Raw genomic sequence first — 112,217 nt, forward strand, 5'->3', positions numbered from 1 at the left:
TTTCCGGCGGCCGTGGCATGCAGAACGGCGACAACTTCAAACACCTGTACGCCCTGGCTGACAAGCTGGGCGCTGCTGTCGGTGCTTCCCGCGCCGCGGTCGACGCCGGTTTTGTACCCAACGACATGCAGGTCGGTCAGACCGGCAAGATCGTTGCTCCACAGCTGTACATCGCCGTCGGTATCTCCGGCGCGATCCAGCACCTGGCCGGCATGAAAGACTCCAAAGTGATCGTTGCGATCAACAAGGACGAAGAAGCGCCGATCTTCCAGGTGGCCGATTACGGCCTGGTGGCGGACTTGTTCGAAGCCATCCCTGAGTTCGAGAAGCTGGTCTAATCCAGCGGCCTGACTTATAAAGAGCCCGACCTTTTGGTCGGGCTTTTTTTTGTTCTTCTGTAGGAGCTGTGTAGGAGCTGTCGAGTGAAACGAGGCTGCGATCTTTTGATCTTGCTCTTGATACTCAAGTGAACTCGAAAAGATCGCAGCCTCGTTTCACTCGACAGCTCCTACAGGGTATAACCGGGTTTGAGTGGAGAGTGATGCCATGGATCTGCGCCGCGTTTACGGCTGGTCATTGCTGCTGGGGCTGACGGTATTACCGGCGCTGTCCATCGCCGCGGGCAAGTGCGAGCGCCTGGTGGTGACCGGCAGCCCGGACGCGCCGCCGTACCTGTGGCAAGACCCGCAACACCCCAAGCACCTGATCGGCGCCAGTGCTGACCTGTTGCAGCAAGTGGCGGGAGAGCTGGGGATCAAGGTCGAACTGCTTTACGCCGGCAAACGCTCCCAGGCCCTGGACGAAGTGCGCAGTGGACGAATGGACATGCTGGCAGATGCGTCATTGACGGTCAGTGAGCTGGACACTCTGGATTACATTCATCCTCCGTTGCTGGAAAACGATTACCTGGTCTGGACCCGTAAAGACTCGGCGGTGGTCTACAACGAAGCGCAGGACCTTCACGGGCATCCCGGCGCGTTGTCGGAAAAGTCTCGTATAACCCCTGAATTTGGCACGTTCGCCGAGCAGCAATTGACCCTCATCCGCACGCCTAACCTGACCCAGGCCTTTCAGAAATTGCTGCTGGGCGAGGTGGAATTTGTCCTGGCCGGTCGTTACTCGGGCGTGGCGGCTGCACAGGCACTTAACCTGTCCAACGACCTGACTGCCCGTCCCCAACCGATCGACAAACCCGGCCTGTTCCTCGCGGTTTCCCACAACTCCGCCTGCAACGATCCGTGGTTGCGCGGACAGCTGGCCAAAAAGATGACAGAATTGCCCGCGTCCGGACTGACGGAAGCCGTGCTGCAACGCAATATCGAGCGCTGGAAGGCGCAACTGTCACAACCGCAGCAACAACCTGTCAGTACCCCAAAACAGTAGGGATTTTTAGTGAGTATTCGACCTCTTTTCGCTGCCCTGGCCGTTCTGGCTCTGGCGGGTTGTGCAGCCGATCCGGCGCCGAATGAACAAATGCGCCTGACCGAACAGGCACTCGAACAGGCTAAGGCAGTAGGTGCCACCGCCGCCGATGTGCCGGAAATGAAACTGGCCGAAGACAAGTTCAACCGCGCCAAGGGCAGCATGAACGACCAATCCTTCAAGAACGCGCGCATGCGGGCCGAGCAGGCCGAGCTGGACGCGCGTCTGGCCGAAGCCCGGGTTCTGACCCTCAAGAGCGAGGAGCAGTTGAACGTGCTCAATACCCGCATCACTCGCCTGCGCAAGCAACTGGGAGATGCCCAATGAGCCTCAAGACCAAAGCCCTTGGCGGTTTGATCCTGACAGGCTGCGCCAGCCTCTATGGTTGTGCCGGTCAGCACAGCGAGGCCGCGTTGCAACAGGCCAGTACTGACTTCCAGAAGGTCAAGGAAGATTCCAATGTGCTGCGAATCGCGCCCAAGGACGTGATTCGCGCCGGTGAGTCGCTGGCCCGTGCCGATCGTCTGTCCAGTTACTGGGGCAGTGGACCGGACGTGCTGCATTACGCTTACCTGAGTGAGCGCTATAGCGAAATCGCGCGCGAACACACCAATCAGCTGCTCAACGAAGAACGTGCGGCGAAGCTCGAACTGGAGCGTCAGCGCCTGCAGCTGGCCCTGCGCGAATCCAAACTGCTCAGCGTGCAGCAGCAGGGCAAGTGGCTCGAAGAACAGATTGTCGCGTTGGCGACCACCCAGACCGACCGCGGCCTGGTGATGACCTTGGGCGACGTGCTGTTCGATACGGGCGAAGCAGAGTTGAAAAACTCGGCGAACCGCGTGGTGTTGAAGATCGTGCAGTTCCTGCAGCTCAACCCCAAGCGCGTGGTGCGCATCGAAGGCTACGCCGACAGTACCGGCGGCAAACAGGAAAACCTCAAGCTGTCCCGTGACCGTGCGCAATCGGTGGCGGACGTGCTGATGGATTTGGGTATCGACGATAAACGTATTCAGGTCGAAGGCTACGGTGATGAATATCCGGTCGACGTGAACGCCTCCGAGCGGGGACGTGCACAGAACCGCCGGGTAGAAATTGTGTTCTCTGACGAAAAGGGCCAGCTCGGCGCTGCCCGGTAGGAGCTAACGCCAGAAGTCCCGTAGGAGCTGTCGAGTGAAACGAGGCTGCGATCTTTTGATCTTTCGCTTGAAACTCAAGTGGACGTGGAAAGATCGCAGCCTCGTTTCACTCGACAGCTCCTACGCAGCTCCTACAACCCGGCCTGCCCGTCAGCGCCGGGTTTTTTTACGCCTGCTAATCAACTCACAAAACAGTACAGTTTTTGCTGACACTGCACTGTACGGTCGACTATTGTGGCAACTGTCCCAGTACACTTCTAAACTGTTCCGGTATTGTTTCACACAAGAATAAAATGCCCGTGAAATCGAGTGCTGCGTCATGACCAATCTCTTGCTCTACCAACGTATTGCTCAACAACTGGCCGAAGACATCCGCCGTGGCGTCTATCAACCGGGGGAGCGCGTGCCTTCGGTGCGCAAGATGAGCTCGCAGCTCAACGTCAGCCATGCGACGGTGTTGCAGGCTTACGCCAACCTCGAGGATCAGGGGCTGATCCGCGCCCGGCCGCAGTCCGGTTACTACGTGCACCAGACCCCGGCCCTGACCGCGCCGACACCGGACATCGCCCGGGTTGAGCGTCCAGGTCTGGTCACTCGCAGCAGCATCATCCAACAAGTTCTGGTCGAATCCCGCCGCGAGGGTGTGTTTCCCTTGGGCGCGGCGGTACCGAGCGTTGATTATCTTCCGGTGCGGGCGCTGCATCAGCAACTGGCCAAAGTCACCCGTTTCCATAGCCCGCGGGCGTTCAGCTATATGTTCAGCCCGGGTTTCGAACCGTTGCGCCGACAAGTGGCGATCCGCATGCGCGATGCCGGCGTGGTGGTCGATCCGTCGGAAGTGGTGATTACCCACGGCTGCGTTGATGCCTTGCAGATGTCCCTGCGAGTGCTGACCCGCCCAGGCGACCTGATCGCCGCCGAGTCGCCGACCTACTACGGTTTACTGCAACTGGCTGACCTGCTGGGCCTGAAGGTCATCGAGATTCCGAGCGATCCGGCCACCGGTATGAGCCTCGAAGCTTTGCAGCTGGCGGCCAACCAGTGGTCGATCAAGGCGTTGGTGCTGACCACCCGTCTGAGCAATCCATTGGGCGGCACCATGCCCGAAGAGCGGCAGAAGCAACTGCTGCGCCTGGCTTCGGATTTCGATATCCAGATTGTCGAAGACGATATCTACGGCGAACTGATGTTCGAGCAGGGGCGCACCAAATCACTTAAAGCCTACGATCGGCTGGATCGGGTGATCTATTGCTCAAGCTTCTCCAAAACCCTGTCGCCGGGCGTGCGGATCGGCTGGATGATTGCCGGCAAGTACCAGCAGGAAATCCAGCGTTTGCAGACCTTCAGCACCCATTCGGCCTGCAGCGTCACGCAGATGGGCATTGCGGCGTACCTGGAGAACGGTGGTTATGACCGGCATTTACGCTACATCCGTCAGGAGTACCGCAAGAACCTCAGCGCTTTCCAGCTGGCGGTGCAGCAGTACTTCCCGGAAGGCACGCAGATGACCCGGCCGACCGGCGGCTTCATTCTGTGGGTCAGCCTGCCGGGGCGGGTCAACACGCAGGAGCTGCACGTTCGTGCGTTGCAGCAGGGCATCAGTATCGCGCCGGGGCTGATTTTCAGTAACACCGAGCAGTTCAATCACTGCATTCGGTTGAACTGCGGTACACCCTGGAACCGTGAAGCCGAACGTGCATTGATGACCCTGGGCATGCTCGCCACCCAGCTCTGTCAGGAGATGGCCAACGGCTTTTGACGGGGCGGGCAGGTTGTTCCTGTCCGTGCTTGTCTTGTTGCGTGCAACAGGCGAGCATATGGCCTCCTGCCGTTTGCGCTGTTGGGTCCATGAAATCGATTTTCCCCGCCGTTTGGCTATCGCTCTGCCTGCTGATGACCTTCCAGGCGGAAACCGTCATGGCGGCTTCCGTTCAGGAAAAACCGACAGCCAGCGCCACGTCGAAAAAGCCGGCTCCCGCTAAAAAAGCCACGCAGGTCAAAAAGAAAGCGGCCCCGGTGAAAAAGCGACCGCCGATTGCCTCCAAGTCCAAACCCGCCAGTGAGGTCGTGAAAACCAAGCTCCCTTCGGCCGACCTGGATTTGAGCCTGCCCCAAGGCATGGTCGAGGAACTGAAACCGATCGGTACGGTACCGTTGCCCCGACACGATGCGGTATTGCCACAAATGTTTGGTGACAAGGCCGGCAGCTCTCCATTTCAGCTCAACGGAAGGCTGATCAGCAACGAAATGAAGTTGCAACTGCGCAACGACGAGCGCCGCGAAGTCGAAGGCGCCGCCCTGGAATTCGAGTTCAAACGATAATTCCTTCCTGTCTGTGACCCGCTGGCCAGACGCTTTGTCGGAGACTGGTCAGTCACGCTCGTTTAAGCGTAAAAAGCCGGGTCCAGGTAATTTTAAACAAGTGTTTTAGCGGTTACTCTGTGCCCCGTCCTTTAATACATCGCCCGTCGCGAGGAGCTCGTCGTCATGAAATGCCGTGAAGGCTGTGGCGCCTGTTGCATTGCCCCTTCCATCAGTTCACCGATTCCCGGCATGCCCAATGGCAAACCCGCCGGAGAACGTTGCGTACAACTCTCTGTCGAAAACCTGTGCAGTATTTTCGGCAATCCCGATCGACCAGCCGTTTGCTCGGCATTCGAAGCCGACGTCGAAGTCTGCGGAAGCAGCAGCGATGAAGCGATCAAATTGCTGGGTTGGTGGGAGCAAATGACGGCGGCGTGATGTGTTCAACGAACGGAACTTCAACAATAAGGAATAAGACTATGGGTTCGCTGCAACGTATGGCTGTGCTGTGTGGTTTGACGGTTTTGCTGGCCACCACGGCCGCTCAGGCCGAAGACTGGAAAGTCGCCAAGAACGAAGACGGCATCAAGGTTTCCCTGAGTGAAGTGCCTGGCTCCGATTACAAGGCCTACCAGGGCGTCACCCTGATGAAGACCACCATGGCCAAACTGCGCGCGTTGCAGGAAGACGTGCCAGGCGCTTGCGCCTGGATTCACGACTGCAAAACCCAGAAATTGCTCAAGCACGAAGGCGATCAAAACTGGACCTACACCCAGTTCAATACTCCTTGGCCGGTTACCGCGCGTGACTCCGTGTTGCATGTCACCACCATCGAGGGGGCTGACGGCAGCCTGACCCGCAAACTCGAAGGTGTGCCAAAGTACATTCCTGAAGAAAAAGGCTTTGTGCGGGTTACCAAGGTTGATGGTTTCTGGAAGTTCGTGCCCAAGGGCGATCAGATCGAAGTGACTTATCAGGTGCACACCGAGCCGGGCGGTAGCATACCGTCGATGGTGGCCAACAAGTTTGTGGTGGATGCGCCGTTCAATACCTTGAAAGCCCTGAAAGAACGCGCTGAGAAATAATTGCTCTTTTGATAAAACGCCCTGACTTGTTTGGGGCGTTTTCTATTGGGTAGGGCGGTTTATTTGATAGGGGGGCATATCCGTTTTTTCGGTAATGGCGACTGGCGGTTTCGCTTTTACAGCGAGTCACTTGGAAAAGCCCCAAGTAACCAAAGGTTTTTGCCCCGCCATTCGGTGCCTCGCCCAGGCTCGGCATGCCCTCACTCCGGCATTGCTCCGGGGGCGGCTACCGCGGCATCCCTGCCGCGGTGCCCCCTGCGCAATACCTGCGTTCGGCCTCTGGGAAAGGGGCAGGCAGATCAAGATCAAAAGCCAAAGCCCGGCGTTGTACCTGTGGGAGCGAGCCTGCTCGCGAAAAACGTCCGGACACCGCGTTCATTCAGACAGCACGCGTTATCGTTCACGTCTTTCGCGAGCAGGCTCGCTCCCACAGGGGAATGCGTACGCTTGAAGAGGCAGGTCGGCCGGTAGGCCGCCTCGTGTGCTTTTGCGGTACTCGCCCCCTCGAGAGGCCGAGTGGAGGTTCTGCGCAGTGGGCAACCCGGCATGGATGCCGGGTTAGCCGCCCCCGGCCATGGATGGCCGATGGCGGCGGGCCCACGGAGCAGGACCGGAGCGAGGGCATGCGGAGCCTAGGCGAGGCACCGAACGTCAGGGGCAAGAGCCCTTGGTTACTTGGGGCTTTTCCAAGTGACCCGCCGTAAGGGCGGAACCCTAAGCGGCCGTTACCGCAGAAACGGATATGCCCCCGAACTAACTGCATTAGGGCAGGGGGACTTTAATTTGTTTCCGAATATGCGTTGCACGAAATTTTCACAAAGCCTCCAAGACAATTCGCCCGCGCCAAACAACCGGACAGTAATCAATGGCAATGCCGCGGTTGATCGTGCAACATTTGCGCACCGCGCAAGCCCCGGGACCGAGAACTGGCCAACAGAGGGCAAGGCGCAGCTGTATTTTTGAAACTTCAACTTCCAATGGGTCCTAAAACGACATGGCAAACCCGGACGCCCTGAGTCAGCAGCGAGCTTCTAGTCGCCTGCTGCAACCGACCGTCAAATCGCATCTGGCCTACACGCTGCTGTGTGCCCTGGTCATGATGGTCATGTTCAGCCTGCTGCGCGTTGCGCTGCTGGTTTACAACCGCGAGATGATCCTCGACACCCCGGCCTCGACCTTTCTCGAAGCGTTCGCCAACGGTCTGCGTTTCGACCTGCGCCTGGTGGTCTACCTCAGCATTCCATTGCTGCTGGCGCTGTTCAGCGCCCGGGCGATGGCCGCACGCGGATTCTTCCGGTTCTGGCTGACCATTGCCTCGAGCATCGCCCTGTTCCTCGGTCTGATGGAGATGGACTTCTACCGCGAGTTCCACCAGCGCCTCAACGGCCTGGTCTTCCAATATGTAAAGGAAGACCCGAAGACCGTGATGAGCATGCTCTGGTACGGTTTCCCGGTGGTTCGCTACCTGCTGGCCTGGGCCGTGGGCACGTTGATCCTGACCCTGGCGTTCAAGGGCGCCGACCGCGCCACCCGTCCTCGGGGTCCATTCAGTGGCGGCAGCATTGGCACGCGCCAGATCGCCCCATGGTATGCACGCATCACGGTGTTCGTCGTCTGCCTGATGGTTTGCGTGGTGGCCGCTCGTGGCACCCTGCGTCAGGGCCCGCCACTGCGTTGGGGTGACGTCTACACCACCAACTCGAACTTCGCCAACCAGTTGGGCCTCAACGGCACCTTGTCGCTGGTCGCCGCGGCCAAGAGCCGGATATCCGAAGATCGCGACAACGTCTGGAAGGCCACGTTGCCACAGCCTGAAGCGCAGAAAATCGTGCGTGACATGCTGGTGATGCCGGACGACAAACTGGTGGATGCGGAGATCGCCGCCGTGCGTCGCGATTACACGCCGCCGGCCGACAAGACCCTGCCGATCAAGAACGTCGTCGTGATCCTGATGGAAAGCATGGCCGGTCACTCGGTGGGCGCCTTGGGTGCACCGGGCAACATCACGCCGTACCTCGATAAATTGTCGAAGGAAGGCTTGCTGTTTGACCGCTTCTTCTCCAACGGCACCCATACCCACCAGGGTATGTTCGCCACCATGGCCTGCTTCCCGAACCTGCCAGGTTTCGAATACCTGATGCAGACGCCGGAAGGCAGCCACAAGTTGTCCGGCCTGCCGCAATTGCTCAGTGCCCGTAAATATGACGACGTGTACGTCTACAACGGCGACTTCGCCTGGGACAACCAGTCGGGTTTCTTCAGCAACCAGGGCATGACCAACTTCATTGGTCGTAATGACTTCGTGAACCCGGTGTTCTCTGATCCGACCTGGGGCGTGTCCGACCAGGACATGTTCGACCGTGGTCTGGTCGAGCTCAAGGCGCGGGAAAACGGCAAGCCGTTCTATGCGTTGCTGCAAACCCTGTCCAACCACACGCCATACGCCTTGCCGACCCCATTGCCGGTTGAACGCGTGACCGATCGCGGTAGCCTGAACGAGCATTTGACCGCCATGCGTTATGCGGACTGGGCGCTGGGCCAGTTCTTTGAAAAGGCCCGCAAGGAGCCGTATTTCAAGGAGACCCTGTTTGTCATCGTCGGCGACCATGGCTTTGGCAACGAGCGTCAGATCACCGAAATGGACCTGGGCCGCTTCAACGTGCCGATGTTGATGATCGCGCCGGGCATCCAGGAAAAATTCGGCCAGCTTGACCATACCGTGGGCACGCAGATCGACATCGTGCCGACCATCATGGGCCGCATTGGTGGCGAAGTGCGTCATCAGTGCTGGGGTCGTGATTTGCTCAACCTGCCTGAAGGCGACACCGGTTTTGGCGTGATCAAGCCATCGGGTAGCGAGCAGACCACCGCCATCATCACGGCTGATCAGATTCTGGTGCTGCCGAAAGAAAAGGAAATGGCGCCGAAGATGTACCAGTACGAACTGGGCGCGACACCTCACGCCGAGATCGTTCCAAATGCACCGCGTACCGCTGAGCTGAAGCTCAAGCTCGAAGCGTTCCTGCAAACGGCGACCAAGAGCCTGATCGACAACACCGCCGGTGTGGTTGACGGCAAGCCGGACTAAGTCTTGATGCAATAAAAAAGAGGCCCTTGAAAAGGGCCTCTTTTTTTTGCCTGTTAAACCTTTATATCTTGCCGAGCAACAGCAGGATCAACAGCACCACCAACACCACGCCGATGATACCCGACGGGCCATAACCCCAACTTCTGGAGTGCGGGAACACTGGTAAGCCACCAATCAGCAAGAGGATCAGGATTACGATAAGAATTGTGCCCATGTCTATTTCCTTGTTGGAAGTGTTCTGGATTACCTGGCGTTTAAGTGTCAGCCGGGATGCTAAAAACCAGGCTGCTTACAAAATCCGACTGTCGAGCATGAAAGAAAATTCCAAGTTTTTTTAATGTTTTTCGAAGAAAGGCTTATTCCGTTTTTTATTACTCTAGTTGGTTCAGACGCTCCCACGGTTTGCTCGGGCCATTCAGCAATCTGATGGAGCGTGGGTCGGGCATTGTCCTTCGCTACACTCGACGCATCTTCCCCGGAACAACAAGGCTGTTTGCTATGCAAAATCGCATGATGATCACTGGCGCGGGCTCAGGCTTAGGTCGCGAAATCGCGCTGCGCTGGGCGCGTGAAGGCTGGCAGCTGGCCTTGTCGGATGTCAGCGAACCCGGTCTGCAAGAAACCCTGAAGCTGGTTCGCGAAGCCGGTGGCGACGGTTTTATTCAGCGTTGCGACGTGCGCGATTACAGCCAGCTGACCGCCTTCGCCCAAGCCTGTGAAGAGAAACTCGGTGGCATCGATGTCATCGTCAACAACGCCGGCGTTGCCTCGGGCGGGTTCTTCAGTGAACTGTCCCTGGAAGACTGGGACTGGCAGATCGCGATCAACCTGATGGGCGTGGTCAAGGGCTGCAAGGCCTTCCTGCCGCTGCTGGAAAAAAGCAAAGGCAAGATCATCAACATCGCGTCAATGGCAGCCCTGATGCAAGGCCCGGCCATGAGCAACTACAACGTGGCCAAGGCTGGGGTGGTGGCGTTGTCCGAAAGTCTGTTGATCGAGCTGGCGCAGGAGGAAATTGGTGTGCATGTAGTGTGCCCATCGTTCTTCCAGACCAACCTGCTGGACTCCTTCCGTGGCCCTACGCCGGCCATGAAAGCTCAGGTCGGCAAGTTGCTGGAAAGCTCGCCGATCACTGCGGCCGACATTGCTGACTACATTTACCAGCACGTCGCTGCCGGCGAATTCATGATTCTGCCTCACGAACAGGGCCGCATGGCCTGGGCGCTCAAGCAGAAGAACCCGCAACTGCTCTACGACGAAATGACCGTCATGGCCGACAAAATGCGCGCCAAGGCCAAGCAAACCGCAGGTTGAGCTTGCCCCCAACACAACACCGTCGTTAGGGTGGCCGCCATCGGCCATCCTTACGAGACGTTTGCATGCTCAATTACCTGTGGTTTTTTCTCGCCGCGTTGTTCGAAATTGCCGGCTGTTTCGCCTTCTGGATGTGGCTGCGCCAGGGCAAAAACGCCTGGTGGGTCGTGCCGGCTCTGCTCAGTCTGACCTTGTTTGCGCTGCTGCTGACCCGCATCGAAGCGACCTACGCCGGTCGCGCCTATGCCGCTTACGGTGGCATCTACATCATCGCGTCGATCGGCTGGCTGGCGGTGGTCGAGCGGGTTCGTCCGCTGGGCTCGGACTGGCTCGGCGTGGCGCTGTGTGTGATCGGGGCGAGCGTCATCCTTTTCGGCCCGCGCTTCTCCGCTTCCTGAAGGATCGGTCCTTCATTCAGTGGGTTTGTAGGACGTTTCCATAGGAGCTGTTCGGAGTGCGCTGTAGGGCGGGACTGATTTGCTGCTGTCGCATTGTAGGCCCGTTGAGTGCAGGGCATCTTCAGGGTTCGATAACCCTGAAGGACGAATGCCATGCTTGTACTCAGTCGCGTTGTGGGCGAGTTGATTTCCATCGGTGACAACATTTCCGTGCGCATTCTTGCCGTCAACGGAGGCAGTGTGCGCTTCGGTGTCGAAGCGCCGCAGAACGTCAACGTGCACCGGGCCGAGGTCTACGACCGCATCCAGCTCAAACTGGCGAAAAACAAAAGACGCTGAGGTCTCAGTCGAACAGGTGCTTGGGCACATCATGCTTGAGCATCAACTGGCATTGCTCGCTGTCCGGGTCGAAGACAATCAGCGCCTGGCCCTTGGTCAATGCCTGGCGAACACGCAGAACACGGGTTTCCAGCGGCGTGTCATCGCCGTTGTCCGTACCGTCACGGGTCACGAAATCCTCGATCAGGCGGGTGAGGGTGTCGACTTCAAGTTGGTCGTGGGGGATCAGCATAGGCACCTCGGCTAAACAATGGCGCGATGCTACGGCGGTTGAACGCACAGGACCAGTAGGAGCTGCCGCAGGCTGCGATCTTTTGATCTTTTGATCTTTTGATCTTCAGCGATGCAACTGACGCCAGAAAATCAAAAGATCGCAGCCTGCGGCAGCTCCTACGGTTTTGCGTTCGCTTTAGCTCTCCGACCGCTGCCCCACCAGGCTATCCACCGACGGCACCCGCGTATCACTTTCCATCTGCGTCTCATGTTCGATCTGATGGCTGAACCGGTCCAGCGACCCCTTGGCCGGTTGTGCATCACTGGCAAACACCGGCGGACTCAGAATGTAGGCGCCGAGCAGGCGGCTGAGGGCGGCGAGGCTGTCGATGTGGGTGCGTTCGTAGCCGTGAGTGGCGTCGCAGCCGAAGGCGAGCAGGGCGGTGCGAATGTCATGCCCGGCAGTGACCGCCGAATGGGCGTCGCTGAAGTAGTAGCGGAACAGGTCACGGCGCACTGGCAATTCGTTGTCACTGGCCAGGCGCAGCAGATGCCGCGACAGGTGATAGTCGTAGGGTCCGCCAGAATCCTGCATTGCCACGCTCACCGCGTGTTCGCTGGAGTGTTGGCCTGGCGCGACCGGGGCAATGTCGATGCCGACGAATTCGCTGACGTCCCACGGTAACGCCGCCGCCGCGCCACTGCCGGTTTCCTCGGTAATGGTGAACAGCGGATGACAGTCGATCATCAGCTCTTGGCCGCTGTCGACGATCGCTTTCAGCGCCGCCAGCAATGCGGCAACGCCGGCCTTGTCATCGAGATGACGGGCGCTGATGTGGCCGCTTTCGGTGAACTCCGGTAAAGGGTCGAAGGCGACAAAATCACCGACGCTGATGCCCAGCGAGTCGCAATCGGCACGTGTAGCGCAATAGGCGTCCAGGCGCAGCTCGATGTGATCCCAACTGATCGGCATTTCATCCACGGCGGTATTGAACGCATGCCCGGAAGCCATCAGCGGCAGCACGCTGCCACGGATCACGCCGTTGTCGGTAAACAGGCTGACCCGGCTGCCCTCGGCAAAACGGCTGGACCAGCAGCCGACAGGCGCCAAGGTCAGACGACCGTTGTCCTTGATCGCGCGAACCGCCGCGCCGATGGTGTCGAGGTGAGCGGAGACTGCGCGGTCGGGACTGTTCTTCTTGCCCTTGAGGGTGGCGCGGATAGTGCCGCGGCGGGTCATCTCAAAGGGAATGCCCAGCTCTTCAAGCCGTTCGGCGACGTAACGCACGATGGTGTCGGTGAACCCGGTCGGGCTGGGAATGGCGAGCATTTCCAGCAGGACTTTTTGCAGGTAGTTCAGATCCGGTTCCGGAATTTTGCTGGTCATGGAAACTCCTGATGAGTTGAGGCCATCGATGGTTCCGATGAGGGGAAAGAATTGTTGTTGTCTGTCAGGGCCCCATCGCGAGCAAGCTCACTCCCACATTTGACCGCATTCCCCTGTGGGAGCGAGCTTGCTCGCGATGGGGCCCAGACAGGCAACACATCAATGTCAGGCCGCCGGCTGACTATGCGGAAACAACAAATCCACAAACCGCTCGGCCGTCGGCTGCGGTTCATGGTTGGCCAGGCCTGCGCGCTCATTGGCTTCGATAAACACATACTCCGGCTGATCGGCAGCAGGCACCATCAGGTCGAGCCCGACCATCGGAATGTCCAGCGCCCGCGCCGCGCGTACCGCCGCATCCACCAACGTCGGATGCAGGATCGCCGTGACATCCTCAAGAATGCCGCCGGTATGAAGATTCGCCGTACGCCGTACGAACAAATGCTCCCCGGCCGGCAGAATGCTGCTGTAGTCATAACCCGCCGCGTGCAAGGTGCGCTCGGTCTCGTGGTCCAGCGGGATTTTGCTTTCACCGCTGGTAGCCGCCTGACGACGCCGGCTCTGCGCTTCGATCAGCGCACCGATGGAATGTTGACCATCACCGACTACTTCTGCCGGACGACGAATCGCCGCGGCGACCACCTCAAAACCGATCACCAGAATCCGCAAATCGAGGCCTTCGTGGAAACTCTCCAGCAGCACTCGACTGTCGAACTGGCGGGCGGATTCGATGGCTTGCTGGACCTCTTCGATACTCCGTAAATCCACCGCGACGCCCTGGCCCTGTTCGCCATCCAGTGGCTTGACCACGACCCGTTCGTGCTCGTCGAGAAACGCCAGATTGTCGTCGGCGTTGCCGGCCAGTTGCTGCGACGGCAGGTTCAAACCGGCGGCTTTGAGCACTTTGTGCGTCAGGCTTTTGTCCTGGCACAACGTCATGCTGATGGCGCTTGTCAGATCGCTGAGGGATTCACGGCAACGTACGCGGCGACCGCCATGGATCAAGGTGAACAGACCGGCATCGGAATCATCGACTTGCACTTCGATGCCGCGACGGTGAGCTTCCTCGACGATGATCCGTGCATAAGGATTGAACTCGGCTTCGGGACCCGGGCCCAGAAACAACGGCTGATTGATGCAGTTCTTGCGCTTGATCGCGAAGGTCGACAGGTTGCGAAATCCCAGCTTGGCGTAAAGACTTTTCGCCTGCCGGTTGTCGTGCAGCACGGACAGGTCCAGGTAACTCAACCCACGGCTCATGAAGTGCTCGATCAAATGCCGCACCAGCACTTCACCGACACCCGGTCGCGAACATTGCGGATCGACCGCCAGGCACCACAGGCTGCTGCCATTTTCCGGATCGTTGAACGCCTTGTGGTGATTGAGGCCCATGACGCTGCCGATGATCGCGCCGCTGTCCTCATCTTCGGCCAGCCAATAGACCGGTCCACCCTGATGACGGGGAGTCAGCAGACTTGCGTCGATCGGCAGCATGCCGCGCAACTGATACAGCTGATTGATCGCCTGCCAGTCCGCGTCGCTCTGGGCCCGGCGGATGCGAAAGCCGCGAAACACCCGAGTCGACTGGCGGTAATCACTGAACCACAGGCGCAAGGTGTCGGACGGGTCGAGAAACAACTGGGCCGGCTCCAGCCCCAGTACTTGCTGGGGGGCAGCCACATACAGGGCGATGTCGCGTTCACCGGTGTGCTCGTTGAGCAGCTCTTGGGCCAGGCTCGCCGCATCCGGGAAGGTATGGCCGATCAGCAACCGGCCCCAACCGCAATGCACGGCGATCGGTGCAGCGCCCAACTCACTGCCGTCTTCGGCCAGGCGTGCCTGCAAACGTTCGTAAGAGGGCGCCTGACCGCGCAACAAGCGTTGGCTGTAGGCCGTGGCGTGGGGTTTCATCGATCAGATTCCTTGTTCGCTGAGCCACAGGTTCAGGGCCGCCAATTGCCACAGCTTGGAACCGCGCAACGGGGTCAATTGACCTTGTGGATCGGTCAGCAGGCGGTCGAGCATCTCCGGTTTGAACAGGCCGCGATCCTGACTCGGATCGAGCAACAGTTCGCGCACCCAGTTCAGCGTATCGCCCTGCAAATGCTTCAGGCCCGGCACCGGGAAGTAGCCTTTCTTGCGATCGATCACTTCACTCGGAATCACCAGCCGCGCAGCTTCTTTCAAGACTTGCTTGCCGCCATCCGGCAGTTTGAATTTGCCCGGCACGCGGGCCGACAGTTCCACCAGGCGGTAGTCGAGAAACGGCGTGCGCGCTTCCAGGCCCCAGGCCATGGTCATGTTGTCGACGCGTTTGACCGGGTCGTCCACCAGCATGATCGTGCTGTCCAGACGCAGGGCTTTGTCCACCGCTGCATCGGCGCCGGGCTGTGCGAAATGTTCCTTCACGAAGTCACCAGCGGCGTCATTCGCTGTCAGCCATTTCGGCTGCACGGTGGCGGCGTAGTCGTCGTAGCTGCGGTCGAAAAACGCATCGCGATAGGCGGCGTACGGATCTTCGGCACCGTCGACTTGTGGATACCAGTGATAACCGGCGAACAACTCGTCTGCACCCTGGCCGCTTTGCACCACCTTGCAATGCTTGGCCACTTCACGGGACAGCAGATAGAACGCGATGCAGTCATGACTGACCATCGGTTCGCTCATGGCGCGGAACGCTGCGGGCAATTGCTCGATGATCTCTTTTTCGTCAATGCGCAGTTGGTGATGCTGTGTGCCGTAGTGCTTGGCGATCAGGTCCGAATACTGGAATTCGTCGCCACGCTCGCCGCCGGCATCCTGAAAACCGATGGAGAAGGTCGACAGGTTTTCAACACCGACTTCACGCAACAGACCAACCAGCAGGCTCGAATCGACACCGCCCGAAAGCAGCACACCGACGTCGACTGCCGCACGTTGACGGATCGCCACCGCGTCACGGGTGCTGTCGAGTACACGGTCACGCCAGTCTTCCAGTGTCAGATTCATCTCGTCGGCGTGTGGGCCGTAGGGCAGGGTCCACCAGGTTTTCTGCTCAGTGGTGCCGTCCGCTTCGATGCGCATCCAGGTCGCCGGTGGCAGTTTTTCGATGCCGGCCAGCAAGGTGCGCGGGGCCGGGACCACGGCGTGGAAATTCAGATAATGATTGAGCGCCACCGGATCGAGGATCGGGTTGATGTCGCCGCCCTTGAGCAGCGCCGGCAGCGTCGAGGCAAAGCGCAGGCGCTGTCCGGTGCGCGACAGGTACAGCGGCTTCACGCCGAGACGGTCGCGGGCGATGAACAGACGTTGGGCATCGCGCTCCCAAATGGCGAAGGCGAACATGCCATTGAGCTTGGGCAGCAAGGCTTCGCCCCAGGCGTGATAGCCCTTGAGCAGCACTTCGGTGTCACCACCGGAATAGAAGGCATAACCGAGGCTTTCAAGCTCAGTGCGCAGTTCCGGGAAGTTGTAGATCGCGCCGTTGAAGGCCAGAGACAAGCCCAATTGGTTGTCGACCATCGGCTGCGCCGAGCCGTCCGACAGGTCCATGATTTTCAGGCGACGGTGGCCCAGGGCAATCGGCCCTTGGGCATGAAAGCCCCACGCGTCAGGGCCGCGAGGGGCCAGGTGATGGGTGATTCGCTCAATGGCTGCAAGGTCTGCAGGTTGATGATCAAAACGTAACTCGCCAGCTAATCCGCACATAAATTCCTTACCGGTTTTTCCGTTGGGGAGGGTCAATCGATACCGCGCCAAAAACGGCGGGTACTCAGAAACTGACCCGGCTGAATCCCCGGAGTTTTAGACCGATAAGTTATAAGGCGCGCCGTCAGACTTTTCCGCGGATCAATTGGCGCACCGCAAAACGGTTGGGATGACAGGCCTCGGCGACCGCTCTGGGCAGAGGTAAAGGTTCGTTTTCGATCCATGCCGCGAGCAACTCACCCGACAGCGGCGCGGTGATCAGGCCGCGAGAACCGTGGCCGCTGTTGACGTAAAAACCCTCAAGCCAGGGGCAGGGAATATCCGGTACTTGCCGGGCGTCCTTGCTCAGCACGGCGTAGGCATCGGCGAAGGCCGCTGGTTCGGCCAACGGGCCAACGATCGGCAGGTAGTCCGGACTGGTGCAGCGGAACGCGGCGCGTCCTTCAAGCTGTTGCGGGTCCAGTTCCTGTGCATGCAGTCGAGTGGCCAGGTCGGCGGAGATTTCCTCGAGCAAAGCCAGGTTGCCGAGGTGTTCGGCGAGGGTTGGGGTCAGGTCATTGCTCTTGAAGTCGAAGCTGGCGCCGAGGGTGTGTTCGCCCAGTCGAGCGGGCGCCACATAGCCTTCGGCGCAGACGACGGTGGCCAGGCTCTGGCTTTCAGGGGTTTGCGCGAGTCGGGTGATCTGGCCACGAATGCGTTTGAGGGGCAGTTCGGCGCTGTGCGGGAAACGCTTGATCTCGGCGGCGCCGGCCAGGATCACCACGGGGGCACTGGCCAGCAAATCATCACCGTCCCAGGCCTGCCACTGATCATCCACCTTGCGCAGTTCCAGGACATCGCGATGGGGCAGCCACTGGATGTTCGTTGAGGACGCCTGCCAATGGCACAACGCCGGGGGATGAACCCAGCCACCTTCCGGGAAGAATAATCCGCCGTGCTCCAGGGCGATCCCGGCCTGAATCTGGGCTTGCGGTTGATCGAGCAAGTGCACCAGGTCTGGCGAAAAAGCGGCGGCCAATTGCGCCTGACGCTCGGCTTCCTTGGCGTTGAAGGCCAGTTGCAAGACCCCGCAATCGTCCCAGTCGACGCCCCGTTGCAGATGCTCAAGCAAGCGTCGGGTGTGACCGAAACCACTGACAATCAACTGCGACAATGCGGTGCCATGGGCCGAAAGCTTGAGGTACAGCACGCCCTGTGGATTGCCCGAGGCTTCCTGTGCGAGTGCATTGTGGCGCTCCAGCAGACTGACGTGCCAACCCCGCGCCGCGAGACTGGCGGCCGTGGCGCAACCGGCCAGGCCGGCGCCGATCACCAGTGCCCGACGTTCGCCGGTCAGTGGCGTCGGGCGCGCGAACCATGGTTTGGCCGCGGCGGGCGCCGGGACTTCTTCAGGCCAGCCGAGAAACACGCCCCGCAGGATTTCCCATTTGTGGCCAATGCCTGGCGTGCGCTTCATCTTGAAGCCCGCCGCATTCAGCAGACGGCGCACCCAACCGGTGCTGGTGAAGGTGCTGATGGTCGAGCCGGGGGCCGCCAGACGTGCCAGTTCGGCGAACAGCTCGGCGGTCCACATGTCAGGGTTTTTCGCCGGGGCAAAACCGTCGAGAAACCAGGCGTCGATCTGCGCGTCGAGTTGTGGCAATTGCTCCAGCGCATCGCCGATCAGCAGGGTCAGGGTCACGCGGCCGTTGTCCAGCACCAGGCGCTGGAAGCCTGGGTGGATTGCGATGTATTGCGTCAGCAGTTGATCGGCAAACGGTTTTAGCTCCGGCCACAAGGCCAAGGCACGCTGCAGATCGGGCAGGCTCAGCGGGTACTTTTCGACACTGACAAAATGCAGACGTGCTCCGGCCACCGCATGCTGTTCGAATAGCTGCCAGGCGCAAAGGAAATTCAGCCCGGTGCCGAAACCGGTCTCGCCAATCACCAGTCGACCGCCGGCCGGCAATGCGGCAAAGCGTTCACGCAACGCGTTCTGTTCGAGGAATACGTAGCGGGTTTCGTCCAACCCCGACAGATCGGAGAAATACACATCATCGAACACCCGCGAACGCGGGAGCCCTTGGTCGTCCCAGTCGAGCTGGGCGTGGGGCAATACAGGTTTCATGGCAGGCTCGGCAACGGCAAGGCGGCCATTCTAGCCGATCGCCGGAGCGGTGCCTGATCCCTGGCAACGCGTGCACTCGCAGATTCGCGGAAAATCTGTAGCAGCTGGCGCAGCCTGCGTTCGATCGCGTAGCGGTCGCAAAATCAGCCGATGTATTTTTTCAGGTAAAACGTGCACTCAGGATTTACGACCGCTGCGCGATCGAACGCAGCCTTCGGCAGCTGCTACAAAAAAATATCGTTGCTGCGAAGTAAGGGATTTCTCCCACGGAAAACAACTCAATCCGCTAGTCTTGCTCAATCCTGGAAGGAGCCGTCTCATGTTCGAATCCGCCGAAATCGGTCACGCCATCGACAAAGAAACCTACGACGCCGAAGAACCGGCCCTGCGTGAAGCCTTGCTCGAAGCGCAGTTCGAACTTCACCAGCAGCGCCGCTTTCCGGTGATCATTCTGATCAATGGCATCGAAGGCGCCGGCAAGGGCGAGACGGTCAAGTTGCTTAACGAATGGATGGACCCACGCTTGATCGAGGTCCGCACGTTCGATCAGCAGACCGACGAAGAGCTGGCGCGGCCACCGGCCTGGCGCTACTGGCGGATGCTCCCGGCCAAGGGCCGCATGGGGGTTTTCTTCGGCAACTGGTACAGCCAGATGCTGCAAGGCCGGGTTCATGGCTTGTTCAAGGACCCGGTGCTGGATCAGGCGATCAACCAGTCCGAGCGCTTTGAAAAAATGCTCTGCGACGAAGGCGCGCTGATCTTCAAGTTCTGGTTCCACCTCTCCAAGAAGCAAATGAAGGCCCGGCTCAAGGCCCTGGCGGATGACCCGCTGCACAGTTGGCGCATCAGTCCGCTGGACTGGCAACAATCGCAAACCTACGACAAGTTCGTGAAATACGGCGAACGCGTGTTGCGCCGTACCAGCCGCGACTACGCGCCTTGGCATGTGATCGAAGGAGTGGACCCTCATTACCGCAGCCTGGCGGTGGGCAAGATCCTGCTCGAAGGCCTGCAAAATGCTCTGAAGCGTCCCGAGGTCCATCCCGACAAGGTCAATGCCGCGCCGTTGCCCATCCATGTCGATCAAAGAAGCCTGCTCGACAGCCTGGATTTGACTCAGCGTCTGGACAAGGACGATTACGAAGAACAACTGATTACCGAGCAGGCGCGATTTTCCGGCCTGATGCGCGACAAACGCATGCGTCGGCACGCCTTGGTGGCGGTGTTCGAGGGGAATGATGCGGCAGGCAAGGGCGGGGCGATCCGCCGGGTTGCGGCAGCCCTCGATCCACGCCAGTACAGCATCGTGCCAATTGCCGCGCCCACCGAAGAGGAACGGGCGCAGCCTTATCTGTGGCGGTTCTGGCGACACATCCCGGCCAAGGGCAAGTTCACGGTGTTTGATCGTTCGTGGTACGGGCGGGTACTGGTGGAACGCGTCGAAGGCTTCTGCCCGCCGGCTGACTGGTTGCGGGCCTACAGTGAAATCAATGATTTTGAAGAGCAGATCGCCGAGGCCGGGGTGATTGTGGTCAAGTTCTGGCTGGCTATCGACAAGCAGACGCAACTGGAGCGTTTCCAGGCCCGGGAAGCAATTCCCTTCAAGCGTTTCAAGATCACCGAAGATGACTGGCGCAATCGTGATAAATGGGACGACTACCGCGCGGCGGTCGGTGACATGGTCGATCGCACCAGCACCGAGATATCACTCTGGACACTGGTGGAAGCCAATGACAAACGCTGGGCGCGGGTCAAAGTCCTGCGCACCATCAATCTGGCGCTGGAAGAGGCTTTCGAAAAGTCCGACAAGCACGACAGGAAGGTGGAAAAGCTCAAGAAGTGAGCGATGGTTGCGCATACGCGGGGTGAATGATTGTCGCGGTCGGTAATGCAGTGGACTTATGCTCGGTCCACTCTCAACCGACAACAACAATGAGGTATGCCATGCGTGAAGTGGTGATCGTCGACAGCGTGCGGACCGGCCTGGCCAAATCCTTTCGCGGCAAGTTCAACCTGACCCGTCCGGACGACATGGCGGCCCACTGCGTCAATGCGCTGCTGGCGCGCTCGGGCATCGACCCGGCCAGCGTCGAGGACTGCATCGTCGGTGCCGGTTCCAACGAAGGTGGCCAGGGCTTCAACATCGGTCGCAACATCGCGGTGTTGTCGCGCCTGGGCACCGGCACTGCCGGCATGACCCTCAACCGTTTTTGCTCGTCGGGCCTGCAGGCGATCGCCATCGCCGCCAACCAGATTGCTTCGGGTTGCAGCGACATCATCGTCGCCGGTGGCGTCGAGTCCATCAGCCTGACCATGAAAAGCATCAACACCGACAACCTGATCAATCCGCTGCTGAAAGAGCAGGTGCCCGGCATTTATTTCCCGATGGGTCAGACGGCCGAAATCGTCGCTCGTCGTTACGACGTCACTCGTGAAGAACAGGATCTGTACGCGCTGCAAAGTCAGCAACGTACTGCTCAGGCTCAGGCCGCTGGATTGTTTGACGATGAAATCGTGCCGATGGCGGTGAAATATCGGGTTGAAGACAAGGCCACCGGTCAGGTGCAGATTCTTGACGGCATCGTCGATCACGATGACTGCAATCGCCCGGGCTCCACCCTGGAAAGCCTGGCGGGATTGAAACCGGTGTTTGCCGAAGACGGTTCGGTGACGGCGGGCAATTCTTCGCAGCTGTCCGATGGCGCGTCGATGACGCTGGTAATGAGCCTGGAAAAAGCACTGGAACTGGGGTTGAAGCCCAAGGCGTTCTTCCGTGGTTTCACCGTGGCCGGTTGCGAGCCGGATGAAATGGGTATCGGCCCGGTGTTTTCGGTGCCGAAGCTGCTCAAAGCCAAGGGTTTGCAGGTTGCCGACATTGATCTGTGGGAACTCAACGAAGCGTTCGCCTCGCAATGCCTGCACAGCCGCATTCGGCTGGAAATCGATAACGACAAGTACAACGTCAATGGCGGCTCGATTTCCATCGGCCATCCGTTCGGCATGACCGGTTCGCGTCAGGTCGGGCATCTCGTGCGTGAATTGCAGCGCCGCAACGTGCGTTACGGCATCGTCACCATGTGTGTGGGTGGCGGGATGGGTGCGACCGGGTTGTTCGAAGCGGTGCGATAAGACTGCAAGATTTGTGTTGCCTAGTTAACCGCTATCGCGAGCAAGCTCGCTCCCACATTGGATCTATGTCGCACATCAGATCCCTGTGGGAGCGAGCTTGCTCGCGATGCAGGCACCGCAGTCTATAAGCTCTTCCGCAAAAGCAGCATCCGCTCAATGTAAGCCTGTACCTCCCGCGCCAACTTCTCCGGATTTTCAAACGGCCCTTCAAGGGTGTTTTCCCGGGTGCTGAAATACAAATTCCCATTCACGCGACACACCCGGTCACAGCGAAAGTGAGTGGCGGGGGCATTGTCCTGGGCGCGCTTGCCGTACATGGCGATCTCCTGAGGAATGTTCCTGTTGGCGAATTCCATGAGCTTATGCATGAACCACTTGCAACGCCTGGCCAACCGATCGACGGCATAGCGCCAATTTAATGGTGCGACCTGCACAGTTTCATTCGCGGCCAACGCCCAACTGTCCCTGTGTGCCGAACGGCTCTGAGCCTAGAATGACCTTTCTCGCCACTTGGCTTCGGGGTTCGCAATGCACATTTCATCGGGTCGCTGGGTTTACGGTCTATTCCTGGCCTTGGTGACCGCGCTGCTGTGGGGAATCCTGCCGATCAAACTCAAGCAAGTGCTGCTGGTGATGGACCCGGTGACGGTGACCTGGTTTCGCCTGATCGTATCCGGCGGGTGCCTGTTCATTTATCTGGCGGCTACCAAACGCCTGCCGAGCCGCAAGGTGCTCGGGCCGCGGGGTGGCTGGTTGGTGTTGATGGCGGTGCTCGGCCTGGTGGGCAACTATGTGCTGTACCTGAAGGGCCTGAACCTGCTTAGCCCCGGCACCGCGCAACTGGTGGTACAGATGGGCCCGATCATGTTGCTGATCGCCAGTCTGTTTGTGTTCAAGGAACGGTTCAGCGTGGGGCAGGGGATTGGCCTGCTGGTGCTGTTGATTGGCTTTGCCCTGTTTTTCAATCAGCGGCTGGCCGAGTTGCTGACCTCGCTGACCGATTACACCGCCGGCGTGCTGTTGGTGTTGTTGGCGTCCACGGTCTGGACGTTCTACGCCTTGGGTCAGAAGCAATTGCTCACGGTGTGGAATTCGCTGCAGGTGATGATGGTGATCTACCTGTTCTGCGCGCTGTTGTTGACGCCGTGGGTGCATCCGCTGGAAGTGCTGCAACTGAGTCCGTTGCAAGGCTGGCTACTGCTGGCGTGCTGCATGAACACCCTGATCGCCTATGGCGCGTTTGCCGAAGCTCTGGCGCATTGGGAGGCGTCGCGGGTCAGTGCGACGTTGGCAATCACACCGTTGGTGACGTTCGCTGCGGTGGCGGTGGCCGCATGGATGTGGCCGGACTATGTGCATGCCGAGACGATCAATGGTCTGGGTTATGGCGGGGCGGTGCTGGTGGTGCTGGGGTCGGCGCTGGTGGCGTTGGGGCCGTCGTTGATTGCGGGGCTCAGGGCTCGTCGCGTTAGGATTGCAGCAGGGTAATCCGGGTCATCGTTCTTCGCGAGCAGGCTCGCTCCCACAGGAGGATGCGATCCAATGTGGGAGCGAGCCTGCTCGCGAAGTCGATCTGATGGTCGCTACAAAGCTTAACCCTTGGCACCAGCCTCCAGCATATTCTCCGGCCTTACCCACGCATCGAACTCTTCATCCGTCAGATACCCCAACTGCAACGCCGACTCGCGCAAGGTCAGCCCTTCTGCGTAAGCCTTTTTGGCGATTTCCGCCGATTTGTCATAACCAATGTGCGGATTCAGCGCCGTCACCAGCATCAACCCACGCTCCAGATGTTCAGCCATTTTCTCTGCATCCGGTTCCAGACCAGCGATGCAATGCTGCTGGAAGTTGCTGCAGCCATCGCCGAGCAGGCGGATCGATTGCAGCAGGTTGTGGATGATCACCGGTTTGAACACGTTCAGTTGCAGGTGCCCCTGACTCGCGGCAAAGCCAATGGCGACGTCGTTGCCCAATACCTGACACGCCAGCATCGACAGGGCTTCGCACTGGGTCGGGTTGACCTTGCCCGGCATGATCGAGCTGCCCGGTTCGTTGGCCGGCAGTTTCACTTCGGCAAAGCCTGCTCGCGGCCCGGAACCCAGCAGGCGCAGGTCGTTGGCGATTTTCATCAGGGTCACGGCGAGGGTCTTCAGCGCACCGGACAGCGTGGTCAGCGGCTCATGGCCAGCCAGGGCGGCGAATTTGTTGGGTGCGGTGACGAACGGCAGGCCGGAGAGGGCGGCCAGCTCGGCAGCGATGGCTTCGCCAAAACCGTGGGGCGAGTTCAGCCCGGTGCCGACTGCTGTGCCGCCCTGGGCCAGTTCACAGACGGCCGGCAGCGCGCTGCGGATCGCCCGCTCGGCGTAATCCAGTTGCGCGATGAACGCCGACAGCTCCTGACCGAAGGTAATCGGCGTCGCGTCCATCATGTGGGTGCGGCCGGTCTTGACCAGTTTCATGTGCCGCGCGGACAGCTCGGCCAATCCGCCCGACAGTTCGTTGATCGCCGGCAGCAATTGCTGTTGCACTGCCTGGGCTGCCGCGATGTGCATGGCGGTCGGGAAGCAGTCGTTGGAACTCTGGGAGCGGTTGACGTGATCGTTAGGGTGAACCGGCGACTTGCCGCCGCGAGCATTACCGGCCAGTTCGTTGGCGCGACCGGCGATCACTTCGTTGACGTTCATGTTGCTCTGGGTGCCGCTGCCGGTCTGCCAGACCACCAGCGGGAACTGGTCGTCATGGCTGCCGTCGAGCACTTCGTCGGCGGCTTGTTCGATCAGCCGGGCGATGTCGGCGGGCAGGTCACCGTTGCGGTCATTGACCCGCGCCGCGGCTTTCTTGATCAGCGCCAGGGCATGCAGCACCGCCAGCGGCATTTTTTCGTTGCCGATGGCGAAGTTAATCAGCGAGCGTTGCGTCTGAGCGCCCCAGTAGGCTTCATCCGGGACTTCCACCTGGCCAAGGCTGTCGGTTTCGATACGGCTCATCATGCACACTCCTGTAGGTCTGATAGCGCAGTTTAGGCCGTGATCGACGACCGTGGTTCCATCAGTCTGGAATTTGACCGTTCAACCCCTCTAAATCAGGCGCGACAAGGCTTGGGGTTGAGCGACACACTTTTTTAGGTGCAGAATGGTCGCCCTTGGGGTAATGACCTCGCCTGCTAGAAAAGGAAACTCGATGACTCGTCTTCGTGCCATCTGTACCGCGGTTGCACTGGTTTGCGCCAGCGGCCCTGTTTTTGCCGATACCGCCAGCCACAACGCCAGTGCCGAAGCTTTCCTGACCCTGGCGCACGCTGACAAATTGGGCACTCCGGTGTACATGCAAGTGCAGCAAATGTTCGCTCAACGCTTTGAACAAACCAAAGCACCTGAATCGAAAAAAGCCTTGCTGGAAACCTACCAGGCCAAAGCCAACGCCGCGCTGGACCAAGCCATTGGCTGGAACAAGCTGAAGCCGGACATGGTCAAGCTCTACACCACCAACTTCAGCGAATCCGAGCTGAAAGACCTGGTCGCGTTCTACCAGTCACCTCTGGGCAAGAAAGTCCTGGAAAAAATGCCGCAGCTGACTCAGCAATCGGCCCAGATGACTCAAGCCAAGCTGGAAAGCGCCGTGCCTGTGGTCAACAAATTGCTGGCTGACATGACCGCCGAGCTGGAGCCTAAAGGCGCCGCTGCTCCGGCCAAGAAAAAGCCTTAAGCGGAGTTCGGTATGACCATGCAACAACGCATCGAATCGACGCTGGGCCTGTTGCAGCCGCAGCATCTGCAAGTGCTGGATGAAAGCCACATGCACAGCCGTGGGTTGCAGACCCACTTCAAAGCCGTGGTGGTCAGCCAGCAGTTCGAAGGGCTCAACCGCGTCAAGCGTCACCAGAAAGTCTACGGCACGCTCGGCGAGCTGATGGGCGAGTTTCATGCGTTGGCGCTGCATACCTACACGCCAGAGGAATGGGCACAGATCGACGCGGCTCCGGCCTCGCCGACCTGTGCTGGCGGCAGCAAGCATTAAGCATCGGTTTTTTGCTAGAATCCGCAACGCGCCGCTCACCCGGCGCGTTTTTTTTCGCATCCGGTTCACCCCTTACGAGGGTAGCCACCTGGAGAATCACCCATGACACAACAGATTGTCGTGGCGGCACTGTATAAGTTCGTCACCCTGGAAGATTACGTCGCCCTGCGCGAGCCGCTGCTGCAAGCGATGGTCGACAACGGCATCAAAGGCACCCTGTTGATCGCCGAAGAAGGCATCAACGGCACCGTGTCCGGCAGCCGCGAAGGCATTGACGGGCTGATGGCCTGGCTCAAGAACGACCCACGCATGGACGACATCGACCACAAAGAGTCGTACTGCGACGACCAGCCGTTCTATCGCACCAAAGTCAAACTCAAGAAAGAAATCGTTACCCTCGGCGTCGAAGGCGTGGACCCGAACAAGAAGGTCGGCACCTACGTCGATCCAGAGAACTGGAACGCGTTGATCAGCGATCCGGAAGTGCTGTTGATCGACACCCGCAACGATTACGAAGTCTCGATCGGCACCTTCGAAGGCGCCATCGACCCGAAGACCACCAGTTTTCGCGAATTCCCCGACTACATCAAAGCCAATTTCGACCCGGCCGTGCACAAGAAAGTCGCGATGTTCTGCACCGGCGGCATTCGTTGTGAAAAGGCGTCGAGCTATATGCTCAGCCAGGGCTTCGACGAGGTCTACCACCTCAAGGGCGGCATTCTGAAGTACCTCGAAGAGGTGCCGCAGGAAGAAACCAAATGGCAGGGCGACTGCTTCGTGTTCGATAACCGCGTGACCGTTCGTCATGACCTCAGCGAAGGCGACTACGATCAATGTCATGCCTGTCGTACACCGATCAGCGCCTCCGACCGCGCGTCCGAGCACTACGTGGCCGGCATCAGTTGCCCGCATTGCTGGGATAAGCTGAGCGAGAAGACTCGTCGCAGTGCCATCGACCGGCAAAAGCAGATCGAACTGGCCAAGGCTCGCAACCTGCCTCACCCGATCGGCTACAACTACAAGCAAACTCCTTCCGAGGCTTGAACCATGTCTGTGCAACGCCTGCTCTATGTGATGGACCCGATGTGTTCCTGGTGCTGGGGCTTCGCGCCGGTGGCCAACGCGCTGGTCGAGCAGGCGCAAGCAGCGGGGGTGGACGTGCACCTGGTGGTGGGTGGTTTGCGTACCGGCAGCGGCTCCGCGCTGGAACCGACCACCCGGCGCTACATCCTTGAGCATTGGCAGGCGGTCACCGAAGCCACGGGTCAACCGTTCAAGCTGGAAGGCGCGTTGCCCGACGGGTTTGTCTACGACACCGAACCTGCCTGTCGGGCGCTGGTGACTGCGCGCAGCCTGGCGCCGGATTGTGCGTGGAAACTGCTCGGGCTGATTCAGCATGCGTTTTACGCCGAAGGGCGCGACGTCACTCACGCCAGTGTTCTGGTGGAGCTGGCGGAGCAGGCCGGTCTGCCGCGCATCGAGTTCGCCGCCGCGTTCGACCGTGCCGATATGCACGTCGCGACGGCTGCCGATTTCACGTGGGTCCAGGACCTGGGCATTGCCGGTTTCCCTACCTTGCTGGCTGAACGTGATGGTCAATTGGCGCTGTTGACCAATGGCTATCAGTCTCTCAGCGTATTGTCTCCGTTGCTCGGCCGCTGGCTGGAGCGCGCTGCCTGTGCATGACCAGCCTGACAACGCCGCAACCGCTACACGTGTCGACCGTCTAAGCTGGGCGGAAATCCGTCGCCTGGCCTTGCATCACAAGAAGTCCCTGTGGATCGCCAACGGCGTGGCCGTGCTGGCAACGTTGTGCAGCGTGCCGATTCCCTTGCTCCTGCCGTTGCTGGTGGACGAGGTGCTGCTGGGCCATGGCGACTCTGCGCTGAAGATCATGAACCACGCGCTGCCCGAAAACTGGCAGAAAGCGGCGGGCTACATCGGCCTGATGCTGCTGGTGACCTTGTTGCTGCGCTGTGGCGCCTTGCTGTTCAACGTGGTGCAGGCAAAGTTGTTTGCGGCACTGGCCAAGGACATCGTGTATCGCATTCGCACACGGCTGATCGAACGACTCAAGCGCATTTCCCTGGGCGAATACGAAAGCCTGGGCAGCGGCACGGTGACCACGCATCTGGTCACCGACCTGGACACTGTGGACAAATTCGTTGGCGAAACCCTCAGTCGTTTCCTTGTGGCCATGCTGACCTTGGTCGGCACCGCGTCCATCCTGATGTGGATGCACTGGAAGCTGGCGTTGCTGATCCTGCTGTTCAACCCGCTGGTGATCTACGCCACGGTACTGCTGGGCAAGCGGGTCAAGCACCTGAAGAAACTCGAGAACGACAGCACCTCGCGTTTCACCCAGGCACTCACCGAAACCCTCGATTCCATTCAGGAAGTGCGCGCCGGCAACCGTCAGGGCTTTTTTCTTGGGCGCCTCGATCAACGTGCTCGTGAAGTACGCGATTACGCGGTGACGTCGCAGTGGAAAACCGATGCCTCGAACCGTGCCAGCGGCTTGCTGTTCCAGTTCGGCATCGATATTTTCCGTGCGGCGGCGATGCTCACCGTGCTGTTTTCCGACCTGTCCATCGGCCAGATGCTCGCGGTGTTCAGCTACCTGTGGTTCATGATCGGTCCGGTGGAACAGCTGCTGAATCTGCAGTACGCCTATTACGCGGCCGGCGGCGCGCTGTCTCGGATCAACGAGTTGCTGGCCCGGGCCGATGAGCCTGAATACCCGGGTGGAGTGGACCCGTTCAACGGTCGCGAAACCGTGGGCATCGAAGTCCAGGGATTGAGTTTCGGTTACGGCGACGAGCTGGTGTTGAACCAGATGAACCTGTCGATCGCCCCCGGCGAAAAAGTCGCGATTGTCGGCGCCAGCGGTGGCGGAAAAAGTACCTTGGTGCAGTTGCTGCTGGGCCTGTACACGCCGCTTGCCGGGACGATCCGCTTCGGTGGTTCGACCCAGCAAGAGATCGGTCTGGAAACCGTGCGGGAAAATGTCGCCGTGGTCCTGCAACACCCGGCGCTGTTCAACGACACCATCCGCGCCAACCTGACCATGGGCCGCGAGCGCAGCGACGAAGCTTGCTGGCAAGCGCTGGAAATTGCGCAACTGCACAACACCGTTCGGGAATTGCCCAATGGCCTGGACAGCATCGTCGGACGTTCCGGCGTGCGGCTATCCGGCGGGCAGCGTCAACGCCTGGCGATTGCGCGAATGGTGCTGGCCGAACCCAAGGTGGTGATCCTCGACGAAGCCACCTCAGCGCTGGATGCCGCCACCGAATACAACCTGCACCAGGCGTTGGCGCGGTTCTTGAGCAATCGCACCACGCTGATCATTGCGCACCGGTTGTCCGCGGTGAAGCAGGCTGATCGGGTGCTGGTGTTTGATGGCGGACAAATTGCCGAGGATGGCGACCATCAGCAGTTGATTGCCGATGGAGGGTTGTACGCCAAGCTTTATGGGCATTTGCAGCAGCACTAGCCAATGCGCACAGCAGCACATCGCTCAAGGGCGATGGAGTGCGGGTCCGAATATAGATAGGTGATGGAAAGTCTTGCCGTGGAGCTGTTGTTCGCTTTGTTTGTCTGCTGCGCTTCAAAAAGCAGTGACTTATAGACACTTCCCCGCAGCAGTAGCGGCTACTCGCTTGCCGGGATCGAGAACGCACCCTAGTCTAGCTGTAGCGATCACGTTGGATGATGATCGGGCAGTGCTAAAACAAGGGACCTCATGAATCAAGCGCGGACTCTCGGAACGCCACGGTTGTTGGGCATCGTCTGGCCATTCATCGCCGTCGTGTTATTTCAGGCCCTGTTGGGGGGTGTCAGTCTTTACGTTCTGTCGGCGGTTCGCGGCTACGTTGCCGGGGAAAGCCTGTGGTCCAAAGGCCAAAAAGACGCCATCTATTACCTTAATCTCTACGCCGACAGCCGCGACGAGACGATTTACGTCAAATACCAGAACGCCATTGCCGTACCGCAGGGGGGGCACGAGTTGCGAGTGGCGCTGGATCATCGGCCACCCAATATCGAAGCGGCACGTGTGGCGATCCTCAAGGGAGGTAACCACCCGGATGACGTTTCCAGTGTTATCTGGCTTTACCTCAATTTCCGGCACTTCAGTTACCTCGAAAAAGCCATCGACCTTTGGACAGTGGGCGACGCGTACCTGGTGCAACTCGATGACGTTGCGAAGGAAATGCATCAGCACATTCCTGTCAGTCAGGCCGCCGAGGCTGACATCAAGCGCTGGAAAGACCAGATATTCGCCATCAATGAGGGTGTGACACCGGCGGCGAAAGCGTTCAGCGATGCCTTGGGCGAAGGCTCACGGGTGATCCTGCGGCTGTTGCTGGTGACCAACCTCGCCACGGCCCTGGGCTTGATTGCGCTGGCCTTGATGCGCACCCACAAACTGCTCAAGCACCGCAATGCGTTCGCCGAGGCTCTCCAGTTGGAGAAGGACCGAGCGCAGATCACCCTGCAATCGATTGGCGATGGTGTGATCACCACGAATGTCGAAGGCGCAATCGCCTACATGAACCCGGCCGCCGAGGCGTTGACTCACTGGAAGGCCGAGCAGGCGACGGGTTTGCCGCTGGCGGCGCTGTTCAATCTGCTGGACGAGAACGCTCAGGCCGATGGCTTCACGTTGATCGAGCACATTTTGAGCGGACAGCTGAGCGGTGGCAGCGAACACTCAAAACTGATCCAGCGCCTGGATGGCAGCACGGTTTCGGTCACCCTGGTCGGTGCGCCGATCCGCAACGCCGGGAAGGTCAGCGGCACGGTGCTGGTGCTGCACGACATGACCCAGGAGCGACAGTACATTGCCAATCTGTCCTGGCAGGCGACCCATGACGCCTTGACCGGGCTCGCCAACCGCCGCGAGTTCGAATATCGCCTGGAACAGGCGCTGCACATCCTGGCGCGGCATTCGGGGCGCCATGCCTTGATGTTCCTCGATCTGGATCAGTTCAAACTGGTCAACGATACCTGCGGCCATGCGGCGGGTGACGAGTTGCTGCGGCATATCTGCGCTCTGTTGCAATCCGGTTTGCGCGAAGGCGATACCCTGGCCCGCCTGGGTGGCGACGAGTTTGGCATCCTGCTGGAGAACTGCGCCCCGGAAGCCGCAGAAAAAATCGCCGAGGGCCTGCGTCAGACCGTGCAGAACCTGCACTTCGTCTGGAAAGGCCGACCGTTCGTGACCACTGTGAGCATCGGGCTGGTTCACGTCGCTCAGAATCCGACCACTCTCGAAGCCTCGCTGCGCGCTGCCGACATGGCCTGCTACATGGCCAAGGAAAAGGGCCGCAATCGGGTTCAGGTCTATCACGCCGATGATTCGGAACTGTCCCTGCGCTTCGGCGAGATGGCTTGGGTGCAGCGCTTGCACATGGCGCTGGAAGAAGACCGCTTCTGTCTGTACGCCCAGGAAATCGCGCCCCTTGGTCATATCGAGAAGGGCGGTGGACATATCGAAATTCTGTTGCGCCTGCATGACGAAGCCGGACGCATGATTTTGCCCGACAGTTTTATTCCTGCTGCTGAGCGTTATGGTCTGATGACATCCCTTGACCGCTGGGTTGTACAGAACGTTTTCAAAATTATTGCCCAATGCATAGCCGAACAGCACAAAGGACCGTTGGCCATGTGTGCGATTAATCTGTCAGGCACAACTATCGGAGATGAGGCGTTTCTGCACTTTCTGCGTGAACAGTTTGTTACTTACTCCATACCGCCTGAAATGATTTGTTTTGAAATCACTGAAACCAGTGCTATTTCCAATCTCGGAAGTGCAATCAGATTTATTAATGAACTCAAAGGTTTAGGTTGCCACTTTTCACTGGATGACTTTTGCGCCGGAATGTCCTCATTCGCATATTTGAAACATTTACCTGTAGACTTCTTGAAGATCGACGGGAGTTTCGTAAAGGATATGCTGGACGACCCGATTAACCGCGCCATGGTCGAAGTGATCAATCACATCGGTCATGTTATGGGTAAACGTACGATTGCCGAGTTTGTTGAAACACCCCAGATCGAGCAGGCATTGCTGGAGATCGGGGTGGATTACGCTCAAGGGTATGTTATTGAACGCCCGCATTTGTTTACCAGCGACAGTTTACAAAGTCGTCCAGCCAGGCCTCAGCCTTTGTTATTCAAGGCGCCTGGCACGTTCCGTTGAAATCTCTTGCTGATCCTTATAATCACAATCAAAAGGAGCTCGACAGTGATCGACACATTCAACCGAACCGGACCACTCATGGAAGCTGCAAGTTATCCCGCCTGGGCTCAACGCCTGATCCAGGATTGCAGCGAGAGCAAACGCCGGGTAGTCGAACACGAACTGTATCAGCGTCTGCGTGATAACAAACTCAGTGCAAAGACCATGCGCCAGTACCTGATTGGTGGCTGGCCGGTAGTCGAACAGTTCGCGTTATATATGGCACAGAACCTGACCAAGACTCGCTTTGCCCGCCATCCAGGTGAAGACATGGCACGTCGCTGGTTGATGCGTAACATTCGCGTCGAATTGAACCATGCCGATTACTGGGTGCACTGGAGCCGTGCTCACGGCGTCAGCCTGGAAGATCTGCAAGCGCAAAAGGTTGCCCCTGAACTTCACGCCTTGAGCCACTGGTGCTGGCACACCAGTTCGTCGGATTCGCTGATCGTTGCCATTGCCGCCACCAACTACGCCATTGAAGGTGCGACCGGGGAGTGGTCGGCGCTGGTCTGTTCCAGTGGTGTCTACGCGGCCTCATTCCCGGAAGAAGATCGCAAGCGGGCCATGAAGTGGTTAAAAATGCATGCCCAGTACGACGATGCCCATCCGTGGGAAGCCCTGGAAATCATCTGCACGCTGGCGGGTATGAATCCAAGTAAATCCCTGCAAGTGGAATTGCGTCAGGCCGTCTGCAAGAGCTACGACTACATGTTCCTGTTCCTGGAGCGTTGCATGCAGCTTGAGCGTGCGCAAAAGGCTCCTGTCGCGCGTGAACGCATGGAGCTGGCCGAGAGCTGATCGGTTAATACACACCATTGAAAAAGCCCGCTCCCCCTGTCTATATCAATAGGGGTGGCGGGCTTTTTCGTAATGGCAGCAAACAGTCAGGCGCTGATCTTCAGCCCAACCAGCCCGGAAATGATCAACGCCACACTGGCGAGCCTGAACAACGCCATGGATTCACCGAACAGAATGATCCCGGCAATTACCGTCCCGACCGCACCGACACCCGTCCAGATCGCGTAGGCCGTGCCCAGCGGCAATTCCTTCATGGCAAGGCCCAGCAAGCCAAGGCTGATGGCCATGGCGGCAACGGTCAATGCGGTGGGGAGAGGGCGACTGAAGCCATCGGTGTATTTCAGGCCGACGGCCCAGCCAACTTCGAACAGGCCGGCGAAAAACAGAATGATCCAGGACATGAGAGACCTCCATCGATTGACGGGGTCGTCCCCAGATTAATGACTCGATCGAGCCGCGAGGTCGTCCTCGCGTTGTGCAATAGAGTGCCCATCATTAACCCGGGGATCAAGTTTTCGGATCAGTCGATAGCCTGCTGCGCCGCAGTTTCCCGATCTTCTTTCTCGCTCATCCGGCGGAAATACGTCGAGAGCAGCGCCCCGGAGATGTTGTGCCAGACGCTGAACAACGCACTCGGCACCGCCGCCAGCGGTGAGAAGTGCGCACTGGCCAGGGCCGCACCCAACCCGGAGTTCTGCATGCCGACTTCCAGAGCCAGGGATTTACGCTGGGCCAGTGGCAACTTGAACAGCCTTGCGGTGAAGTAGCCCAGCAGATAGCCGAAGCTGTTGTGCAGCATCACCACGGCCATGATCAGCAGGCCGGATTCGGCAATCTTCGCCTGGCTGGCGGCCACCACGGCTGTGACGATAATGACGATGCTCACCACCGAGATCAGCGGCAGCACCTCCACCGCGTGGCGAACCCGATCACCCAGCAGGCGCTGGGCAACCACGCCAAGCACGATCGGCAACAGCACCACTTGCAGGATCGACCAGAACAGCTCCATGAACGACACCGGCAACCAGGCTGAGGCCAGCAGCCAGATCAGAGCCGGGGTCAAGAGCGGGGCGAGGAGGGTAGTGACAGCGGCGATGGCCACCGACAGCGCCAGATCGCCGCGGGCCAGCCAGGTCATCACGTTCGACGAGGTGCCGCTAGGGCAGCAACCGACCAGGATGACGCCGACAGCGATCTCCGGCGGCAAGTGGAAAGCCTGGCAAAGCAACCACGCCACACCGGGCATGATCACGAAGTGCGCAACCACGCCCAGGGCCACGCGCCATGGATGGCGAACGACTTCGGCGAAGTCTTCAAGTTTGAGGGTCAGGCCCATGCCGAACATCACCAGCCCCAGCAGCGGAACGATCGCGCCCTTCAGGCCGATGAACACGGTCGGTTGCAGGAACGCCACGACGGCGAAAATCAGTACCCAGTAAGCGAAGGTGTTGCCGACAAAACGACTCAATGCAGCCAGTGCACGCATGGCCTGATCCTTATTCTTGAGTAACACCATAAAACCAGTGTGGGAGCGAGCCTGCTCGCGAAAGCGGTCTGTCATTCAACAATGATGCTGACTGATATGACGCCTTCGCGAGCAGGCTCGCTCCCACAGTGGGATATCACAAAGTTTTAGATTCCTTGCGGAGTCTCTTCGCCGCCCAGCGCTTCAACCAGCGCCGGCAGGAAGTCGCCGAAGGTCAGCATCATCAGGGTGAAGCTGGCGTCCAGTTGGCCGAGGGCTTCTTCGCCACCGTCCTGTTCCGCCTGGTCTTGCAGCAGGTCTTCGAACTTCAGGCGCTTGACCACCATCTTGTCGTCAAGAACGAAAGACAGCTTGTCTTGCCAGGCCAACGACAGCTGAGTGACCACTTTGCCGGTGCTCAGGTGCAGCTGGATTTCTTCGCTGGTCAGGTCCTGGCGCTTGCAACGCACGATGCCGCCGTCTTCGTGGGTGTCACGCAGCTCGCACTCGTCCAGCACGAAGAAATCGTCCGCGGCTTTCTGGGTGGTGACCCATTCAGTCATGGTAGCGGTCGGCGACATTTTCACGGTCAGCGGACGTACCGGCAGCGTGCCGATGACTTCACGCAGGGTGGACAACAGGTCTTCGGCACGTTTCGGGCTGGCCGAGTTGACCAGGATCAGGCCCTGTTTCGGCGCGATGGCAGCGAAAGTCGACGAACGACGAATAAAGGCGCGCGGCAGGAAGGCCTGGATGATCTCATCCTTGATCTGATCGCGTTCCTTTTTGTAGACCTTGCGCATTTGTTCGGCTTCGATCTCTTCGACCTTTTCCTTCACCGCGTCACGCACGACGCTGCCCGGCAGAATGCGCTCTTCTTTACGCGCGGCGATCAGCAGGAAGTCGCCGCTGATGTGCGCCAGCGGAGCATCTTCGCCCTTGCCGAATGGCGCGACGAAACCGTAGGTGGTCAACTCCTGGCTTGCACATGAACGCGCCAGTTTGGTGGCCAGTGCAGTTTCCAACGCCTCGGCATCAAAAGGCAGATCTTGGGTCAGGCGATAGATAAGCAGGTTTTTGAACCACATGGGGCGAGTCTCTCCTTTATACAAAGGGGGGCATTATTCTCTTCGCGGCGCCATAGGCCAACCCTTCTCTAAGCCTTTGGAAGGCCTGAAAAAATTAATTAAAAAAGTGCTTGCCAGAGATGTGGTCGCTCCGTAGAATGCGCGCCACACCGAAAGTGAAGGGTGATTAGCTCAGCTGGGAGAGCGTCTGCCTTACAAGCAGAATGTCGGCGGTTCGATCCCGTCATCACCCACCATTCGCTTCCAGTGTTACGCGCAGCGGTAGTTCAGTCGGTTAGAATACCGGCCTGTCACGCCGGGGGTCGCGGGTTCGAGTCCCGTCCGCTGCGCCATATTCGGTTATCTGGAACGCTGAACGCCAGGTCACCACGGAAAAGCCCGCTTAACGCGGGTTTTTTTCTGTCTGTAGTTCCTGCAGGGTGTATCGTTTTACGGGTTTTCAGATTTTTTTGATTAATTTATCAATTAAATCAACATGTTATGAAAATCTGTGGCACAATGCGCCCCGCAACGAAGGTAAAGGGTGATTAGCTCAGCTGGGAGAGCGTCTGCCTTACAAGCAGAATGTCGGCGGTTCGATCCCGTCATCACCCACCATTTACTTTCAACGCTACGCGCAGCGGTAGTTCAGTCGGTTAGAATACCGGCCTGTCACGCCGGGGGTCGCGGGTTCGAGTCCCGTCCGCTGCGCCATATTCGGTCACCTGGAACGCTGAACGCCAGGTCACCACAGAAAGCCCGCTTAATGCGGGCTTTTTGCTGTCTGGGGTTTGGCTTCTGCCGAGGCTCCACCGAGAAAGCGACCTTCGGGTCGCTTTCTTTCGTTCTGCCTTCTTATTGTTCGGCGTTGCGGCTGTGTCGGTAGTCGCTCACGGCTTCGTACACGGCTTTGCGCAACCGGTTGATGCCGCCAATGGGGCGATGAGCCTCAAGGCCAAACCACGGGTTGAACGACTGGTTATCGCATTGCACGTTCAGTACAGGCGTATCGAAGTCCTGGGCGGGTACTTTGATCCGCGCCACGGTCTCGAATGGAGCATCGCTTTGCTGCCACTCAATGCTCGTGTCTTCGATCGGCATGTACTTGGCCGGGTCCTGGCGCTGTACCTGCAGGACGAAGCAGGCCGGCATCCGGTCGGTTGACAGTTGCTGGTTCAGCGCATTGCGCAGGAAGTTCGGCAACTTCTGGTTTTGCGCGGGCAAGATGTAGGTCGGACAGCTTGTCAGATCGGGAATGACACGGAACTTAGCATTGACTTCGCCGAATTTGTAGGGCGAAACCGAAAAATAAGTCGTCTGGGTCGGGCTTTCCGGGGCGGGTGAAAGTGTCGCCAGCGCGATAAACAGATGGCGAACCTGCCAGGTCCGCGGGTCCCAACCCGGAAAGAACGCCATCAGCTTCTTGCCGTCAGCCTGTGCGGCTACATTCTGACGGTATTCGGCGACATCGCTGACGAAGAAATTCGGATGGCTGAACATCACGAAGTCCTGCTCACCCCGACTCTGTTGATCATGCAGCAGTTGTTTGCCGGGCACATCGAGCAATTTGATTGCCATGCCCCGTGCGTCGCGGATGCTGTCGAACTGCGGGTAGGCATTGCCGTTGGACAGCCGCATCGTTGCTTGCCAGGTTTTGCCGGGTTCGTTGAACACACCCTGACGCAGTTCGCCCACCAGATCCGGCAGCACCTGAACCTCGGCCTTCACGCAGCCATGGGCCTTGGCATGGGCGTCGCGCAGGTAGCGGGTGCTTTCACGATGCTGATCGACGATGCGCACGGCCGTCTGGATGATGTCTTGGGTCATCGCTGATTCACCATCCGGAATCAGTTCTTCAGCCGAAACCGGGCCGCTGTGCTGCCAGGTGAACCACGCCGTGGCCAGCGCCCAGCCGAGCAATCCAAGGCCCACCGACCACAGCAGGGTTTTGCCGAGAAAGGCGCCAAAACACATCCAGAGTCTGCTCATGGCAATTGTGCCTCTAACGGACCGCCCAACACTTTCAGATACTCCAGCAGCGCCCAGCGCTCTTCTGGTTGCAGCAGGCGACCAATGACGCCGTTGCCACGCTTGCCTGCCCGGAATTCGTGGCCGCTGTTGTGATTGCCGGTGATGCGTGTGTCGAACATGAAGCCATTGGTGAAGGCCTCGGTGCGATAACCCAGGTGCCTGGGGTCGTACTCGAAAGTGCCTTTGTAGAAGGTGGTTGCGCGTTCATCCTGGGGCGAGAGCAACTGATAAATGCTCGGCACCGAACCGTTATGCAGAAACGGTGCGGTCGCCCAGACTCCCGCCAATGGTCGCGCCTTGTAGGCGCGCAATTCGCGCACGCCAATCGGCAGGCCGAAGCCATCCATGTCCGGTCGTTCGGCCGTAGGAATGTTTGCTTCACGGAAGGCCCGGTTTCCGACGAACGCTGTGACGTAGGCCAACCCTTTAGCCGACGAGAGCTTGCTCAAATCCAGCGATTCAGTGGGCGTCGGCTGCAATTGCACATCCAGTTGCGCCAGCTCTGCCGGGTCCCATTGCAAGGCTGTGAGGTCGAAGCGATGGTCGGCGATGTTATTGGCCGCGCCCGGGTCTGTGCCGATGAACTCCACGGGCAGCATTTTCAACTGTTGCGCCCAGCGCCCGTCGCTTTGGACCGATCGAGGTACATGGCAGCCGGCGCAGTTCTCGGTGAATAATTCGCGACCTTTTGCTGCCTGGGCTTTGTCGATGGCGCCCAGCAGTTCTTCCGGCCAGGCCGGTGGTTTGAGCCGTTGCAGGGTTTGTTCGATCAGGTGCAGATCGCGCAAGCGGACACTGGATGGATAACGGGCGTCTCCTTTAAACGGTTGGCCGTTAGCGTCGAAGAAATTAAGCGTGGCGCCCACACCCAAGGCCTCACCGATGTTGCGGGCCATCGGTTGCTGCGCCGAACCGTTCCACTGCACCCAGTCGAAGGTCCACATGTCCCACAATTGCGGATAGTCGACCGGAGCGTTGGCTACACGGTAGTTGGCGGGGGAAATCGCATCGCCGAAACTGGCGTTGGCAATGCGGCCGAAAGCGTCGGTGCGGCCGGGGCCTTCTTCGGTGGGATAGAGCCCGCGATGGGTGTCGTTCCAGGCCACCTTCAAGAAGGTGTCGAGAGAGACTTTGAAGTCTTTGCGCAGTTGTTGATGCCGGGTATCGTAGTCTTGGCCCAATACGTTGCGTGCGAAACGTTCGAATTTCCACGGGTTGTAGTAAGTCGACGTCAGACTCGCTACCAGCGCTTGTCCGAAACTACCGCCGCGCAACGTAGGAACGCTGGATGGCAGAACGTGTTGCGCCGAACCGCCATCGATGCGCACGGCCTGGCCGTTAAAGCGCAGTTCGCCGGTGTGGCAGGCGGCGCAAGTAATGTCCAGAAACTCGTCCTGGCTTCCAGGGTTCTGATGACGGGCAAAGCCCACTGGCAGATTGCCGGGGTTGTTCGGCGTGGGTCTCTGCCTGGGGTCGATCAGAAAACCGAAGCGGGCGAGGTATTCGGGAGCTGCGAATCGCTGTTGCGAGAACGGTAATTCGAGGGCCTTGAACCAGTCATAGCGCAAGCCTTTGACCTGAGTACCCTGGGGCGTGAAGTAGTAAATCTCGCGGTCGCTGGCGCTCCATTGCTCCAGGTAATGCACTTGCTGCACGGGTGACCAGGCCGGCAGTTTCGGGTTGGCGACGTAGTACAGAACCACGGCGAGGCCCAGCCCCAGCAGGACTGCGAACAGAACCAGCAAGCGTAAGAAGAGGCGCAAGACAGACATCCTTGTCGATTTGAAGCTCCCTTATGCCTCAGCTCCTGAGGTGCGGCAAGTGGCCATTACGCCAGATGCTGGGGTTCTGCAATCGGTCTCTGTGAGCGCAAAGATGACAGAAGCTTCATCAGCCCATGCCTGAAATGCGTTAAAACACCTGAACTTATCAGAAGTTTCCTGCTCTCATGCCGGTAGCCATTGGTCGTGGCCGCCTGATAAGCTCGCGGCTTTATTCGATTGCCCTTTAGGCGCATGAACAAGGAAATAGCATGAAACAGCATCGGTTGGCGGCGGCGGTGGCCCTGGTTAGCCTGGTACTTGCGGGTTGTGATTCGCAGACCAGCGTAGAGCTGAAAACCCCGGCGCAAAAAGCCTCCTACGGGATTGGCCTGAACATGGGCAAGAGCCTGGCTCAGGAAGGCATGGATGATCTGGACTCCAAAGCCGTAGCCCAAGGCATCGAAGATGCCGTCGGCAAGAAAGAACAGAAGCTGAAGGATGACGAACTGGTCGAAGCCTTCGCAGCACTGCAAAAGCGTGCTGAAGAGCGTATGGCCAAAATGAGCGAAGAGTCGGCAACTGCCGGCAAAAAATTCCTCGAAGACAATGCCAAGAAAGCCGGTGTAACCACCACCGCTTCGGGCCTGCAGTATGAAGTGGTCAAGAAAGCCGATGGCGCACAGCCTAAGCCGACCGACGTAGTGACCGTTCACTACACCGGTACCCTGACCAACGGCACCGTTTTCGACAGTTCCGTCGAGCGTGGCAGCCCGATCGATTTGCCGGTCAGCGGTGTGATTCCGGGTTGGGTCGAAGGCTTGCAACTGATGCACGTTGGCGAGAAGTACAAACTGTACATCCCTAGCGAACTGGCCTACGGCGCCCAAAGCCCAAGCCCGGCGATTCCAGCCAACTCGGTGCTGGTATTCGACCTGGAACTGCTGGGGATCAAGGATCCAGCAAAACAAGACGCTACGGCCAAGTAATCAGCGTCTGCTTTAAAAACAACGCCTCGCTTATGCGGGGCGTTGTTGCATCTGGCGTTCAGCGAAGGTAAACAAAGCGAACGGATGCTGTAGGCTGGAGTCATAGCCATTGAGGACGCCCGTGCTAGCCGCGCCAGAGCGCCAAGTCAATGAAATCTTGGGTTTTTTTATGTGAGTAAAAAACGCCCGATCTGAGTTGGGCCCTTATGAAACGGGGCTTTCAGCCATGAAAAGCAGCTCTGTTCACAAGGTTATCCACAATTTGTGTGGATAACATTTCAGTGGGAGGAATGATGAAAACACCTTGGAGTTTCGCTCGTTTCCTGCCTCTGGCCGGACGCCTGCTCGCGCGTGGACGCTTGCCAACCTTACTCTTCGCGGTGGCCAGCAAAGGTGCCAGCCAGGGTAACCGGTTGGGTAAGCTCAAGGATGATCTACGCCTGTTGCAGGCACTTTGCCTGGCTTACTGGCGCGGAGAATATCGGGCCATCAGCCCAAAAGCCCTGATATCGGTCGTGGCTGGCCTGATGTACTTCCTTAGTCCGGTGGATGCCATACCGGATTTCATCCCCGTGTTTGGCATGCTCGATGACATCGCGGTGCTGGCATGGCTGATGAAAGTCCTCGACGACGAACTCAATGCCTTCCGCGCCTGGCGCAAGCGTCAGTTGCCGGAAAAGCTTGCAGTGGTTGAACGCCTGCCCGATACCCCGGAACAACTTCTACTTCAGGGTCCGAAAAAAAACTGAATTGATTCAGTCTCATCCATAGATTGATACCCCCGCGACCTTGGCCGCTGTTAGGATTACACTTCTAGGGAAAAGTGCCGACTCGCTAAGTGTTGTTGTCCTACGGGGTAGTCATGGATATTCAGATAATTACACGCGAAGGAGAGCCTGAGTATGCGGTTCTGCCATGGGCTCAGTATCAGGCTCTACTAAAAGCAGCAGGCATCAATGAACAACCGCCGCGGGTCGCCCCAGAGCGTCACGCCGCAACACCAGACCAGATTCTTCCGGGTCTGGATCAACTACGCAGTTTGCGCGAAGGGAAGGGCATCGCCATCGAGGTGTTGGCCCGCACGGTAGGCATCAGCCCGTCTTATCTGGCCTTGATCGAAAGTGGTGAGCGTCTACCCGACGCAGCGATTCGCCGCAGCCTGGCCTGGGAGTTGACGGTGCCAGGGTGGAGGGATGAATCGTGAGCGTACGCATCAGTCGTCAACATTGGGACGGGTTGCTGGGCGAACTGGATCAGGCACGCCGCCAGCGTCATCTTCTGACATACCGGGCGTTGCTTGAACGTTTGCAACTGCCCACACCGGCCATGCAAACCCTGACCGCCGCCCTTGAACATCTGGCCGCGCTGGACGCCAAGGCCGAGCAGCCATTGCGCAGTTCGCTGGTGATCAGCCAGGGCGCCAGCCGCCTGCCGCGCACTGGATTCTTTGAATGTGTCGAGCGTTTAGGGCGTTTCTCCGGCCCTTCCGATGGCATCGCCGCAGCGTCCTGGCATGCCTCGGAAGTGGTGCGGGTGTTCGAGTACGAATACCCCGAATCGGCAGAGGCCTGAGTGTTTCTACGACTCAAGGCGAAGGCCGGTTACTGGCTGGCGCGCAGGCTGTTTCACTGGTCGTGGTTTGTGCGTCAGCCGCGTGGCTGGAGCTGGCTTGAAGGCCAGTTCGCACGCATGGCGAACCTGGGTGATGTTGGCGCCCAGAGCTTCTACGGCCACATCCTGACCTTTCGCGGCGTCGGCCTTGGGGCTCGTGAGGAGGGTGTTCGATTGCTGCGCCTGGCGGCGTTGGCGGGGGATGGCAAAGCGGCGTATCAAGTAGGTGTGATCAGTCTCGCCGGAACGCCGAGCAAGGCGCCGGATGCGGTTGAAGCCGCGCGGTTTTGGGAGATGGCCGCCAAAGCAGGACATCCGTTGGCGGAGATCAAACTCAAAGAGCTGGAGTCTCGTCACTCCGAGCCTCCAATTACGAATTAAGGTTGCCTTAGTTGAATGATCGTTCCCATGCAGAGCGTGGGAACGATCAAGATCAACAATCACCGCTGCCCGACGAGCAATTCTTCTTCGGCTTCAGGCACCGCCAGGCTATCAATCACATGCATGCTATACCCCGGCACATTCTTCGCGTGATGCTTGGCCTGCGATGCCATCTCCGCCAACTGGCTTGCATCGAGTTGTTCACAGGCCTGTGGATGTAAATGCACCACGCCGATCGACAGTGACAGTAATGCAAACTCCTGACGCACACCCTGGCGGTTTGGGGCGATGAAGCAGCCGGCTTCCAGATGTTCGCTGCGATAAAAGCGTCGGCATTGGCTTTGGAAGTCGTCCAGCAACTGGTTCAAGCGTTTGCGCCAGTCTTCCGGGCCGAGTACCAGCAGGAAGTCATCGCCGCCGATATGGCCGACAAAGTCGCGGGAAGGGTCGACGCGATCATTCAGGCATTGCGCCAGGCACAGCAGGACTTCGTCCCCACGGCCGTAGCCGTAGATGTCGTTGAAGGGTTTGAAACTGTCGATGTCGACGTAGCAGATCACCGACTCCCGTTGCTGTTGCAGCAGTCGCGACAGGCATTGCTGGATCGGCACGTTGCCCGGCAGCAGGGTCAGCGGGTTGGCGTAACGGGCTTGCTGGATCTTCAGTTCGGTAATCAGTTTGAGTACGTCGATCACTCGGCCCAGCCCCAGGTAACCGCCGTTGAGGGTGATGATGAAGTCTTCTTCGATGCGCTGCCGCGCGCGGCTGGTGATCAGGCGACTCACTTGTTGCAACGACTGGCTCATCTCAACGGCGAGGAAGTCATCACTCATTAAACGGCTGATCGGCTTGCGGGCGAACAGGTCGGTGGCAAAAGGCTTGAGCAAGGCATCGGAAAGCGAATGCCGGTGGACGATGCCGCAGGGCTGGCCTTGCTCGTCGAGTACCGCCAGGGAGTTCAGGTTGGCCTGGCGGCGAAAGGCTTCCAGGACGGTGGCGGTCGGTGTATCGCGACCCACTGCCGGTTGGTCGTTGAGCAGAGCGCTAAGGTCACTGCCTTCATCGTTCAGCGCCACGGCGCAGCTGTCGTGTTTGGGCATCATCGCTCGGGCATCCCGGGGCGGGTGCTCTTGAGGCCGACAGAGCAGGTAGCCTTGGACCAGATCGACGCCCATCTCGCTCAACACTGCGAGTTCTTCCGATAACTCGATACCTTCTGCGATCACTTGTGCCCGTGAGGCCTTGGCAATTTGCAGGATCGAGCCGACAAATTCGCGCTTGAGGGCATCCTGGTGAATGCCGTCGATGAAGTGTCGATCAATCTTCACGTAGTCCGGACGCAATTCAGACCACAGCCGCAAACTCGAATAGCCTGCGCCCAGATCATCCAGGGCAATGGAAAACCCCATCGCTCGATAGTGATGCAGCGCGGCTTGCAGCAGCTCGAAATCGTCGGTCGGGGTTTGTTCAGTCAGTTCGATCACCACCTGACTCGGCGGTATGCCGAAATCCTGCAGCAGTTGCAGGGTGCGACCGGGTTGGTGGGCGGCTTCGAGCAGGGATTCAGGGGAAACGTTGAGGAACAGTTTGCCGGGCAGTTGCTGATCATTGAAGCGTCGGCAGGCGCTTTGACGGCAAGCGATTTCCAGCTCGCTCAGGCGGCCGGCCTGACGGGCGACGGCGAACAGTGCGAGGGGAGAGTGCAGCGGGCTGTTGGAGGGCCCGCGACTGAGGGCTTCGTAACCGACAATACGTCGCTCAGAGAGGGAAATGATCGGCTGGAACAAGCTGTGCAAACCGCTTTGAGCCAGTATGGAACTCAAGGCACTCAGCTGTTCTGTGGTGGTCATGGCTTTCTCTGGCGATAAAAAAAGGACTGGGAGCACTCTCTTGGATAAAGAGGGGCTCCCAGTCCTTTATTTCACGACAGAATGATGACTGTATGATGACGCTCCGGAGAGCGTCAGCATTAAATTGCCATCATCTTGCTTGTAACAACTTAGTGCTTGGCTACCGCGGTATTGAGTTTCAGGTAGTCCAACAGAATCCGCCCGGTCTCGCTCAGGTAGGCATCGTCTTCTGGTTTGGTCTTGTCTGGCTCGGCCGCGACGGCGTCTTCATCTTCTTTCTTCAGCTCTTTGAGCGGCTCTTCACCCTTGGCCTTGCGACGGATGTTTTCCATGGCAAGTTGCTTGGCTTCGATATCGGCGTGTTGTGCACGACGATCGGCTTCATTGAGGCTGACGGTTTTTTCTGCCATCAGTTTCTGCGCCAGGGCCAGTTTGTCGCGGATGAACACGAACTCCGCGTCTTTGGCCGAGCGTACGTCATGCTCGGACTTGAGCTGCGAAATGTACGGCTTGAACGGGTCGACCGCAGGCTTGATGGCCGCGCGGATGGTGTCCCACGGCATGGCTTCAGGCAGTGCGCTTTCGCCGATTTCCTTGGTGTCGATGATCGACGGGTAATCGATGTCCGGCAGTACGCCCTGATGCTGGGTGCTCTGGCCGGAAACCCGATAGAACTTGGCCAGGGTCAGTTTCAGTTCGCCATGGTTCAGCGGCTGAATGGTCTGCACGGTGCCTTTACCGAAAGTCTGGCCGCCAATGATCAACGCGCGGTGATAGTCCTGCATGGCGCCGGCAAAAATCTCCGAAGCCGAGGCAGACAAGCGGTTGACCAGCAACGCCATCGGCCCTTTGTAGAAGGCACCCGGGTTCTCGTCTTCCAGCACATCGACCCGGCCATCGGCATTACGCACAAGAACGGTTGGACCTTTGTCGATGAACAGACTGGTCAGCTCGGTGGCTTCCTGCAGGGAACCTCCGCCGTTGTTGCGTAGATCGATGACCACGCCGTCGACCTTGTCTTTCTGCAACTCGGTCAGCAGTTTCTTGACGTCGCGAGTGGTGCTCTTGTAATCCGGATCGCCAGCACGGAAAGCCTTGAAGTCCAGGTAGAAGGCCGGGATCTCGATGACGCCGAGTTTGTAGTCCTTGCCGTCCTGTTTCAGGTTGAGGACCGACTTCTTCACCGCCTGGTCTTCAAGCTTCACCGCTTCGCGGGTGATCGGGACGATCTTGCTGGTCTGGTCGTTCGGCGCATTGCTGGCCGGGATCACTTCCAGGCGCACCACGGTGCCTTTTGGCCCACGGATCAATTTGACCACTTCGTCCAGGCGCCAGCCGACCACGTCGACCATTTCTTTGTTGCCCTGGGCAACGCCGATGATCTTGTCGGCCGGTGCGACTTGTTTGGTCTTGTCGGCCGGGCCGGCAGGTACCAGGCGTACGACTTTCACCTGGTCGTTGTCGCTCTGCAACACGGCGCCAATGCCCTCGAGGGACAGGCTCATGTTGATGTCGAAGTTCTCCGCGTTATCCGGCGACAGATAGTTGGTGTGCGGGTCGTAGGACATGGCGAAGGTATTGATGTAAGCCTGGAAGATGTCTTCCGCACGGGTCTGGTCCAGGCGCGTCAATTGGTTCTTGTAGCGCTTGGTCAGGGTTTCCTGAATCTGCTTGGAGTCCTTGCCCGCGATCCTCTGCCGCAAGATTTCGTCCTTGACGCGTTTGCGCCACAGGTCGTCGAGTTCGGCGGTGGACTTGAGCCAAGGGGCGTCCTTGCGATCGATCAGCAAGGTTTCCTTGGTGGTGAAGTCGATCTTGTCGACGCCTTTGTTCAACTCGGCAAGGGCGAAGTCCAGACGCGCTTTGACGCGGTCCAGGTAGCGCTTGTAGATGGTGAACCCGGCGTTCAGGTCGCCGCTTTTGAGGAAGTCGTCAAACTGGGTTTTCCACTTGTCGAATTCGGCAATGTCGCTGGCCATGAAGTAGCTGCGCGACGGGTCCAGCAGCTTGAGGTAGCTGTCATAGATGATCGCGGAGCGCGCGTCATCGAGCGGCGGCTTGCTGTAGTGATGGCGCTTTAGCAATTCGACGACGTTCAGGCTGGCGATCACTTCGTCACGATCAGGCTGAAGCTTGTCCCAGCTATTGGCTGCAAACGAATTGGTCGACATCGGCAACAGACCGATACCAATGAATAGGGCTAGGGCGGTGCTGGGGAAAAAATGCTTCATGCTGATTCGACGCGGGGACAATTGATCACGCATATTAGGCCGTCTTTGAAGTCGCCGGTACCACTAGTCTCTGTACGAAAACTGCCTGCTAGCTTTCGTATAGGCCCAGGGCCGGTCGCATAATGCAAGAAAGCCCGGCGCTACAGCAACGGGCTCAGTCCAGACTCACTATGGAGGCACTGTGAAAGCATTGCAAGGCGTTGAAGGTCAAGTGGAGTGGGTTGAAGAGCCCTGTCCTACATGCGATGTAGGACAAGTTCGGATTCGAGTGGCGGCAGCGGGTCTCAATCGAGCCGATTTGTTACAGAAGGCGGGTCTTTATCCGCCACCGCCGGGAGCCAGTCAGGTACTGGGTCTTGAGTGTTCGGGGGTAATCAGCGAGGTGGGGCCAGGCTCGTCCTGGCAAGTCGGGGATCGGGTTTGCGCCTTGCTGGCCGGGGGCGGGATGGCCGAGGAGGTAGTTGTCGACGGACGGCATGTGTTGCCGGTTCCCGAAGGTTTGTCCCTGGCTGAGGCGGCAGCGCTGCCGGAAGTGTATGCGACCGTTTGGCTGAATTTGTTTCAACTGGCTGCGCTCAAGCCGGGTGAGAAAGTTCTGCTGCACGCCGGAGCAAGTGGAATCGGTTCAGCTGCCATTCAGCTGTGCAAGGCGTTTGGTAACCCGTGCTGGGTCAGCGTCGGTTCCGCCGAGCGTTTGGCTTACTGCGAAGCGCTGGGCGCCCAAGGTGGGGTCGTGCGCAACGGGGATCTGGACAGCTTGAGCGACCTGGGGCCGTTCGATGTGATTCTCGACCCGGTGGGCGGCAACTACGCCGCGTTGAATCTGAAACTGATGGCGCTCGATGGTCGTTGGGTGCTGATCGGCCTGATGGGCGGTCGTGAGGCGCAGCTGGATCTGGCGCAGGTACTGGCCAAGCGCGTGCAACTGCTGGGTTCGACATTGCGCAGTCGCGACGATCAGTTCAAGGCGGATCTGTTCAGCGATCTCAGCCAACATGTCTGGCCGCTGTTTGCTGAAGGGCGTTTAAGCCCGCAATTGGCCAAGACCTTTGCGATCAAGGATGCCGAAGCGGCGTTTGCGGAGTTAGCGACTAATCAGGTGTCGGGAAAGTTGGTGTTGGTGATCGACGAAAGCCTGGTGTAATCACTGTGGGAGCGAGCCTGCTCGCGAAAGCGGACTTACATTCAACACATAAGTTGAATGACACGCCGCCTTCGCGAGCAGGCTCGCTCCCACAGGGGGTATGGGTTATTTCCAGATATGGATCGGCCAGCCGGCCTTTTCTGCGTGTTCAAGCAGCGCCGGATCCGGGTTTACCACGTGTGGGAAATCCACCTTCAGCAGCAACGGCAAATCATTGCGTGAGTCGGAGTAGAAACTGGCGCCTTCAAGGTTTTCCTCTTCGGCATCCAGCCATTCCAGCAAACGCGTGATCTTGCCTTCGCGGTAGGTCAGCGTGCCAACGGTGTTGCCGCTATAAACCCCATGCGTCACTTCCAGCTCGATGCCGAGAATCTCGTCAATACCCAAACGATCGGCGATTGGCCTCACCAGATGCGTGCCCGACGCCGAAATCACCAAAATCCGGTCGCCAGCCTTGCGATGGGCCGCAATGGCTTTGGTGGCGTCACTGAAAATGATCGGCTCGATGAAGTCTTCCACCCAAGGCCCTACCAAATGGTCGACCTCTTCCGGTGTGCGTCCGATCATCGGCTCCAGGCTGAAGGTCATGTACTCCTCCATTCTCAGTTTTCCGTGGCTGTAGGCGTCCATCAGTTCGTTGTTCTGACGCATGAACGACTCGGGATCGACCCAACCCAGGCGGCCCATTTGCTCGCTCCAAAGGGTGGCGCAGTCGCCGTGGATCAGGGTTTCGTCCAAATCAAAAATTGCCAGGGCCATCAGTGCGGTTCTCTCTTCAACATCAGCAAAGTCATCAGGCTACCTCACACAGGGCCGTCGGATCGATGGAAAGCGCCAGACGCTGACCATCGGGATGCAAATCGGCCGCCGAGCGGTTCAGCACATCCACCACCAATTCCACGCCCCGGGCTTCGACCCGGTAGCGAATCACGTTGCCCAACAGACTGTGGCTGCGGATTTGTGCATCGAGTTCGCCGTTCAGGCTCAGCTCGATGGCTTCCGGGCGAATCGCGATGCGGTGGGTAATTGGTCGCTGCAGCAGTTTTGTGGCGCTGTCGGCATCCAGCAGGTTGTAGTTGCCGATGAAACCTGCGGCAAAGAAGTCGATAGGGGCGGTGTAAAGGGTCTGGGCGTCACCGCTTTGTACGATCTTTCCCTGATTCATCAAGAAAATCCGGTCGGACATGGTCAGGGCTTCTTCCTGATCGTGAGTGACGAAGATCGTGGTCAAGCCGAGTTCACGCTGGATCTGACGGATCTGTTCGCGCAAGTGCTTGCGAATCCGCGCGTCGAGGGCCGACAGCGGTTCATCCAGCAACAACAGACGAGGCCGGGTCACCAACGAGCGGGCGAGGGCGACTCGCTGGCATTGGCCGCCCGACAGTTGATGCGGATAACGCGCGGCAAAGTCGTTGAGTTCCACCAGTTTCAGTACTTCGGCAACCCGCCTATGGCTGTCGTCGGCGTTGACCTTCTGCATGCGCAAACCAAAGGCGACGTTCTGCTCAACGGTCATGTTCGGAAACAGCGCGTAGCTCTGGAACACCATGCCGATCCCGCGTTTCTGCGGGCTCAACGGAACGAGGTCCTGGCCATCGAGCAGGATTTTGCCGCCATCCACCGAGGTCAGCCCGGCGATGCAGCGAAGCAGTGTGGACTTGCCGCAACCGGATGGGCCGAGGAGGGTGACGAACTCACCCTTCTGGATTTCACAGTTGATGTCGCTGAACACCGTGGTGCCCGCGTAGCTTTTCAGTAGGTGTTGGACGCTGACGAAGCTCATTGGCTTTTGTCCTTGTTCAAGATATTGGCAGCCCAGGTCAGAACCAGCACAAAGAAGAAATAGGAAATCACCAGCGCACTGGTGAAGTGGCCGCTGCTGTTGCGCATGTTGTTGAGGTAGACCTGCAGGGTTTCGTAGCGGGTTCCCACGAGAATGTTGGCGAACACGAACTCACCGAACAGGAACGAGAACGACAGCAGCAACGCCACCATCAAACCTTTGCGCAAGTTTGGCAGCACCACCAGGAACGCCGCTTGCCAGGTGCTGGCACCGAGCAGTTGGGCGGCGTCCATCAGGTCGCGCAAGTTGATCGCTTGCAGGTTGTTGGTGATTGCCCGGTACATGAACGGCAGCGCCACGGTGAAATAGCAACCGATCAGAATCCATGGCGTCCCGACCATCGCGAACGGCCCCGAACCGTAGAGCTGCAACAGACCCACCGACGACACCACCGGCGGCACCGCGAAGGGCAACAGGATCAGGATGTTCATCAGGGCATCGAGTTTCGGGAAGTGGTAATGCACCACAAACAGCAACGGCAGAATCAGCACCACGGACAGAATCAGCGAGCCGACGCAGACCAGCAGCGATTGGCCGAACGAATGGAGAAACCGCGGATCGCTCCACAGCTCCACGTACCATTTGACGGTGAAGCCGCTGGGCATAATGGTCGCCGACCAACTGCTGGCGATCGAGTAGATCAGCGTTCCGAGCAACGGCAGCAACAGTATGCCAAACAGCAAATACACCACCACCCGGTGGTAGATGCCGACGGGGCCCAGTTCAGCGCGAGACATGGTAGCTCCTCTTCAACAGCAGCTGATGCACGATGGTCACCAGGGTCATCAACGCCACCAGCACCACAGCCAGGGCACTGGCCAGGTTCGGGTCCAGGGAAATGTCGCCGGAAACCATCGCCGCGATGCGGATCGTCAGCACGTTGAAGTTGCCGGTGGTCAGGGCGTACACCGTGGCGTAGGCGCCCAGGGCGTTGGCCAGCAGGATCACAAACGTACCGAGCAGCGCCGGGGTCAGCACGGGCAAACCGATGTGCCGCCAGAACTGCCAGCCATTGGCGCCGAGCAGCGCGGCGGATTCACGCCAGTCTTCGCGCAGGGCATCAAAGGCCGGGTAGAGCAGCAACACGCCCAGCGGAATCTGGAAGTAGGTGTAGAGAATGATCAGCCCGGTTTTCGAATACAGGTTGAAGTCCTGAATAATCCCGGCCTGCTTGAGCATGATGGTGAAGCTGCCGTTGAAGCCCAGCAGAATGATGAACGCGAAAGCCAAAGGCACGCCGGCGAAGTTGCTGGTCATGTTGGCGAAGGCATTGACGAAGTTGCGCAGTTTCGAGTCGACCCGGCGCAGGGAGTAGGCGCCGAGCACCGCGATGATGATCCCGAACACGCTGGACCAGAAACTGATTTCGAGGCTGAACTGGATCGCCTGCAGATAGAACTTCGAATTGAAGATCCTGGTGAAGTTGGCGATGCCCCAGCCGAACTCTTCCGATTGCAGGCTGTTGATCATCACCCAGGACAGCGGGGCGATCTGGAACACGATAAAGAACAGTGCGAAAGGCACCAGGCACAAGGCTGCCAGCCATTTTTCGCGCGTCATGGTGTTCACTTGAGCAGCTCCCGGCACACAGGTTTGTCGTGGGCCACACCCAGCAGTTCGCAGACGGTGCCGCAGATTTCAGTCTGTTTCGGTGCGGCGTTGGCATTGAAGCTGAAAGCGTCGCCGAGCACGAACAACGGTACTTCGCGTTCTTCCGGCAGCAGGCCGTTGTGGGAGCGGTCGTTGTTCATGCCGTGGTCGGCGGTCACCAGCACCTGGTATCCGGCGTCGAGCCAGCCTTGCAGATAGTCGGCGAGGAAGATGTCGGCGAAGCGGGCGCTGTTGCGGTATTGCGGGGTGTCGAGACCGTGCTTGTGCCCGGCGTCGTCGATGTTCATGGGGTGGACCAGTAAAAAGTTCGGCGCATGACGCAGGCGCAGGTTTTCGGCGTCGGCGAACAGGTGCGAGTCCGGGTAGTGATCGCTCCAGTAGAAATGACCGTGCTGGATTGGCAGGTTAGGGTCGTCGGTGTGACGATCCCGTGCGGCAATAAACGGCGAACGGTTATACAGCTCGCTGACCCAGTGATAGGCCGCGGCGGCGGTTACAAGGCCGGCATCGCTGGCGTAGTGATAGATGCTGCGCTGGTTGGACAGGCGTGAGACGTTGTTGTGAACGATGCCACTGTCGATCGGCGTGACGCCGGTCAGGATGCACTCGTAAAGCGGTCGGGACAGGGCCGGCAGTTCGCACTCCAGTTTGTAGAGCGCCGCGCGTCCTGCGCCGACATAAGCCTGCAGGTGCCCCATGGCGTGACGGGCGACCTCGTAATTGAGGCCGTCGAGCACGACAAGGATGACGTTGTGCTTCATAGGGGCGATGACTCCGCAAACAGATGATTCAAGTACGCAACGAATCCCTGTGGGAGCGAGCTTGCTCGCGATAGCGGTATGACATTCAACATCTGCGTCGAATGTTCAGCCGTCATCGCGAGCAAGCTCGCTCCCACATTGGATCTCCATCAGATCTCCAAATGGGGATCTACCGCATTACTGCTTCATATTGACGATGACTTCTTCCTGCCACTTCTGAGGAAGGGCTTTGGAGGTCTTTTCCCATGCGTCTGCGTCTTTGATCGGCGTGACCTTTTTGTACTGCTCGTTAGGCAGCAATTGGGCCTGAACTTCGGGCGGCAGAGTCAGATGCTCGGCGCGGATCGGACGGGCGTTACCGCGTGCCAGATTGGTCTGGCCGGCGTCGCTGAAGATGTATTCGCGGGCCAGTTTGGCGGCATTCGGGTGCTTGGCGTATTTGTTGATGATGGTGGTGTAACCGGAGATCACCGAGCCATCGGATGGAATCAGCACGGTGTAGTCATCCGGGTTAACCATTTTGGCCTTGTAGCTCAGACCGTTGAAGTCCCAGACCACGCCGACTTCGATTTCACCCTTTTCCATGGTGGCAATTGTCGGGTTGGCCATCGACAGGCGGCCTTGCTTGGCGATCTCGGAAAACAGATCCAGCGCCGGCTGGAGATTTTTCTCATTGCCACCATTGGCGAGCGCGGCAGCCAGAACACCATTGGCGGCTTGGGCAGCGGTGCTCACATCACCGATGGAGACTTTGTATTTGCCGTCCTTGAGGTCAGCCCATTTGGTCGGAGCGTCGGAGCCGTGCAGCAACTTGTTGTTGACGATGAACGCGATGGTGCCGGTGTAGGCGAGCGCCCAGTTGCCGTCCTTATCCTTTGCCCAGCTCGGGATCTGATCCCAGGTGCTTGGCTTGTAAGGTTGTACAACGCCTTGCTTCACCGCGATCGGACCGAACGCTGCACCGACATCACCGATATCGGCCGTGGCGTTGTCTTTTTCAGCGGCGAACTTGGCGATTTCCTGAGCCGAGCTCATGTCGGTGTCGATGTGTTTCAGGCCGTAGTTCTTGGCCAGGTCATCCCAGGTGCCTTTCCAGTTGGCCCAGTTGTCGGGCATGCCGACGCTGTTGACCTCACCTTCCGCTTTCGCCGCGGCTTCAAGGGTTTTCAAATCGGTATCAGCCGCCATCGCGGCGGTGCACATGGCAATGGTCGAGCCTAACAGTGAGGCCAGGAAAAGCTGTTTCATCCGAAGCTCCTTTGGGCGTTTTCAACGCTGCGATTGCGGTTGTGTTGGTCTAGGTCAGCAATACCTGAGCCAATTTAGGCGCCTCTGATGACATTTTGATGTCGACGATCGGTCGGCCTATATTTCTTGAGCGGCAATGCTCAGGCTTCGGAGTAAGCGTAGACCATGGCTAATAGGCTGATATAAAAGGACTTGGCCGTGAATTTGCAGGTGTCTGGATCAACCGTTCGGCGGCTTTGTCATCTGTCAGTCATGTGCAGTGCCTAGGCTTGTCGGGAGTTGAGGGAACCGATTTGAATCGCAGTTCCGCCCCGAAACAGTGCTGGTCTAGTCCAGATAGGTAACGTTGATGCGCATCGAGACAACCAAAGCGGTGACAGCCATCGGGCAGGTTCTGCAGGAACAGCTCGACCATGGCCTGTTGGCGCCCGGGAGCAAACTGCCGGCCGAGCGCAAGCTCAGTGAGTTGTTCGGTACCACCCGGATCACCGTGCGTGAAGCGTTGTTGCAACTGGAAGCCCAAGGGCAGATTTATCGGGAGGAGCGCCGTGGCTGGTTCGTGTCGCCACCGCGCCTGGCCTATAACCTGATGCAGCGCAGTCACTTTCACGCGATGGTCAGTGCACAGGGGCGGGTGCCATCCACCGAGGTGATTTCCGCGCGGTTGCAACCGGCGTCGGCGGCGGTCTGTGCCTGGTTGCAGTTGCCGGCGTTGTCCAGTGTGATTCAGATTTGTCGGGCACGGCGGATTGATGAGCGGCTGGTGTTGTATGTGGAGCACTATTTGAATCCGCAGTTTTTTCCGGGGATTCTGGATTTCGATTTGAATCAGTCGATTACCGAGCTGTATGCGCGGCACTACGACTTGCACTATGGGCGGGTGCGTTTCGAGATTGTGCCGACGGCGTTGTCGGTGGATGCGGCGGCGGCTTTACGGGTGTCGGTGGGGAGTCCGGGGTTGCGCATCGCTCGGGTCAATTACGATCAACATGAGCGGTTGATCGATTGTGATCTGGAGTTTTGGCGGCACGATGCGATTCATGTCGGGGTCGATGTGGTCTGAGCCTGGGCGCCACAGGCCTCGGTTCTATCATTACCCGAATCGGTAAATGTCCATGCCCAGGGCGCCCATGGTGAATCCCTTGTGGCTCACGCTGAATGTCCCTCCCGCACCGCGCGCAAAGTACAACGGCAACAAATGTTCATCACTGGGATGGTTGCGCACGGCATTCGGTGCTTGCTGACGGTAATCGTGCAAAGCGGTTTCGTCGTTGGCAGCGAGTTTTTCGATCATCCAGTCACGAAATGCCTGGGCCCAGGGTTCGACGCTTTCTGTGCCGGCGTGCCAGTCCAGTTCGCGCAGGTTGTGGGTAATGCTCCCGGAACCGATCAGCAGCACGCCGTGTTCGCGCAGACTGGCCAGGGCATGACCGACGCGGGTTTGCAGGGCCGGGCCGCCGCGGGTGGGCAGCGAGACTTGCACCACGGGGATGTCGGCTTGTGGATACATCAATGACAAGGGCACCCAGACACCATGGTCAAACGGCCGTTCGGCGTCGATGCGTGCGGGCAGGCCATCGCTCTTCAACAGTTCGACAACCTCTGCGGCCAATTGTGGATTGCCGGGCGCCGGGTATTGCACGTCGAACAACGCCTGCGGAAAGCCACCGAAGTCATGCCAGGTTTCAGGCTGGGGATTGCCGCTGACGAGCAACTCATTGCTTTCCCAATGCGCAGAAACAATTACGATGGCTTTGGGTTTCGGCAATTCTGCGGCCAGGCGAGCGAGGGCAGGCCCGCTGGCGCCCGGTTCCAGTGCCAACATGGGCGAGCCATGGGATATGTACAGGCTGGGGAACATGAATGAGCTCCTGAGGGGTAAGATGGCACCATCTTCAGTCAGATCATTGATCTAAATCTAATATAAGTTTTAGAGTCTTTTGATCGAATTTTCGGGATTAATTATGCAGCCGGAGTTTTGGCACAAGCGGTGGACGTCGAATCAGATCGGCTTCCACCTGCCGGAAGTGAATCCATATCTGCAACGGTACTGGCCGCAGCTGGGCCTGGAAGAGGGCTCGCGCGTACTGGTGCCGCTATGTGGGAAAAGCCTGGATCTGCTGTGGCTGGCGAAATGCGGTCATGAGGTGTTGGGCGTCGAGTTGTCGGAAAAAGCGGTGGAAGACTTTTTCCACGAGCATCAATTTGATCCGGACGTCAGCGACCAAGGCCCCTTCACGGTCTATCGTGCGGGCTCGATTGAGATCTGGTGTGGTGATTTCTTCGCGCTGACGGCCGGCGATGTCGCCGATTGTAGTGCGCTGTACGACCGCGCTGCGTTAATCGCCTTGCCACCGAAGATGCGCGAGCAATACGCCGAGCATCTGAAGCGGATTGTGCCGAAGGATTCGTTGGGGCTGCTGATTACCCTGGACTACGAGCAGACGCAAATGGACGGTCCGCCGTTTGCCGTGCTGGATGACGAAGTGCAACGGTTATTCGGTGCTTCGTGGGAGTTGAAGATTCTGGAGGACCAGGACGTTCTGGGCGAGAGCTGGAAGTTCCTGGAAAGCGGTGTTACGCGGCTTGAAGAGCGGGTTTATCGGGTTTCCAGCTGACAGATTTGTATTGTTTGTGCTGGCCCCATCGCGAGCAAGCTCGCTCCCACAGTAGACAGCGTCTGCCTGAGCGACTCGGTCAACTGTGGGAGCGAGCTTGCTCGCGATGGGGCCCGAATGAACACTGCAAAAATCAGCAGACAAAAAAAGGCCCGCATTCAATGCGGGCCTTTTCTTTTAGTGCGGAACGTCTCAGCCCCGACGACGCAGTGCGTCGATGCGCTCTTCCAGCGGCGGGTGGCTCATGAACATGCGGGCGAACCCTTGTTTGATGCCACCGTTGATGCCGAAAGCCGTCAGGGTGTCCGGCATGTGCACCGGCAGCCCCTGTTCGGCACGCAGGCGTTGCAGGGCGCCGATCATTGCGGCGGTGCCAGCCAGACGTGCACCGGCTTCGTCTGCACGGAATTCGCGTTTACGCGAGAACCACATGACGATGGCGCTGGCCAGAATGCCCAGAACCAGTTCGGCGAAGATGGTCGCCACGTAGTAGGCGATGCCTTGGCCTTCTTCGTTCTTGAAAATCACCTTGTCGACAAAGTTGCCGATGATCCGTGCGAAGAACATCACGAAGGTGTTCACCACGCCCTGGACCAATGCCAGGGTGACCATGTCGCCATTGGCTACGTGGCCGATTTCGTGGGCCAGAACGGCTTTCACTTCATCTGGCGAGAAACGCTCGAGCAGCCCTTGGCTGACCGCGACCAACGCGTCGTTCTTGTTCCAGCCAGTGGCAAAGGCGTTCGCCTCGTAGGCCGGGAAAATACCGACTTCGGGCATCTTGATCCCGGCTTCCCGGGACAATTGCTCGACGGTTTGCAGCAGCCATTGCTCGTGACGTGTGCGCGGCTGGCTGATGATTTGGGTGCTGGTGCTCATCTTCGCCATCCACTTGGAGATGAACAGCGAGAACAGCGAACCGGCGAAACCAAAGACCGCACAGAAAATCAGCAGCTGATTGAGGTTGAGATCAACCCCGTTGGCCGCCATGAACCCGTTGAAGCCGAAAAGGCTCAGGGTGATGCTGGCAATCAGCACGACCGCCAGGTTAGTGGCCAAAAACAGCAGGATGCGCATCATGGTTGTAGAAATCTCCTCATGCTAAAGATGTAGCGTACTGCGGGGTATATAAGGTGCTGACCCGGGCTATTCAACCGGGTGACTATTTCAAACTGTGTCCTACGGCAACAGTCTAGCTGCTTGCAGGGCATTTCCGACGCAGGCGCCGGAGGTGTTTGTCAGCCGATTAATCGCCCAGGCCCCCGTCGTTGTTAGACACGAGCACACAGCGAGTCATCATTGAGCGCTTCAAGCAACGATGTGCGGCAGGGCGCAAAGATATGTTGCTGAATTAATCACCGTGCGACTTTCTCAAGCCGTCGCACGGTGACAGTCAGCTTATTGGCGGTAGGACTTGAGGAAGTTGCCGATACGTCCGATGGCCATGTCCAGGTCATCCACGCGCGGCAGGGTCACCACACGGAAGTGGTCCGGCCATGGCCAATTGAAGGCGGTGCCTTGCACCACCAGCAGCTTCTCCGACAGCAGCAGGTCGAGCACGAATTTCTCGTCGTTATGGATCGGGCAGACTTTCGGGTCGATCCGTGGGAACGCATACAGCGCGCCCATTGGCTTGACGCAGCTCACGCCGGGAATGTCGTTGAGTAGTTCCCAGGTGCGATTGCGCTGTTCCAACAGTCGTCCGTTGGGCAATATCAGATCATTGATGCTCTGGTAGCCGCCGAGGGCGGTCTGGATCGCATGCTGGCTCGGTACGTTGGCACACAGGCGCATGTTCGCCAGCATGTCGATGCCTTCGATGTAGCTCTGGGCGTGGTGTTTCGGGCCGGAAATGGCGATCCAGCCAGAACGGAAGCCGGCCACGCGATAAGACTTGGACAGACCGTTGAACGTCAGGCACAGCAGGTCTGGCGCCAGGGAAGCCGTGCAGATGTGCACGGCATCGTCGTACAGAATCTTGTCGTAGATTTCGTCGGAAAAAACCACCAGGTTGTGCTGACGGGCCAGTTCCAGCATGCCCAGCAGGACTTCTTTCGAATACACCGCGCCGGTCGGGTTGTTTGGGTTGATGATCACCAGTGCTTTGGTGTTCGGGGTGATCTTGGCCTTGATGTCGGCCAGATCCGGCCACCAGTTGGCCTGCTCGTCGCACAGGTAATGCACCGGGTTGCCGCCCGACAGGCTCACCGCGGCGGTCCACAGCGGGTAGTCCGGGGCCGGCACCAGCACTTCGTCGCCGTTGTTGAGCAGGGCCTGCATCGACATCACGATCAGCTCGGAAACGCCGTTGCCCAAATAGATGTCTTCAATGCCGACGCCTTCTACCTGCTTTTGCTGGTAGTACTGCATCACGGCCTTGCGGGCGCTGAACAGGCCTTTGGAATCGCTGTAGCCCTGAGCAGTCGGCAGGTTGCGGATGACGTCCTGGAGGATTTCATCCGGCGCTTCGAAACCAAAAGGCGCCGGGTTGCCGATGTTCAGCTTGAGGATGCGATGGCCTTCCTCTTCCAGGCGTTTGGCGTGCTTGAGCACTGGGCCGCGAATGTCGTAGCAGACGTTGGCGAGCTTGTTCGATTTGCTGACCTGCATGGCGATGTGTTCCCGAAAATGAACGATCCAGGCGGCGTATGAACGACCGTACTGGGAATCCTGCGTATTCACACAGGCCTGACGCCTTGAGAGGCAGCACCCATAAATCCGTTTGAATGCGCGTGGTCTGGCTGCCAGACTGGCGTTTGACGAGGCGCAATCATACGTGCCGCCCGATCCGTGGAAAAGGTACAGATCGGGCTTTTTCAGCTGCTGAGGTGTGATGATGGAAAAGTTGGAAAAAACCCTGGAAGAATGGAAAGCAATGCTCGACCCGGAGCAGTACAACGTTTGCCGCCTCAAGGGCACCGAGCGACCGTTCTCCGGCAAATATAACGACACCAAAACCGACGGTGTTTACCACTGCATCTGCTGTAACGAGCCGCTGTTTGATTCCAAGACCAAATTCGACTCCGGCTGCGGCTGGCCGAGCTTCTACGCGCCAATCGGCGACAGCGCCATGGTCGAGATCCGTGATGTCAGCCACGGCATGATCCGTACCGAAGTGGTCTGCGCCAAATGCGAAGCGCACCTGGGGCACGTGTTCCCGGACGGCCCGCCGCCGACCGGCCTGCGTTATTGCATCAACTCGGTGTGCCTGGACCTGGTACCGCGCTCGTAATGCGAGCCCTGCAGGAGCTGCCGAAGGCTGCGATCTTTTGACCCTGATCTTGATTTTTCTCGCGCTAGCTGGAGATCAAGATCAAAAGATCGCAGCCTTCGGCAGCTCCTACAGTGATCGTCGCGAGTCGAGCAGTTGATCGACGATTGATTTATTAAATTGCACACAATTCAATTGCTCGCTATGTTTGTCTCATCTTCCCTTATTTTGAGTCCTAACCATGAGCGACAACCTGCTGAGCATCCCTTGCACCACCATCAAGGGTGAGCAAAAGACCCTGGCGGATTTCGCCGGCAAGGCCGTGTTGGTGGTCAATACCGCGAGCAAATGCGGCTTCACCCCGCAGTACAAAGGCCTTGAAGAGTTGTGGCAGACCTACAAGGATCAAGGTCTGGTGGTGCTGGGTTTTCCGTGTAACCAGTTCGGCAAGCAAGAGCCAGGCAACGAAGGGGCGATTTCCGAGTTCTGCGAGTTGAACTTCGGCGTCAGTTTTCCGCTGTTCAAAAAGATTGAGGTCAATGGCGCCGATGCCCATCCGCTGTTCGTTCAACTGAAAAAGCGCGCGCCGGGTGTGCTGGGCTCCCAGGGCATCAAGTGGAATTTCACCAAGTTTCTTATTGGCAAGGATGGCCAGTTGGTCAAGCGCTTCGCCCCCGCGACCAAGCCGCAGGACCTGACCCGCGAGATCGAAGCCCTGCTCAAATGAACACCTTGTCAGTCGATTCCCTGAAGCTTGACAGTCAACTGTGCTTCAAGCTGTACGCCGCTTCCCGGGCGGTGATCCGCGCCTACAAACCGATGCTCGATCAGCTCGGCCTGACCTACCCGCAATACCTGGCGATGCTGGTGTTGTGGGAATGGCAGGAGGCAGCCCCAGAGCAGCCGACGGTCAAGGCGTTGGGCGAACGCCTGGCGCTGGATTCCGGCACGCTGACGCCGTTGCTCAAGCGTCTTGAGCAACTGCAACTGGTTCAGCGTCAGCGCTCGGCGCGGGACGAGCGTGAAGTGCACTTGAGCCTGTCGCCAACCGGCAAGGCCTTGCGTGATCAGGTCGGGCCTCTCAAGGCTCGTCTGTTATGCGACAGCGGTGTGGATCTGGATCGCCTGAATGCTCTGCGCGATGGTCTTGATCACCTTTTGGGGCAAATCAAAGCACTGTCGTAGCAGGGACCCACAAGTCCAGCAGCGCCGCCAACTCTTCCCTGCGGAAGGGTTTTGCCAGGTAATCGCTCATGCCTGCCGCACGACAGCGTTCGCGCTCTTCGGACATGGCGTTGGCGGTCAGGGCGACGATGGGCAGCTGTGGCCAGCGTCCGCTGCGACGGATTTGCCGACTGGCCTCGTAGCCGTCCATCACCGGCATGTTGCAGTCCATCAGCACCAGATCGAATTCGCTCTGCTCCAGCTGATCCAGCGCCTCACCACCGTGACCGGCGACAATCACCTCGCAACCGAGTTTTCCGAGCATCCCCTTGGCCACCAGTTGGTTGACCGGATTGTCCTCCACCAGCAGCACGCGTCCGCGTCGTTGTGGGGAGAGGGCGTCGAGCCGTGCACCGTTGATCGTGTTGAGTTCCGGCTGCAGGGTTCGCCGTAGCGTCTGGTACAGCGCGTTGCGTGCCAGAGGCCGCGCCTGTTGCTGTAAGGGGGCAAGGGCGAGGGCTTCTTCGCTGGGCATGAAACTGCCGTAAGCGGTGACCAGCAGAATGGGCGCTGTACACGAAGGACGCAGGCCAAACAGGCATTCGGGACAATCGGTAATCAGAACATCCGGGTTCAGGCCCAGCAACGAGTCATCGATGGAACGCTGCTCATAGTCGAGCCCCCAGCCGGGCAACACACTGCTCAACAGTTCTGCCAGACCGCTGCTGGCGGCGGTGATGGCGATGACCTTGCCCTGTAAAGAGGCGGGGGGAAGGGCGCGGGTGTGGCTGGGCAGCGGCAGATCCGCACAGAACTGGCTGCCGAAGCCTGCTTCCGAGCTGATGGTGAGGCGCCCTTGCATGGCTTCGCAGAGGTTGTAGGTCAGTGCCAGGCCCAGCCCGGTCCCGCCGAATTGCCGGGTAATGCCGGCACCCGCCTGCGTGAAGGGCTGGAAGATCTTGACCTGGGCGTCCTGGGCGATACCGATGCCGGTGTCGCAGACTTCGATTCTGACGCCGTCCTCGAACGTCGACAGGCGCACATCCACGCGACCGAAACGGGTGAACTTGAGGGCATTGGACAAGAGGTTGCTGACGATCTGTCGGACCCGGGTCGGATCCCCGAGCACCAGGGCCGGAAAGTGCGGGTCGATCAGGCAGCTCAGCTCGACACTTGGCGCGGCGTTTTGCGATAGCAGGTTGGCGGTGTCTTCGATCAGCGAGCCGAGGTCGAACGGAATATGTTCGAGCTCAAGTTGGCCGGCATCGAACTTCGACAGATCGAGAATATCGTTGAGCAGTTCCACCAGTACTTTGCCCGAGTCATGGGCGATGGACAGCTGTTGCTGTTGCTCGGCGTTGAGCGGGCCGTCCAGGGACAGCGCGATCATCCCCAGCAGGCCGTTGAGCGGCGTACGGATCTCGTGGCTCATGTTGGCCAGGAACACCGAGCGCGCTTCGGCCATGTCCAGGGCGGTGCTGCGGGCGACTTCCAGCTCCTCGTTGGATTGGCTGAGCCGGGAGTTGATCGCCTTGAGTTCCGCAGTGCGGGCCGAGACGATGTTCTCCAATTGCCCGAGGTAGTCGGTCAGGCGGTTTTCCGCGTTGCGTCGTTGCTGGATTTCGGTGGCGATGTTTTCGAATTGTTGATTGGCAACCTTGACCAGTACACCGATTTCATCGTTTTCATGGTCCGTCGGACACTCCAGCGACGTCGACTCCGTGCTGCGCGGGTCGCGACTGCTAAGTTCACGGATGACCCGCACCAACGGCTTGGTCAGCATCACGTAGAACAGCGCCAGCAGGATGCCAGTCAGCAGCAGGCTGCGAGCGAAGCCATTGAGCAGGGTCACCTCGGCTCGACGCAGGAACCGGTTGCCGAATGAATAGGTGTCGACATCCAGGCGCAGGGTGCCGAGGGATTCGGTTGGCAAGTGATCCAGGTAGAGACGGTCTTCGAACTGTCGGTTGGCGCCGAACAGGAAGTCACTGATCACCCGATAACTGCTTTGCACGCCGGGGCGTTTGACGTTGGCCAGCACGGTATTGTTGTTGTCGGTCAATTGAGCACCGATGATCGCCGGCGAGCGCAACAGGCCCAGGGTCAGTTCCTGAGCGAGTTCGGCGTCGATGTTGTAGGCGATACGGGACGCGGGGTTGTGGCTGATTTCCAGCAATGACAGGATTTCGCGGTTGATGGAGGCGTCTTCACTGGCATAATCGATGCCTATTTGCAGCAGACTGAGCAGCGTGCCCAGAATGAAACCGACCAGCACAGTAAGCCTGGCTTGCTTGTAGGACAGCCGGTTGGTGAACTTGATATCCATGGGGTGTTGAACCACTTCCGTTTCCCTTCGCTGCTCAAGCATAGTCGATCATGCATGGATACCGATGTTCTCGCGAGCCCTTGTGCAAAGGGATGAACCGGACACCGAACGCTGTGTGTTGTTGCTGTATCGCCATCATTACTGTGAACGTGCCCGAGGAGAAGACGTGGATTCCCGATTGAATGCTTTTCTTGAACGCGCCGATGCCGTTCTGGCCCGTATCGAACCGCTGCTGCCAGCACCTCGGCAAACCATTGACTGGACTCACTGCCTCGCCGCGCGCTGGCAACGTGAGGGCCGCAGCGGTTTTCTGTTGCCGCTGCAAGTCAGCCTCGACACGCGTTTGACCGACCTGATCGGTGTCGACCGTCAAGTGGAGCAACTGGGGCGTAATACCCTACAGTTCCTCGACGGCATGCCGGCCAACCACGCGCTGCTCTGGGGCTCGCGTGGTACCGGTAAATCGTCGCTGGTTCGCGCCTTGCTGGCCGAACACGCCGAAGCCGGTTTGCGCTTGATCGAAATCGAGCGCGATCACCTGGCGGACTTGCCGCGTATTGTCGAACAGATCGCCAAGTTGCCCCAGCGTTTCGTGCTGTTCTGCGATGACCTGTCGTTCGAGTCGGGCGAGGGTGACTATCGCGTGCTCAAGAGCGTGCTCGACGGCTCTCTCGAACAGGCTCCGGATAACGTTTTGCTGTACGCCACGTCCAACCGCCGCCACCTGGTGCCGGAAAAGGAAAGCGATAACGAAAACTGGAAACGCGTGGACGGCGAACTCCATCCCAGCGAGGCGGTGGAAGACAAGATTGCGCTGTCGGATCGCTTTGGATTGTGGCTGTCGTTCTATCCGTTTACCCAGGAACACTTCCTCAACGTCGTCGAACACTGGATCGGTCAACTGGCCGACAAGGCGGGCCTTAAGTGGCAGCGAGACGAAGAACTGGACATCCTCGCGGTACGCTGGGCCACGGGCCGCGGTAATCGCAACGGACGTTGCGCGTATCAATTTGCCCGCTATTGGGTCGGGCTGAAGCTGTTGGAGCACAAGGCATGATTGATTTAGAGAAGAGCGGCCAGGGCCTCGAAGGTTACGGCATGTTGTGGGCGCAATTGGAGTCATTGCTGGCGGACGAGCGGGATTTCATTGCCAACGCCGCGCAGTTTTCTGCGTTCCTGTTCAACCAGCTCGATGACCTGAACTGGGCCGGGTTCTACCTCAATCGCAACGAAGAGCTGGTGCTTGGCCCGTTTCAGGGACAAATCGCCTGCGTGCGGATTCCGTTTGGCCGGGGCGTGTGCGGAGCGGCGGCGGCCACCTTGCAGACCCAGTTGGTCGAGGACGTGCACGCGTTCCCCGGGCACATCGCTTGCGACAGTGCGTCGAACAGCGAGCTGGTCGTGCCACTGGTCAAGGACGGTCGCCTGATCGGCGTGCTGGACCTCGATAGCCCGAAACTGGCGCGTTTTACCGCTGAGGATCAGGCCGGTATCGAGCAATTGGCGGCGATTTTCCTGCGCCTGACCGACTGCTGATCATGCCAGGCCTGCCTTGACCAGCAGGCTTGCCGGATCAACCGCATCGATCTGTTTGGGATCGAGGAATCGATCGGCGTACTGCAAGTAGATTTGCGCGTTGATGAACAGCCCGAACAACTCAGGATCGATGTGGGCATCCCGGCACATCGTGGCCATGATGCCCAGCGCTTCGCTCAACGACTTGGCTTTCTTGTAGGGGCGATCGGCGGCGGTCAGTGCTTCGAAAATATCGGCAATCGCCATCATCCGCGCCGGCAGGCTCATTTCTTCGCGCTTCAACTGTTTGGGATACCCGGTGCCGTCCATTTTCTCGTGGTGGCCGCCGGCGATCTCCGCGACGTTGGTGAGGTGGCCGGGGAAGGGCAGGTGGCTGAGCATCAGAATCGTCTGCACCATGTGGTGATTGATGATGTAGCGCTCCTCGCGGGTCAGGGTGCCTCGGGCAACGCTCAGGTTGTAGAGCTCGCCCCGGTTGTATTTGTAGCGCGGAACATCGAGTTTGAACCCCCAGGGATTATCCTCCGGAATCAGTTCGGCTTCGGCCCGTTCGAACAGGTGCTCGGGTTTGTCCGCCAGCAATGGCTCGCTGACCGGCAGAGTCGGTGCAGGGGTCCTGGCCTGACGCCGGTTCTCTTCCCAGGAAACGCCCAGTCGGTCATCCAGGGTTCGGATCCAGGTGCGTTGGGCGATGCTGCGCAGGCGTTGCTGGTCGGACTCGGCCATCGCCTCGCCACCCAGGTTGCAGCGGGCAACGAACGCGAAATCATGGTCCAGCCCAGCTAGCGTGGCGTTGCGCAGTCCGGCCAGGTGCTGCTCGTTACCGCCCAGGGCCGTGGCTTGCCAATAGCTGATCCAGGCATCGCGCTTGAGCACTTCGAAGCGGGTGCGGATTTCGTGAATACGGTCGTTAAGGGTTTCCAGCTTCGTGGCTTTATCGACCACATATTCCGGAGTGGTGACCTTGCCGCAGTCGTGCAGCCAGGCGGCGATGTGCAGCGCTTCCCATTCATCTTCGGTGGGTTGATAGCCACTGAAGGCCGGGTCCTGGCTGGCAGCGGCCGCTTGGGCGAGCATCAGGGTCAGCGCTGGCACTCGCTGGCAGTGACCGCCGGTATAGGGGCTTTTGGCGTCAATCGCACCCGCCAGTAGTTGAATGAAGGAATCCAGCAGTTGTTTTTGTTTGGCTTGCAGACGCTGACTTTCAATACTCACGGCGGCCGCGCCGGACACGGCCTGGAGGAACGCGATGCGGTCCGGACGAAGTTTCTCCAGATCGCACTGATTGCCGGTATCGGCCAACAGCAGGATCAGCAGGCCCACGGTTTCGTTATGACGATTGTGCAGCCGAATACCGATCAGGTGAACGCGGGGACACTCCAGCGCAAGCAACACCTTCTGCAAATCCCCGGCCTGTTCAAAACCCAGCGTGGTGACGATGTTGTCGGCATTCGACAGCTGTTGTAGCCATGCAGGGCTTTGCGGAGCCTGGAGATCGTGTCCTCGAAGATCAAATGACGGCAATGCCTGAGAGGTGCCGTTGACGACCAGACCATGGGGCTCCATTCGATCGCCATCACTTTCGCGCAGGTAGATCAGACCGGCCTGGGCCTGGCCGATTTTCACGGTTTCAAACAACACCCGTTCCAGCAAGGGGGCAAAGCGAGTCTCGGCGCTCAGGCTGTCGGTAATCTGGAAAAAACTCGCCAGGGTCTCTTTCATGCGAGTCATCGACACACTCAGTTGGTCGACTTCGAGCACGGGAGAGCGACGTGAAGCCGGAAAGTTGAAGTCAAAACTGCGAACCGCATCAGCCTCCCGCACCAGCGCGCGCAGGGGTTTAACCAGAATCCGCGAGGTCAGCCAGCCCAGCGGCAGGCACAGCAACAGCGTGGCCAGGGTAATCAGCGCGCCTTGCCAGCGCATGCGGTAGGCATCGACGAGTAACTCATCTTCCGGCACCAGCAGCGCCAGTTGCAGTCCCTGGGGGCCGCCCTCTTGCATGCGGCTGCGGGCAACGATCCATTGACGACCGGCGACATCCAGGCGATTACCTGCGGGGGGATTGTTGAGCAATGCGCCGAGGCTGGGGCTCAGGTCGGCGGCTTTGATCAGGCGAGCAGTCTGATCGTCGATGATCAGTTTGCTGCTGTCGGGATACGCGAGGGCATTCCCTTCAGCATCGAATAGCACTATTTCGGTACTGGGAGTCACGACATGTTTGGCCAGGGTTGCGGAGAGTTCCGCCAGGGTCAGGTCGGCACCCATGACGGCCTGTTCGCCGCTGCGCCGGGCAAGGGTAGTGCCGACATTGTGGGTGGAGAAAAAAATGTAGGGTTCGGTAGTGATCTGATCGCTGTCGCTGCGGGCGTTGTCATACCAGGCGCGGGTTCGCGGATCGTAGGTTTCGTCGGGGTTGTCCTGGCGGCTGATGAGGGCCAGATCCTGATCGAAAAACAATGATTGGGAGCGGACCTGACCGCTGTTGCCTGTTCGCTCAATGCTCCATACCTGATAAGCCGCAGTATCCGGTGCCTTGAGGAGCGTTTTCAGGTCGGGGGTTCGCAAGGGGCGAACCATGAAGAAATCGCCGTTGCCATAGCCCAGATACAGCGAGGCCAGGTCGGGATTGTCCTTCAGCGACTGGCTGAAGGGTTTGAGCAGCGCCAGGCGTTGCGCAAGGTCAGGTGCCTGGGTCGCCGGGTATTCCGCCAGCAGGGTCAGCAGATGGCGAATCGGCTCATAGGTGGCGTGCAGGTCGAGACGGATGTCCTGTTCGATGCGGTTGAAGAGCTTTTCACTGCTGGAAAGAATGATCTGCGTGGTTTGCTGGTAGTTGAAAAGGCCCAGCACCACGCCAGTCAGCAACAGCAGGAAAGTGAACATCACGCTGATATGGACGTGCAGGGGAAACCGCCGTTGATCCGGGCGCAGTGGGCTGGGCATTGCAGGTCTCTCCATGATGGTTAACGCACTGCTCAGCGTCCAAGCATAGTTAAGGCTCTGTCATTCTGCTTTTGTCGTTTTGGCCGATCTGTTGCTGCAATGCTTGCTCCAGTTCGAGCATGGCGCGCTCTATAGCCTTGCTGCAATCGGCCACTTCGTCGTGATGAAACACTTCATGGCAGGCCTTTTCCAGCGCCTCGCAGCTGTCGATCACCCGGGACGCCTGGACGATTCGGGCGGCGCCCTTGATTTTGTGGGCGACGTCGAGAAATGGCTGAGGTTCTTTGGAGGGGGACAGCGCCAGCAGTTCTTGTCGGTCCAGACGGTTGCTGTTCAACAGTTCGGTCAACAGTCGCTGGTCCAATACCGGATCTCCGCCGGTCAAAAGACGCAGTCCTTGCAGGCTGAACGCGGGATCGCGGACGGTTGGCCTGATACCTTCAACCCACTGACTCAAGGCTGTCAGGGTAAGGGGCTTGAACAGGCAGTCGTCCATCCCGGCTTGTTTGCAGCGTTGTATTTCTTCCGGTTGTGCGTTGGCGGTAAAACCCAGCACGGTACAGGGCGGGCGGTGCGTTTGTTGTTCATGTCGGCGGATGGCGCGGGTCAGTTCGTATCCGTTCATGATCGGCATATTGCAATCGACAATCACCAGATCGAACGGCTCGACTTCCCATGCCTGAAACCCCGCCTGGCCATCCGGCGCGACGCTGAATCGGTGACCCAGAAACTCCAGTTGCTGGCACATGAGCAAGCGATTGGCGGGGTGATCGTCGACCACCAGAACATTCAAGGGGGTCGTCGTGGTGCGGATTTGCGCTTCAGCAGTCTCCGGCATCTGTACGAGTGGCAATGTTGCCAGGTGCAATGACACCTCGACGTGAGTGCCGACACCCGGCTGGCTGCTGAATTTCAGGCTGCCGCCCATCATTTCGCACAGGCTGCGGCTGATCACCAGCCCAAGCCCCGCACCGCCTCTGGCTGACTGCCCGGAGTGATCAGCCTGAGCGAAAGGTTCGAACAACCGCCGCTGATCCTGTTCACTGATCCCTATGCCGCTGTCGTGAACCTGCAACAGCATCCGGACCCGCTCAGGCTCGGCGGTTGGCTGCAGGTCGACGATGATTCTGATTTGGCCGTGCTCCGTAAACTTGATGGCGTTGCTCACCAGGTTGGACAGCACCTGCTTGAAGCGCATCGGGTCCAACAGGACATCAAACCCCGGATTGGCAGGGCGAAATTCCAGCAGCAGCCGGAGACTTTTCTGGCGCGCCAGTCCATCGAAGACCCGTACCACCGAGGCCACGATTTCACTTGGATTGACCCGTTCCGGGCTCAGGCTCAGCCGTCCGGATTCAATCCGTGCAATGTCGAGGATGTCCCCGATCAGCTCCAGCAGGTCCTTCGCCGAGTTGTACGCCACATCGATGGCCGGGCGATCCGGGTGCTCATGATCGATGCGTTTCAGCGTGAGCTCGAGCATGCCGATGACCGCATTCATTGGGGTGCGGATCTCATGGCTCATGGTCGCCAGAAAAGTGGTTTTGGCTCGGTTGGCTTCATCGGCACGTTCTTTGGCATAGCGCAGATCATCGAACAGTTGCCGCCGTTCGCTGATGTCGATCCAGCCGCCAATGATGCCTTGTACTTCACCGCTCGAATCACGGTAGGGAAGAATCCAGTGGTAAATCGTCAGTCTGCGGTCGCCGATGTGCAGCGCACGATCGAGAATCAGCGGTATGCCCTCGGCCACGACGCGCTGGTAATCGGCCTGATATTCCCGGGCTTCGAACGCATTGCTCATGTTGGCTTGCATGACGCCTTTGCCGATGACGTCTTCACGTCTCGCGCAGAAGGCTTCCAGGTAACTGTCGTTGCAGCTTTGCAGCAGTCCCTGGCGATCGCGCACGTAGATGGGATGAGGCGTCCCGTTGACCAGTGATCGCATGAATTCGAGTTGATCGTTCAACGCTCGCTCGGCCGCCTGACGCTGCTTTATCTGGCGACGCATGTAAGCGTTCCAGGCAATGGAAATCAGCAGCAGCACCCCGGCACCGATAACGATTTGGTAGAACAGACGGTGATAGTTGCGCCAGGTACTTTGCGAGGACGCCGAATAGCCGCGCCAGCGGCTGTTTATGATGCCCAGTTCTTCCGGCGCAATACTCAGCAGTGCCTTGTTGAGGATGGCGTTCAGTTCTTTGGCATCTCGGCCTGTGGCCAGGGAGAACGCGGCCTGCCGGGTGCCGATGGTGGTACTGATTTGAAGGGTGTGCTCGAAGAGCTGCGATGAGATGAAGTAGTTGGCAATCACCAGTGAGTTCACCGCACCTTCTGCCTTGCCCTCGGCCAGCAACTCCACGGCGCTGAACGTGTCCGGGGTTTCAATCAGCCTGATCCGCGGGAACTCGCTGCGCAGGTAATCCACCAGGGGATTGCCTTGGGCGATTGCCAGGCGTTTGTCCTGCAACTGCGCAAGGCTTGCCGGGCTGTCGGCGGCTTTGCGAGTCAACAGGACAAAGGAGTTTTGCAGGTAGGGGCGGGTGAAGTTCAACGTCGTTTCACGTTGGGCGCTGGGGAGCAGGGCGGCGATCAAGTCGGCCTTGTTGTCACTGATCTGCTCGATCATCTCGTCATCACTGCGGCTGCGACGGATGTCGAAGCGCATGCCGGTGCGCAATCTGATCAGCTCTAGCAAGTCCGCGGTAACCCCACGAAAGTTGCCATCACTGTCGAAAAACGACAGCGGCGCAAAAGCCTCATTGACCACCACACGCACTACCGGGTTTTGCGCCAGCCAGCGCTCCTCGTTGTGGGTGAGCTGCAGTTTTTGATCGGTGAGCAGCAGGTCACTGCCGGCACTCCAGCGCTTGGCAATGTTGTCTCGTTCGCTGGAGGGGATGGCCATGAGCATTGCGTTGATGATCCCGAGCAGTTGCAGGTTATCCTTGTGCACGGCAAAGCTGAAACCGTGTGCTTCGTGTTTGCCGAAGTTGGCCATGCGGATGTTGTTCAGATACCCCTTGTTGATCATGTAATGGGTAGAAATGGTGTCACCCAGAAAAACGTCAGCCTGGTCGAAGGCAACGGCATTGATCGCATTCTGGTAGGACGGAAAGGACGTGATGATCGCCCCCGGATACATTACCTTGACCTCCTCCAGTGGCAAATAGTGATACACCATGCTCAGCCGTAGACCGGCCAGGCCATCGGTCAAGGATCTGGTTTCACCTTCGCGTGTCACCAGAACCGGCTGGTCTACGGCGTAGGGAGTGGAAAGTACGATGTCAGCGTTGTGAGCTTCAAATCCATTGGCGGTCCCCAGCAAATCGATCTCACCGTTTTCGAGTGCCTCGATCGCGACCTCGCGGGACGCAAAGCGCAGAACCTTGATGGGCAAACCGGTTGTTTTGCCAAGGATACCTGCGTAATCGGCGGTAAAACCTTCGTAGTCGTGACCACTGATGGTCAGGTCGAAAGGGGGGTAGTCCGGGGCTGACGTGCCAAGGATCAGTTCCTGTTTATTCTCAATCCATTGTCGTTGTGATTTATCCAGTTGGACTTCCTGGTGTCCGGCCATCGAGCGACTCATCAGGGTGTAGTTCTCGCTGACGGTCTGTGCCGTGGCCACTGAGGTGTTCAGGCATAAACCTGCGGCCATGAGTGTCAAATAATCCTTTATACGACTGGGCATCCTGTCCCTCACACTAACGCGTTACGTTTTGCCATATCGATGAGTTCAACCAGGGATTTGGCCTTGAGTTTTTGCATGAGGCGTTTTTTATAAGTGCTGACAGTCTTGTTGCTCAGAAACATGCCTTTGGCAATTTCCTTGTTGGTGCGTCCTTGGGCAAAGAGTTGCAATACCATCAGTTCCCGGTCATTGACTGACTTGAACAGTTCCAGGTCGGCGAAACGTGCGTCATCACAGCGAACAGGATTCAAGGCCTGACTTGGGAAATAGTTGTAACCTGACAATACGGCCTTTATAGCGCTGACCAGCTCACTCAGGTCTTCCTGTTTGCACACATATCCCGATGCGCCGGATTGCATGCAGCGAATACCGAAAAGTGTCGGGCACTGTGCTGTCAATACCAATGTTTTCAGGCGGGTACTCATTGCGTTGAAACGGGCGAGAACTTCCAGCCCATCCAGTTTGGGAATACTGATGTCGAGAATGACCAGGTCAGGCATGCATTCGCGAACCATCTGCATGGCGTCGACCCCATTATCAGTTTCGCCGACGACTTTGTAACCTTCATGTTCAAGTAACATTCTGACGGCAAGGCGGATGACCGGGTGATCGTCGACAATAAAAACGGAGTTCATAATCAAATCCCATACGAGCTCTAATAAAGCGCGCACCTTAGCTCAGATAGTTGAGGCGACGCATGAGCTGACGGACCTGCAGCGGCAATATAGGAACAATCCTACAGCTGAAGAGGAATAGGACTACGTATCAACTAGGTTTTTTATGAAGAAGGGTAAAGGTTGTTGATAGTTAGTCGAGAGGTTGGAAGTGTTTAATTGTAAGTTTTGAGTTATGTTCGGGTTGAATTTTTAGTGCGCTTGTTATGCGATTTTTTACAATGAGGCCAAGGTCAACAAGTTTCTAAATTCGGATTGTTTCAGCGGTTTGATCAAGTACCCCAACAATGGCAGTCCGTGTTCGTTGGCCTTTTTTTCAAGTTTATCCAGTTCAACGGATGTCAGGCTGCTTAACAGTATCGCCTGTCTGATCATCCCCCGGTGGCTGGCGAATTCGACCAGATCAAGCCCGCAGAGGTCGGGCAGACATTGATCGCACAAAAGAATATCAAACGGTTGCACAGCCTTGAGCATTTGTTGCAAGGCGCCATCGGCACTGTCGGTGGTGGTCAGTTGGGTGAAACCGTAACTCTCAAGCAGGTATTGAGTCGCCCGGAGTTGGAAGGGATGGTCTTCCACTATCAATATGCGCAGATCGTCTTTGAACATAGGAGTATTCACGCTTCTTCTGTCGAGCTGAAGGAAGCGAGATTATTTCGCGAGGTTACCGAATAATCGATCAGTTAGCTCAGCACATGTTGTAGGGGGATTCGGCGAACGTTGAGTGCACTTGGGCTTTGAAAGGTCAATCAACCATTGCAGGCGGAGTAATGGTTGATCACCTGGGTCTCATCAGTGGCTCGAACGACCGGTCATCTCCAGCGCTATTTCGCTTGCATAGCTGTCGGTCATGCCGGCGATGAAATCAATCATCCGTAGAAACGAGGCGTGCAATGGGCCGTGAGAATCGGGCGCATTGTTACCCAACAGGTCGAGGACTCGGCGACTCTTGAAGGACGGCGTTCGACCGTTATGCTGTTCCAGTGCCGCGCCGCAGAAGGCATTGAGCAGGATTTCCAGCGTGGTATAGGCGCCGATTTCATGCAGGGTCTTGCGCTTGTCCTGGAAGATTTTTTTCCGCGCCATGTCCTTCGCATTCAGGACGCAACGCTTGGCAGGGCCGTGCATGTGCTCCACCAGATCACCGGGCAGCGTGCCAGCCAGCAACGCGTCCTGTTGCTCGACAAAGGCCCGGGCTGCGGCGTTGGTCAAGTGTTCAATGGCTTTGCCTCGCAGGATTGCCAGTTTGCGCCGGCGCGAATCCAGTGGACCAAGCTGGCGATAGGTTTCCGGCAAATCGTCACCCACAAGGTCCAGCAACAGGGACTCGACTTCGGCGTACTCCAGCAACTCCATTTCCAGACCGTCTTCCAGATCGATCAGCGCGTAGCAGATGTCATCGGCAGCCTCCATCAGATACACGAGCGGATGGCGCGCCCAACGTTGTTCCTCGAGTTGTGGCAGGCCGAGTTTATGGGCGATTTGTTCCAGAAGCGGTAATTCGCTCTGATAGCAGCCGAACTTGTGTTTCTTGTAGCCCAGTGAATCCGCGTGTTTTGCCGTCCATGGATACTTCAGATAAGTACCCAGCGTGGCGTAGGTCAGCCGGGTGCCGCCGTCGAACTGGTGATATTCCAGCTGGGTGAGTACCCGGAAGCCTTGGGCATTGCCTTCGAAATTGAGGAAGTCATTGCGTTCGACTTCGCTCATTGCATCCAGCCAGCCACGACCGGCGGCTTGCTGGAACCAGTGGCGAATTGCGTCTTCGCCGGAATGGCCGAAGGGCGGATTGCCGATGTCATGGGCCAGGCAAGCCGATTGCACCACCATGCCCAGGTCGCTGGGCTCGCACCAGTCGGGCAGGGCGCTGCGGATGGTTTCGCCAACGCGCATGCCCAGCGAACGGCCGACGCAGCTGACTTCCAGCGAGTGGGTCAGGCGCGTGTGGATATGATCGTTGCTGGTGACCGGATGGACCTGGGTCTTACGCCCGAGGCGGCGAAACGCACCCGAGAAAATGATCCGGTCGTGGTCTTTGTGGAAAGGACTGCGGCCGAGTTCTTCCGGGCTGTGCAGAGGCTTTCCGAGGCGTTCGCGGGTAAGCAGGGTTTGCCAATCCAAGGCGGGTTCTCTCCGTCAGGTGTTTGATTGCTTAAGCTTCCGGGTTCGCGTCCGGACCTGCAAGCGGAACTACAGCCCGGCGGCGTCGATATCGATGAGCAGCAGTCGCTCGCCGTGGTCGAAAAATTGCCCGGCGGTGAGGCAGTACTGGTTGGTGGTTGCATCGCGGTAAGTATTGGAGAGCGTCAACCTGCGCTCATCCCAACCCTCTGCCAGCAGATGATAGAAGTAGGGACGCCATGACCAGTTGTGACCCAGGTAGCGATTGTCGGCCTCCCAGCCGTTGTTGCGCCATTCAAGGTTGGGCGTCAGCTGCGTGCCGTGGCGGTCGCATTGGTAGAAGCGCAGCAGCCAGGGAAATGCATCCAGTTGTGGCAAGGCGCTGAGCGGTGCTTGGGCCTGAGCCCATGCTTGCAGGATGGTCATTAGCTCGCTGAGTTGCTGGCGCATGAGCATCAGGCGACCGCGCTCATCCAGCTTCTGCTGAACATAACGCTGACGCAGTTGTGCGAAGCGCTCGACAAAGGCGTCCGAGGCAAAGAAACCGGCTTGTGCCCGGGCGAACAGAAAACCCTGAACGTAGCGCGAACCGCACTCCAAAGCAAAACTCAGTTGAGCTTCGGTTTCCACCCCTTCGGCGATGATCCAGCAACCGGTTTTCTCCGCCATTTGCGCCAGAGCCTTGACCACGTCGCTGCTCGGTCCACCCAACGCAGCAGCCTGGAACAGGCGCATGTCGAGCTTGAGAATGTCCGGTTGCAGCGCGAGCACGCGATCAAGCTGAGAGTAACCGGCACCGAAGTCATCGATGGCGATCCGCGCGCCGGCCTGTCGGTAGCGCGCCACAACGTCGGCCAGGCGCTGAATATCGCCCCCCAGTTCGGTGATCTCGAAGACAATGCGTTGCGGGTCGACGTTGTGCTTGCTCAATTGCTTGAGGCTCGGTAGAGCCTGGTCCGGCCGCAAGCGGTTGATCCAGCGTGGCGATATGTTCAGGCTCAGAAACCAGTCCAGGGGCGCTTCATGCAGGCGGCTCAGCGCGTTATCGCGGATCTGGCGATCCAGACGACGCAGCGCGATAGCGGGCGTTCGCGGGTCGGCGAACAGCGGCCCCACCGAAGCCAGTTGTCCGTCAGCCTGGCGCAATCGACCCAGGGCCTCGATGCCAGCGATACGGCCGGTGGCGGTATCGATGAATGGTTGAAAACAGGCGAGCGGTTGCCCGTCGATCACGAGGCCTCCTTGGTCAGGTCTTGTTATTGGATAAAACCTGTTCACCGGGTAGGCACACAGGATTGAACCCCTCGATAAAGAGGTTCGATCCAGGTGTTGCAAGAATGCAGCCAGATAACGGCCTTAGTGGTGACGCGAAGAGCCTTGCATGACCAGCTTGATCAACGGCCCCAGCGTGGCGCCCAGACGAACCAGTCGAGTGAGGCTGCTGACGCCACCGCTCTTGGCGCCCTTACCCGTCAGAAAGCCCAGCAAGGTGACGGCAGCCACGCCCCAGAGTGGAGCGTGCTTGATGCCGAAGCCATCCTGCAGGTTTTGCGTCATCCCGCGCACGCGCTGCAAGGGTTGCAGCAGTTGCGCGGATTCGTGGCGGATTTCCTGACGATGCATTTCCATGCGCAGGCGAATCAGCGCCTTGCGCATTTCGGTGCGCGAGCTGTTGTGAGGCAGTTCAGGCAGGCTCATGGCAGCAGACGCTCCCGATCGTTGGCCAACTCTTCCAGGGTGCCGTGGAAGGGCGAGGACTCATCGTAAATCGCCGCTCTCAAGCGCATCGCACAGAAAATGGCCGCGAGTGTGTAGAAAACACAGAGCCCGATGATGGCCGCCAGGCGATAGGTGTCCCAAAACAGGATCAACACCAGCGTCGACAACCCCACCAGCAACAGCAAGGCAAAAACCAGCGCCAGGCCTGCGAATAGCAACAGGCTTACCGTGCGGGCTTTTTGTTCCTGCAATTCGATGCCGAACAGTTCGACATGGCTGTGCAGCAGTCCAAGAAAAGCAGCACCCAGGCGCCGCGTTGAGGAGCTTGGGCCCGTCGCGGACGAGCCGGATTCGCCGATCGCCATATCAGCGCCGAGTGGCCAGCAAGCCAATCAGGAAACCCACGCCGGCCGCGATCCCGACCGATTGCCATGGGTTGGCCTGGACATAGTCTTCGGTGGCGGTAACGGCAGCCTTGCTGCGTTCGCGCAGGGAATCTTCGGTCAATTTCAAGGTTTCGCGCGCACGCAGCAGACTGTCGTGGATTTGCTCGCGCAGCTCGTCAGCCTGATCGCCGGCCAACGTTGCAGTGTGTTCCAGCAACCGTTCGGTGTCGTTGACCAGAGTCTGAAAATCGTTCATCAGGATTTCTTGAGCAGTCTTTGCCTTGATGCTGGCCATGGGTGGATCTCCGTAAGTGGCTTCTGAAGCGTTCGAGTATGAGCCTTGCGCGAAGGTTCAGTACAAATGACTGGTACAACTTTTGCTACGTCGTGGTGCGTCTGCCTGCGCCGTTGCGCTGTTGCTGGGCAGGATTCGAGCAAAACCTTATCTCAAATAATGAAAACTCGCGCAAAGGTTCCAACCTTGTGCGCCAAAGCGGCTCATCGGGGGCTATCTGCTGATCCCGACAAGGTGCAACTTGGTGCATGAATTGTCTGCGCGAACTGCTTTGGTGCTTTTTTAGCCTTCAGGTCTGCCAACCCCATGGAAAATCTGCAAAGCGCTGTGGACAGTCTGGTCCATAGCTCCAATACGTTGTTCATTCTGATCGGCGCGGTCATGGTGCTGGCGATGCACGCCGGTTTTGCCTTTCTTGAAGTCGGCACGGTTCGACAAAAGAACCAGGTCAATGCCTTGTCGAAGATTCTCAGTGACTTCGCCATTTCGACCCTGGCCTACTTCTTTATAGGCTATTGGATTTCCTATGGGGTGACCTTCATGCAACCGGCGGCTGTGATCAATGCTGATCATGGCTATGGGCTGGTGAAGTTTTTCTTCCTGCTGACCTTTGCTGCGGCGATACCCGCGATCATTTCCGGGGGCATCGCCGAGCGTGCCCGGTTCGTTCCGCAGTTGTGCGCCACGGCATTGATCGTAGCGTTCATCTATCCGTTCTTCGAGGGCATGATCTGGAACGGCAACTTTGGCTTGCAAGCCTGGTTGCTGGAGCACTTTGGCGCCAGTTTCCATGATTTCGCCGGCTCGGTGGTGGTTCACGCCATGGGCGGTTGGCTGGCTCTGGCGGCGGTGTTGTTGCTCGGGCCGCGCAATGGTCGTTATCGCGAAGGACGACTGGTGGCGTTCGCGCCCTCGAGCATTCCCTTTTTGGCGCTGGGGTCGTGGATCCTGATCGTTGGCTGGTTCGGTTTCAACGTGATGAGCGCGCAAACCTTGCAAGGTGTCAGCGGACTGGTGGCGGTGAACTCGTTGATGGCCATGGTCGGCGGTACCGTGGCGGCGCTGATCGTCGGGCGCAATGACCCGGGCTTTCTGCATAACGGCCCGCTGGCCGGGCTGGTGGCGATCTGCGCCGGTTCCGATCTGATGCATCCGGTGGGCGCGCTGATCACTGGCGTCATCGCCGGCGCATTGTTTGTATGGTGCTTCACTGCGGCTCAAGTCAAATGGCGCATCGACGATGTGCTGGGGGTTTGGCCGTTGCATGGTTTGTGTGGCGTCTGGGGCGGAATCGCCTGCGGCATTTTCGGCCAGAGCGCGCTGGGTGGGCTGGGCGGCGTGAGTCTGATCAGCCAGTTGATCGGCACTGCGTTGGGGGTGGTTGTGGCGCTGGCGGGTGGCTTTGCCGTGTATGGCACGATCAAGGCGTTCCATGGTCTGCGCCTGAGTCAGGAAGAAGAGTATTACGGCGCTGACTTGTCGGTGCACAAGATTGGCGCTGTGAGCCAGGACTAGGTCTCTTCGTCGTCAGCGCCAGGATAGAAACCGTGCAGCAGACGATAGCGGTCGTGCCGAATCTGGTCGGCCCGCTCCTGTACCTGATGCGCGGGTAATCCCAGCATGATCAGCGCGTGGGAGGCGAGCATCAGGCTCGACTCCAGCAGTTCAGGCACGACTTCGCTGGCGCCGGCTGCCTTCAACTCGGCCAGTTGGCTGTCGTCGCGCGTGCGCACCAGAATCGGCACGGTCGCGTTGAGTCGCCGTGCTTCCTTGAGGATCAGCAACGCGATGTCGGCCTGATCCACGGCGATCACCAACAGCCTGGCGCGCTCCAGCCCTATCGCGACCAGCAGTTCACCGCGACGTGAGTCGCCATAATGCACACAGGTTTCACCATCGGCGGCTTCGTGGACACGCACCGGATCAGTATCCAGTGCGATGTAGGGTTGCTGCGCGTTGCGTAGTGCGCGTCCGATTGACTGACCTACACGACCGTAGCCACATATAACGACATGGTTGTGTAACCCGGCATTGAGCGCGCTGATTTCTTCAAGTTTTGCTTCTTCGTTGGGTTTGCGGTGCAGGCGTGTGGCGATGTGGGGCGCGGCGCGCAGCAACAACGGCGTGACTAGCATCGAACAGAAGGTCGCCGCCAGCAGCAGGCCGCCAAAATCCGCGGGCATCAGTTTGTTCTGCTGCATCTGTGCCATCAGCGCAAAGCAGAACTCGCCGCCCTGGGCCAATGCCAGGCCGCTGCGCCAGGCGGTTTCGCCATCGCTGCCACGCCATTTGACCAGCAGCGCAACGACGCTGCCCTTCAGCAGCAACAACCCCAGGGTCAGGCCGAGAATCAGCAGGCCGTGGCTGGCGAACAACTGCAAGTCGATCAGCATGCCGATACTGACGAAGAACAGCCCGAGCAGGATGTCGCGGAACGGGCGGATGTCGGCCTCGATCTGATGCCGGTAGTGGCTTTCCCCCAGCAGCATGCCGGCGAGAAACGCACCCAGAGCGGGGGAGAGACCGAGCAGGTGCGTCAGCCACGCTGTCAGCAGAACAATGACCAGCGCCAGTAGCACGAACAGTTCCGGGGAACGGGCAGCCGCCACTTCATGGAACAGCCGCGGCAGTACCCAGCGACTGGCCAGCAGCAGACCGACGAACAATACGACGGTTTTACCCAGCGTCAGTGGCAGCGCCCAATACCAGGCCTGGTCGCTGCTGCCAGCGAACACCGGCACCAGGGTCAGCAGCAATACCGCCACGACGTCCTGGAACAGCAATACGGCGATGGCATTCTGGCCGTGACTGCTGAAAATCTCGCCGAGACTGCTCAGCTCTTTACTGACAATGGCCGTGGAAGACAGCGACAGGCCGGCGCCGAGTAACAGCGCAGGCGTGATCGGCATGCCGAGCAGCATCAGTAAACCCCCTAGCAGCATCCCGGAGCACAGCACCTGTAGGCTGCCAAGCCCAAACACCACTCGTCGCAACGCGAGCATCTTCGACAGGGAAAATTCCAGCCCGAGGGAGAACAGCAGGAACACCACGCCTAACTCGGCGAGGTCCGGCAGCTCTTCGTTTTCGTTAACCCAGTTGAATGCGGTCGGCCCGATCATCAGCCCCACGCACAGGTAGCCCAGTACTGGCGGCAATCGCAGGCGCTGGAACAGTGCAATCACCACCAGGGAGGAGGCGAGGATGATCAACAGGTTGGCGAACACAAAAAACTCCGGGATGGACGCTGACCAGTCAAGCGTAGAGGCAAATAATCCGTGAGCATCGCGCAAAGGATGTTGAAGGCGACTGATGTGCGTCAGCGTATTGCCGCTCTCCGTTGCCGATATGACTCAAGGGTAGAGTATTCAATGGCTCGACGGCTTTTCAGGGCAGGCCTAGAATAGTTACTTAATTTTTTTTCGGTTGAGCGCTCATGCTTCCTGAATGTCAGCTGTTCGGCACCGTTGGTTGCCATCTTTGTGAAGTCGCTGAAGCCATGCTGATGGAATTTGTCGAGCGCGAGGGTCTGCTGGTGGAGCTGGTGGATATTGCTGACGACGAAACATGGTTCGAAGCTTACAGTCTGCGTATTCCGGTGTTAAGACGGGTCGACACCGGCGCTGAGTTGGCCTGGCCATTCAGCACCGAGCAGGTGGTGGCACTCCTGCGTTGATCGGTTTTTTGCGGTGGCGGTGTTCCCGCCTGTCGAACTCTGCGATGGATCCCCTTGGCTTTACCGGCACTGATCGGATACTGTATGCACATACAGTTATTCGTGATGCCTGCCTTGCACCCCTGGTTTTCGGGTTTGGGCAAGCGGTCCGGGCGTGAGAGGGATGAATCGTGGTCAATGTCGAACAATTGAAGAACAGCGTGAACCGGATGTCGGCGGACGTGGTGCGCGAGGCTGTCCTCGAATTGCGTCTGGATGGCCTGGTGACAGAAGGGAAAACTCCCTTCAATAAACTGCATTTCAATACCTGTTTCGCCGAAATCGAAGCCTTGTTCCAGCGCGCGGGCTATCACCGGCAGTTGGATGTCGTGGGCTATCAGGGTTTGTTGTATGCGCTTTATGACCCTGGTCGATGGGAGGCGGTTGATGTGCTGCGCTGGCTCAAGGAGTTCACCGAAGCAGCAGCGCGCACGCAGATACCGGCTTGAGGATTCTCTTCTAGGTTCGTTCCGGCCGCTGTTGGATAATGCCGCCCTGTATTGAGGGTTAGAACTTTCGTATGTCCACTTCATCTTTTTCTGCTGCACACAACCAGGCCAGCACGCTCTACTTGCCGCCTGGTCCGTGGCAGACCGTACTCGATTGTCTGTGCGAACACTTCAGCGCCATCGGTCGTGAACAATGGCTGGACAGAATCGCTCGCGGTCGTGTTCTCGACGGTCACGGCATGCCGATCGCCCTTGATCTGCCTTACAAGGAAGGCTTGCGGATTCATTATTTCCGTGAGGTGCCGGACGAAAAGGCGATCCCGGTGGTTGAGTCGATTCTGTACGCGGATGAGCATCTGGTCGTGGCGGACAAGCCGCATTTTCTGCCAGTGACTCCGGCGGGTGAATACGTGGAACAGACCCTGTTGCGACGGCTGATCCGTCGACTCGATAACCCGCATCTGGTGCCTTTGCATCGCATTGACCGGCACACAGCGGGGCTGGTGCTGTTTTCCGCCAACCCTCAGAGCCGTTCTGCCTATCAGTCGTTGTTTCCGACACGGCAGATCGAAAAGCGCTACGAGGCAATTGCCCGAGCGTTGCCTGAACGCTCTTTTCCATTGGTCCATAAGAGTCGCCTCATCGATGGCGAGCCTTTCTTCCGCATGCAGGAAGGTCCGGGCGTCAGCAATACCGAAACGGCTGTCGACGTCAGGGAGAAGAACGGTGATCTCTGGCGTTATGCGCTTTACCCGGTGACAGGCAAGAAGCATCAGTTGCGGGTGCACATGACAGCCTTGGGCGCCAGCATCTGCAACGACCCGTTTTATCCGCAGGTACTCAAGGATGTTGAGGATGACTATGCCAATCCTTTGAAACTGCTCGCTCAGGGATTACGGTTTGTGGACCCGGTCACCGGCGAGGAAAGAGCATTCGAAAGCACCATCACCCTGCAGTGGTGATCAAGAGGTTCAGCGAATCTGCTGATCTTCAGCCACGAAAAAGCCCGCATAAAGCGGGCTTTTCCATATCCGGTTGTCACCGCAAAAATTACAGCTCTTTAACGGTACGAACCTGATCCTTGTTGATGCGGGTCTGCTTGCCATCCAGTTGTTCGAATTCGTAGAAACCCGAATCCTTATCGAACTTTGGCGCGTCGACAGCCTGGATTTCTCGACCGTCATTCAAGGTGATCACTGTAGGCGATGCGCAACCGGCGAGGGTAGCGAGGCCCAGTGCGAGCATGAAAGTGGCGAGGGACCGTTGAGTCATGAGTGTGTCTCCGAATATGAATTCTTTTGGTTACTGAGCTTGAGACGTGTACAGCGCGCGCAAGTTCCTTCTCCTGTCAGTCTGACACAGTGTAGTTGGCACTTAACAGTTCTGGTGTGTTGAGGTTGGCCAGGCGTGGATCATTGTCGGGGCATTGCAGGGCGGTAGCGCCCAGTTTGCGCATGAGGCGACCCGGGCTGCGTTCACCGTCGTTCCAGGCGCTTTCGATATCGGCCGAGAGCGCCACGGGGATGATGCATAGCAAAGGTTCCCAATGTTCGCCATGGCGCAGCATCAGCGGTTGGTCCGGGTGCTGGCTAGCGGATTCACGCATGCTATTGAGCAACTCAGCATCAATACGCGGTACGTCGCAAGGCAGCACCAGCAGATGCGCATGGCGGGCGGCCTTCAGGCCTGCGCGAATCCCGGCCAGGGGGCCAGGAAAGTCGCCTTCATCGTCATGAACGAGCTGGTCGGCGTAGGGCGCGTACTTTTCCAGGTTTCTGTTGCAGGAGATGATCAGGTCATCGCTCAGTGAACGGGTCTTGCGGTGCAAGTGGGCAATCAATGGCTCGCCGTGCCATTCCAGCAGCCCTTTGTCCTGACCGCCCATGCGTTGGCCACGACCACCTGCCAGGAGCAGAATGGAGCAGGGCGGCAAATGTGTATTCGAGGTCATGGCAGGTCTCCATGGGGGCGGCGAAAAAATGAGGCGCTGTGATATAACACCGGGCTGTTTCTCCTACAACTGGATGAGCCTATGAAAGCCAAGGCTGATGTACCTTTCGCACCGCTCAACATCGCGGTGCTGACGGTCAGCGATACCCGTACCCTGGAAACCGATACCTCAGGCCAGGTCTTCGTCGACCGTTTGAGCGCTGCCGGCCATAACCTGGCGGCCCGGGTTCTGCTCAAAGATGATCTCTACAAAATTCGCGCGCAAGTCGCCACGTGGATTGCCGACGATGTCGTGCAGGTGGTGCTGATCACTGGCGGTACCGGTTTCACGGGACGCGACAGCACTCCGGAAGCGGTGAGTTGCCTGCTGGATAAACAGGTCGACGGTTTTGGTGAGCTGTTCAGGCAGATATCGGTGGCGGATATTGGCACCTCTACTGTTCAGTCCCGTGCCCTGGCCGGCTTGTCCAATAGCACGCTGGTCTGCTGTTTACCGGGTTCGACCAATGCCGTGCGCACCGGTTGGGATGGCATTCTTGCCGAGCAGCTGGATTCGCGGCACCGGCCGTGCAACTTCGTCGCTCATCTCAAACAGGCGGCACCCTGTGAATCCCGCGGGTAAGCCAGGCAAGACTGGCAGTCTGATGGCTGTCGAGGTGGCACTGGCACGCTTGCTGGCAATGGCCGAAGCCTCACCGATTTGTGAGCGTGAACGCTTGCCATTGGCGCAGGTTCAGGGCCGGGTGTTGGCCGATGACATGGTCTCGACGCTTGATCTGCCACCGTGGCCTAACAGTGCCATGGACGGTTATGCCTTGCGCGTGGCCGACTGGACGGGAGAGCCACTGGTGGTCAGCCAGAAGATTTTTGCCGGTCAGGCTCCGGAGCCCTTGAAGCCTGGCACCTGTGCACGAATCTTCACCGGTGCGCCAGTGCCCGCGGGTGCAGATTGCGTCGAGATGCAGGAAAACACCGAGGTTCAGGCGGATGAGCGAGTACGTTTCACCGAAACCATGGCCCCAGGACAAAACATTCGTCCTCAAGGCCAGGAAGCTACTGTTGGTGAATTGATTCTGCCAGCCGGCACGCGCCTCGGGCCGATCGAACAGGGGTTGGCTGCATCGCTGGGATGCGCAGAGCTGGACGTGATTCGCAAGGTTCGCGTTGCTGTTCTGTCCACCGGGGATGAGCTGATTGAACCGGGTCAGGCTCTGGGGCCGGGACAGATCTACAACAGCAATCGAGTGTTGCTGTGCAGTTGGTTGCAGCGCTTGGGCTGTGAGGTGATCGATGCCGGTATTCTTCCGGATGATTTAGCAACCACTCGCGCTCGCCTGGGTGAATTGAAAGATGTCGATCTGATCCTTTCCACCGGTGGTGTCTCGGTGGGAGAGGCTGACTTTCTGGGCATTGCCTTGCGTGACGAGGGCGAGTTGACGTTGTGGAAACTCGCCATCAAACCCGGAAAACCGCTGACATTCGGGCATTTTCGCGGCGTACCTGTGATTGGTTTACCTGGCAATCCGGCTTCAACGCTGGTGACCTTTGCTTTGTTGGCAAGGCCCTATCTCTTGCGCCGACAGGGTGTAAAAGAGGTTGAGCCCCTGAAGTTTCAGGTGCCAGCAGGGTTTGCATGGCCAAAAGCAGGCAATCGACGCGAGTACTTGCGCGGACGTCTGGAGAGTGGCCGGGCAATTATCTACAGGAATCAGAGTTCTGGTGTACTGCGTAGCGCTGCCTGGGCTGATGGTCTGGTTGAGGTGCTGGAGGATCGCACGCTGATCGAAGGTGACTACGTGGGCTTCATCCCGCTGAGCGAAGTCCTGAGCTGACTCCTGGCGCTGACTTACGGCGCAAACCCGGTTGATCGAACCGGGTTTTGCGTTCATGGCTTACCCTTGGTGTGCCAGGAGTGTCACGACCTGGTCGAAACGGCTATTGGCGATCCAGGCCAGAACCCCGATGACGACGGCTGTTCCAATAGCCGAATAGGCAAGCCTATGTTTTATGGATTTGACGTCACTACGGACTTCATCCATGTCTCGTCGGATGTATTTGAGGTGTGTCTCCAATTCAGCGACGCGAGATTGCATAGCAGCTTCTCCAATGGGCTTTTCGCTGTTTTTGAATTCAGCTTGATGATTGGCGCGTTTTTCTGCGAACGGTGCAACCGGAATGACCGGTGACTTGATCTCTTGGCTTTGCATGGCACGTCCCTGTGTAGTTCCTGCTGATGTTTGATAACTGCAGGCGCCAAGGTGTACCAATCGCATTGGTCGGTCAATTGAGCCGATTCCTCACATCTTGTAAGAAAAAGCCCCGCCTTGTAGGACGCCATACTGCTCGACTTCAAATAATTCAAATTCTTGCGACTTTTATCTGGCGAGATGAGGTCAACATCTCCCAGACGGAATTCAATCATGGGAGTGACAACTAATGAGCGAACGCAAGGCGCTGTTGATTCTGCATGGCAAGCAAGCGCTTAACGAGGCGGTTCGTTCTGCCGTTGCCGACAAGCGCAAACAGGGTTGGGAGCTGGCCGTTCGAGTGACCTGGGAAGCGGGCGACGCACAGCGTCTGGTAGATGAAGCACTGGCGGCAGGCTACACGCAGATCATCGCCGGTGGCGGTGACGGTACCTTGCGTGATATTGCCGAAGCCTTGGCGTCGCATTCGACGCAGGCCAGTCTGGTACTGATGCCCTTGGGGACCGCCAATGATTTTGCGCGTGCCGCCGGTGTGCCTCTGGAGCCAGCGCAGGCGCTGGAACTTCTCGACGCTGCGCCGAGCGCCATTGATCTGGGGGAGGTCGGTGGGCAGGTGTTCCTGAATATGGCCACGGGCGGTTTTGGCAGTCAGGTCACGGCAAACACCTCGGAGGACTTGAAAAAAATCCTCGGGGGCGCGGCTTACCTGTTCACCGGTTTATCACGCTTCAGTGAGTTGCACGCAGCCTATGGCGAGTTGCAGGGGCCTGATTTCCAGTGGAGTGGCGAGCTGTTGGCATTGGGCATCGGCAATGGCCGGCAGGCCGGCGGTGGACATGTGTTGTGTCCAGAAGCGCTGGCGGACGACGGTCTGCTGGACATCAGTATTCTGCCTGCGCCGCAGGAAGTCGTCGGCACCTTGAAAACCCTGCTCGCCGATGGCTTTGGCATCGACAACATGTTTGTGCGAGTCCGGTTGCCATGGGTCGAAATCAAGGTCTCGGAAGGCCTCTACATCAACCTTGATGGCGAACCTCTGGAAGGTGACAACTTGCGTTTCTCGACACGTCCAGCGGCACTGCGCGTGCATTTACCTGAAAACTCGCCGCTGCTGGGGTCATCGCAATTGATCAATCATCCAGGCTGATGATCTGCTCGCGCACGGCGAACAGCACCAGGCCCGCCACATCGTAGATCTGCAAGCGCTTCATGATCTGCGAACGGTGGGTTTCAACGGTCTTGATGCTGAGGCCCAGGCCATTGGCAATTTCCCGGGTGGATTTTCCGCGAACGATCAGCCGAAGGATTTCCAGCTGACGCGCTGTCAGGTTGTGCGAGTCTGCAGGTTCCGGCTGGTTTTTCTGAGTTCGGGTCAGCGCCTGGTTGATGACAGTGTGGGCGATGGCCGGGCTCAGGTAGCGTTCGTCGTTACGCAAGGCATCCAGGGCATGTTCGAGCTCGGTAGCCGTGGTGTCCTTGAGCAGGTAACCATGTGCACCGGATTCCAGTGCCTGCATGATCAGAGCAGGATCGGTGTGCATCGACAGGATCAGCACCTTGCTCTGCGGGCGTACTCGCTTGAGTCGCTGCAAGGCGTCAAGGCCACTGGTTTCCTTCATGGAAATATCCAGCAGGATGATGTCGGGGGACAGTTGCTCGACCATCTCGAGCAACTGCGAGCCGTCATTGGCCTCACCGATTACCGCGTAGCCGGGAATATCCAGCACCAGAGCACGCACGCCTGCCCTGATAAGCGAGTGGTCATCCACCAGAAGTAAGTTACAAGTCAACGCATAACCTTATTCGTACTGGCCCGTTCGAGCGCACGAGGCGCCCAGGGGAAGAGTGCTTCGATTTGAGTGCCTTTGCCCGGCTCGCTGGTCACGCTCAGTGTGCCTCCCAGCTGATTGATCCGTTCCGACATCCCTGCCATTCCACGTTGCCCTTCACGACCTGGATCGGTCGCTGGCGCGAATCCCAGGCCATCGTCACTGATCAACAGTGTCAGGCCCTGCGGCAGACGTTGCAGGCGGACCAACAGATTTTTCGCTTCGGCATGGCGCAATATATTGGTCACCGCTTCCTGGGTGATTCGAAAGGCGGCCAGCGTCATTTCCTCCGGTATACCGGACAAGCGCTGATGGCATTCCAGGCTCCAGTGCACCGGCGTGTTGGCCAGCGTCTTGAGTAAATGAGCACGCAGACTGGCTTCCAGCCCGAGACTGGTCAGTTGCCTCGGATTGAGAATGGCCGATACGTCTCGCACTTTGGTCAGGGTTTCTTCCAGCGTGTCGCAGAGTACCGAACACTGGCCCTGAAGTTCTTCGGGCATTCGGCGTTTGAGCCAGTCGCTTTGAAGTTTTGCCGCGGTCAGCAATTGGCCGATGTCATCATGCAGTTCCCGACTGAGCCGGTGACGTTCGTTTTCCTGAACCTCCAACAGTCGGTCAGCCAACTCCTGGGGTTGAAACTTTATCGACTTGCGCGAAAGACAATACTGCACCCAGACGCAGACCAATGCGGCGATATTGAGTACCAGCAGACTCAGCGGCAAGCGAGTGGACAGGCTATAAATCAGCAGGCTGCCAAGCGCCGAGCACGTACACAACACAAGCGTGACCAGACGCGCTTTTTTTGGGAAGGGTGGCCTTAGGGTGATTGACTTGAGGCTGGCGTACATAGCGGATGGAGCCAATGGATGTTCGCTGCGGGAAGACCGGGCATCGAAGATGACGGGTCTCTGTCTGGAGTCACTCTGCTATTAATTGACGTCAACTAATGGGCGGCATAATACCACTTAAGATACCGTTGGTCGCGTTTGGTATATATGTCTGCAGAGTCAGGAAATAAGCAGTTATGGACAGCAGTTCCATAATGGAAAAAGTTGGGTGGCAAGAATGGTTTATTTGTTTCGAGTTGTCGTAAACAGGTATGGAATATTCAATTGCGACATGAACTCGCTAAAGTTAGAGAGGCCGTCACGGCAATAAAAATTCGCAGCGCGGCATAGGGGCCCGATAATTCAGGCTTGCCGACCTGCAAAGGAAACGAGTGTGAACGGTTTGGAATTGGCGGGGGGCTGAAACTGACTTTGTCCGACCTGAAAGGCGAAGGCTTCGATCAGGGATGTCTGCTCGCTGTCATCAAGGCTGAGTTGGCCGGTCTTCTGATCGATAAGCTCGAGTTGCCAGGCGATCAACGTCAGGCAGTCTTTCAGCGCACTCAGGGCCTGGTCGTGTAAATCCATGTGATTCTGGGCATGGCTCAGCAAACCATGGATGTGCCGCGAAAACTCCGAAACGGCAGCCAGAGCGAGGACATCGGCCTTGTTGGCCAGTTTGAGCAGGGTGCTAAGCATGCAGTCGATGGCATCCTTGTCATTGCTGATCAGTTGCAAATGACTCAGGCATTCCTCGGTTTTAACCAGGAGTGTCTCTGCTTCGACGAGAAACTCAGGGAGCCGATGAGCCCACTCTTTACGATCGTTCGGCATGCTTATCTCCACAACGTCATGTCAAATGAGGGGATGTCGTGTGTGTCGACGGGGACGATCAGAGTCCCCGCATTGCCATGCCGTCGTGAGATCGCGCGCCGGCCTGTCTGTCTGCAGGCTGGGGAACTCGATAGGGTGGATGGCCACTTACCTGCGATCGCACACAAAAGCCTGACTCCGTTCATGCAATGAGAATGGCGTCACATTAATGGCTATTGGATATTGGGAATATCAGGTCGGGCCTGATTGCTACTAGGGGAATCCCTTACATGGGGGAACCTACCGAACGAAACGAGGTCTCGCGGCAGGGCAATGAGGCAGATGAAGTCACTTGGCCAGTAAAGCATGATGTTAATGTGACATCAATGTTTGGTCGTGGCATTTTTCAGGGGGTCAAGGTCCGGCAAAAACAGCCGATAACCCCCTTTAGTGAATTCATCAGAACAAGCCCAGGAGTCATTGATGGCCGGCATTCTCGACACGGTAGACCAACGCACGCAACTGGTGGGTGAGAATCGCCTGGAAATTCTCATGTTCCGGCTGGCCGGACGGCAATTGTTCGCGATCAACGTGTTCAAAGTGCAGGAAGTGCTGCAACTGCCGAAGCTGACCCTGATGCCCCAGCGTCATCCATTTGTCTGCGGCGTGGTTAATCTGCGTGGCCAGACCCTGCCAGTGATCGACCTGTCCCAGGCCATTGGTATGCGTCCGCTGGTGCCAAGCCCTACCAGTACGATCATCGTTACCGAGTACAACCGTTCGGTGCAGGCGTTCCTGGTCGGTGGTGTGGACCGTATCGTCAACATGAACTGGGAGGCCATTCTGCCGCCGCCGGCCAGCGCTGGCCGTCAGCATTACTTGACCGCGATCAGCAAGGTCGACGATCAGTTGGTGGAAATCATTGACGTCGAAAAAGTCCTGGCGGAAATCGTCCCGTACAACGCCAAGGTCTCGCGCGACAAACTCGACGATCCGATTCTGGAACGTGCCCGTGGCCGCGAAGTGCTGCTGGTGGACGACTCGAACGTGGCCCTGTCGCAATTGCGTGACACCCTGGGTCAGTTGGGCGTGAAGATGCACATCGCCAGTGATGGCTTGAAAGCGCTGAACATGCTCAAGGCCTGGGCCGATACCGGTGTGAACATGACCGACAAACTGCTGATGGTTTTCACCGACGCGGAAATGCCGGAAATGGACGGCTATCGCCTGACCACCGAAATTCGTAACGACCCGCGTCTGCGTGGTCTTTATGTGGTTCTGCATACCTCGTTGTCCGGCAGTTTCAACGACTCGATGGTGAAGAAGGTCGGCTGCGATAACTTCCTCTCCAAATTCCAGCCGGACAAACTCGTCGACGTGGTGCGCCAGCGCCTGATGCTTGATGAAGTGCCTGCCTGATAACGATGCAATCCTTGTGGGCGCGAGCTTGGTCCGGGCGGCGTTCCGACGAAGGCGATATTACATTCAGCATCAATGTTGACTGCCTTGCCGCTATCGCGAGCAAGCTCGCTCCCACAGGTTTTGGCCTTTGATTCGGCGATCAAGCTCGTATAGGGTGGCGTTTTTGCCCACCAGGGAGCTGGCCATGTTGCGTCTGAGCGCGCTTTATCGTTATCCGTTGAAATCCGGCAAGGGTGAGATCCTGCAGCAGGTCAGCCTCGACAAGCTGGGCCTGGACGGTGATCGACGCTGGATGCTGGTGGACGAGGCCAGCGGGCGCTTTCTGACTCAACGTGCAGTGGCGCAGATGAGTCAGCTGTCGGCGTTGTGGAATGCCGACGGGGGCTTGACCCTCAGTGCGCCGGGCCGCTCACCGATCGATATCGCCTTGCCTGCCAGCAACGCAGAACTGCGTGGCGTGACCATCTGGCGCGATACGTTGCGTGTGCCGGATGCCGGTAACGAGGCGGGCGCCTGGGTCAGTGAATTCATTGGCAAACCGACTCGCCTGGTACAAGTACCCCTTGATCGCGCACGAACCACCCAGGCCGGCTACGGCAAGGATGACGATCAGGTGGCTTTCGCCGATGGCTTTCCGCTGTTGCTGATCGGACAGGCCTCACTGGAGGACTTGTCGCAAAAGGTCGGCCGCCCGCTGGAAATGCTGCGCTTTCGGCCGAATCTGGTGATCGAGGGCAGCGAAGCCTATGCCGAGGATGGCTGGAAGCGCATCCGCATTGGCGATGTCGAGTTCCGCGTGGTCAAGTCGTGTTCACGCTGCATTCTGACCACCATCGACCCGCAAACCGGCGAGCGCAGCGAAGACCGCGAACCTCTGGCCACGTTGCAGAAATACCGTTCCGAAGCTGATGGCGCGATGTTCGGACAGAACCTGGTCAACGACAGCAATGGCCAACTTGAAGTCGGTATGCCGGTGACGATCCTTGAATAAGACCATCTGAACAAAAAATGCCCGTGTCCAAGGACACGGGCATTTTTTTTGTCGCTGTGAAAACCCAGGGGTTTAGCCGCGGTATTCGCACAGGTAAGCGGTGTCGACGGCCACTTTCAGCTGGAATTTGCTGTTGGCGGGCACGTTGAACTGGCTGCCGGCGGCGAAGGTTTCCCAGTCGCTGCTGTCCGGCAGTTTGACGGTCAGGGCGCCGGACACCACGTGCATGATTTCACGCTGGCTGGTGCCGAATTCGTATTCGCCCGGTGCCATGACGCCGATGGTCGCAGGACCTTCAGCAGTGCCAAAGGCGATCGACTTGACGGTGCCGTCGAAGTACTCGTTGACTTTAAACATGGGCGATTCCTCGAAAAGGGCTAAAAAGGGCCGGCCAGTATGCACAAGGCCCATGCCGGCGTCACCTCTCTAAGACGGAAGAACCAGTGGCAATAATCGTGCGGTATTGCGCGCATCTTCCAGCGCCCGATGTTGTTGGCCACTGAACTGCATGCCCGCCAGTTGCAGCGCGCCGTTAAGCCCCAGCGGCCGTTCCAGTCGGCGAGTCTTGGCAAAGCGCTGTTTGAGGTTCATGTGCGGCACTCGGCTCAGGGCGCTGTCGAGTTGCAGGCGCTCCCACTCCTGAACCAACTGTTTGCGATCGTAATCGCCCCAACTGGCCCAGCCTTCCAGGAGCGAGTGATGCTGGCCGAGCCAGTGCTCGAACGACGCCCAGACCTCGCTCAGCGGCGCGGCGTCATTGATGTTGGCCTGGGTGATGTGGGTCAGTTCTCGGCAAAACGGCGTCAGCAAAGGCCGACGCGTCGGACGCACGAAGCGCTGAAAGCTATCCAGTTCTCGGCCTTTTCGGTCCACCAGGGTGGCGCCGATTTCGATGATTTCCATCTCTGTTACTGGCCAACCACCCTCATCGGTGGTGGCTTCTAGATCAATGACCAGCCAGTGAGGCATCGCAGGGTTCCTGGTATCCGCGTCCTGATAGGGCTTGAGCGTAGCCAAACGCGGCGAATCCGCCTAGCAGCTTATTCGACCTCCAACAAAATCTGACGATTTTTCACCTGGTCACCGACCCTGACCTGCAGGCGTTTGAGCACGCCGTCGATGCCCGACTTGAGCGGATGCTCCATTTTCATGGCCTCCAGCACCACCAACAACTGCCCTTTACTGACCGGGCTGCCCTCAGTCACCAGCACGTCGACGATCGCCCCGTCCATCGGGGCCCTGAGGGCGCCGGAGCTGACGCTGGCCTGGCTGCTGACCAAGGCCTGCGTCCGGTCCACCAGCCGCACACTGCCGGGACGGGTGAACAGCCAGAGTTGCCCGGCCTCGAGACGGTAAGCATGGCGTCGTCGGATACCGTTGATTTCCAGGCTGGCCCAGCGTCCGTCGCACTGGATGATCTTCAATTCAAAAGGCGTTGTGGCCACTTGAATCCGATACGGTTCACCCGGCACAGCGTTCAATTCCACCGGCCAATCCTGGTCCTCAAGGCCGATTCGATAGTGCAAGGGCACGCTGGCGTTGTTGCGCCAACCGGCCAGTGGCACGTGATGAACCTGTGCCGAGGCCTGATAGAACAATGCAGCAGCGATGGCCAGTTCTTCGGCGCTCGGCACATGCGCATGCAGGCAACGATGCTCGGCAAAGTGTGCCGGGATGAACCCGGTACTGAACTCGCCACTGATGAACTGCGGGTGTTCGAGCAGGCTGGCGAGCAAGCGCTGATTGCTCTGCACGCCGAGCAGCACGCTGTCCTGAACCACCCGCAGCAATTTGCGCCGGGCTTCTTCGCGGGTGGCGCCGTGGGCGATGATCTTGCCCAGCATCGGGTCATAAAACGGGCTGACTGTCTGGCCTTCGATCAAGTCATGATCGATCCGCACGCCGCTCTGCAACGCAGGCTCCCAGGCGGTGATGCGACCGGTCTGTGGCAGAAAACCGTGTGCCGGATCTTCGGCGTACAAACGGACTTCCATGGCATGGCCGCTGAGCTGAACCTGCTCCTGTCGCAAGGGCAGAGGCAGTCCTTCGGCGACGTGCAACTGCCAGGCCACCAGATCGAGGCCGGTGATCAATTCGGTCACCGGGTGCTCCACCTGGAGTCGGGTGTTCATCTCCAGAAAGTAAAACTGCCCACGCGCATCCAGCAGGAACTCGACGGTGCCAGCGCCGACGTAATTCACGGCGCGACCTGCCTTGAGCGCCGCTTCACCCATGGACTGACGCAACTCGACGGTCATCACCGGGCAGGGTGCTTCTTCGATGACTTTTTGATGGCGACGCTGGATCGAGCAGTCGCGCTCGCCAAGGTAGATCAGGTTGCCGTGCTGGTCGCCGAACAGTTGAACTTCGACGTGGCGCGGGTCGATCAGCGCTTGCTCGAGAATCAGTTCGTCACTGCCAAACCCATGCAGCGCTTCGGAGCGGGCGGTGCGCAGTTGTTCGAGCAAATCAATGGCCTCGTGCACCAGGCGCATGCCACGCCCGCCACCGCCGACACTGGCCTTGATCATCAGCGGATAGCCGATGCGTGCGGCTTCGCGGCTCAGGGTGGCGTCGTCCTGTTCTTCGCCCTGATAACCCTTGATGCACGGCACACCGGCATCGAGCATGGCGAGTTTCGACAGGCGTTTGCTGCCCATCAGTTCGATGGCGTCGGGACTGGGGCCGATGAAGGTGATGCCGGCATTCTGGCAGGCGCGGGCGAACCCGGCGTTTTCCGAGAGGAAGCCGTAGCCTGGATGGATGGCGTCAGCGCCTGTGCGCCGGGCGGCGTCGAGAATGGCCGGGATATTCAGATAGGACTGCTGCACCGGCGCCGGGCCGATGCTCACGGCTTCGTCGGCCAGCTGCACATGCAGCGCATCGGCGTCGGCATCGCTGAACACCGCGACTGTGCGATAGCCCAGGGTCTGGGCGGTGCGCTGGATGCGGCAGGCGATTTCACCGCGGTTGGCGATCAGGATTTTGCTGAAGGCGGGCATGGGGTCTTCCCTTGTGTTTTGCGGTGGATGTGATGGCCCCATCGCGAGCAAGCTCGCTCCCACAGGGTTTTGTGAACGACACAGATCCCTGTGGGAGCGAGCCTGCTCCGGGCGGCGTTCCGACGATGCTTTTAAAGGGCCCAGCCCGGTTTACGCTTTTGTACAAAGGCCATGGTCCCCTCAATACCTTCAGCCCCGGTCACCGCCTCGCTGAACCAGTCGGCCGCTTCATCCAGCAACGCACTCGATGGTTGTCCGGCACTCGCGAGCAAGAGTTTTTTGGTCGTCGCATTGGCCTCCGGCGCGCAGCACAACACATGGGCCAGAATTTCATCGAGACGCTCGGCCAACGCTTGCGCGTCATGCTCGACAAAATGCACCAACCCCATACGTCGTGCGTGCGTGCCATCGAAACGTGCCGCGGTCAGTGCCAGTCGGCGCGTCTGGGTCAGTCCGATGCGCTGCACCACGAACGGCGCGATTTGCGCGGGTAGCAGACCGAGGCTGGTTTCCGGCAGACCGAATTGCGCCTGGTGATCGGCCAAGGCGACGTCGCTGACGCAGGCCAGCCCAAAACCACCGCCGAGCACCGCGCCTTGCAGCACCGTGATCACCACTTGTGGTGCGTGTTGCACCTCTTGCAGCAGCGCACCGAACGCGCGATTCAAGTCGCGATAGGCGCTCGGGCCTTGAGCGCGTGCGTTGGCCATGTCCTTGATGTCGCCACCGGCGCAAAAATGCCCGCCGGCACCACCGATCACCAAGGCACGAGTCTCACGGTCATCGCGCACGGCCAACAGCACGGCACGCAGTTCCGCGACCATCAACAGGCTCATGGCGTTGCGGCTTTCCGGGCGGTTGAGGGTGATGTGCAGGACACCGTTGTGCGATTCCAGCAACAAGGTCTGGCAAGCAGGCAGGGTGCTCATTTCTTTTTCCCCGGCAGGATGCCCATGAGTTTGCAGATGATCCCCAGCATGATTTCGTCGGCACCGCCGCCGATCGAGACCAGCCGCACATCGCGGTACGCGCGCGCCACCGGGTTGTCCCACATGAAGCCCATGCCGCCCCAATATTGCAGGCAGCTGTCGCTGACTTCCCGGCCCAGCCGTCCGGCCTTGAGTTTGGCCATCGACGCCAGACGGGTGACGTCCTGGCCTTTGATGTACTGCTCGGTGGCCTGATAGACCAATGCCCGCAGGCATTCGATTTCGGTTTGCAGTTCGGCCAGGCGGAAGTGGATGACTTGATTGTCGATTAGCGCATTGCCGAAGGTTTTGCGTTCCTTGCAGTACTCGACGGTGCTGTCGACGCAGTACTCCAGGCCCTTGATCATGTTCGCCGCGCCGAACAGCCGTTCCTCCTGGAACTGCAGCATCTGCATCATGAACCCCGCGCCTTCATGGCCGATGCGATTGCGTTGCGGCACGCGCACGTTGTCGAAAAACACCTGGGCGGTTTCCGAACTGCGCATGCCGAGCTTGTCCAGGTGCGAGCTGAGGCTGATGCCAGGGGTGTTCATCGGCACCATGATCAGCGACTTGTTGATGTGCGGTTTGTCGTCCGAGGTGTTGGCCAGCAGGCAGATGAAATCCGCGCTCGGCGAGTTGGTGATCCACATCTTGCTGCCGTTGATCACGTAGTCGTCGCCGTCTTTACGGGCGGTGGTTTTCAAACCGGCCACGTCGGAACCGGCGCCGACTTCGGAAACACCGATGCAGCCGACCTGCTCGCCAGTGATCGCCGGCCGCAGGAATTCTTCACGCAACTCATCGGAGCCGAAACGCGCCAGCGCCGGGGTGCACATGTCGGTCTGCACGCCGATGGACATCGGAATGCCGCCGCAGTGGATGGTGCCAAACTCTTCAGCCGCGACGATCGAATAGCTGTAATCGAGCCCCATGCCGCCAAACTTTTCCGGTTTGGAAATCCCCAGCAGGCCGAGGTCGCCGGCCTTGCGAAAGATCTCGTGGATTGGAAAGCGTCCGGCCTTTTCCCATGCCTCGACGTGAGGATTGATTTCGTGCTCGACGAATTGGCGGACAGTGCGGCGCAGTGCTTCGTGTTCCTGGGTGAAGATCATTTTTATTGTTCTCCTGAGCGCCCTTAGAAACGGGCTACGCCAAAACTGTTGGTTTGCAGCGGCCGCACTTCAGCCTCATGGCAGATATCCAGCAAGTACCCAAGCAAGGTCCGGGTATCGCGAGGATCGATCAACCCGTCGTCCCACAAACTGGCGCTGCCATAGAGTGCGGTGGACTGGCTGTCGAGTTTCTGCGCGGTGACCTGTTCCAGCATGTCGAGCATTTTCGGGTCGGGCACCAGACCGTCCTTGACCTGTTTGGCCTCGGTGACGATCCGCAGCACTTTGCCGGCCTGGGCGCCGCCCATCACAGCGGTGCGGCTGTTTGGCCAGGCAAAGATGAAACGCGGGTCGAGGCCGCGGCCGCACATCGCGTAGTTGCCGGCGCCGTAGGAGCCACCGACGACGATGGTCAGTTTAGGCACCCGGGCATTGGCCACCGCTTGAATCATTTTCGCGCCGTGTTTGATCACGCCTTGCTGCTCCGACTCGGTGCCGACCATGAACCCGGTGGTGTTGTGGAAGAACAGCAACGGGGTCTTGCTCTGGTCACAGAGCTGAATGAACTGCGCCGCCTTGCTCGCACCCTTGGGCGTGATCGGCCCATTGTTGCCAATGAACCCGCAGGCACGGCCTTGAATCTGCAAATGGCCGCAGACGGTTTGCTGATCGAACTCACCCTTGAATTCGAGAAAGTTAGAGCCGTCGGCAATTCGCGCGATGATTTCACGCACGTCGTAAGGTTTTTTCGCGTCGTCAGGAATCAGGCCGAGCAACTCGTCGATGGGGTAGAGCGGTTCTTCCCACCGACGTTCGGGTACCCAGGACAACTGATCATTCCACGGCAACAGGCTGACAATCTCGCGCACCTGGCGCACGCCATCGGCATCGTTCTCGGCGAGGTATTCAGCGGTGCCGGCGATTTGCGTGTGCATCTCGGCGCCGCCCAGTGCTTCATCGGTGGCGACTTCGCCGGTGGCGGCCTTGAGCAGCGGCGGGCCGGCCAGAAACAGCTTGGCCTTGCCACGCACCACCACCACGTAATCCGACAACCCTGGCTGATAGGCGCCGCCCGCCGTGGCCGAGCCATGGACCACTGTGATTTGTGGCAGGCCCATGGCCGACATCCGCGCCTGATTGGCAAAGCTGCGGGCGCCTTCGACAAAAATCTCCGCTGCGTAATTGAGGTTGGCGCCACCGCTTTCGGCCAGGGTAATGACCGGCAGTTTGTTCTCCATGGCGATCTGTTGCAGGCGCAGGGATTTTTTCAAACCGCTGGGGGAAATGGTCCCGCCCTTGATAGCACTGTTGTTTGCCACCACCAGCAGGCGCACGCCGGACACGTAGCCGATCCCGGCGATCAACCCGCCGCCAGCGGAGCTGCCATCCTTGTCGTCATGCAGCTTGTAGCCGGCCAGGCTCGCCAGTTCGAGGAACGGTGCGCCAGGGTCCAGCAGCAGATTAAGGCGTTCGCGGGGCAACAATTGGCCGCGTTTGTCGAACCTGGGTTTGGCTTCGGCCGCCTTGTTCAGCAAGTTCTGTTCGAGCTGGCGGACGTGCTCGATGCCGACCAGCATCGCCGCGCGATTGCGCGCGAACTGTTCGCTGAATGGGTCCAGTTGCGACTGAATCACCGGCATGACTTATTCCTTGTCCTTGAGCACGTCCGGCAAGTAGGCGCGATGGAAACCGTTATACGACTCGCTGATCTGCGCCTTGTGTATCGGCCAGGCGCGCCCGCCCAGGCTGGCGGCGCCGTCGATGCGCAAGGTGCTGCCACTGATAAACGCCGCTGCCGGGCTGAGCAGGAAAACGATCGCTGCGCTGACTTCCGATTCGGTGCCGATGCGTTTCAGCGGAACGTGCTCGCGCAAGGTCGGGATCACCGCTTTGAACGCGCCTTCGTAGGTGTCCATGCCACTGGACGCGATCCAGCCCGGCGCCACGGCATTGACCCGCACCCCGGCATAACCCCATTCGAACGCGGCGGTCTTGGTGAGGTTGTCCATGCCCGAACGCGCCGCGCCCGAGTGGCCCATGCCGGGCATGCCGCCCCACATGTCGGCGAGCATGTTGACGATGGCGCCGCCGTGTTTGCTCATGGATTGGTTGAACACTTCCCGGGCCATCAGGAAACCGCCCATCAGGTTGGTGCGCAACACCGTATCGAAGCCTTTTTGATTGATCGACGCCAGCGGTGACGGGTACTGCCCGCCGGCATTGTTGACCAGGCCGTGAATCGGTCCGTGCTTGCGGATCAACTCGCTGACCACATGCTTGACCGCTTCTTCCTCACGAATATCGCAGACCATCCAGTCAGCCTTGCCACCATCCTCGGTAATCTCGGCCACGACGTTTTTCAGCTTGTCGGCCTTGCGCCCGAGCAGCAGCACATGGGCGCCGAGGGCCGCCAGTTCGTGAGCGGTGCAACGGCCGATGCCGCTGCCGCCACCGGTGACGATGATGTTTTGCCCTGCAAACAAACCGGCTTTGAAAATCGAATCGTAAGCCATGGCGACAGTCCTCTAGTTGACCTGGTCGGCGATGCGCTGAGGCACCGGTATCTGGATTTCCAGCAGTTGCTGGGCGAAGGCTTTGCCTTGCGGATCGATCCGCAGGCTGGCCACGCCACCGCCTCCCAGGGCGTTTTCCAGCAGGAAATTAAGGCTGTGGGTGCCCGGCAGGTACCAGCGTTCGACACGTCCGTGGATCGGATCGAGGACATGACTCATCCAGTCGACGATCACTTCCGGCGTCAAGGCTTCGGCAATCCACGGCAGGTACTCCGGCTCGCGGGCCATGACGCCGATGTTGCTGTGGTTACCCTTGTCACCGGAGCGCGCCACGGCGAGTTTGACCAGGGCTACGCTGGCATCGGCCCGGACTGAGGGTTTCGGTGGAGCGCACGCCACGGGCAGGTCGGCGGTGTCGAGTACATCAACGGCGGGCAAGGCGCAGGGGTGGCGCTGGCCCTTGAGATCAATTTCCAGCGTGCAGGCGGTTTTGTCGAGAAGGAACGAGAACAGCCGGATCAGCGGATACACCGTAGGCCGTCCACCGACAATCCCGGTCAGTCCCGGCGCCATGCCGGTGGCGGCCTGGGCGATCTCCCGAGAGAATACGATCAACGCCTGTTTACCCGGATGGCGCACCGCGAGTTTGATGACCACTTCGCGGCTGTCCTGACGCTGACCGTGGGGGCCGTAAGTGGCTTCGCTGCCGAGCAGTTCGATGTTCACTTCGCTGTAGGGTGGCCAACCGCGCTGACTGAAGATTTCCGACGTCTTGTTGATGATGGCTTCGCTGACTCGACGCGCCTTGTCGACCGCATCGATCCCGGCGATCAGGCAACTGGCGGTGCAGCGGAAACCGTCCGGGTACGTCGCGCTGACCTTGTACTGATCGGTCGGCGGCAAGCCTTTTGCGCCGTGCACCTGGACCGCGTTTTTGCCTTGTTGCACGAGTTTGACTTCAGTGAAATCGCAGACCACGTCCGGCAACAGATACGCCTGCGGGTTGCCGATTTCATACAGCATCTGCTCGCCGACCGTCAGGGGTGTGACCAGTCCGCCGGAGCCTTCGGGTTTGCTGACGATGAACTGGCTGTCGGCGCTGACTTCGACGATAGGGAAGCCTATGTGTTCGTAGTCGGGCACCTCGCGCCAATCGGTGAAGTTGCCGCCGGTGCATTGGGCGCCACATTCGATGATGTGCCCGGCCAATGCGGCCTGGGCGAGTTTGTCGTAGTCGTGCCACGACCAGCCGAATTCATGCACCAGCGCGGCGCTGACCACGGCGCTGTCGACCACACGCCCGGTGATGACGATGTCGGCGCCCAGACGCAGGGCTTCGACGATGCCCGGTGCGCCGAGGTAGGCGTTGGTCGAGACACACATTGGCGGCAGGGGCGCGCCGCTGAACATTTCATGGATGCCGCTGCTGCTCAGCTGTTGGAGCTGCGGCTGCAAGTCATCGCCCAGCAGCACGGCGATTTTCAGCGTTACCCCGGCTTTGTCGCAGGCCGCTTGCAGGGCGGCGGCGCAGGCTTGCGGGTTGACCCCGCCGGCGTTGCTGATGACGCGGATTTTCTGTTCGGCGAGTTGACCCAGCAGCGGGCTGAGGACTTCGATGAAGTCGCTGGCGTAACCGGCCTGAGGATCTTTCATCCGCGCGCCGGCCATGATCGACATCGTAATCTCGGCCAGATAATCGAAGACCAGATAATCCAGGCGCCCACCTTCCACCAGTTGCGCGGCGGCGGTCGAGGTGTCGCCCCAGAAGGCGCTGGCGCAACCGATGCGGATTGTTTTTGGCACAGTCAACTCCATAGCCACCTTCGATAGAAGTGCATCGAGACTACCAAGCAAGCGCTTGGTTTGTAAACGGCTTAACTATCTTCTGCCCGAGCGCTTGCTTGGTCGCGCCGGCCAGCTTAAATTGCCCGCGCAACCCCGCAGTTTTAGCGGCGAGCGGCGTATTTGATTGATCGACTGTAGGAGAGAACGGGTGGACGAGCAAAAAGCCCTGAGGGTGATGCGCGAATTGGTCGACAGCGGCCAATTGACCGACCCGGACAGCGCCCGCGGCAAACTGCTGCAAGTGGCCGCTCACCTGTTCCGCAACAAAGGTTACGAACGCACCACCGTGCGCGATCTGGCCGGCGCCGTGGGGATTCAGTCCGGCAGTATTTTTCATCACTTCAAAAGCAAGGACGAGATCCTGCGGGCGGTGATGGAAGAAACCATTCGCTATAACACTGCGTTGATGCGTGCAGCCCTGGCAGAAGCCGGCAGTGTGCGCGAGCGGGTACTGGCGCTGATTCGTTGTGAATTGCAGTCGATCATGGGTGGCAGCGGCGAGGCCATGGCGGTGTTGGTGTATGAATGGCGCTCGCTGTCCGCAGACGGGCAGGCGCAGGTGCTGGCGCTGCGCGACATTTATGAAGAACTCTGGCTACAGGTGCTGGGCGAGGCCAAGGAGGCCGGTTTTATTCGCGGGGATGTGTTCATCACCCGCCGTTTTCTGACGGGTGCGTTGTCCTGGACCACCACCTGGTTTCGCGCAGGCGGCAGCATGAGTCTCGATCAATTGGCCGATGAGGCGTTGATTCTGGTGCTGGAAGAGAAGCAATAAGTTTGTTCAGGTCGAAGGAAACTGGCTAAGTAGCCGAAACCGCCTAGCTTGAATGCATTGAGGCGTATTTTTTTGGGGAGTGGTTGTTTTGATGTCTTCGCCAATTCGGACGGCTTCGCGGCTTTTGCTGGCGACGCTTGCGGTGTTATGCGTGGTTCCATCCCAGGCCGCACAGCTGGTGCGGGTCGGTGCCGCACATTTTCCCCCTTATACCGTGCGCCCGGAATCCGGTGCCGACACCGGTTTGCTGCCGCAGCTGGTCGAGGCGCTCAATGCCTTGCAGAACGACTATCAGTTTGTGTTGGTGCCCACTTCCATTCCCCGGCGTTTCGGTGACTTCAAGCAAGGCCGGGTGGACATGGCGATTTTCGAGAATCCGGACTGGGGCTGGAAGGACATCCCGCACACCACTGTCGACATGGGGCTGGAAGACGCCGAGATTTTTGTCGCGCAACGCCAGCCCGATGGCCAGCCGGTTCGTCAGCAGAGTTATTTTGCCGACCTCGCCGGCAAGCGTCTGGCGCTGTTCAGCGGCTATCACTACGAATTCGCCAACTTCAATGCCGATCCAAAATTCCTCGCGCAAAACTACGATGCAACGCTGACGTACTCCCATGACAGTAACCTGCTGATGGTGCTGCGCGGGCGTGCCGACGTTGCACTGGTGACGCGCTCGTACCTCAGCGATTACCTGCTGCGCAACGAGAAAGTCGCCGATCAGCTGCTGGTGTCCCAGCGTATCGATCAGGTTTATCACCACTACGCCATCCTCAGTCCCGCCGCACCGATCACTGGCGAGGCTTTCGGCAAGTTGCTGCAAGGGTTGCGGGACAATGGCCAGATGCTGAAGATTTTCGATCCCTACAAGATCGCCGTGGTGCCGGTTCCGGGTACCTGAGATCATTTGTGAACACCGGAGATCAAGTGTGGGAGCGAGCCTGCTCGCGAAGGGGGCGACGCAAATTTCGGATCTTAGCGGCGGGCAAAGGTATCCACACGACTGCCCGACACCTTGCGGCAGTGCACCAGCGCATCGCGAATCATGAAGTTGACCAAGGTCGGCGAGACGCCAAGCTCCTTGGCGATGTCCTTTTGCGGCACGCCGTGCAGGCGATACATCTCGAAGGCGTAGCGGGTGCGGCCGGGCAGCTCGGTCAGCGCGTCGGCGATGTGTTCCAGCGTCGAGAAGTTGATGTGCGAGGTTTCCGGCGAAGCACCTTGAATCACCACGTTCAGGCCTTCCTCTTCCGGGCCTGAGTACTTCTGCTCCAGCGCCTGTTTGCGGTAGTGATCGATCGCCAGGTTGCGCACGATCTGGAACAGGTAGCTGAGCTGAGCCTTGAACGAGGACGTGATCTGCGGCGCGGATTGCAGCCGGAAGAACGCATCCTGCACCACGTCTTCAGCACGCGACCGGCAGCCGGTAATGCGGGCTGCAATCTTGACCAGAATCAGTCGATTGTCGACGAATGCCTGGAGTAGCGGTGAATCGCACCTGCTTGTGGACACTTGTTCCGTCATTGGAAATCACCTTGCTGCAAATAGGTTCGTGGGACGGCAAGCGGGGGCTGAGCCGTCCAACACATCGAGCGACAAATTATTCTTAATGATAATTATTGTCAAATGAGAAATAAAACTAATGCTCCCCAAAGGTGCGGAGTGATAACTGCGACACGCTGACGCACTTGGCCCTGTTGTGTTTCAAGCCTGCGGACGGGCCGGGTGGTCTTGCGTTTTCTCGCCGAAACCCAGTACGCGGTCAAATGTGGGAGCGGCGGTGCGACGATTCGACTTGCTCGCGAAGGCGTCGGCGCAGTTTGCGCGGATTTGCGCGTTGACTGTCGCTTCGGACCGGCTCAGGCTGCCTGTGCTTTTTTTAGTGGATCGTAATTCACAAAGGAGACAGTCAATGCCCTTCGTTACGGTTGATGGACAACCCCTTCACTACCTTGATCAAGGCACCGGCCCTGCCGTTCTGCTGGCCGGCAGTTATCTGTGGGACCAGGCCATGTGGGCGCCGCAGATTGCCGCTCTGTCGCAACACTACCGGGTGATTGCTCTGGACCTGTGGGGCCATGGTGAATCCGGGCGGATGCCCGAGTGCACAAGGTCGCTGGATGACGTAGCGCGCCAGGCACTGGCGCTGCTCGATCATCTGGACATCGACCGTGTCACGCTGGTCGGTCTCTCGGTCGGTGGCATGTGGGGCGTGCGTCTGGCGCTGTCGGCCCCGCAACGGATCAACGGTCTGGTGCTGATGGACACCTACGTTGGTGTCGAGCCGGAACCGACTCGCCAATACTATTTCTCGCTGTTCAAACAGATCGAAGATACCGGCGTGATCGCGCCGCAGCTGCTCGATATCGTCGTGCCGATCTTCTTCCGCCCGGGCATCGATCCGCAGTCGGCGCTGTATCAGGATTTTCGCGGAAAACTGGCCGCACTGCCGGCGGAGCGTCTGCGCGAGAGCATCGTGCCGATGGGGCGGATTACGTTCGGGCGGGATGATCTATTGCCGCGACTGGGCGAGTTGAATCCTGAAACCACGCTGCTGATGTGTGGCGATCAGGACAAACCGCGGCCGCCGAGCGAAACCAGGGAAATGGCGGAGCTGATCGGTTGCCCGTATCTGCTGGTGCCGGAGGCGGGGCATATCTCCAATCTGGAGAATCCGCAGTTCGTCACCGAAGCACTGCTGTCATTTTTGTCTAAGCGGAATCCGGCGTAGCGTTTGAGAAAAAGATCGCAGCCTTCGGCAGCTCCTACAGGAGGACGCGCACTCTGTAGGAGTTGCCGAAGGCTGCGATCTTTTGATCTTGCTTACTTAGGCCCGAGAATTTGCAGCAACTTGTCCGGCGAAGGCGCGCCTTGCTGTTGTTGCAGCTCGCCCTTGTCGTCCATGTAGAAAATCGCCGGAGTGGCCTGCAGCTCCAGGTCTTCCATCAACTGCATGTTCGCCGCCAGCTTCGCCTGAATCGCCGGTGGCACGTTTTTCAGGGCTTTTAGCGAGCTTTCCTTACCTGACTTCTCATGGTCTTCCAAGGCTTTCTGCGGATCCTTGGCGGCCAGCAGCGCAGCCGATTTCCCCGGACTGTCTTCGCGAATGATGCCGACCATAATGTGCCGCAGCTGCACCTTGCCCGCCTTGACCCATGGTCGTGCCTGTTCCCAGAACATGTTGCAGTAAGGGCAGTTCGGATCGCTGAACAGGTACACGACCCGCGGCGCATCTTTCTCCCCGTCGCCGATCCAGTTGCTGGCTTCCATCTTGCCCCAGATTTCCTTGGCCATCGGTGCGTAAACCAGCTTCTGCAACGGCGCGCTGCTCAGGTCGTTGCCGTCGGCGTCGTAAAGATTGCCGAGCAGCACGTGCTTGCCATCCGGGGTCAGGTACAACGCCATGCCCCGGTTCTGGTACTGTGCCGCATAACCGCGCAAGCCGTCGGGTGCGTCGAATTGGCCGACGATTTTCGCGCCCTTGGCTTCGATTTTCTTGATCGCTTCGGGCAATTCTTCGGCGGCCTGCACTGACGGTAAATGCAGCAGGGCGGCGCCCAGGGTCAACGTCAGCAGGTGGCGGAGGCGGGGCATGGCAGTTTCCTTGAAGAGGTGGCCGGTGCGGCAGGATTCGGGGTGTCGAAGTTTTCCAGAGCGCGGGCCAGGCTGGCTTCCGACAGCTCACCCAGATGGCTGCCCAGCAGGCGACCGTCGGGGCTATAGAACAGCGTAGTCGGCAACGCCATGGAGCCGACGGCCTGACCCAATCGGCCACTACCGTCGAACAGCACGTTGGACAGGCTCAGGCCCTGGGTTTCCAGAAAAGTACTGACGCTTTGCATGCTTTCAGCCTGATTGACGAACAGGAACGTCAGGTTCGGGCGGTGTTGTTGGGCGTTTTCCAGCACCGGCATTTCCCGACGGCACGGCGGACACCAGGTGGCCCAGAGATTGATCACCAACGGGCCGCCCTTGTAATCGGCCAGTTGCACGGTTTCGCCGGCGGCATTGCGCAGGGTAATTTCCGGCAGGCGTGTGCCTTGTTCGTAGAGGGTCAGGGAGAAGGTCGCCAGCAGCCAGAACGCCAGGCCACTGGCCACGCCAAAGCCCAACGGGCGGCGCAAGCCCGGGCGACGCCAGCCTCGATACAACGCGGCCAGCAGCAGCACGATCACACCCGGCCAGGCGAGGAAACCGCCGTCGCGCAGGTCGATGATCTGCCAGGGATCATCGCGATAGTGCGCCCAGTAAACGGCCACGAAGCCGACCCGGGCGGCGAGCATGCTCAGCAGGAACAGACTGAACAGCACCGACTCCGGATTCTCGCCGCCGCGCTTGGCCACCCGCCAGCCGACGAAGGTCGCCAGCGCCAGGGCACTGATCAGCAGCAGGTGATTAAGCGCGATGGCAAAAGTGCCGAGGGTAAAGGTCAGCATTAACGGGCGTCTCGGGTAGTGGTCCAGCGTTGCAGGAAGGTGCCGGCATCGACCTCGCCGGTGATGCGCTGGCTGCGACGCTCGATGCCGTCGGCGCCGATCCACAGCAGGCTCGGTGGCCCCGGCACTTTATAACGGCCGAGCAGTTCGCGGCTGGCGGCATTGTCGGCGGTGACGTCCAGCCGTAGCAAGCGCACATCGCTCAAGGCTTGCAGTACGTGGGCTTTGCCGAACACCTGTTTTTCCATGACCTTGCACGACACGCACCAGTCGGCGTAGTAGTCCAGCAGCACCCATTGGCCTTGAGCCTGCGCCGCGTCGAGTTCCCGTTGCAGCGCTGCCGGGTCCTTGATCGTGGTGAATGCGTCGTGGCCGACCGGGTTTGCGGCGCTGCTCGAGTTTGAAGCGCTGTAGACCTGCAATGGCTTCACCAAGTCGTCGCTGCCGCCGGCGGCACCGATCATCAGCAGACTGCCCCACACACCCAGCAAGAGTGAGCTGGCGCCGAACAGATGGGCGACGCGACCGAAACCTTCCGACTGCTTCCAGGCGCTGTACGCGGCAATCAGCAGCAACGCACCGCACAAACCAATCCACAGTGATTCATCCAGCACCGGACGCAGCATCAGCAACGCGGTGGCGAGGAACAGGAAGCCAAACACACCCTTGAGCAGGTTCATCCACGCGCCGGGTTTGGGCAGGAAGCGATTGCCGACAGTCACCAACAGCAGCAGCGGCACACCGATGCCGATGCCCATGGCGAACAGAATCAGCCCGCCATGCAGCGCATTGCCGCTTTGGGCGATGTAGAGCAAGGCGCCCGCCAGCGGGGCGGTCATGCACGGGCCCACCAGCAAACCGGACAAGGCCCCCAATACACCGGCGCCGAACAGGCTACCGCCGCGCTGATTGCGCGAGACGTTTTCCAATCGATCACGCACGGCCACCGGTAGTTGCAACTCGAAGAAGCCGAACATCGGCAACGCCAGCAACACAAATACAGCCGCGAAACTGCCCAGCAACCAAGGGTTCTGCAACAACGCCTGCAGATTCGCCCCGAGCAGCGCGGCCAGCACGCCCATCGCCGCATACACCAACGCCATGCTCACGACGTAGCTGGTGGCCAAGGCGAAACCGCGTTTGGGCGTGGCGCCACTGCCGACGATCAAACCGGCCAGAATCGGCAACATCGGCAACGAGCAGGGCGTGAAGGCCAGCAACAGTCCCAGACCCAGGAACACCAGCAAGCTCCAGCCCAGCGCCCGCTGTTGCAGGCCACTGGCCAAGGCTTGGTCCGGTGCTTCGTCAGTCGCAGCGACAGTCGATTGACCGCCCAGATCCACGACCTGAGTGTGCGGTGGATAACACAACCCGGCGTCGGCACAGCCCTGGAAGCCGACCTTGATCTGGCCGGTAGCACCTGCCGGGATCTTCAGTTCCAGGCCTTGGCGATAGACCTGCTGTTCGCCGAAGAACTCGTCGCTGTGCGCTTCGCCGTCAGGCAATGCGGGCTTGTGCTCTGCAGGCAAGCCATCGAATTTCAGGCGTTGCTGGTAAAGGTAATAACCATCGGCGATCTGCCAATAGAGCTGGGTTTCACCGGAATCGAGGCGTTCGGAGGTAAAGATGAACGCCTTGCCGACGGGAAGAAAGTCGGGTTTGGTCGCGAACGGATCAGTCCCTGCCTGGGCCACACCCGAGATCAAGAGAACCAAAAATAGAAACAGTCGACGCATGGGTAAGCCTTATCCCTGTGCAAGTGAGGTGCACAATGGGAGGCGGCGATTAACCGATGATTAACCACAGTTGCCTTGTGGCAATGGCGCTTGCGGCATAATGTCCGCTTAATCGGCCGCCGGCCTAATCACCTTTTTTCAACAGGTCTCACCATGCACGTACTGGTTTGCGAAGACGACGAGTTGATCGCCAGCGGCATTGTCGCCGGCCTGACCGCACAGGGCCTGACGGTGGAGCACGTCGCCACCGCGTCGGCTGCCCGGGCAATGCTCAAAGTGGCTGAGTTCGACGTGATGGTGCTCGACCTGGGCTTGCCCGATGAAGACGGCCTGAAGCTGTTACAGCAGTTGCGACACAGCGGTCTGGAAATCCCGGTGCTGATCCTCACCGCCCGGGATTCAGTCACCGACCGCGTCGACGGCTTGCAAGCCGGCGCTGACGATTACTTGCTCAAGCCTTTCGACCTGCGCGAACTGGCCGCGCGCCTGCACACCCTGCTGCGACGGGTGGCGGGGCGCAGCGTCAACCTGATCGAGCACGGCCGTCTGACTTACGACCCGAGCAGCCGTGAAACCATGCTTGGCGGCCAGCCGGTGGACCTTTCCCGTCGTGAACAGTCGCTGTTGCAGGCCTTGCTGCATAACCGGGGCCGGGTGTTGTCGACCGAGCAACTGAAAGACAGCGTTTATGGTTTTAACGATGAGCTGGAAAGCAACGCTCTCAATGTGCATATCCATCACCTGCGGCGCAAACTCGGCAATGGCATTGTCGAGACGGTGCGCGGCCTGGGCTATCGCCTGGGGCCGGCCGAAGGCGCAGAGGAATTGAAAAAGTGATGAGCCTGCGTTTGCGCCTGAGCCTGACACTCGGCGCCGCTTTTGCGCTGATCTGGGCGTTGGCGGCGGCCTGGATGCTCAGCGATTTGCGCAACCAGATGATGTTTTCCCTCGACCAGCGGCTGGTGGCGTCGGCGCGGATGGTCGCCGGCCTGATGGAGCAGTTGCCGGCATTGCCGAGCAAGGGCGAGGGCACCCATTTCAGCGCTGAACAACTGAATGTCCCCGGTGGCATGGCCTGTCAGGTCAGTTCGCTACGTGGCGAAATCCTCGCCCGCAGTCACACCGATCCGCAACAAACCCTCGAAGCCGAGAAGATGGGCTTTCACGACCAGATGATCGACGGCGCGCCGTGGCGCAGTTTCACCCTGGCCCGCGGCGATCTGCGCATCACCACCGCTGATCGGCAGATCGAGCGTGAGGCGCTAAACATGTCGATCCTGCTGGCTGCTTCGGTGCCGGTGGGCGTGGCCTTGCTCGGCTGCCTGTGCCTGCTTTGGCTAGGGATCGGCCAGGGGCTGGCGCCGCTGAATCGCATGCGCGATGCTTTGATGCGCCGCAGCGCCGATTCTCTCGAACCCTTGCAAATCCAGCCGCTGCCCAGCGAGCTGCAACCGTTGCTGGACACCCAGAATCAGTTGTTCCAGCGCATCGGCAAGACCATCGAAAGGGAACGCCGTCTGACCGGTGACGCTGCCCATGAATTGCGCAGCCCACTAACAGCGATCAAGACCCACCTGCAAGTGGCGCGCATGACCGACGGCGCGGCCCGGGATCAATCCCTGGCCCGGGCCGAAGAGGGCGCCGATCGCCTGCACCGGACCCTTGAGCAATTGCTGTTGCTTGCGAGGGTCGAGGGCAGTCTGTCGTTCGATGATGGTGTGCAATGCAGCGCCGAGCAGGTGGCGAAACTGGCGATTCAGGACGCTGCCAGCGGTGATCGTCAGCGGATCAAATTTCAGATGCCGCCGAAAATCTCCCACGCCCCAGTGCAAATGCCCGCGGTGCTGTCGATTGCCGCGCTGCGCAACCTGCTGGACAACGCGCTGCGGCATACCCCGGGCGACGGCGCGGTGGAGTTGAGCCTGCAAACCACCGGCAACCGCGTGCAGTTTGTGGTTCGCGACCACGGGCCCGGCATTGCCGAGGACGACCTGCAACATTTGACCCAACGCTTCTGGCGTAACGGCCAGAGCACTGGCTGCGGTCTGGGCCTGGCGATTGTCCAGGCGATTGTCCAGCGTTGCGGCTGTACGTTGCATTTCGACAGTCGGCCGGATGGGTTGCGAGTCGAACTGACCATGCCGTTGCAACCCATCTAACAACCACAAAAATCCCCCTGTGGGAGCGAGCCTGCTCGCGAAAGCGATCTGTCAGTCACATCAATGCTGGATGTGCTGCCGCCTTCGCGAGCAGGCTCGCTCCCACATTAGCTCTGTGTTGCACACTAAATGTAACGTCTCTCCAATAGCCACCCACTCGCCACAGCGCTATCGTCCCCGGCAGCTTTGACTCAATGGATTGAGGTAACAGCGCCATGGATGCACCCCTACACATTTGCAAGGCAACCCCCGCCGACGCCGGCATCATCAGCCGGATCGTCGAGCGATCCATCCGTGTGGGTTGCGCGCTCGACCATCGCAACGATCCGCTAACCGTCGCCACCTGGACCCACAACAAGACCATCGAACACGTGCAGCCCTGGCTGACCGACCCACGGTTTTACCTGAACATTGCCCTGTTGCAGGACAAACCGGTCGGCGTCGCGATGGCGGCGATCAGCGGCAAAGTCGCGTTTTGTTACGTGCAACCGGAATGGTTTCGACGCGGGGCCGGGCAAGCGCTGGTGCACGACCTCGAAGGCTGGTTGACCGATCAGGGTTTGCGCCAGGCACGACTCAACAGCACCCGCACCAGCGAAGCGTTTTACCGTCATCTGGGTTACCAGCCTTGCGCTGAAACCTTCACGGTGGCGGGGCTCCACGCCATTCCCATGCACAAAGCACTGACACCCCCTTCGTAGAAAGCTGATCGAGGGTCTAAATCCTCGGCGTCCTGCTCACTGAGTCACCGCGCAAAAAGAAACCCGCTGAACCAGTAAGGTCAGCGGGCTTTTTCATATCTGGAATGGGTGTTGTTTGTGAGGCCGCCTTCGCGAGCAAGCCCGCTCCCACAGTGGATCGGTGTTGAACATTAATTCTGTGTACACAGCCGATCCCCTGTGGGAACTATCATTGGGTCAACCCTGGCTGAACATCTCCTTCGCTCGCTGTTCAATCTGTTGCTGAGTCAGATCTTCCTTGCGCGTGGCCAGAAACCACAGATGTCCATAGGGATCCTTCAAGGTTCCCGAGCGGTCGCCATAAAACTGATCCTTGACCTCGGACACCACCGTGCCGCCAGCCGCAATCGCCTGTTTATAAGACTTGTCCACATCGTTCACATACAGGTGCAGGCCCACGGACGGCGACGTGTCCGGATTGCTCAATGGACCCTGATCGCACGGCGTGCCAAGCATGATCGGGCAATCGCCGATGCGCAGTTCGGCGTGGCCGATGCCGCCATCGGGCATGGACAGGCGCATGACTTCGGTGGCGCCAAAGGCTTTCTTGTAGAACTCGATGGCTTCGGCCGCTTTTTGAATGCCCAGATACGGGGTGATGCTGTGATAACCCTCGGGAATAGGTTTGACGCTCATGATGGTTCTCCCTGATTTTTTTGTAGATGGAAGATTTCACTTCGCCGCTTTTCAGCAGGATCATCAAGTGTAGGTGCTGCCAAAAATGGCGATGTCTTGATTTTGATCCTCGGCACTCACCAAGTTCACAAAAAAGATCACTGCCCGAGGCTGCATCACCACTGTTCAGCCATCAACAGCGAAGCAGCAGATTGCTCCGGTTGCTCATGAAAAAAACCTCTGAGCTGCCCAGTACTCCCCCCGAAAACATTGGCTCGGATGGTCAGGCACAGAAGCAGCAATGCCCTCTGGTAAACATGGGTGCCGAGAGACTTGTATGCCTGAATCTGCCGTTTATCCGATCAACCCACCGGCCGCCCATCGGATCGCCAACGAAGCCGAAGCCATGCGCGTCGCTGAATGCATTGCCACGGTGTTGCTGGAACGAGACGCCGAACGCGACCGCACCCGCCCACTGGCCAAGGCATTGAATTCCGGTGAGGTTCGGCAGTTCATCCTGACTCGCTACAAAGGGCAGATTGCGCCGGGGGTTCTAAAACCTCATCGACTGACAAGCCGCCTTCGTCGGAACGCCGCCCGGAGCCGGCTCGCTCACACATTGGTTCTGTGAACGCCACAGTTCAAATGTGGGAGCGAGCCTGCTCGCGAAAGTCGCGCCACTATTTCGGCTCAGCCTTCGATTCAAGGAGCTGCGCCCCCGGCCCTCGCTCCCCGAGCACATCGCCAAAGTTGCGCAACGGACACGCCTCCATCGACAGACACCCACAGCCAATGCAGCCATTGAGCCGATCCCGCAGCAAGGTCAGTTGATTGATCCGCTCATCCAGATCCCGACTCCACTGCGCCGACAACACCTTCCAGTCCGCCGCCGTCGGGGCGCGGTTATCCGGCAGGGACTTGAGCGCCTCGCCAATCTCCACCAACGGAATGCCCAATCGCTGAGCCACTTTGATCAACGCCACCCGTCGCAACACTTCCCGTGGATAACGCCGCTGGTTGCCTTGGTTGCGATTACTGTTGATCAAGCCCTTGGATTCGTAAAAGTGCAGTGCGGTGACCGCGACGCCGCTGCGCGCAGCCACTTGGCCGACGGTGAGTTCTTTATGCAGATTTTCCGAGGTGATCATTTAAAAAATGCCTCTTGACCTCAAGTTAACTCGAGGTTTTACCCTGCAGGCCTTCGGATCGCAAGATCCGGCTTACAAGTCAGTGGGGACTCTTCATGCACGCGTCAGAGAAAAATCGCAGCTTCACCCAATTGATCGAATTCGAGATCGAACCCCATCAACAGCCCGCACTGGTGTCGGCACTGTCGAAACAGACCGAGCGTCTGGCCCAGGACTTCACAGGTTTTTTGAGTGCCAGCATCCAGGTCAGCGACGATGGCCGGCGAGTGCTCAACTACCTGCAATGGCAAACACGCGAGGCGGGAGAGGCCGCGTTTCAAAGCTTTGAAAGCGGCGAGCAGGATTTCTGGCAGCTGATCCGCGCTCACCAGGCGAAAACCGTGACCTTCGGCTCGTTCCAGGTGCTGCATAGCCTGGAACGCAGCCACGACAACGCGCTGCACTGCAATCTGGTGGGTTAGATCGACAGCTGCATGACACGCTCGCCCTGAAGGTTTTCCGTGGGCCGGCGTTTGTTTACCGCCAGTTCGCCGATCTTGATCAGTCGCGTGCGCGTTACGTTGCGGCTCAAGCCCAGCAGTGCGGCGGTGTGCACCTGGTTGTAATGACTGAATCGATAGGCGGCTCGCAGCAACGCGTCTTCGACTTTCTCGTGCAGCGCCCCGGCCTGTTCTTCGAAGAGCTTTTGAAAGGCCCGATCGAGCAGGGTTTCCGGTGAATCGTCGACGTTGCTGCGGTAGTCGTCCTGACGCTCGATGCGCATGTTCGACAGGCGCAGGTCGTCGCGTTCGATCACGCCGTTGCGGCAGATCAGCAGGGTGTGGTGAATGACGTTTTCCAGTTCGCGGATGTTGCCCGGCCAACTGTAGCTGCGCAGTTTCAGTTCGGCCTCTTTGCTGATGGTGATGGTGCCGTAGCCGAGGCGCTGGCTGTAGGCTTCGACGAAGTGTCGGGTCAGCGGCAGGATGTCGCCGGGGCGGTCGCGCAGCGGGCTCAATTCCAGGCTGACCACGTCGAGACGGTAGTACAAATCCTCGCGGAAATGCCCGGCGTTGATGGCTTTCTCCAATTGCACGTTGGTCGCGGCCAGCACGCGCACATTGATGGGGATGCTCTTGCGCGAACCCAGTCGCACCACTTCGCGTTCCTGCAACACCCGCAACAACTTGACCTGAATCGCCATCGGTAAATCGCCGATTTCATCGAGGAACAACGTGCCGCCGTCGGCCTCCTCGAACCATCCGGCCTTGGCGCTCAGGGCACCCGTGAATGCACCTTTTTCATGGCCGAACAGCTCGGCCTCCACCAAAGATTCGGAGAACGCGCCGCAGTTCACCGCCACGAATGGCCGGTTACGTCGGGCGCTGAGGTTGTGGATATGTCGCGCCACCAGCTCCTTGCCGGTGCCGGTTTCGCCGATGATCAGCACGCTGGCTTCACTCGGTGCGACTTGTTGAATGTGGGCGAGCAAGGCCTGGGATTTCGGGTCTTCGAACACCTGCGCCGTGGCGCGGATCGAGGTAGCCAGGGCGGGCGAGGGCGGTAAGGTCAGCAGTTGCATGGGCAGGCTCCATGAATAGAAGGCTATGAATAGAAAGTCGGAACCGGCAGG

Annotated in this window: 108 protein-coding genes, 4 tRNA genes and 1 pseudogene (1 of these 113 running past the window's edge); 56 read left to right on the forward strand and 57 right to left on the reverse strand. The window is 58.9% G+C overall.

Going from position 1 to position 112,217, the window contains the following annotated elements; genetic code table 11:
- The 9 genes from EAH74_RS28770 to EAH74_RS28810 form a co-directional block, all read left to right on the forward strand.
- Positions 1–338: FAD-binding protein (locus EAH74_RS28770; RefSeq protein ID WP_205012930.1), on the forward strand; the 338-nt coding region annotated here is incomplete at its 5' end.
- 208 nt (positions 339–546) lie between these two features.
- Entirely contained in the window at positions 547–1,383 is an 837-nt protein-coding gene (locus tag EAH74_RS28775; RefSeq protein WP_140683296.1) for a substrate-binding periplasmic protein, read from the forward strand.
- A gap of 9 nt (positions 1,384–1,392) precedes the next feature.
- The gene (locus EAH74_RS28780; protein WP_008147008.1) at positions 1,393–1,749 is read left to right on the forward strand and encodes a DUF4398 domain-containing protein; all 357 of its coding nucleotides are present in this window, start codon (positions 1,393–1,395) and stop codon (positions 1,747–1,749) included.
- Positions 1,746–2,558 (forward strand): OmpA family protein, encoded by an 813-nt coding sequence (locus tag EAH74_RS28785; protein ID WP_140683299.1) that lies wholly within the window; start codon positions 1,746–1,748, stop codon positions 2,556–2,558. The genes EAH74_RS28780 and EAH74_RS28785 overlap by 4 nt, the downstream gene beginning before the upstream one ends.
- A 319-nt stretch (positions 2,559–2,877) precedes the next feature.
- Positions 2,878–4,317, forward strand: a complete 1,440-nt coding sequence (locus EAH74_RS28790) for a PLP-dependent aminotransferase family protein (protein WP_123364828.1) — start codon at positions 2,878–2,880, stop codon at positions 4,315–4,317.
- A gap of 89 nt (positions 4,318–4,406) precedes the next feature.
- Positions 4,407–4,880 carry a translation initiation factor 2 gene (locus EAH74_RS28795; protein WP_140683302.1) on the forward strand — a complete coding sequence of 158 codons (474 nt, stop codon included), beginning with the start codon at positions 4,407–4,409 and terminating at the stop codon, positions 4,878–4,880.
- A gap of 165 nt (positions 4,881–5,045) precedes the next feature.
- A complete protein-coding gene (locus EAH74_RS28800) occupies positions 5,046–5,300 on the forward strand; it encodes a YkgJ family cysteine cluster protein (protein ID WP_140683305.1) in 255 nt (84 codons plus the stop codon).
- Between the two features lie 41 nt (positions 5,301–5,341).
- Positions 5,342–5,947 carry an START domain-containing protein gene (locus tag EAH74_RS28805; RefSeq protein ID WP_140683309.1) on the forward strand — a complete coding sequence of 202 codons (606 nt, stop codon included), beginning with the start codon at positions 5,342–5,344 and terminating at the stop codon, positions 5,945–5,947.
- 994 nt (positions 5,948–6,941) lie between these two features.
- Complete coding sequence (locus EAH74_RS28810; protein WP_140683312.1) at positions 6,942–9,035, forward strand: LTA synthase family protein; 2,094 nt, start codon at positions 6,942–6,944, stop codon at positions 9,033–9,035.
- 61 nt (positions 9,036–9,096) lie between these two features.
- Here the strand turns inward: EAH74_RS28810 and EAH74_RS28815 are convergent, their stop codons facing one another.
- On the reverse strand, positions 9,097–9,255 hold the full coding sequence (locus EAH74_RS28815; protein WP_172901242.1) for a DUF3309 family protein: 159 nt from the start codon (positions 9,253–9,255) through the stop codon (positions 9,097–9,099).
- Positions 9,256–9,533: 278 nt separating this feature from the next.
- Here EAH74_RS28815 and EAH74_RS28820 point away from each other — a divergent pair, with 278 nt between their 5' ends.
- The 3 genes from EAH74_RS28820 to csrA all read left to right on the forward strand — a co-directional run bounded on the left by EAH74_RS28820 (position 9,534) and on the right by csrA (position 11,086).
- Positions 9,534–10,349 (forward strand): SDR family oxidoreductase, encoded by an 816-nt coding sequence (locus EAH74_RS28820; RefSeq protein ID WP_140683314.1) that lies wholly within the window; start codon positions 9,534–9,536, stop codon positions 10,347–10,349.
- A 65-nt stretch (positions 10,350–10,414) separates the two neighbouring features.
- A complete protein-coding gene (locus EAH74_RS28825; protein ID WP_140683317.1) occupies positions 10,415–10,747 on the forward strand; it encodes a YnfA family protein in 333 nt (110 codons plus the stop codon).
- A 153-nt stretch (positions 10,748–10,900) separates the two neighbouring features.
- On the forward strand, positions 10,901–11,086 hold the full coding sequence (gene csrA / locus EAH74_RS28830; protein ID WP_123369003.1) for a carbon storage regulator CsrA: 186 nt from the start codon (positions 10,901–10,903) through the stop codon (positions 11,084–11,086).
- A gap of 4 nt (positions 11,087–11,090) precedes the next feature.
- Here csrA and EAH74_RS28835 read toward each other — a convergent pair whose 3' ends face one another.
- The 5 genes from EAH74_RS28835 to mnmC all read right to left on the reverse strand — a co-directional run bounded on the left by EAH74_RS28835 (position 11,091) and on the right by mnmC (position 18,480).
- A complete protein-coding gene (locus EAH74_RS28835; RefSeq protein WP_025212539.1) occupies positions 11,091–11,318 on the reverse strand; it encodes a YheU family protein in 228 nt (75 codons plus the stop codon).
- A 177-nt stretch (positions 11,319–11,495) separates the two neighbouring features.
- On the reverse strand, positions 11,496–12,686 hold the full coding sequence (locus tag EAH74_RS28840; RefSeq protein ID WP_140683320.1) for an osmoprotectant NAGGN system M42 family peptidase: 1,191 nt from the start codon (positions 12,684–12,686) through the stop codon (positions 11,496–11,498).
- Positions 12,687–12,851: 165 nt separating this feature from the next.
- Entirely contained in the window at positions 12,852–14,597 is a 1,746-nt protein-coding gene (gene ngg / locus EAH74_RS28850; protein ID WP_140683326.1) for an N-acetylglutaminylglutamine synthetase, read from the reverse strand.
- Positions 14,598–14,600: 3 nt separating this feature from the next.
- The gene (locus EAH74_RS28855) at positions 14,601–16,373 is read right to left on the reverse strand and encodes an N-acetylglutaminylglutamine amidotransferase (RefSeq protein ID WP_140683329.1); all 1,773 of its coding nucleotides are present in this window, start codon (positions 16,371–16,373) and stop codon (positions 14,601–14,603) included.
- Positions 16,374–16,497: 124 nt separating this feature from the next.
- Positions 16,498–18,480, reverse strand: a complete 1,983-nt coding sequence (gene mnmC, locus EAH74_RS28860; protein WP_140683332.1) for a bifunctional tRNA (5-methylaminomethyl-2-thiouridine)(34)-methyltransferase MnmD/FAD-dependent 5-carboxymethylaminomethyl-2-thiouridine(34) oxidoreductase MnmC — start codon at positions 18,478–18,480, stop codon at positions 16,498–16,500.
- A gap of 319 nt (positions 18,481–18,799) precedes the next feature.
- On the opposite strand from mnmC, the gene pap reads away from it, so the two are divergent.
- Together pap and EAH74_RS28870 are read left to right on the forward strand one after the other, a co-directional pair.
- Entirely contained in the window at positions 18,800–20,323 is a 1,524-nt protein-coding gene (gene pap, locus EAH74_RS28865) for a polyphosphate:AMP phosphotransferase (RefSeq protein ID WP_140683335.1), read from the forward strand.
- 101 nt (positions 20,324–20,424) lie between these two features.
- Complete coding sequence (locus EAH74_RS28870; RefSeq protein ID WP_140683338.1) at positions 20,425–21,609, forward strand: thiolase family protein; 1,185 nt, start codon at positions 20,425–20,427, stop codon at positions 21,607–21,609.
- Between the two features lie 122 nt (positions 21,610–21,731).
- Here the strand turns inward: EAH74_RS28870 and EAH74_RS28875 are convergent, their stop codons facing one another.
- The gene (locus EAH74_RS28875) at positions 21,732–21,926 is read right to left on the reverse strand and encodes a DUF6316 family protein (RefSeq protein WP_140683566.1); all 195 of its coding nucleotides are present in this window, start codon (positions 21,924–21,926) and stop codon (positions 21,732–21,734) included.
- A 211-nt stretch (positions 21,927–22,137) separates the two neighbouring features.
- Here EAH74_RS28875 and EAH74_RS28880 point away from each other — a divergent pair, with 211 nt between their 5' ends.
- Complete coding sequence (locus tag EAH74_RS28880) at positions 22,138–23,097, forward strand: DMT family transporter (protein ID WP_140683341.1); 960 nt, start codon at positions 22,138–22,140, stop codon at positions 23,095–23,097.
- A gap of 104 nt (positions 23,098–23,201) precedes the next feature.
- On the opposite strand, the gene EAH74_RS28885 is transcribed toward EAH74_RS28880, so the two are convergent.
- Complete coding sequence (locus tag EAH74_RS28885; RefSeq protein ID WP_140683344.1) at positions 23,202–24,596, reverse strand: class II fumarate hydratase; 1,395 nt, start codon at positions 24,594–24,596, stop codon at positions 23,202–23,204.
- Between the two features lie 193 nt (positions 24,597–24,789).
- On the opposite strand from EAH74_RS28885, the gene EAH74_RS28890 reads away from it, so the two are divergent.
- The 7 genes from EAH74_RS28890 (at position 24,790) to EAH74_RS28920 (ending at position 32,671) form a co-directional block, all read left to right on the forward strand.
- Positions 24,790–25,314 carry a DUF2059 domain-containing protein gene (locus EAH74_RS28890; RefSeq protein ID WP_033055281.1) on the forward strand — a complete coding sequence of 175 codons (525 nt, stop codon included), beginning with the start codon at positions 24,790–24,792 and terminating at the stop codon, positions 25,312–25,314.
- Between the two features lie 12 nt (positions 25,315–25,326).
- Entirely contained in the window at positions 25,327–25,626 is a 300-nt protein-coding gene (locus EAH74_RS28895; protein ID WP_008151216.1) for a BolA family protein, read from the forward strand.
- A 102-nt stretch (positions 25,627–25,728) separates the two neighbouring features.
- Positions 25,729–26,670: a rhodanese-related sulfurtransferase gene (locus EAH74_RS28900; RefSeq protein ID WP_046049127.1), complete on the forward strand. Its 942-nt coding sequence runs from the start codon at positions 25,729–25,731 to the stop codon at positions 26,668–26,670.
- A 3-nt stretch (positions 26,671–26,673) separates the two neighbouring features.
- A complete protein-coding gene (locus EAH74_RS28905; protein WP_140683347.1) occupies positions 26,674–27,312 on the forward strand; it encodes a DsbA family protein in 639 nt (212 codons plus the stop codon).
- On the forward strand, positions 27,305–29,122 hold the full coding sequence (locus EAH74_RS28910; protein ID WP_140683350.1) for an ABC transporter ATP-binding protein: 1,818 nt from the start codon (positions 27,305–27,307) through the stop codon (positions 29,120–29,122). Before EAH74_RS28905 ends, EAH74_RS28910 begins: the two co-directional genes overlap by 8 nt.
- 249 nt (positions 29,123–29,371) lie before the next feature.
- Positions 29,372–31,831, forward strand: coding sequence for an EAL domain-containing protein (locus EAH74_RS28915; RefSeq protein ID WP_140683353.1), 2,460 nt, complete (start codon positions 29,372–29,374; stop codon positions 31,829–31,831).
- Positions 31,832–31,909: 78 nt separating this feature from the next.
- Positions 31,910–32,671 carry a TenA family transcriptional regulator gene (locus EAH74_RS28920; RefSeq protein WP_430539807.1) on the forward strand — a complete coding sequence of 254 codons (762 nt, stop codon included), beginning with the start codon at positions 31,910–31,912 and terminating at the stop codon, positions 32,669–32,671.
- An 86-nt stretch (positions 32,672–32,757) separates the two neighbouring features.
- On the opposite strand, the gene sugE is transcribed toward EAH74_RS28920, so the two are convergent.
- The 3 genes from sugE to rdgC all read right to left on the reverse strand — a co-directional run bounded on the left by sugE (position 32,758) and on the right by rdgC (position 35,224).
- Positions 32,758–33,072, reverse strand: a complete 315-nt coding sequence (gene sugE / locus EAH74_RS28925) for a quaternary ammonium compound efflux SMR transporter SugE (protein WP_008151200.1) — start codon at positions 33,070–33,072, stop codon at positions 32,758–32,760.
- Positions 33,073–33,191: 119 nt separating this feature from the next.
- Positions 33,192–34,157 carry a bile acid:sodium symporter family protein gene (locus tag EAH74_RS28930; RefSeq protein WP_140683359.1) on the reverse strand — a complete coding sequence of 322 codons (966 nt, stop codon included), beginning with the start codon at positions 34,155–34,157 and terminating at the stop codon, positions 33,192–33,194.
- A 146-nt stretch (positions 34,158–34,303) separates the two neighbouring features.
- Complete coding sequence (rdgC, locus tag EAH74_RS28935; protein WP_140683361.1) at positions 34,304–35,224, reverse strand: recombination-associated protein RdgC; 921 nt, start codon at positions 35,222–35,224, stop codon at positions 34,304–34,306.
- Between the two features lie 160 nt (positions 35,225–35,384).
- Here rdgC and EAH74_RS28940 point away from each other — a divergent pair.
- The 4 genes from EAH74_RS28940 (at position 35,385) to EAH74_RS28955 (ending at position 35,917) form a co-directional block, all read left to right on the forward strand.
- A tRNA-Val gene (locus tag EAH74_RS28940) sits at positions 35,385–35,460 on the forward strand.
- A gap of 19 nt (positions 35,461–35,479) precedes the next feature.
- Positions 35,480–35,556 (forward strand) — tRNA-Asp (locus EAH74_RS28945).
- Positions 35,557–35,745: 189 nt separating this feature from the next.
- Positions 35,746–35,821, forward strand: a tRNA-Val gene (locus EAH74_RS28950).
- 19 nt (positions 35,822–35,840) lie between these two features.
- Positions 35,841–35,917 (forward strand) — tRNA-Asp (locus EAH74_RS28955).
- A gap of 141 nt (positions 35,918–36,058) precedes the next feature.
- On the opposite strand, the gene EAH74_RS28960 is transcribed toward EAH74_RS28955, so the two are convergent.
- Positions 36,059–37,192: a catalase family protein gene (locus EAH74_RS28960; RefSeq protein ID WP_140683364.1), complete on the reverse strand. Its 1,134-nt coding sequence runs from the start codon at positions 37,190–37,192 to the stop codon at positions 36,059–36,061.
- Positions 37,189–38,997 carry a di-heme-cytochrome C peroxidase gene (locus EAH74_RS28965; protein ID WP_140683367.1) on the reverse strand — a complete coding sequence of 603 codons (1,809 nt, stop codon included), beginning with the start codon at positions 38,995–38,997 and terminating at the stop codon, positions 37,189–37,191. The genes EAH74_RS28960 and EAH74_RS28965 overlap by 4 nt, the downstream gene beginning before the upstream one ends.
- A 269-nt stretch (positions 38,998–39,266) precedes the next feature.
- Here EAH74_RS28965 and EAH74_RS28970 point away from each other — a divergent pair, with 269 nt between their 5' ends.
- The 5 genes from EAH74_RS28970 (at position 39,267) to EAH74_RS28990 (ending at position 41,975) form a co-directional block, all read left to right on the forward strand.
- The gene (locus tag EAH74_RS28970; RefSeq protein WP_123368986.1) at positions 39,267–39,983 is read left to right on the forward strand and encodes an FKBP-type peptidyl-prolyl cis-trans isomerase; all 717 of its coding nucleotides are present in this window, start codon (positions 39,267–39,269) and stop codon (positions 39,981–39,983) included.
- A 293-nt stretch (positions 39,984–40,276) separates the two neighbouring features.
- Entirely contained in the window at positions 40,277–40,732 is a 456-nt protein-coding gene (locus EAH74_RS28975) for a YkvA family protein (RefSeq protein WP_140683370.1), read from the forward strand.
- Positions 40,733–40,845: 113 nt separating this feature from the next.
- Complete coding sequence (locus tag EAH74_RS28980; RefSeq protein WP_140683373.1) at positions 40,846–41,187, forward strand: helix-turn-helix domain-containing protein; 342 nt, start codon at positions 40,846–40,848, stop codon at positions 41,185–41,187.
- Positions 41,184–41,555 carry a hypothetical protein gene (locus EAH74_RS28985; RefSeq protein WP_059401930.1) on the forward strand — a complete coding sequence of 124 codons (372 nt, stop codon included), beginning with the start codon at positions 41,184–41,186 and terminating at the stop codon, positions 41,553–41,555. Before EAH74_RS28980 ends, EAH74_RS28985 begins: the two co-directional genes overlap by 4 nt.
- Complete coding sequence (locus EAH74_RS28990; protein ID WP_140683376.1) at positions 41,556–41,975, forward strand: sel1 repeat family protein; 420 nt, start codon at positions 41,556–41,558, stop codon at positions 41,973–41,975.
- Between the two features lie 59 nt (positions 41,976–42,034).
- Here EAH74_RS28990 and EAH74_RS28995 read toward each other — a convergent pair whose 3' ends face one another.
- Together EAH74_RS28995 and EAH74_RS29000 are read right to left on the reverse strand one after the other, a co-directional pair.
- Positions 42,035–43,825 (reverse strand): bifunctional diguanylate cyclase/phosphodiesterase, encoded by a 1,791-nt coding sequence (locus tag EAH74_RS28995; RefSeq protein ID WP_140683379.1) that lies wholly within the window; start codon positions 43,823–43,825, stop codon positions 42,035–42,037.
- 149 nt (positions 43,826–43,974) lie between these two features.
- Positions 43,975–46,056 (reverse strand): carboxy terminal-processing peptidase, encoded by a 2,082-nt coding sequence (locus EAH74_RS29000; protein ID WP_170206644.1) that lies wholly within the window; start codon positions 46,054–46,056, stop codon positions 43,975–43,977.
- A gap of 181 nt (positions 46,057–46,237) precedes the next feature.
- Between EAH74_RS29000 and EAH74_RS29005 the strand changes: the two genes are divergently transcribed.
- Positions 46,238–47,200: a zinc-binding dehydrogenase gene (locus EAH74_RS29005; RefSeq protein ID WP_140683384.1), complete on the forward strand. Its 963-nt coding sequence runs from the start codon at positions 46,238–46,240 to the stop codon at positions 47,198–47,200.
- A gap of 105 nt (positions 47,201–47,305) precedes the next feature.
- On the opposite strand, the gene EAH74_RS29015 is transcribed toward EAH74_RS29005, so the two are convergent.
- The 6 genes from EAH74_RS29015 to EAH74_RS29045 form a co-directional block, all read right to left on the reverse strand.
- On the reverse strand, positions 47,306–47,959 hold the full coding sequence (locus EAH74_RS29015; protein WP_140683387.1) for an HAD family hydrolase: 654 nt from the start codon (positions 47,957–47,959) through the stop codon (positions 47,306–47,308).
- A 34-nt stretch (positions 47,960–47,993) separates the two neighbouring features.
- The gene (locus EAH74_RS29020; RefSeq protein WP_134419123.1) at positions 47,994–48,983 is read right to left on the reverse strand and encodes an ABC transporter ATP-binding protein; all 990 of its coding nucleotides are present in this window, start codon (positions 48,981–48,983) and stop codon (positions 47,994–47,996) included.
- Entirely contained in the window at positions 48,980–49,780 is an 801-nt protein-coding gene (locus tag EAH74_RS29025; protein WP_140683389.1) for an ABC transporter permease, read from the reverse strand. Before EAH74_RS29025 ends, EAH74_RS29020 begins: the two co-directional genes overlap by 4 nt.
- The gene (locus EAH74_RS29030) at positions 49,767–50,603 is read right to left on the reverse strand and encodes an ABC transporter permease (RefSeq protein WP_170206646.1); all 837 of its coding nucleotides are present in this window, start codon (positions 50,601–50,603) and stop codon (positions 49,767–49,769) included. Before EAH74_RS29030 ends, EAH74_RS29025 begins: the two co-directional genes overlap by 14 nt.
- A gap of 5 nt (positions 50,604–50,608) precedes the next feature.
- The gene (locus tag EAH74_RS29035; protein WP_140683395.1) at positions 50,609–51,415 is read right to left on the reverse strand and encodes an alkaline phosphatase family protein; all 807 of its coding nucleotides are present in this window, start codon (positions 51,413–51,415) and stop codon (positions 50,609–50,611) included.
- Between the two features lie 177 nt (positions 51,416–51,592).
- Entirely contained in the window at positions 51,593–52,663 is a 1,071-nt protein-coding gene (locus EAH74_RS29045) for an ABC transporter substrate-binding protein (RefSeq protein WP_140683398.1), read from the reverse strand.
- A 349-nt stretch (positions 52,664–53,012) separates the two neighbouring features.
- Between EAH74_RS29045 and EAH74_RS29050 the strand changes: the two genes are divergently transcribed.
- Positions 53,013–53,726: a UTRA domain-containing protein gene (locus EAH74_RS29050; RefSeq protein WP_008145862.1), complete on the forward strand. Its 714-nt coding sequence runs from the start codon at positions 53,013–53,015 to the stop codon at positions 53,724–53,726.
- 30 nt (positions 53,727–53,756) lie between these two features.
- Here EAH74_RS29050 and EAH74_RS29055 read toward each other — a convergent pair whose 3' ends face one another.
- On the reverse strand, positions 53,757–54,524 hold the full coding sequence (locus EAH74_RS29055; protein WP_140683401.1) for a DODA-type extradiol aromatic ring-opening family dioxygenase: 768 nt from the start codon (positions 54,522–54,524) through the stop codon (positions 53,757–53,759).
- A gap of 103 nt (positions 54,525–54,627) precedes the next feature.
- Between EAH74_RS29055 and EAH74_RS29060 the strand changes: the two genes are divergently transcribed.
- Positions 54,628–55,281 (forward strand): thiopurine S-methyltransferase, encoded by a 654-nt coding sequence (locus EAH74_RS29060; protein WP_140683404.1) that lies wholly within the window; start codon positions 54,628–54,630, stop codon positions 55,279–55,281.
- A 192-nt stretch (positions 55,282–55,473) separates the two neighbouring features.
- Here EAH74_RS29060 and htpX read toward each other — a convergent pair whose 3' ends face one another.
- Positions 55,474–56,361 (reverse strand): protease HtpX, encoded by an 888-nt coding sequence (gene htpX, locus EAH74_RS29065; protein WP_008145865.1) that lies wholly within the window; start codon positions 56,359–56,361, stop codon positions 55,474–55,476.
- 318 nt (positions 56,362–56,679) lie between these two features.
- On the reverse strand, positions 56,680–57,891 hold the full coding sequence (locus EAH74_RS29070; RefSeq protein WP_111452405.1) for a pyridoxal phosphate-dependent aminotransferase: 1,212 nt from the start codon (positions 57,889–57,891) through the stop codon (positions 56,680–56,682).
- Between the two features lie 226 nt (positions 57,892–58,117).
- Here EAH74_RS29070 and msrB point away from each other — a divergent pair, with 226 nt between their 5' ends.
- The 3 genes from msrB to EAH74_RS29085 all read left to right on the forward strand — a co-directional run bounded on the left by msrB (position 58,118) and on the right by EAH74_RS29085 (position 59,677).
- Positions 58,118–58,513 (forward strand): peptide-methionine (R)-S-oxide reductase MsrB, encoded by a 396-nt coding sequence (gene msrB / locus EAH74_RS29075; RefSeq protein ID WP_140683407.1) that lies wholly within the window; start codon positions 58,118–58,120, stop codon positions 58,511–58,513.
- A 220-nt stretch (positions 58,514–58,733) separates the two neighbouring features.
- Positions 58,734–59,219 carry a glutathione peroxidase gene (locus EAH74_RS29080; protein ID WP_007983498.1) on the forward strand — a complete coding sequence of 162 codons (486 nt, stop codon included), beginning with the start codon at positions 58,734–58,736 and terminating at the stop codon, positions 59,217–59,219.
- Complete coding sequence (locus tag EAH74_RS29085) at positions 59,216–59,677, forward strand: MarR family winged helix-turn-helix transcriptional regulator (protein ID WP_140683410.1); 462 nt, start codon at positions 59,216–59,218, stop codon at positions 59,675–59,677. The genes EAH74_RS29080 and EAH74_RS29085 overlap by 4 nt, the downstream gene beginning before the upstream one ends.
- On the opposite strand, the gene EAH74_RS29090 is transcribed toward EAH74_RS29085, so the two are convergent.
- Positions 59,661–61,982 carry a hybrid sensor histidine kinase/response regulator gene (locus tag EAH74_RS29090; RefSeq protein WP_275671811.1) on the reverse strand — a complete coding sequence of 774 codons (2,322 nt, stop codon included), beginning with the start codon at positions 61,980–61,982 and terminating at the stop codon, positions 59,661–59,663. The genes EAH74_RS29085 and EAH74_RS29090 overlap by 17 nt on opposite strands.
- 166 nt (positions 61,983–62,148) lie before the next feature.
- Between EAH74_RS29090 and EAH74_RS29095 the strand changes: the two genes are divergently transcribed.
- Both EAH74_RS29095 and EAH74_RS29100 read left to right on the forward strand, forming a co-directional pair.
- Positions 62,149–63,039, forward strand: coding sequence for an ATP-binding protein (locus EAH74_RS29095; RefSeq protein ID WP_140683416.1), 891 nt, complete (start codon positions 62,149–62,151; stop codon positions 63,037–63,039).
- On the forward strand, positions 63,036–63,518 hold the full coding sequence (locus EAH74_RS29100; protein ID WP_140683418.1) for a GAF domain-containing protein: 483 nt from the start codon (positions 63,036–63,038) through the stop codon (positions 63,516–63,518). Before EAH74_RS29095 ends, EAH74_RS29100 begins: the two co-directional genes overlap by 4 nt.
- Here EAH74_RS29100 and EAH74_RS29105 read toward each other — a convergent pair whose 3' ends face one another.
- The 9 genes from EAH74_RS29105 to EAH74_RS29145 all read right to left on the reverse strand — a co-directional run bounded on the left by EAH74_RS29105 (position 63,519) and on the right by EAH74_RS29145 (position 75,353).
- Entirely contained in the window at positions 63,519–66,464 is a 2,946-nt protein-coding gene (locus EAH74_RS29105; protein WP_140683421.1) for an HD domain-containing phosphohydrolase, read from the reverse strand.
- Positions 66,465–66,513: 49 nt separating this feature from the next.
- Positions 66,514–70,158 carry a transporter substrate-binding domain-containing protein gene (locus EAH74_RS29110; RefSeq protein ID WP_140683424.1) on the reverse strand — a complete coding sequence of 1,215 codons (3,645 nt, stop codon included), beginning with the start codon at positions 70,156–70,158 and terminating at the stop codon, positions 66,514–66,516.
- 8 nt (positions 70,159–70,166) lie between these two features.
- Complete coding sequence (locus EAH74_RS29115; protein ID WP_046049241.1) at positions 70,167–70,793, reverse strand: response regulator transcription factor; 627 nt, start codon at positions 70,791–70,793, stop codon at positions 70,167–70,169.
- A 255-nt stretch (positions 70,794–71,048) separates the two neighbouring features.
- On the reverse strand, positions 71,049–71,441 hold the full coding sequence (locus EAH74_RS29120; protein WP_140683427.1) for a response regulator: 393 nt from the start codon (positions 71,439–71,441) through the stop codon (positions 71,049–71,051).
- Between the two features lie 183 nt (positions 71,442–71,624).
- The gene (locus EAH74_RS29125; RefSeq protein WP_140683430.1) at positions 71,625–72,953 is read right to left on the reverse strand and encodes a deoxyguanosinetriphosphate triphosphohydrolase; all 1,329 of its coding nucleotides are present in this window, start codon (positions 72,951–72,953) and stop codon (positions 71,625–71,627) included.
- 69 nt (positions 72,954–73,022) lie between these two features.
- Positions 73,023–74,186 (reverse strand): EAL domain-containing protein, encoded by a 1,164-nt coding sequence (locus EAH74_RS29130; RefSeq protein WP_140683433.1) that lies wholly within the window; start codon positions 74,184–74,186, stop codon positions 73,023–73,025.
- A 123-nt stretch (positions 74,187–74,309) separates the two neighbouring features.
- Entirely contained in the window at positions 74,310–74,651 is a 342-nt protein-coding gene (locus tag EAH74_RS29135; protein ID WP_140683436.1) for a hypothetical protein, read from the reverse strand.
- Entirely contained in the window at positions 74,648–75,037 is a 390-nt protein-coding gene (locus tag EAH74_RS29140) for a phage holin family protein (RefSeq protein ID WP_140683439.1), read from the reverse strand. Before EAH74_RS29140 ends, EAH74_RS29135 begins: the two co-directional genes overlap by 4 nt.
- A gap of 1 nt (position 75,038) precedes the next feature.
- Positions 75,039–75,353, reverse strand: a complete 315-nt coding sequence (locus EAH74_RS29145; protein WP_140683442.1) for a DUF883 family protein — start codon at positions 75,351–75,353, stop codon at positions 75,039–75,041.
- Positions 75,354–75,659: 306 nt separating this feature from the next.
- Here EAH74_RS29145 and EAH74_RS29150 point away from each other — a divergent pair, with 306 nt between their 5' ends.
- On the forward strand, positions 75,660–76,868 hold the full coding sequence (locus tag EAH74_RS29150) for an ammonium transporter (protein ID WP_140683445.1): 1,209 nt from the start codon (positions 75,660–75,662) through the stop codon (positions 76,866–76,868).
- Here EAH74_RS29150 and EAH74_RS29155 read toward each other — a convergent pair.
- Entirely contained in the window at positions 76,865–78,577 is a 1,713-nt protein-coding gene (locus tag EAH74_RS29155; protein ID WP_140683448.1) for a cation:proton antiporter, read from the reverse strand. The two genes, EAH74_RS29150 and EAH74_RS29155, sit on opposite strands and share 4 nt — an antisense overlap.
- A gap of 209 nt (positions 78,578–78,786) precedes the next feature.
- Between EAH74_RS29155 and EAH74_RS29160 the strand changes: the two genes are divergently transcribed.
- The 3 genes from EAH74_RS29160 to EAH74_RS29170 all read left to right on the forward strand — a co-directional run bounded on the left by EAH74_RS29160 (position 78,787) and on the right by EAH74_RS29170 (position 80,476).
- Positions 78,787–79,026 carry a glutaredoxin family protein gene (locus EAH74_RS29160; RefSeq protein ID WP_140683451.1) on the forward strand — a complete coding sequence of 80 codons (240 nt, stop codon included), beginning with the start codon at positions 78,787–78,789 and terminating at the stop codon, positions 79,024–79,026.
- 170 nt (positions 79,027–79,196) lie between these two features.
- On the forward strand, positions 79,197–79,514 hold the full coding sequence (locus EAH74_RS29165) for a hypothetical protein (protein WP_008145883.1): 318 nt from the start codon (positions 79,197–79,199) through the stop codon (positions 79,512–79,514).
- Between the two features lie 71 nt (positions 79,515–79,585).
- Positions 79,586–80,476, forward strand: a complete 891-nt coding sequence (locus tag EAH74_RS29170; protein WP_140683454.1) for a pseudouridine synthase — start codon at positions 79,586–79,588, stop codon at positions 80,474–80,476.
- 88 nt (positions 80,477–80,564) lie between these two features.
- Here the strand turns inward: EAH74_RS29170 and EAH74_RS29175 are convergent, their stop codons facing one another.
- Complete coding sequence (locus EAH74_RS29175; RefSeq protein WP_140683457.1) at positions 80,565–80,786, reverse strand: YgdI/YgdR family lipoprotein; 222 nt, start codon at positions 80,784–80,786, stop codon at positions 80,565–80,567.
- 76 nt (positions 80,787–80,862) lie between these two features.
- Entirely contained in the window at positions 80,863–81,465 is a 603-nt protein-coding gene (mobA, locus tag EAH74_RS29180) for a molybdenum cofactor guanylyltransferase MobA (protein WP_140683460.1), read from the reverse strand.
- A gap of 81 nt (positions 81,466–81,546) precedes the next feature.
- Between mobA and moaB the strand changes: the two genes are divergently transcribed.
- Both moaB and EAH74_RS29190 read left to right on the forward strand, forming a co-directional pair.
- A complete protein-coding gene (moaB, locus tag EAH74_RS29185) occupies positions 81,547–82,086 on the forward strand; it encodes a molybdenum cofactor biosynthesis protein B (protein ID WP_123368959.1) in 540 nt (179 codons plus the stop codon).
- Positions 82,070–83,296 (forward strand): molybdopterin molybdotransferase MoeA, encoded by a 1,227-nt coding sequence (locus EAH74_RS29190; protein ID WP_140683463.1) that lies wholly within the window; start codon positions 82,070–82,072, stop codon positions 83,294–83,296. The genes moaB and EAH74_RS29190 overlap by 17 nt, the downstream gene beginning before the upstream one ends.
- A 60-nt stretch (positions 83,297–83,356) precedes the next feature.
- On the opposite strand, the gene EAH74_RS29195 is transcribed toward EAH74_RS29190, so the two are convergent.
- Positions 83,357–83,671 (reverse strand): hypothetical protein, encoded by a 315-nt coding sequence (locus tag EAH74_RS29195; protein ID WP_140683466.1) that lies wholly within the window; start codon positions 83,669–83,671, stop codon positions 83,357–83,359.
- 229 nt (positions 83,672–83,900) lie between these two features.
- Between EAH74_RS29195 and yegS the strand changes: the two genes are divergently transcribed.
- Positions 83,901–84,818 (forward strand): lipid kinase YegS, encoded by a 918-nt coding sequence (yegS, locus tag EAH74_RS29200; RefSeq protein WP_140683469.1) that lies wholly within the window; start codon positions 83,901–83,903, stop codon positions 84,816–84,818.
- On the opposite strand, the gene EAH74_RS29205 is transcribed toward yegS, so the two are convergent.
- The 3 genes from EAH74_RS29205 to EAH74_RS29220 form a co-directional block, all read right to left on the reverse strand.
- Positions 84,802–85,461, reverse strand: a complete 660-nt coding sequence (locus EAH74_RS29205; protein WP_140683472.1) for a response regulator — start codon at positions 85,459–85,461, stop codon at positions 84,802–84,804. The two genes, yegS and EAH74_RS29205, sit on opposite strands and share 17 nt — an antisense overlap.
- On the reverse strand, positions 85,458–86,351 hold the full coding sequence (locus EAH74_RS29210) for a sensor histidine kinase (RefSeq protein ID WP_140683569.1): 894 nt from the start codon (positions 86,349–86,351) through the stop codon (positions 85,458–85,460). Before EAH74_RS29210 ends, EAH74_RS29205 begins: the two co-directional genes overlap by 4 nt.
- A 342-nt stretch (positions 86,352–86,693) precedes the next feature.
- A complete protein-coding gene (locus EAH74_RS29220) occupies positions 86,694–87,164 on the reverse strand; it encodes a hypothetical protein (protein ID WP_140683475.1) in 471 nt (156 codons plus the stop codon).
- Between the two features lie 462 nt (positions 87,165–87,626).
- On the opposite strand from EAH74_RS29220, the gene EAH74_RS29225 reads away from it, so the two are divergent.
- Both EAH74_RS29225 and EAH74_RS29230 read left to right on the forward strand, forming a co-directional pair.
- On the forward strand, positions 87,627–88,562 hold the full coding sequence (locus EAH74_RS29225; protein ID WP_123368953.1) for a chemotaxis protein CheV: 936 nt from the start codon (positions 87,627–87,629) through the stop codon (positions 88,560–88,562).
- 187 nt (positions 88,563–88,749) lie between these two features.
- Positions 88,750–89,556 (forward strand): MOSC domain-containing protein, encoded by an 807-nt coding sequence (locus EAH74_RS29230; RefSeq protein WP_140683477.1) that lies wholly within the window; start codon positions 88,750–88,752, stop codon positions 89,554–89,556.
- 72 nt (positions 89,557–89,628) lie between these two features.
- Here the strand turns inward: EAH74_RS29230 and EAH74_RS29235 are convergent, their stop codons facing one another.
- From EAH74_RS29235 to EAH74_RS29270, 8 genes are all read right to left on the reverse strand, one after another.
- Positions 89,629–89,913, reverse strand: coding sequence for a pyrimidine/purine nucleoside phosphorylase (locus EAH74_RS29235; RefSeq protein ID WP_007940055.1), 285 nt, complete (start codon positions 89,911–89,913; stop codon positions 89,629–89,631).
- A gap of 69 nt (positions 89,914–89,982) precedes the next feature.
- Positions 89,983–90,525: an exonuclease domain-containing protein gene (locus tag EAH74_RS29240; protein ID WP_140683480.1), complete on the reverse strand. Its 543-nt coding sequence runs from the start codon at positions 90,523–90,525 to the stop codon at positions 89,983–89,985.
- Between the two features lie 71 nt (positions 90,526–90,596).
- On the reverse strand, positions 90,597–92,558 hold the full coding sequence (locus EAH74_RS29245; protein ID WP_140683483.1) for an acetyl/propionyl/methylcrotonyl-CoA carboxylase subunit alpha: 1,962 nt from the start codon (positions 92,556–92,558) through the stop codon (positions 90,597–90,599).
- Positions 92,559–92,689: 131 nt separating this feature from the next.
- Complete coding sequence (locus tag EAH74_RS29250; protein ID WP_140683486.1) at positions 92,690–93,487, reverse strand: enoyl-CoA hydratase/isomerase family protein; 798 nt, start codon at positions 93,485–93,487, stop codon at positions 92,690–92,692.
- Positions 93,484–94,641, reverse strand: coding sequence for a citronellyl-CoA dehydrogenase (gene atuD / locus EAH74_RS29255; protein WP_140683489.1), 1,158 nt, complete (start codon positions 94,639–94,641; stop codon positions 93,484–93,486). The genes EAH74_RS29250 and atuD overlap by 4 nt, the downstream gene beginning before the upstream one ends.
- A gap of 23 nt (positions 94,642–94,664) precedes the next feature.
- Positions 94,665–96,281, reverse strand: coding sequence for a geranyl-CoA carboxylase subunit beta (atuC, locus tag EAH74_RS29260; RefSeq protein ID WP_140683492.1), 1,617 nt, complete (start codon positions 96,279–96,281; stop codon positions 94,665–94,667).
- 3 nt (positions 96,282–96,284) lie between these two features.
- A complete protein-coding gene (locus EAH74_RS29265; RefSeq protein ID WP_140683495.1) occupies positions 96,285–97,154 on the reverse strand; it encodes an SDR family oxidoreductase in 870 nt (289 codons plus the stop codon).
- A 12-nt stretch (positions 97,155–97,166) separates the two neighbouring features.
- On the reverse strand, positions 97,167–98,957 hold the full coding sequence (locus tag EAH74_RS29270) for an acyclic terpene utilization AtuA family protein (RefSeq protein WP_170206645.1): 1,791 nt from the start codon (positions 98,955–98,957) through the stop codon (positions 97,167–97,169).
- Between the two features lie 190 nt (positions 98,958–99,147).
- Here EAH74_RS29270 and EAH74_RS29275 point away from each other — a divergent pair, with 190 nt between their 5' ends.
- Together EAH74_RS29275 and EAH74_RS29280 are read left to right on the forward strand one after the other, a co-directional pair.
- Positions 99,148–99,774: a TetR/AcrR family transcriptional regulator gene (locus EAH74_RS29275; RefSeq protein ID WP_008145910.1), complete on the forward strand. Its 627-nt coding sequence runs from the start codon at positions 99,148–99,150 to the stop codon at positions 99,772–99,774.
- Between the two features lie 91 nt (positions 99,775–99,865).
- A complete protein-coding gene (locus tag EAH74_RS29280) occupies positions 99,866–100,672 on the forward strand; it encodes a substrate-binding periplasmic protein (RefSeq protein WP_140683501.1) in 807 nt (268 codons plus the stop codon).
- 74 nt (positions 100,673–100,746) lie between these two features.
- Here the strand turns inward: EAH74_RS29280 and EAH74_RS29285 are convergent, their stop codons facing one another.
- Positions 100,747–101,295 (reverse strand): RNA polymerase factor sigma-70, encoded by a 549-nt coding sequence (locus EAH74_RS29285; protein ID WP_140683504.1) that lies wholly within the window; start codon positions 101,293–101,295, stop codon positions 100,747–100,749.
- Positions 101,296–101,683: 388 nt separating this feature from the next.
- On the opposite strand from EAH74_RS29285, the gene EAH74_RS29290 reads away from it, so the two are divergent.
- Positions 101,684–102,502, forward strand: a complete 819-nt coding sequence (locus tag EAH74_RS29290; protein WP_140683507.1) for an alpha/beta fold hydrolase — start codon at positions 101,684–101,686, stop codon at positions 102,500–102,502.
- Positions 102,503–102,594: 92 nt separating this feature from the next.
- Here EAH74_RS29290 and dsbG read toward each other — a convergent pair whose 3' ends face one another.
- The 3 genes from dsbG to dsbD are packed head-to-tail and all read right to left on the reverse strand — an operon-like array spanning position 102,595 to position 105,943.
- The gene (gene dsbG / locus EAH74_RS29295; protein WP_140683510.1) at positions 102,595–103,365 is read right to left on the reverse strand and encodes a thiol:disulfide interchange protein DsbG; all 771 of its coding nucleotides are present in this window, start codon (positions 103,363–103,365) and stop codon (positions 102,595–102,597) included.
- On the reverse strand, positions 103,341–104,207 hold the full coding sequence (locus EAH74_RS29300; protein WP_140683513.1) for a TlpA disulfide reductase family protein: 867 nt from the start codon (positions 104,205–104,207) through the stop codon (positions 103,341–103,343). The genes dsbG and EAH74_RS29300 overlap by 25 nt, the downstream gene beginning before the upstream one ends.
- Complete coding sequence (gene dsbD, locus EAH74_RS29305) at positions 104,207–105,943, reverse strand: protein-disulfide reductase DsbD (RefSeq protein WP_140683516.1); 1,737 nt, start codon at positions 105,941–105,943, stop codon at positions 104,207–104,209. The genes EAH74_RS29300 and dsbD overlap by 1 nt, the downstream gene beginning before the upstream one ends.
- Before the next feature lie 153 nt (positions 105,944–106,096).
- Here dsbD and EAH74_RS29310 point away from each other — a divergent pair, with 153 nt between their 5' ends.
- The 3 genes from EAH74_RS29310 to EAH74_RS29320 all read left to right on the forward strand — a co-directional run bounded on the left by EAH74_RS29310 (position 106,097) and on the right by EAH74_RS29320 (position 108,803).
- A complete protein-coding gene (locus tag EAH74_RS29310; protein ID WP_123368938.1) occupies positions 106,097–106,780 on the forward strand; it encodes a response regulator in 684 nt (227 codons plus the stop codon).
- Complete coding sequence (locus EAH74_RS29315; RefSeq protein WP_140683519.1) at positions 106,777–108,102, forward strand: ATP-binding protein; 1,326 nt, start codon at positions 106,777–106,779, stop codon at positions 108,100–108,102. The genes EAH74_RS29310 and EAH74_RS29315 overlap by 4 nt, the downstream gene beginning before the upstream one ends.
- Positions 108,103–108,317: 215 nt before the next feature.
- Positions 108,318–108,803 (forward strand): GNAT family N-acetyltransferase, encoded by a 486-nt coding sequence (locus tag EAH74_RS29320; protein WP_140683522.1) that lies wholly within the window; start codon positions 108,318–108,320, stop codon positions 108,801–108,803.
- Positions 108,804–109,019: 216 nt separating this feature from the next.
- On the opposite strand, the gene EAH74_RS29325 is transcribed toward EAH74_RS29320, so the two are convergent.
- A complete protein-coding gene (locus EAH74_RS29325) occupies positions 109,020–109,478 on the reverse strand; it encodes a VOC family protein (protein WP_123368935.1) in 459 nt (152 codons plus the stop codon).
- Between the two features lie 442 nt (positions 109,479–109,920).
- Here EAH74_RS29325 and EAH74_RS33185 point away from each other — a divergent pair.
- A pseudogene (locus EAH74_RS33185) lies at positions 109,921–110,007 on the forward strand (MetQ/NlpA family ABC transporter substrate-binding protein); the annotation flags it as partial.
- Positions 110,008–110,137: 130 nt separating this feature from the next.
- Here EAH74_RS33185 and soxR read toward each other — a convergent pair.
- Positions 110,138–110,605: a redox-sensitive transcriptional activator SoxR gene (gene soxR, locus EAH74_RS29335; RefSeq protein ID WP_140683527.1), complete on the reverse strand. Its 468-nt coding sequence runs from the start codon at positions 110,603–110,605 to the stop codon at positions 110,138–110,140.
- 95 nt (positions 110,606–110,700) lie between these two features.
- Here soxR and EAH74_RS29340 point away from each other — a divergent pair, with 95 nt between their 5' ends.
- Positions 110,701–111,066 carry an antibiotic biosynthesis monooxygenase gene (locus tag EAH74_RS29340; protein ID WP_140683530.1) on the forward strand — a complete coding sequence of 122 codons (366 nt, stop codon included), beginning with the start codon at positions 110,701–110,703 and terminating at the stop codon, positions 111,064–111,066.
- Here EAH74_RS29340 and EAH74_RS29345 read toward each other — a convergent pair.
- Together EAH74_RS29345 and EAH74_RS29350 are read right to left on the reverse strand one after the other, a co-directional pair.
- Complete coding sequence (locus tag EAH74_RS29345; RefSeq protein ID WP_140683534.1) at positions 111,063–112,166, reverse strand: sigma-54 interaction domain-containing protein; 1,104 nt, start codon at positions 112,164–112,166, stop codon at positions 111,063–111,065. The genes EAH74_RS29340 and EAH74_RS29345 overlap by 4 nt on opposite strands.
- Before the next feature lie 23 nt (positions 112,167–112,189).
- Positions 112,190–112,217 carry the 3' portion of an acyl-CoA dehydrogenase family protein gene (locus EAH74_RS29350; protein WP_140683537.1) on the reverse strand. Its footprint extends 1,160 nt past the window's final position, so the window shows 28 of its 1,188 coding nt (coding positions 1,161–1,188); its start codon lies beyond the right edge, outside the window; its stop codon occupies positions 112,190–112,192.

Origin of the sequence: Pseudomonas mandelii, from assembly GCF_006438925.1 — a bacterium.
Classification (GTDB): domain Bacteria; phylum Pseudomonadota; class Gammaproteobacteria; order Pseudomonadales; family Pseudomonadaceae; genus Aquipseudomonas; species Aquipseudomonas mandelii_C.

What these genes read in the sequence shown, in the direction of transcription:
- EAH74_RS28775 (WP_140683296.1), top strand. Translation starts at nt 547, where the DNA reads ATGGATCTGCGCCGCGTTTACGGCTGGTCATTGCTGCTGGGGCTGACG.
- EAH74_RS28785 (WP_140683299.1), top strand. Translation starts at nt 1,746, where the DNA reads ATGAGCCTCAAGACCAAAGCCCTTGGCGGTTTGATCCTGACAGGCTGC.
- EAH74_RS28790 (WP_123364828.1), top strand. Translation starts at nt 2,878, where the DNA reads ATGACCAATCTCTTGCTCTACCAACGTATTGCTCAACAACTGGCCGAA.
- EAH74_RS28795 (WP_140683302.1), top strand. Translation starts at nt 4,407, where the DNA reads ATGAAATCGATTTTCCCCGCCGTTTGGCTATCGCTCTGCCTGCTGATG.
- EAH74_RS28800 (WP_140683305.1), top strand. Translation starts at nt 5,046, where the DNA reads ATGAAATGCCGTGAAGGCTGTGGCGCCTGTTGCATTGCCCCTTCCATC.
- EAH74_RS28805 (WP_140683309.1), top strand. Translation starts at nt 5,342, where the DNA reads ATGGGTTCGCTGCAACGTATGGCTGTGCTGTGTGGTTTGACGGTTTTG.
- EAH74_RS28810 (WP_140683312.1), top strand. Translation starts at nt 6,942, where the DNA reads ATGGCAAACCCGGACGCCCTGAGTCAGCAGCGAGCTTCTAGTCGCCTG.
- EAH74_RS28820 (WP_140683314.1), top strand. Translation starts at nt 9,534, where the DNA reads ATGCAAAATCGCATGATGATCACTGGCGCGGGCTCAGGCTTAGGTCGC.
- EAH74_RS28825 (WP_140683317.1), top strand. Translation starts at nt 10,415, where the DNA reads ATGCTCAATTACCTGTGGTTTTTTCTCGCCGCGTTGTTCGAAATTGCC.
- csrA (WP_123369003.1), top strand. Translation starts at nt 10,901, where the DNA reads ATGCTTGTACTCAGTCGCGTTGTGGGCGAGTTGATTTCCATCGGTGAC.
- EAH74_RS28835 (WP_025212539.1), bottom strand. Translation starts at nt 11,318, where the DNA reads ATGCTGATCCCCCACGACCAACTTGAAGTCGACACCCTCACCCGCCTG.
- EAH74_RS28840 (WP_140683320.1), bottom strand. Translation starts at nt 12,686, where the DNA reads ATGACCAGCAAAATTCCGGAACCGGATCTGAACTACCTGCAAAAAGTC.
- ngg (WP_140683326.1), bottom strand. Translation starts at nt 14,597, where the DNA reads ATGAAACCCCACGCCACGGCCTACAGCCAACGCTTGTTGCGCGGTCAG.
- EAH74_RS28855 (WP_140683329.1), bottom strand. Translation starts at nt 16,373, where the DNA reads ATGTGCGGATTAGCTGGCGAGTTACGTTTTGATCATCAACCTGCAGAC.
- mnmC (WP_140683332.1), bottom strand. Translation starts at nt 18,480, where the DNA reads ATGAAACCTGTATTGCCCCACGCCCAGCTCGACTGGGACGACCAAGGG.
- pap (WP_140683335.1), top strand. Translation starts at nt 18,800, where the DNA reads ATGTTCGAATCCGCCGAAATCGGTCACGCCATCGACAAAGAAACCTAC.
- EAH74_RS28870 (WP_140683338.1), top strand. Translation starts at nt 20,425, where the DNA reads ATGCGTGAAGTGGTGATCGTCGACAGCGTGCGGACCGGCCTGGCCAAA.
- EAH74_RS28875 (WP_140683566.1), bottom strand. Translation starts at nt 21,926, where the DNA reads ATGTACGGCAAGCGCGCCCAGGACAATGCCCCCGCCACTCACTTTCGC.
- EAH74_RS28880 (WP_140683341.1), top strand. Translation starts at nt 22,138, where the DNA reads ATGCACATTTCATCGGGTCGCTGGGTTTACGGTCTATTCCTGGCCTTG.
- EAH74_RS28885 (WP_140683344.1), bottom strand. Translation starts at nt 24,596, where the DNA reads ATGAGCCGTATCGAAACCGACAGCCTTGGCCAGGTGGAAGTCCCGGAT.
- EAH74_RS28890 (WP_033055281.1), top strand. Translation starts at nt 24,790, where the DNA reads ATGACTCGTCTTCGTGCCATCTGTACCGCGGTTGCACTGGTTTGCGCC.
- EAH74_RS28895 (WP_008151216.1), top strand. Translation starts at nt 25,327, where the DNA reads ATGACCATGCAACAACGCATCGAATCGACGCTGGGCCTGTTGCAGCCG.
- EAH74_RS28900 (WP_046049127.1), top strand. Translation starts at nt 25,729, where the DNA reads ATGACACAACAGATTGTCGTGGCGGCACTGTATAAGTTCGTCACCCTG.
- EAH74_RS28905 (WP_140683347.1), top strand. Translation starts at nt 26,674, where the DNA reads ATGTCTGTGCAACGCCTGCTCTATGTGATGGACCCGATGTGTTCCTGG.
- EAH74_RS28915 (WP_140683353.1), top strand. Translation starts at nt 29,372, where the DNA reads ATGAATCAAGCGCGGACTCTCGGAACGCCACGGTTGTTGGGCATCGTC.
- EAH74_RS28920 (WP_430539807.1), top strand. Translation starts at nt 31,910, where the DNA reads ATGGAAGCTGCAAGTTATCCCGCCTGGGCTCAACGCCTGATCCAGGAT.
- sugE (WP_008151200.1), bottom strand. Translation starts at nt 33,072, where the DNA reads ATGTCCTGGATCATTCTGTTTTTCGCCGGCCTGTTCGAAGTTGGCTGG.
- EAH74_RS28930 (WP_140683359.1), bottom strand. Translation starts at nt 34,157, where the DNA reads ATGCGTGCACTGGCTGCATTGAGTCGTTTTGTCGGCAACACCTTCGCT.
- rdgC (WP_140683361.1), bottom strand. Translation starts at nt 35,224, where the DNA reads ATGTGGTTCAAAAACCTGCTTATCTATCGCCTGACCCAAGATCTGCCT.
- EAH74_RS28960 (WP_140683364.1), bottom strand. Translation starts at nt 37,192, where the DNA reads ATGAGCAGACTCTGGATGTGTTTTGGCGCCTTTCTCGGCAAAACCCTG.
- EAH74_RS28970 (WP_123368986.1), top strand. Translation starts at nt 39,267, where the DNA reads ATGAAACAGCATCGGTTGGCGGCGGCGGTGGCCCTGGTTAGCCTGGTA.
- EAH74_RS28975 (WP_140683370.1), top strand. Translation starts at nt 40,277, where the DNA reads ATGAAAACACCTTGGAGTTTCGCTCGTTTCCTGCCTCTGGCCGGACGC.
- EAH74_RS28980 (WP_140683373.1), top strand. Translation starts at nt 40,846, where the DNA reads ATGGATATTCAGATAATTACACGCGAAGGAGAGCCTGAGTATGCGGTT.
- EAH74_RS28995 (WP_140683379.1), bottom strand. Translation starts at nt 43,825, where the DNA reads ATGACCACCACAGAACAGCTGAGTGCCTTGAGTTCCATACTGGCTCAA.
- EAH74_RS29000 (WP_170206644.1), bottom strand. Translation starts at nt 46,056, where the DNA reads ATGAAGCATTTTTTCCCCAGCACCGCCCTAGCCCTATTCATTGGTATC.
- EAH74_RS29015 (WP_140683387.1), bottom strand. Translation starts at nt 47,959, where the DNA reads ATGGCCCTGGCAATTTTTGATTTGGACGAAACCCTGATCCACGGCGAC.
- EAH74_RS29020 (WP_134419123.1), bottom strand. Translation starts at nt 48,983, where the DNA reads ATGAGCTTCGTCAGCGTCCAACACCTACTGAAAAGCTACGCGGGCACC.
- EAH74_RS29025 (WP_140683389.1), bottom strand. Translation starts at nt 49,780, where the DNA reads ATGTCTCGCGCTGAACTGGGCCCCGTCGGCATCTACCACCGGGTGGTG.
- EAH74_RS29030 (WP_170206646.1), bottom strand. Translation starts at nt 50,603, where the DNA reads ATGACGCGCGAAAAATGGCTGGCAGCCTTGTGCCTGGTGCCTTTCGCA.
- EAH74_RS29035 (WP_140683395.1), bottom strand. Translation starts at nt 51,415, where the DNA reads ATGAAGCACAACGTCATCCTTGTCGTGCTCGACGGCCTCAATTACGAG.
- EAH74_RS29045 (WP_140683398.1), bottom strand. Translation starts at nt 52,663, where the DNA reads ATGAAACAGCTTTTCCTGGCCTCACTGTTAGGCTCGACCATTGCCATG.
- EAH74_RS29050 (WP_008145862.1), top strand. Translation starts at nt 53,013, where the DNA reads ATGCGCATCGAGACAACCAAAGCGGTGACAGCCATCGGGCAGGTTCTG.
- EAH74_RS29055 (WP_140683401.1), bottom strand. Translation starts at nt 54,524, where the DNA reads ATGTTCCCCAGCCTGTACATATCCCATGGCTCGCCCATGTTGGCACTG.
- EAH74_RS29060 (WP_140683404.1), top strand. Translation starts at nt 54,628, where the DNA reads ATGCAGCCGGAGTTTTGGCACAAGCGGTGGACGTCGAATCAGATCGGC.
- htpX (WP_008145865.1), bottom strand. Translation starts at nt 56,361, where the DNA reads ATGATGCGCATCCTGCTGTTTTTGGCCACTAACCTGGCGGTCGTGCTG.
- EAH74_RS29070 (WP_111452405.1), bottom strand. Translation starts at nt 57,891, where the DNA reads ATGCAGGTCAGCAAATCGAACAAGCTCGCCAACGTCTGCTACGACATT.
- msrB (WP_140683407.1), top strand. Translation starts at nt 58,118, where the DNA reads ATGGAAAAGTTGGAAAAAACCCTGGAAGAATGGAAAGCAATGCTCGAC.
- EAH74_RS29080 (WP_007983498.1), top strand. Translation starts at nt 58,734, where the DNA reads ATGAGCGACAACCTGCTGAGCATCCCTTGCACCACCATCAAGGGTGAG.
- EAH74_RS29085 (WP_140683410.1), top strand. Translation starts at nt 59,216, where the DNA reads ATGAACACCTTGTCAGTCGATTCCCTGAAGCTTGACAGTCAACTGTGC.
- EAH74_RS29090 (WP_275671811.1), bottom strand. Translation starts at nt 61,982, where the DNA reads ATGGATATCAAGTTCACCAACCGGCTGTCCTACAAGCAAGCCAGGCTT.
- EAH74_RS29100 (WP_140683418.1), top strand. Translation starts at nt 63,036, where the DNA reads ATGATTGATTTAGAGAAGAGCGGCCAGGGCCTCGAAGGTTACGGCATG.
- EAH74_RS29105 (WP_140683421.1), bottom strand. Translation starts at nt 66,464, where the DNA reads ATGCCCAGCCCACTGCGCCCGGATCAACGGCGGTTTCCCCTGCACGTC.
- EAH74_RS29110 (WP_140683424.1), bottom strand. Translation starts at nt 70,158, where the DNA reads ATGCCCAGTCGTATAAAGGATTATTTGACACTCATGGCCGCAGGTTTA.
- EAH74_RS29115 (WP_046049241.1), bottom strand. Translation starts at nt 70,793, where the DNA reads ATGAACTCCGTTTTTATTGTCGACGATCACCCGGTCATCCGCCTTGCC.
- EAH74_RS29120 (WP_140683427.1), bottom strand. Translation starts at nt 71,441, where the DNA reads ATGTTCAAAGACGATCTGCGCATATTGATAGTGGAAGACCATCCCTTC.
- EAH74_RS29135 (WP_140683436.1), bottom strand. Translation starts at nt 74,651, where the DNA reads ATGAGCCTGCCTGAACTGCCTCACAACAGCTCGCGCACCGAAATGCGC.
- EAH74_RS29140 (WP_140683439.1), bottom strand. Translation starts at nt 75,037, where the DNA reads ATGGCGATCGGCGAATCCGGCTCGTCCGCGACGGGCCCAAGCTCCTCA.
- EAH74_RS29145 (WP_140683442.1), bottom strand. Translation starts at nt 75,353, where the DNA reads ATGGCCAGCATCAAGGCAAAGACTGCTCAAGAAATCCTGATGAACGAT.
- EAH74_RS29150 (WP_140683445.1), top strand. Translation starts at nt 75,660, where the DNA reads ATGGAAAATCTGCAAAGCGCTGTGGACAGTCTGGTCCATAGCTCCAAT.
- EAH74_RS29160 (WP_140683451.1), top strand. Translation starts at nt 78,787, where the DNA reads ATGCTTCCTGAATGTCAGCTGTTCGGCACCGTTGGTTGCCATCTTTGT.
- EAH74_RS29170 (WP_140683454.1), top strand. Translation starts at nt 79,586, where the DNA reads ATGTCCACTTCATCTTTTTCTGCTGCACACAACCAGGCCAGCACGCTC.
- EAH74_RS29175 (WP_140683457.1), bottom strand. Translation starts at nt 80,786, where the DNA reads ATGACTCAACGGTCCCTCGCCACTTTCATGCTCGCACTGGGCCTCGCT.
- mobA (WP_140683460.1), bottom strand. Translation starts at nt 81,465, where the DNA reads ATGACCTCGAATACACATTTGCCGCCCTGCTCCATTCTGCTCCTGGCA.
- moaB (WP_123368959.1), top strand. Translation starts at nt 81,547, where the DNA reads ATGAAAGCCAAGGCTGATGTACCTTTCGCACCGCTCAACATCGCGGTG.
- EAH74_RS29195 (WP_140683466.1), bottom strand. Translation starts at nt 83,671, where the DNA reads ATGCAAAGCCAAGAGATCAAGTCACCGGTCATTCCGGTTGCACCGTTC.
- yegS (WP_140683469.1), top strand. Translation starts at nt 83,901, where the DNA reads ATGAGCGAACGCAAGGCGCTGTTGATTCTGCATGGCAAGCAAGCGCTT.
- EAH74_RS29210 (WP_140683569.1), bottom strand. Translation starts at nt 86,351, where the DNA reads ATGTACGCCAGCCTCAAGTCAATCACCCTAAGGCCACCCTTCCCAAAA.
- EAH74_RS29220 (WP_140683475.1), bottom strand. Translation starts at nt 87,164, where the DNA reads ATGCCGAACGATCGTAAAGAGTGGGCTCATCGGCTCCCTGAGTTTCTC.
- EAH74_RS29225 (WP_123368953.1), top strand. Translation starts at nt 87,627, where the DNA reads ATGGCCGGCATTCTCGACACGGTAGACCAACGCACGCAACTGGTGGGT.
- EAH74_RS29230 (WP_140683477.1), top strand. Translation starts at nt 88,750, where the DNA reads ATGTTGCGTCTGAGCGCGCTTTATCGTTATCCGTTGAAATCCGGCAAG.
- EAH74_RS29235 (WP_007940055.1), bottom strand. Translation starts at nt 89,913, where the DNA reads ATGTTTAAAGTCAACGAGTACTTCGACGGCACCGTCAAGTCGATCGCC.
- EAH74_RS29240 (WP_140683480.1), bottom strand. Translation starts at nt 90,525, where the DNA reads ATGCCTCACTGGCTGGTCATTGATCTAGAAGCCACCACCGATGAGGGT.
- EAH74_RS29245 (WP_140683483.1), bottom strand. Translation starts at nt 92,558, where the DNA reads ATGCCCGCCTTCAGCAAAATCCTGATCGCCAACCGCGGTGAAATCGCC.
- EAH74_RS29250 (WP_140683486.1), bottom strand. Translation starts at nt 93,487, where the DNA reads ATGAGCACCCTGCCTGCTTGCCAGACCTTGTTGCTGGAATCGCACAAC.
- atuD (WP_140683489.1), bottom strand. Translation starts at nt 94,641, where the DNA reads ATGATCTTCACCCAGGAACACGAAGCACTGCGCCGCACTGTCCGCCAA.
- atuC (WP_140683492.1), bottom strand. Translation starts at nt 96,281, where the DNA reads ATGCCGGTGATTCAGTCGCAACTGGACCCATTCAGCGAACAGTTCGCG.
- EAH74_RS29265 (WP_140683495.1), bottom strand. Translation starts at nt 97,154, where the DNA reads ATGGCTTACGATTCGATTTTCAAAGCCGGTTTGTTTGCAGGGCAAAAC.
- EAH74_RS29280 (WP_140683501.1), top strand. Translation starts at nt 99,866, where the DNA reads ATGTCTTCGCCAATTCGGACGGCTTCGCGGCTTTTGCTGGCGACGCTT.
- EAH74_RS29285 (WP_140683504.1), bottom strand. Translation starts at nt 101,295, where the DNA reads ATGACGGAACAAGTGTCCACAAGCAGGTGCGATTCACCGCTACTCCAG.
- EAH74_RS29290 (WP_140683507.1), top strand. Translation starts at nt 101,684, where the DNA reads ATGCCCTTCGTTACGGTTGATGGACAACCCCTTCACTACCTTGATCAA.
- dsbG (WP_140683510.1), bottom strand. Translation starts at nt 103,365, where the DNA reads ATGCCCCGCCTCCGCCACCTGCTGACGTTGACCCTGGGCGCCGCCCTG.
- EAH74_RS29300 (WP_140683513.1), bottom strand. Translation starts at nt 104,207, where the DNA reads ATGCTGACCTTTACCCTCGGCACTTTTGCCATCGCGCTTAATCACCTG.
- dsbD (WP_140683516.1), bottom strand. Translation starts at nt 105,943, where the DNA reads ATGCGTCGACTGTTTCTATTTTTGGTTCTCTTGATCTCGGGTGTGGCC.
- EAH74_RS29310 (WP_123368938.1), top strand. Translation starts at nt 106,097, where the DNA reads ATGCACGTACTGGTTTGCGAAGACGACGAGTTGATCGCCAGCGGCATT.
- EAH74_RS29320 (WP_140683522.1), top strand. Translation starts at nt 108,318, where the DNA reads ATGGATGCACCCCTACACATTTGCAAGGCAACCCCCGCCGACGCCGGC.
- EAH74_RS29325 (WP_123368935.1), bottom strand. Translation starts at nt 109,478, where the DNA reads ATGAGCGTCAAACCTATTCCCGAGGGTTATCACAGCATCACCCCGTAT.
- soxR (WP_140683527.1), bottom strand. Translation starts at nt 110,605, where the DNA reads ATGATCACCTCGGAAAATCTGCATAAAGAACTCACCGTCGGCCAAGTG.
- EAH74_RS29340 (WP_140683530.1), top strand. Translation starts at nt 110,701, where the DNA reads ATGCACGCGTCAGAGAAAAATCGCAGCTTCACCCAATTGATCGAATTC.
- EAH74_RS29345 (WP_140683534.1), bottom strand. Translation starts at nt 112,166, where the DNA reads ATGCAACTGCTGACCTTACCGCCCTCGCCCGCCCTGGCTACCTCGATC.